Annotated in this window: 100 protein-coding genes and 13 pseudogenes; 49 read left to right on the forward strand and 64 right to left on the reverse strand. The window is 52.1% G+C overall.

Annotated features, from left to right (window positions below):
- Nucleotides 1-116: 116 nt before the first annotated feature.
- Nucleotides 117-632, reverse strand: a complete 516-nt coding sequence (gene mobB, locus AAYN39_RS00995) for a molybdopterin-guanine dinucleotide biosynthesis protein MobB (RefSeq protein ID WP_010989262.1) — start codon at nucleotides 630-632, stop codon at nucleotides 117-119.
- Nucleotides 629-1,213, reverse strand: coding sequence for a molybdenum cofactor guanylyltransferase MobA (gene mobA, locus AAYN39_RS01000; RefSeq protein ID WP_001046874.1), 585 nt, complete (start codon nucleotides 1,211-1,213; stop codon nucleotides 629-631). The genes mobB and mobA overlap by 4 nt, the downstream gene beginning before the upstream one ends.
- Nucleotides 1,214-1,282: 69 nt before the next feature.
- Between mobA and AAYN39_RS01005 the strand changes: the two genes are divergently transcribed.
- The 3 genes from AAYN39_RS01005 (at nucleotide 1,283) to dsbA (ending at nucleotide 3,255) form a co-directional block, all read left to right on the forward strand.
- Nucleotides 1,283-1,552, forward strand: a complete 270-nt coding sequence (locus AAYN39_RS01005; RefSeq protein WP_000649858.1) for a YihD family protein — start codon at nucleotides 1,283-1,285, stop codon at nucleotides 1,550-1,552.
- A 76-nt stretch (nucleotides 1,553-1,628) separates the two neighbouring features.
- Complete coding sequence (locus tag AAYN39_RS01010; protein ID WP_000999265.1) at nucleotides 1,629-2,615, forward strand: serine/threonine protein kinase; 987 nt, start codon at nucleotides 1,629-1,631, stop codon at nucleotides 2,613-2,615.
- Nucleotides 2,616-2,631: 16 nt separating this feature from the next.
- Entirely contained in the window at nucleotides 2,632-3,255 is a 624-nt protein-coding gene (gene dsbA, locus AAYN39_RS01015; protein WP_000725369.1) for a thiol:disulfide interchange protein DsbA, read from the forward strand.
- A 12-nt stretch (nucleotides 3,256-3,267) separates the two neighbouring features.
- Here dsbA and AAYN39_RS01020 read toward each other — a convergent pair whose 3' ends face one another.
- Nucleotides 3,268-4,176 (reverse strand): acyltransferase, encoded by a 909-nt coding sequence (locus AAYN39_RS01020; RefSeq protein WP_000196902.1) that lies wholly within the window; start codon nucleotides 4,174-4,176, stop codon nucleotides 3,268-3,270.
- A gap of 387 nt (nucleotides 4,177-4,563) precedes the next feature.
- Here AAYN39_RS01020 and polA point away from each other — a divergent pair, with 387 nt between their 5' ends.
- Nucleotides 4,564-7,350 (forward strand): DNA polymerase I, encoded by a 2,787-nt coding sequence (gene polA, locus AAYN39_RS01025; RefSeq protein ID WP_000249956.1) that lies wholly within the window; start codon nucleotides 4,564-4,566, stop codon nucleotides 7,348-7,350.
- Between the two features lie 335 nt (nucleotides 7,351-7,685).
- Here polA and yihA read toward each other — a convergent pair whose 3' ends face one another.
- Nucleotides 7,686-8,318, reverse strand: coding sequence for a ribosome biogenesis GTP-binding protein YihA/YsxC (yihA, locus tag AAYN39_RS01030; protein WP_000183327.1), 633 nt, complete (start codon nucleotides 8,316-8,318; stop codon nucleotides 7,686-7,688).
- Nucleotides 8,319-8,557: 239 nt separating this feature from the next.
- Between yihA and AAYN39_RS01035 the strand changes: the two genes are divergently transcribed.
- The 3 genes from AAYN39_RS01035 to hemN all read left to right on the forward strand — a co-directional run bounded on the left by AAYN39_RS01035 (nucleotide 8,558) and on the right by hemN (nucleotide 10,978).
- Nucleotides 8,558-8,782, forward strand: coding sequence for a hypothetical protein (locus AAYN39_RS01035; protein WP_001541209.1), 225 nt, complete (start codon nucleotides 8,558-8,560; stop codon nucleotides 8,780-8,782).
- A gap of 118 nt (nucleotides 8,783-8,900) precedes the next feature.
- Nucleotides 8,901-9,416 (forward strand): Der GTPase-activating protein YihI, encoded by a 516-nt coding sequence (yihI, locus tag AAYN39_RS01040; protein ID WP_000743292.1) that lies wholly within the window; start codon nucleotides 8,901-8,903, stop codon nucleotides 9,414-9,416.
- Nucleotides 9,417-9,604: 188 nt separating this feature from the next.
- Nucleotides 9,605-10,978 carry an oxygen-independent coproporphyrinogen III oxidase gene (gene hemN / locus AAYN39_RS01045; RefSeq protein WP_000003520.1) on the forward strand — a complete coding sequence of 458 codons (1,374 nt, stop codon included), beginning with the start codon at nucleotides 9,605-9,607 and terminating at the stop codon, nucleotides 10,976-10,978.
- Between the two features lie 89 nt (nucleotides 10,979-11,067).
- Here the strand turns inward: hemN and AAYN39_RS01050 are convergent, their stop codons facing one another.
- From AAYN39_RS01050 to glnA, 4 genes are all read right to left on the reverse strand, one after another.
- The gene (locus AAYN39_RS01050) at nucleotides 11,068-11,178 is read right to left on the reverse strand and encodes a YshB family small membrane protein (protein ID WP_001578131.1); all 111 of its coding nucleotides are present in this window, start codon (nucleotides 11,176-11,178) and stop codon (nucleotides 11,068-11,070) included.
- Between the two features lie 112 nt (nucleotides 11,179-11,290).
- Nucleotides 11,291-12,700 (reverse strand): nitrogen regulation protein NR(I), encoded by a 1,410-nt coding sequence (glnG, locus tag AAYN39_RS01055; RefSeq protein ID WP_001188774.1) that lies wholly within the window; start codon nucleotides 12,698-12,700, stop codon nucleotides 11,291-11,293.
- An 8-nt stretch (nucleotides 12,701-12,708) separates the two neighbouring features.
- Nucleotides 12,709-13,758 carry a nitrogen regulation protein NR(II) gene (gene glnL / locus AAYN39_RS01060; RefSeq protein WP_000146194.1) on the reverse strand — a complete coding sequence of 350 codons (1,050 nt, stop codon included), beginning with the start codon at nucleotides 13,756-13,758 and terminating at the stop codon, nucleotides 12,709-12,711.
- A 274-nt stretch (nucleotides 13,759-14,032) separates the two neighbouring features.
- Entirely contained in the window at nucleotides 14,033-15,442 is a 1,410-nt protein-coding gene (glnA, locus tag AAYN39_RS01065) for a glutamate--ammonia ligase (RefSeq protein WP_001271699.1), read from the reverse strand.
- A 375-nt stretch (nucleotides 15,443-15,817) separates the two neighbouring features.
- On the opposite strand from glnA, the gene typA reads away from it, so the two are divergent.
- Nucleotides 15,818-17,641, forward strand: coding sequence for a ribosome-dependent GTPase TypA (typA, locus tag AAYN39_RS01070; RefSeq protein WP_000572064.1), 1,824 nt, complete (start codon nucleotides 15,818-15,820; stop codon nucleotides 17,639-17,641).
- 54 nt (nucleotides 17,642-17,695) lie between these two features.
- Here typA and AAYN39_RS01075 read toward each other — a convergent pair whose 3' ends face one another.
- From AAYN39_RS01075 to yihU, 14 genes and pseudogenes are all read right to left on the reverse strand, one after another.
- Entirely contained in the window at nucleotides 17,696-18,430 is a 735-nt protein-coding gene (locus AAYN39_RS01075) for a Cof-type HAD-IIB family hydrolase (RefSeq protein WP_001270591.1), read from the reverse strand.
- Nucleotides 18,415-19,293: an STM4011 family radical SAM protein gene (locus AAYN39_RS01080; protein WP_001681897.1), complete on the reverse strand. Its 879-nt coding sequence runs from the start codon at nucleotides 19,291-19,293 to the stop codon at nucleotides 18,415-18,417. The genes AAYN39_RS01075 and AAYN39_RS01080 overlap by 16 nt, the downstream gene beginning before the upstream one ends.
- Nucleotides 19,290-20,531 (reverse strand): annotated as a pseudogene (locus AAYN39_RS01085) (STM4012 family radical SAM protein). Before AAYN39_RS01085 ends, AAYN39_RS01080 begins: the two are co-directional and overlap by 4 nt.
- A 1-nt stretch (nucleotide 20,532) precedes the next feature.
- Nucleotides 20,533-21,408, reverse strand: coding sequence for an STM4013/SEN3800 family hydrolase (locus AAYN39_RS01090; protein WP_000282797.1), 876 nt, complete (start codon nucleotides 21,406-21,408; stop codon nucleotides 20,533-20,535).
- A pseudogene (locus AAYN39_RS01095) lies at nucleotides 21,401-22,426 on the reverse strand (STM4014 family protein). The gene AAYN39_RS01090 and the pseudogene AAYN39_RS01095 overlap by 8 nt, the downstream one beginning before the upstream one ends.
- Before the next feature lie 12 nt (nucleotides 22,427-22,438).
- On the reverse strand, nucleotides 22,439-23,287 hold the full coding sequence (locus AAYN39_RS01100) for an STM4015 family protein (RefSeq protein ID WP_001042080.1): 849 nt from the start codon (nucleotides 23,285-23,287) through the stop codon (nucleotides 22,439-22,441).
- Nucleotides 23,288-23,443: 156 nt separating this feature from the next.
- Nucleotides 23,444-24,136 (reverse strand): porin OmpL, encoded by a 693-nt coding sequence (gene ompL / locus AAYN39_RS01105; protein ID WP_000838825.1) that lies wholly within the window; start codon nucleotides 24,134-24,136, stop codon nucleotides 23,444-23,446.
- 67 nt (nucleotides 24,137-24,203) lie between these two features.
- Nucleotides 24,204-25,625, reverse strand: coding sequence for an MFS transporter (locus tag AAYN39_RS01110; RefSeq protein WP_000064893.1), 1,422 nt, complete (start codon nucleotides 25,623-25,625; stop codon nucleotides 24,204-24,206).
- A 45-nt stretch (nucleotides 25,626-25,670) separates the two neighbouring features.
- Entirely contained in the window at nucleotides 25,671-27,053 is a 1,383-nt protein-coding gene (locus tag AAYN39_RS01115) for an MFS transporter (protein WP_000084241.1), read from the reverse strand.
- Between the two features lie 45 nt (nucleotides 27,054-27,098).
- Nucleotides 27,099-29,135, reverse strand: a complete 2,037-nt coding sequence (locus tag AAYN39_RS01120) for an alpha-glucosidase (RefSeq protein ID WP_001087028.1) — start codon at nucleotides 29,133-29,135, stop codon at nucleotides 27,099-27,101.
- Nucleotides 29,136-29,178: 43 nt separating this feature from the next.
- Nucleotides 29,179-30,035, reverse strand: a pseudogene (locus AAYN39_RS01125) (aldose-1-epimerase).
- A gap of 3 nt (nucleotides 30,036-30,038) precedes the next feature.
- Nucleotides 30,039-31,280: pseudogene (gene yihS, locus AAYN39_RS01130) on the reverse strand (sulfoquinovose isomerase).
- 15 nt (nucleotides 31,281-31,295) lie between these two features.
- Nucleotides 31,296-32,174, reverse strand: a complete 879-nt coding sequence (gene yihT, locus AAYN39_RS01135) for a sulfofructosephosphate aldolase (protein ID WP_001067413.1) — start codon at nucleotides 32,172-32,174, stop codon at nucleotides 31,296-31,298.
- Between the two features lie 22 nt (nucleotides 32,175-32,196).
- Entirely contained in the window at nucleotides 32,197-33,093 is an 897-nt protein-coding gene (yihU, locus tag AAYN39_RS01140) for a sulfolactaldehyde 3-reductase (RefSeq protein ID WP_000268240.1), read from the reverse strand.
- A gap of 163 nt (nucleotides 33,094-33,256) precedes the next feature.
- Here yihU and AAYN39_RS01145 point away from each other — a divergent pair, with 163 nt between their 5' ends.
- From AAYN39_RS01145 to fabY, 6 genes are all read left to right on the forward strand, one after another.
- Complete coding sequence (locus AAYN39_RS01145; RefSeq protein ID WP_001520529.1) at nucleotides 33,257-34,153, forward strand: sugar kinase; 897 nt, start codon at nucleotides 33,257-33,259, stop codon at nucleotides 34,151-34,153.
- Between the two features lie 33 nt (nucleotides 34,154-34,186).
- Nucleotides 34,187-34,990: a DeoR family transcriptional regulator gene (locus tag AAYN39_RS01150; protein ID WP_000059689.1), complete on the forward strand. Its 804-nt coding sequence runs from the start codon at nucleotides 34,187-34,189 to the stop codon at nucleotides 34,988-34,990.
- 190 nt (nucleotides 34,991-35,180) lie between these two features.
- Entirely contained in the window at nucleotides 35,181-35,780 is a 600-nt protein-coding gene (gene yihX, locus AAYN39_RS01155; protein ID WP_000965695.1) for a glucose-1-phosphatase, read from the forward strand.
- Nucleotides 35,774-36,646 (forward strand): virulence factor BrkB family protein, encoded by an 873-nt coding sequence (locus tag AAYN39_RS01160; protein WP_000921423.1) that lies wholly within the window; start codon nucleotides 35,774-35,776, stop codon nucleotides 36,644-36,646. The genes yihX and AAYN39_RS01160 overlap by 7 nt, the downstream gene beginning before the upstream one ends.
- Nucleotides 36,643-37,080 carry a D-aminoacyl-tRNA deacylase gene (gene dtd / locus AAYN39_RS01165; RefSeq protein ID WP_000560975.1) on the forward strand — a complete coding sequence of 146 codons (438 nt, stop codon included), beginning with the start codon at nucleotides 36,643-36,645 and terminating at the stop codon, nucleotides 37,078-37,080. The genes AAYN39_RS01160 and dtd overlap by 4 nt, the downstream gene beginning before the upstream one ends.
- Nucleotides 37,081-37,124: 44 nt before the next feature.
- The gene (fabY, locus tag AAYN39_RS01170; protein ID WP_001518251.1) at nucleotides 37,125-38,066 is read left to right on the forward strand and encodes a fatty acid biosynthesis protein FabY; all 942 of its coding nucleotides are present in this window, start codon (nucleotides 37,125-37,127) and stop codon (nucleotides 38,064-38,066) included.
- Nucleotides 38,067-38,080: 14 nt separating this feature from the next.
- Here fabY and AAYN39_RS01175 read toward each other — a convergent pair whose 3' ends face one another.
- The 3 genes from AAYN39_RS01175 to AAYN39_RS01185 all read right to left on the reverse strand — a co-directional run bounded on the left by AAYN39_RS01175 (nucleotide 38,081) and on the right by AAYN39_RS01185 (nucleotide 39,850).
- On the reverse strand, nucleotides 38,081-38,527 hold the full coding sequence (locus AAYN39_RS01175; protein WP_001259009.1) for a type II toxin-antitoxin system HigA family antitoxin: 447 nt from the start codon (nucleotides 38,525-38,527) through the stop codon (nucleotides 38,081-38,083).
- Nucleotides 38,524-38,835, reverse strand: a complete 312-nt coding sequence (locus AAYN39_RS01180) for a type II toxin-antitoxin system HigB family toxin (RefSeq protein WP_000558160.1) — start codon at nucleotides 38,833-38,835, stop codon at nucleotides 38,524-38,526. The genes AAYN39_RS01175 and AAYN39_RS01180 overlap by 4 nt, the downstream gene beginning before the upstream one ends.
- Nucleotides 38,836-38,920: 85 nt before the next feature.
- On the reverse strand, nucleotides 38,921-39,850 hold the full coding sequence (locus AAYN39_RS01185; protein WP_001162859.1) for an alpha/beta hydrolase: 930 nt from the start codon (nucleotides 39,848-39,850) through the stop codon (nucleotides 38,921-38,923).
- 204 nt (nucleotides 39,851-40,054) lie between these two features.
- Between AAYN39_RS01185 and AAYN39_RS01190 the strand changes: the two genes are divergently transcribed.
- Nucleotides 40,055-40,297 carry a CopG family transcriptional regulator gene (locus tag AAYN39_RS01190; protein ID WP_001523745.1) on the forward strand — a complete coding sequence of 81 codons (243 nt, stop codon included), beginning with the start codon at nucleotides 40,055-40,057 and terminating at the stop codon, nucleotides 40,295-40,297.
- Nucleotides 40,297-40,671: a type II toxin-antitoxin system VapC family toxin gene (locus AAYN39_RS01195; RefSeq protein ID WP_000238494.1), complete on the forward strand. Its 375-nt coding sequence runs from the start codon at nucleotides 40,297-40,299 to the stop codon at nucleotides 40,669-40,671. Before AAYN39_RS01190 ends, AAYN39_RS01195 begins: the two co-directional genes overlap by 1 nt.
- 37 nt (nucleotides 40,672-40,708) lie before the next feature.
- Here AAYN39_RS01195 and fdhE read toward each other — a convergent pair whose 3' ends face one another.
- From fdhE to fdnG, 4 genes are read right to left on the reverse strand one after another with little or no spacing between them, the layout of a single operon-like run.
- Nucleotides 40,709-41,638, reverse strand: coding sequence for a formate dehydrogenase accessory protein FdhE (gene fdhE, locus AAYN39_RS01200; RefSeq protein WP_000027727.1), 930 nt, complete (start codon nucleotides 41,636-41,638; stop codon nucleotides 40,709-40,711).
- On the reverse strand, nucleotides 41,635-42,270 hold the full coding sequence (gene fdoI, locus AAYN39_RS01205; RefSeq protein WP_000829025.1) for a formate dehydrogenase cytochrome b556 subunit: 636 nt from the start codon (nucleotides 42,268-42,270) through the stop codon (nucleotides 41,635-41,637). The genes fdhE and fdoI overlap by 4 nt, the downstream gene beginning before the upstream one ends.
- On the reverse strand, nucleotides 42,267-43,169 hold the full coding sequence (gene fdxH, locus AAYN39_RS01210; protein WP_000331359.1) for a formate dehydrogenase subunit beta: 903 nt from the start codon (nucleotides 43,167-43,169) through the stop codon (nucleotides 42,267-42,269). Before fdxH ends, fdoI begins: the two co-directional genes overlap by 4 nt.
- Nucleotides 43,170-43,181: 12 nt before the next feature.
- The gene (gene fdnG / locus AAYN39_RS01215; RefSeq protein WP_010989259.1) at nucleotides 43,182-46,232 is read right to left on the reverse strand and encodes a formate dehydrogenase-N subunit alpha; all 3,051 of its coding nucleotides are present in this window, start codon (nucleotides 46,230-46,232) and stop codon (nucleotides 43,182-43,184) included.
- A gap of 194 nt (nucleotides 46,233-46,426) precedes the next feature.
- Between fdnG and fdhD the strand changes: the two genes are divergently transcribed.
- Nucleotides 46,427-47,263 (forward strand): formate dehydrogenase accessory sulfurtransferase FdhD, encoded by an 837-nt coding sequence (gene fdhD, locus AAYN39_RS01220; protein WP_001059746.1) that lies wholly within the window; start codon nucleotides 46,427-46,429, stop codon nucleotides 47,261-47,263.
- A gap of 275 nt (nucleotides 47,264-47,538) precedes the next feature.
- Here the strand turns inward: fdhD and AAYN39_RS01225 are convergent, their stop codons facing one another.
- Nucleotides 47,539-48,570 (reverse strand): YiiG family protein, encoded by a 1,032-nt coding sequence (locus AAYN39_RS01225; protein ID WP_000710970.1) that lies wholly within the window; start codon nucleotides 48,568-48,570, stop codon nucleotides 47,539-47,541.
- Between the two features lie 181 nt (nucleotides 48,571-48,751).
- Between AAYN39_RS01225 and AAYN39_RS01230 the strand changes: the two genes are divergently transcribed.
- Nucleotides 48,752-49,852 (forward strand): YiiG family protein, encoded by a 1,101-nt coding sequence (locus tag AAYN39_RS01230; protein ID WP_048663046.1) that lies wholly within the window; start codon nucleotides 48,752-48,754, stop codon nucleotides 49,850-49,852.
- A 342-nt stretch (nucleotides 49,853-50,194) separates the two neighbouring features.
- On the opposite strand, the pseudogene AAYN39_RS01235 reads toward AAYN39_RS01230, so the two are convergent.
- Nucleotides 50,195-50,518, reverse strand: a pseudogene (locus AAYN39_RS01235) (AzlD domain-containing protein).
- Complete coding sequence (locus AAYN39_RS01240; protein WP_000683586.1) at nucleotides 50,518-51,177, reverse strand: AzlC family ABC transporter permease; 660 nt, start codon at nucleotides 51,175-51,177, stop codon at nucleotides 50,518-50,520. The pseudogene AAYN39_RS01235 and the gene AAYN39_RS01240 overlap by 1 nt, the downstream one beginning before the upstream one ends.
- Before the next feature lie 100 nt (nucleotides 51,178-51,277).
- Here AAYN39_RS01240 and AAYN39_RS01245 point away from each other — a divergent pair, with 100 nt between their 5' ends.
- Entirely contained in the window at nucleotides 51,278-51,826 is a 549-nt protein-coding gene (locus tag AAYN39_RS01245) for an XRE family transcriptional regulator (RefSeq protein ID WP_001681903.1), read from the forward strand.
- 88 nt (nucleotides 51,827-51,914) lie between these two features.
- On the opposite strand, the gene rhaM is transcribed toward AAYN39_RS01245, so the two are convergent.
- The 5 genes and pseudogenes from rhaM to rhaB all read right to left on the reverse strand — a co-directional run bounded on the left by rhaM (nucleotide 51,915) and on the right by rhaB (nucleotide 57,110).
- The gene (gene rhaM, locus AAYN39_RS01250) at nucleotides 51,915-52,229 is read right to left on the reverse strand and encodes an L-rhamnose mutarotase (RefSeq protein ID WP_000619478.1); all 315 of its coding nucleotides are present in this window, start codon (nucleotides 52,227-52,229) and stop codon (nucleotides 51,915-51,917) included.
- Complete coding sequence (fucO, locus tag AAYN39_RS01255) at nucleotides 52,226-53,374, reverse strand: lactaldehyde reductase (protein ID WP_000009255.1); 1,149 nt, start codon at nucleotides 53,372-53,374, stop codon at nucleotides 52,226-52,228. The genes rhaM and fucO overlap by 4 nt, the downstream gene beginning before the upstream one ends.
- Before the next feature lie 126 nt (nucleotides 53,375-53,500).
- A pseudogene (gene rhaD, locus AAYN39_RS01260) lies at nucleotides 53,501-54,327 on the reverse strand (rhamnulose-1-phosphate aldolase).
- Between the two features lie 57 nt (nucleotides 54,328-54,384).
- On the reverse strand, nucleotides 54,385-55,644 hold the full coding sequence (locus AAYN39_RS01265) for an L-rhamnose isomerase (protein ID WP_000211475.1): 1,260 nt from the start codon (nucleotides 55,642-55,644) through the stop codon (nucleotides 54,385-54,387).
- Nucleotides 55,641-57,110 carry a rhamnulokinase gene (gene rhaB, locus AAYN39_RS01270; RefSeq protein ID WP_000143961.1) on the reverse strand — a complete coding sequence of 490 codons (1,470 nt, stop codon included), beginning with the start codon at nucleotides 57,108-57,110 and terminating at the stop codon, nucleotides 55,641-55,643. Before rhaB ends, AAYN39_RS01265 begins: the two co-directional genes overlap by 4 nt.
- A gap of 287 nt (nucleotides 57,111-57,397) precedes the next feature.
- Between rhaB and rhaS the strand changes: the two genes are divergently transcribed.
- Both rhaS and rhaR read left to right on the forward strand, forming a co-directional pair.
- Entirely contained in the window at nucleotides 57,398-58,234 is an 837-nt protein-coding gene (gene rhaS / locus AAYN39_RS01275; RefSeq protein ID WP_000217112.1) for an HTH-type transcriptional activator RhaS, read from the forward strand.
- Nucleotides 58,235-58,386: 152 nt separating this feature from the next.
- Entirely contained in the window at nucleotides 58,387-59,235 is an 849-nt protein-coding gene (rhaR, locus tag AAYN39_RS01280) for an HTH-type transcriptional activator RhaR (protein WP_000013291.1), read from the forward strand.
- Here rhaR and rhaT read toward each other — a convergent pair.
- Nucleotides 59,232-60,266 carry an L-rhamnose/proton symporter RhaT gene (rhaT, locus tag AAYN39_RS01285; RefSeq protein ID WP_000063537.1) on the reverse strand — a complete coding sequence of 345 codons (1,035 nt, stop codon included), beginning with the start codon at nucleotides 60,264-60,266 and terminating at the stop codon, nucleotides 59,232-59,234. The two genes, rhaR and rhaT, sit on opposite strands and share 4 nt — an antisense overlap.
- Nucleotides 60,267-60,884: 618 nt before the next feature.
- Here rhaT and AAYN39_RS01290 point away from each other — a divergent pair.
- Nucleotides 60,885-61,568, forward strand: a complete 684-nt coding sequence (locus AAYN39_RS01290) for an oligogalacturonate-specific porin KdgM family protein (RefSeq protein ID WP_000378721.1) — start codon at nucleotides 60,885-60,887, stop codon at nucleotides 61,566-61,568.
- 155 nt (nucleotides 61,569-61,723) lie between these two features.
- On the opposite strand, the gene AAYN39_RS01295 is transcribed toward AAYN39_RS01290, so the two are convergent.
- The 3 genes and pseudogenes from AAYN39_RS01295 to AAYN39_RS01305 all read right to left on the reverse strand — a co-directional run bounded on the left by AAYN39_RS01295 (nucleotide 61,724) and on the right by AAYN39_RS01305 (nucleotide 64,540).
- A complete protein-coding gene (locus AAYN39_RS01295) occupies nucleotides 61,724-63,031 on the reverse strand; it encodes a TRAP transporter large permease (protein WP_000566798.1) in 1,308 nt (435 codons plus the stop codon).
- Nucleotides 63,024-63,539: a TRAP transporter small permease gene (locus AAYN39_RS01300; protein WP_001091409.1), complete on the reverse strand. Its 516-nt coding sequence runs from the start codon at nucleotides 63,537-63,539 to the stop codon at nucleotides 63,024-63,026. The genes AAYN39_RS01295 and AAYN39_RS01300 overlap by 8 nt, the downstream gene beginning before the upstream one ends.
- Nucleotides 63,540-63,557: 18 nt before the next feature.
- A pseudogene (locus AAYN39_RS01305) lies at nucleotides 63,558-64,540 on the reverse strand (TRAP transporter substrate-binding protein).
- A gap of 328 nt (nucleotides 64,541-64,868) precedes the next feature.
- Here AAYN39_RS01305 and sodA point away from each other — a divergent pair.
- From sodA to AAYN39_RS01320, 3 genes are all read left to right on the forward strand, one after another.
- The gene (gene sodA, locus AAYN39_RS01310; protein WP_000122632.1) at nucleotides 64,869-65,489 is read left to right on the forward strand and encodes a superoxide dismutase [Mn]; all 621 of its coding nucleotides are present in this window, start codon (nucleotides 64,869-64,871) and stop codon (nucleotides 65,487-65,489) included.
- A gap of 69 nt (nucleotides 65,490-65,558) precedes the next feature.
- Nucleotides 65,559-66,248, forward strand: coding sequence for a 6-hydroxyaminopurine reductase (gene yiiM, locus AAYN39_RS01315; protein ID WP_000559225.1), 690 nt, complete (start codon nucleotides 65,559-65,561; stop codon nucleotides 66,246-66,248).
- 11 nt (nucleotides 66,249-66,259) lie between these two features.
- Nucleotides 66,260-66,655 carry a nuclear transport factor 2 family protein gene (locus AAYN39_RS01320; RefSeq protein ID WP_000133445.1) on the forward strand — a complete coding sequence of 132 codons (396 nt, stop codon included), beginning with the start codon at nucleotides 66,260-66,262 and terminating at the stop codon, nucleotides 66,653-66,655.
- Between the two features lie 50 nt (nucleotides 66,656-66,705).
- On the opposite strand, the gene cpxA is transcribed toward AAYN39_RS01320, so the two are convergent.
- Both cpxA and cpxR read right to left on the reverse strand, forming a co-directional pair.
- Nucleotides 66,706-68,079 (reverse strand): envelope stress sensor histidine kinase CpxA, encoded by a 1,374-nt coding sequence (cpxA, locus tag AAYN39_RS01325; protein WP_000580402.1) that lies wholly within the window; start codon nucleotides 68,077-68,079, stop codon nucleotides 66,706-66,708.
- Nucleotides 68,076-68,774: an envelope stress response regulator transcription factor CpxR gene (gene cpxR, locus AAYN39_RS01330; protein ID WP_001033727.1), complete on the reverse strand. Its 699-nt coding sequence runs from the start codon at nucleotides 68,772-68,774 to the stop codon at nucleotides 68,076-68,078. The genes cpxA and cpxR overlap by 4 nt, the downstream gene beginning before the upstream one ends.
- Nucleotides 68,775-68,924: 150 nt before the next feature.
- Here cpxR and cpxP point away from each other — a divergent pair, with 150 nt between their 5' ends.
- The 11 genes and pseudogenes from cpxP to AAYN39_RS01385 form a co-directional block, all read left to right on the forward strand.
- Entirely contained in the window at nucleotides 68,925-69,425 is a 501-nt protein-coding gene (gene cpxP, locus AAYN39_RS01335) for a cell-envelope stress modulator CpxP (RefSeq protein WP_001233466.1), read from the forward strand.
- A gap of 147 nt (nucleotides 69,426-69,572) precedes the next feature.
- Nucleotides 69,573-70,469 carry a CDF family cation-efflux transporter FieF gene (gene fieF, locus AAYN39_RS01340; protein ID WP_001077323.1) on the forward strand — a complete coding sequence of 299 codons (897 nt, stop codon included), beginning with the start codon at nucleotides 69,573-69,575 and terminating at the stop codon, nucleotides 70,467-70,469.
- 184 nt (nucleotides 70,470-70,653) lie between these two features.
- Nucleotides 70,654-71,616 carry a 6-phosphofructokinase gene (pfkA, locus tag AAYN39_RS01345; protein ID WP_000591793.1) on the forward strand — a complete coding sequence of 321 codons (963 nt, stop codon included), beginning with the start codon at nucleotides 70,654-70,656 and terminating at the stop codon, nucleotides 71,614-71,616.
- 203 nt (nucleotides 71,617-71,819) lie between these two features.
- Nucleotides 71,820-72,809 (forward strand): sulfate ABC transporter substrate-binding protein, encoded by a 990-nt coding sequence (locus tag AAYN39_RS01350; protein WP_000758715.1) that lies wholly within the window; start codon nucleotides 71,820-71,822, stop codon nucleotides 72,807-72,809.
- Between the two features lie 100 nt (nucleotides 72,810-72,909).
- The gene (locus AAYN39_RS01355) at nucleotides 72,910-73,665 is read left to right on the forward strand and encodes a CDP-diacylglycerol diphosphatase (RefSeq protein ID WP_000750765.1); all 756 of its coding nucleotides are present in this window, start codon (nucleotides 72,910-72,912) and stop codon (nucleotides 73,663-73,665) included.
- Between the two features lie 265 nt (nucleotides 73,666-73,930).
- Nucleotides 73,931-75,265 (forward strand): annotated as a pseudogene (locus AAYN39_RS01360) (MFS transporter).
- Nucleotides 75,266-75,275: 10 nt separating this feature from the next.
- Nucleotides 75,276-76,235 carry an aminoimidazole riboside kinase gene (locus tag AAYN39_RS01365; RefSeq protein WP_000646490.1) on the forward strand — a complete coding sequence of 320 codons (960 nt, stop codon included), beginning with the start codon at nucleotides 75,276-75,278 and terminating at the stop codon, nucleotides 76,233-76,235.
- 9 nt (nucleotides 76,236-76,244) lie between these two features.
- Nucleotides 76,245-77,285, forward strand: coding sequence for an ADP-ribosylglycohydrolase family protein (locus AAYN39_RS01370; RefSeq protein ID WP_000557877.1), 1,041 nt, complete (start codon nucleotides 76,245-76,247; stop codon nucleotides 77,283-77,285).
- A 62-nt stretch (nucleotides 77,286-77,347) separates the two neighbouring features.
- Entirely contained in the window at nucleotides 77,348-78,070 is a 723-nt protein-coding gene (locus AAYN39_RS01375) for a GntR family transcriptional regulator (protein WP_001764005.1), read from the forward strand.
- Nucleotides 78,071-78,167: 97 nt separating this feature from the next.
- Nucleotides 78,168-78,293: pseudogene (locus AAYN39_RS01380) on the forward strand (hypothetical protein); the annotation flags it as partial.
- A 51-nt stretch (nucleotides 78,294-78,344) separates the two neighbouring features.
- Nucleotides 78,345-78,485: pseudogene (locus tag AAYN39_RS01385) on the forward strand (CDP-diacylglycerol diphosphatase); the annotation flags it as partial.
- Between the two features lie 89 nt (nucleotides 78,486-78,574).
- On the opposite strand, the pseudogene AAYN39_RS01390 reads toward AAYN39_RS01385, so the two are convergent.
- From AAYN39_RS01390 to lsrR, 3 genes and pseudogenes are all read right to left on the reverse strand, one after another.
- Nucleotides 78,575-78,925: pseudogene (locus AAYN39_RS01390) on the reverse strand (cupin domain-containing protein).
- Nucleotides 78,926-78,938: 13 nt separating this feature from the next.
- The gene (gene lsrK / locus AAYN39_RS01395; protein ID WP_000113082.1) at nucleotides 78,939-80,531 is read right to left on the reverse strand and encodes an autoinducer-2 kinase; all 1,593 of its coding nucleotides are present in this window, start codon (nucleotides 80,529-80,531) and stop codon (nucleotides 78,939-78,941) included.
- Between the two features lie 86 nt (nucleotides 80,532-80,617).
- Nucleotides 80,618-81,577, reverse strand: coding sequence for a transcriptional regulator LsrR (gene lsrR / locus AAYN39_RS01400; RefSeq protein WP_001283049.1), 960 nt, complete (start codon nucleotides 81,575-81,577; stop codon nucleotides 80,618-80,620).
- Nucleotides 81,578-81,832: 255 nt separating this feature from the next.
- Between lsrR and lsrA the strand changes: the two genes are divergently transcribed.
- The 7 genes from lsrA to AAYN39_RS01435 all read left to right on the forward strand — a co-directional run bounded on the left by lsrA (nucleotide 81,833) and on the right by AAYN39_RS01435 (nucleotide 88,505).
- Nucleotides 81,833-83,368, forward strand: a complete 1,536-nt coding sequence (lsrA, locus tag AAYN39_RS01405; RefSeq protein ID WP_001167253.1) for an autoinducer 2 ABC transporter ATP-binding protein LsrA — start codon at nucleotides 81,833-81,835, stop codon at nucleotides 83,366-83,368.
- Nucleotides 83,362-84,405: an autoinducer 2 ABC transporter permease LsrC gene (lsrC, locus tag AAYN39_RS01410; protein ID WP_000911129.1), complete on the forward strand. Its 1,044-nt coding sequence runs from the start codon at nucleotides 83,362-83,364 to the stop codon at nucleotides 84,403-84,405. Before lsrA ends, lsrC begins: the two co-directional genes overlap by 7 nt.
- Nucleotides 84,402-85,403 carry an autoinducer 2 ABC transporter permease LsrD gene (lsrD, locus tag AAYN39_RS01415; protein WP_000981827.1) on the forward strand — a complete coding sequence of 334 codons (1,002 nt, stop codon included), beginning with the start codon at nucleotides 84,402-84,404 and terminating at the stop codon, nucleotides 85,401-85,403. Before lsrC ends, lsrD begins: the two co-directional genes overlap by 4 nt.
- Nucleotides 85,404-85,431: 28 nt before the next feature.
- A complete protein-coding gene (gene lsrB / locus AAYN39_RS01420) occupies nucleotides 85,432-86,454 on the forward strand; it encodes an autoinducer 2 ABC transporter substrate-binding protein LsrB (RefSeq protein ID WP_000090739.1) in 1,023 nt (340 codons plus the stop codon).
- 28 nt (nucleotides 86,455-86,482) lie between these two features.
- The gene (lsrF, locus tag AAYN39_RS01425; protein ID WP_000774152.1) at nucleotides 86,483-87,358 is read left to right on the forward strand and encodes a 3-hydroxy-5-phosphonooxypentane-2,4-dione thiolase; all 876 of its coding nucleotides are present in this window, start codon (nucleotides 86,483-86,485) and stop codon (nucleotides 87,356-87,358) included.
- 82 nt (nucleotides 87,359-87,440) lie between these two features.
- Nucleotides 87,441-87,731 (forward strand): (4S)-4-hydroxy-5-phosphonooxypentane-2,3-dione isomerase, encoded by a 291-nt coding sequence (gene lsrG, locus AAYN39_RS01430; protein ID WP_001543603.1) that lies wholly within the window; start codon nucleotides 87,441-87,443, stop codon nucleotides 87,729-87,731.
- 9 nt (nucleotides 87,732-87,740) lie between these two features.
- Complete coding sequence (locus AAYN39_RS01435) at nucleotides 87,741-88,505, forward strand: ribulose-phosphate 3-epimerase (protein ID WP_001088043.1); 765 nt, start codon at nucleotides 87,741-87,743, stop codon at nucleotides 88,503-88,505.
- 91 nt (nucleotides 88,506-88,596) lie between these two features.
- On the opposite strand, the gene tpiA is transcribed toward AAYN39_RS01435, so the two are convergent.
- Nucleotides 88,597-89,364 carry a triose-phosphate isomerase gene (gene tpiA, locus AAYN39_RS01440; RefSeq protein WP_001216342.1) on the reverse strand — a complete coding sequence of 256 codons (768 nt, stop codon included), beginning with the start codon at nucleotides 89,362-89,364 and terminating at the stop codon, nucleotides 88,597-88,599.
- Between the two features lie 112 nt (nucleotides 89,365-89,476).
- Complete coding sequence (locus AAYN39_RS01445; protein ID WP_000802241.1) at nucleotides 89,477-90,073, reverse strand: YiiQ family protein; 597 nt, start codon at nucleotides 90,071-90,073, stop codon at nucleotides 89,477-89,479.
- A 100-nt stretch (nucleotides 90,074-90,173) separates the two neighbouring features.
- On the opposite strand from AAYN39_RS01445, the gene AAYN39_RS01450 reads away from it, so the two are divergent.
- Entirely contained in the window at nucleotides 90,174-90,602 is a 429-nt protein-coding gene (locus AAYN39_RS01450; protein WP_000155237.1) for a DUF805 domain-containing protein, read from the forward strand.
- Between the two features lie 106 nt (nucleotides 90,603-90,708).
- Here AAYN39_RS01450 and fpr read toward each other — a convergent pair whose 3' ends face one another.
- The 4 genes from fpr to AAYN39_RS01470 all read right to left on the reverse strand — a co-directional run bounded on the left by fpr (nucleotide 90,709) and on the right by AAYN39_RS01470 (nucleotide 95,045).
- Entirely contained in the window at nucleotides 90,709-91,455 is a 747-nt protein-coding gene (fpr, locus tag AAYN39_RS01455) for a ferredoxin--NADP(+) reductase (RefSeq protein WP_000796307.1), read from the reverse strand.
- A 96-nt stretch (nucleotides 91,456-91,551) separates the two neighbouring features.
- Nucleotides 91,552-92,562 (reverse strand): class II fructose-bisphosphatase, encoded by a 1,011-nt coding sequence (gene glpX, locus AAYN39_RS01460; RefSeq protein ID WP_001250624.1) that lies wholly within the window; start codon nucleotides 92,560-92,562, stop codon nucleotides 91,552-91,554.
- A 111-nt stretch (nucleotides 92,563-92,673) separates the two neighbouring features.
- The gene (gene glpK / locus AAYN39_RS01465) at nucleotides 92,674-94,179 is read right to left on the reverse strand and encodes a glycerol kinase GlpK (protein ID WP_000137244.1); all 1,506 of its coding nucleotides are present in this window, start codon (nucleotides 94,177-94,179) and stop codon (nucleotides 92,674-92,676) included.
- 20 nt (nucleotides 94,180-94,199) lie between these two features.
- The gene (locus tag AAYN39_RS01470; protein WP_000084284.1) at nucleotides 94,200-95,045 is read right to left on the reverse strand and encodes an MIP/aquaporin family protein; all 846 of its coding nucleotides are present in this window, start codon (nucleotides 95,043-95,045) and stop codon (nucleotides 94,200-94,202) included.
- Nucleotides 95,046-95,443: 398 nt separating this feature from the next.
- Here AAYN39_RS01470 and zapB point away from each other — a divergent pair, with 398 nt between their 5' ends.
- The gene (zapB, locus tag AAYN39_RS01475) at nucleotides 95,444-95,683 is read left to right on the forward strand and encodes a septal ring assembly protein ZapB (protein WP_000051368.1); all 240 of its coding nucleotides are present in this window, start codon (nucleotides 95,444-95,446) and stop codon (nucleotides 95,681-95,683) included.
- A 221-nt stretch (nucleotides 95,684-95,904) separates the two neighbouring features.
- Here zapB and rraA read toward each other — a convergent pair whose 3' ends face one another.
- From rraA to priA, 7 genes are all read right to left on the reverse strand, one after another.
- The gene (gene rraA, locus AAYN39_RS01480; RefSeq protein ID WP_000872918.1) at nucleotides 95,905-96,390 is read right to left on the reverse strand and encodes a ribonuclease E activity regulator RraA; all 486 of its coding nucleotides are present in this window, start codon (nucleotides 96,388-96,390) and stop codon (nucleotides 95,905-95,907) included.
- A 92-nt stretch (nucleotides 96,391-96,482) separates the two neighbouring features.
- Entirely contained in the window at nucleotides 96,483-97,412 is a 930-nt protein-coding gene (gene menA, locus AAYN39_RS01485; RefSeq protein WP_000139635.1) for a 1,4-dihydroxy-2-naphthoate polyprenyltransferase, read from the reverse strand.
- A gap of 66 nt (nucleotides 97,413-97,478) precedes the next feature.
- Nucleotides 97,479-98,810, reverse strand: coding sequence for an HslU--HslV peptidase ATPase subunit (gene hslU, locus AAYN39_RS01490; RefSeq protein WP_001293355.1), 1,332 nt, complete (start codon nucleotides 98,808-98,810; stop codon nucleotides 97,479-97,481).
- A gap of 9 nt (nucleotides 98,811-98,819) precedes the next feature.
- On the reverse strand, nucleotides 98,820-99,350 hold the full coding sequence (hslV, locus tag AAYN39_RS01495; protein ID WP_000208240.1) for an ATP-dependent protease subunit HslV: 531 nt from the start codon (nucleotides 99,348-99,350) through the stop codon (nucleotides 98,820-98,822).
- Between the two features lie 91 nt (nucleotides 99,351-99,441).
- Entirely contained in the window at nucleotides 99,442-100,437 is a 996-nt protein-coding gene (ftsN, locus tag AAYN39_RS01500; RefSeq protein ID WP_000068796.1) for a cell division protein FtsN, read from the reverse strand.
- A 93-nt stretch (nucleotides 100,438-100,530) separates the two neighbouring features.
- Nucleotides 100,531-101,556 carry a DNA-binding transcriptional regulator CytR gene (gene cytR, locus AAYN39_RS01505; protein WP_000841337.1) on the reverse strand — a complete coding sequence of 342 codons (1,026 nt, stop codon included), beginning with the start codon at nucleotides 101,554-101,556 and terminating at the stop codon, nucleotides 100,531-100,533.
- Between the two features lie 154 nt (nucleotides 101,557-101,710).
- On the reverse strand, nucleotides 101,711-103,909 hold the full coding sequence (gene priA / locus AAYN39_RS01510; protein ID WP_000109394.1) for a primosomal protein N': 2,199 nt from the start codon (nucleotides 103,907-103,909) through the stop codon (nucleotides 101,711-101,713).
- A 203-nt stretch (nucleotides 103,910-104,112) separates the two neighbouring features.
- On the opposite strand from priA, the gene rpmE reads away from it, so the two are divergent.
- Nucleotides 104,113-104,325, forward strand: coding sequence for a 50S ribosomal protein L31 (gene rpmE / locus AAYN39_RS01515; protein ID WP_000715284.1), 213 nt, complete (start codon nucleotides 104,113-104,115; stop codon nucleotides 104,323-104,325).
- 45 nt (nucleotides 104,326-104,370) lie between these two features.
- On the opposite strand, the gene AAYN39_RS01520 is transcribed toward rpmE, so the two are convergent.
- The 3 genes and pseudogenes from AAYN39_RS01520 to metJ all read right to left on the reverse strand — a co-directional run bounded on the left by AAYN39_RS01520 (nucleotide 104,371) and on the right by metJ (nucleotide 107,796).
- The gene (locus AAYN39_RS01520; protein ID WP_000792797.1) at nucleotides 104,371-105,033 is read right to left on the reverse strand and encodes a TIGR02117 family protein; all 663 of its coding nucleotides are present in this window, start codon (nucleotides 105,031-105,033) and stop codon (nucleotides 104,371-104,373) included.
- A 200-nt stretch (nucleotides 105,034-105,233) separates the two neighbouring features.
- Nucleotides 105,234-107,023, reverse strand: a pseudogene (locus AAYN39_RS01525) (aryl-sulfate sulfotransferase).
- A gap of 455 nt (nucleotides 107,024-107,478) precedes the next feature.
- Nucleotides 107,479-107,796, reverse strand: coding sequence for a met regulon transcriptional regulator MetJ (metJ, locus tag AAYN39_RS01530; RefSeq protein ID WP_000852811.1), 318 nt, complete (start codon nucleotides 107,794-107,796; stop codon nucleotides 107,479-107,481).
- Nucleotides 107,797-108,060: 264 nt separating this feature from the next.
- Between metJ and metB the strand changes: the two genes are divergently transcribed.
- Nucleotides 108,061-109,221 (forward strand): cystathionine gamma-synthase, encoded by a 1,161-nt coding sequence (metB, locus tag AAYN39_RS01535; protein WP_000197208.1) that lies wholly within the window; start codon nucleotides 108,061-108,063, stop codon nucleotides 109,219-109,221.
- Between the two features lie 2 nt (nucleotides 109,222-109,223).
- Nucleotides 109,224-111,656, forward strand: a complete 2,433-nt coding sequence (gene metL, locus AAYN39_RS01540) for a bifunctional aspartate kinase/homoserine dehydrogenase II (RefSeq protein ID WP_000110811.1) — start codon at nucleotides 109,224-109,226, stop codon at nucleotides 111,654-111,656.
- 62 nt (nucleotides 111,657-111,718) lie between these two features.
- Here the strand turns inward: metL and AAYN39_RS01545 are convergent.
- Both AAYN39_RS01545 and AAYN39_RS01550 read right to left on the reverse strand, forming a co-directional pair.
- Nucleotides 111,719-112,149: pseudogene (locus AAYN39_RS01545) on the reverse strand (hypothetical protein).
- 233 nt (nucleotides 112,150-112,382) lie between these two features.
- Nucleotides 112,383-113,507, reverse strand: coding sequence for a hypothetical protein (locus tag AAYN39_RS01550; RefSeq protein WP_001134817.1), 1,125 nt, complete (start codon nucleotides 113,505-113,507; stop codon nucleotides 112,383-112,385).
- A 135-nt stretch (nucleotides 113,508-113,642) separates the two neighbouring features.
- On the opposite strand from AAYN39_RS01550, the gene AAYN39_RS01555 reads away from it, so the two are divergent.
- The gene (locus AAYN39_RS01555) at nucleotides 113,643-115,199 is read left to right on the forward strand and encodes a bifunctional UDP-sugar hydrolase/5'-nucleotidase (RefSeq protein WP_000865256.1); all 1,557 of its coding nucleotides are present in this window, start codon (nucleotides 113,643-113,645) and stop codon (nucleotides 115,197-115,199) included.
- Nucleotides 115,200-115,343 lie beyond the last annotated feature (144 nt).

A 115,343-nucleotide genomic window follows, 5' to 3' on the forward strand; every position in this document is an offset into this window, starting at 1 on the left:
CCCATCCTGACGGATGGGCTTTTTTGCATGTGTGGTAACTGTAAAAATGTAGGCCTGATAAGCGCAGCGCCATCAGGCAACCTGCACCGCCGGATGGCGGCTCCGCCTTATCCGGCCTACAAGGAACGTGCTTTCTCTAACCACCGCAAAATGAAGGCAGAAATCTGCGATACATCATTAAGATCCAAAACGGGTACCGCTACGGCAAGTGGAATATCACTGGCAACCGCAATAACATGCTCATCAAGAATTAATTCTTCCTCGCTGTGCCCACATCCCTGACGAAAAAGTAAGATCTTCGCAACTGCTTCGTGTTTAAACCCTTCAACAAGCACCAGATCCAGTTTTGATGCATCCATCCGGCTCACCAGCCATGCCAGATCCAACTCTTCTTGCCCCGGCGTTTCCGTCATTAACGCCCAGCGCTGCTGACTGGCAACCAGCGTCTGTGCCGCCCCGGCTTTACGCAGCTCGTAGCTATCTTTACCCGGTTTATCGACATCCATATCATGATGGGTATGCTTAATCAGCCCTGGCCGAATACCGTGCGCACAAAGTGCTGGGATCAGTTTTTTCAGCAGTGTTGTTTTTCCCGTGCCGCTCCATGCGGCAATGGCGAGTAGCGGTATCATGGTCTCTTTTGCCATTGCGCGAGTTCCTCCGGCGTGTTGACGTTCACAAATGCCTCCTTACAATCGCTGAAATCAACGGCGTGTCCGCCTACCTGGCGCATAAAAATCATTACCCGCCGCTCGCCTGCTTGCAAATAAGCTGTCAACTGGGGCTCAACGGCACGATTAATCAACGCGATCGTTGGATGATCGCGTTCTCCATCATGAACCCAAACCACGGGTGCGCCATGACGATGCGCTGCTAAACGATCGACCAGGTTGTGGGGGATACAAGGATTGTCACAGGGACAAAACAGAAACCAGTCGCCTGCTACCTGCTGAAAAACGGAAAGCATACCCGCCAGCGGACCGGGAAAGTCAGCGATTGAATCCGGAATGACTTTCAGGCCGCTGGCCTGGTAGATATCCAGATGGCGATTAGCACTAATTACGACCGTAGCAAGTTGTGGCGCGAGCGCGTCGGCAACGTGTCGCCAGAGCGGTTTCCCGTCCAGTTCAAGCAGACCTTTATCCGCACCTCCCATCCGCCGGGCTTTACCGCCTGCCAGTACCACGCCGGTTATTACTTCATCCAGATTCACCGATATCGCCTCTTTTATTGTGGGATTGACCCTGCTACCGTGTCTGTATCAAGAATAAGGAGCACAGCTATGAAATGTAAACGCCTGAATGAAGTCATTGAACTCCTCCAGCCAGCCTGGCAGAAAGAGCCTGATCTTAATCTGACGCAATTTTTGCAGAAACTGGCGAAAGAGTCAGGTTTTGACGGCAAACTGGAAGATTTAACTGATGATATCCTGATCTACCATCTGAAAATGCGCGATTCCGCCAAAGACGCCGCCATTCCAGGGATTCAAAAAGACTATGAAGAGGACTTTAAAACGGCGCTTTTACGCGCCCGCGGCGTTATTAAAGAGTAAAACCTTGTAAGCGGCACCACCGAAATCGCCACGAAATGATATCCTGAATCATTCGTAGTATTTTCCGGATGATGGGATGAACGACAACGCTTTTACTTTCCAGACGCTACACCCGGAAACCATCATGGATGCGCTGTTTGAACAGGGGATCAGGGTGGATTCCGGGCTGACTCCACTAAACAGTTATGAAAACCGCGTCTATCAGTTTCAGGATGAAGACCGTCGACGTTTTGTCGTTAAGTTTTATCGTCCTGAACGCTGGTCTGTTGATCAAATTCGGGAAGAACACCAATTCGCGCTTGAACTGGTGAAGGATGAGGTTCCGGTTGCTGCTCCGCTCGCGTTTAATGGCCAGACGCTGTTAGCGCATCAGGGCTATCATTATGCCATTTTCCCCAGCGTAGGCGGTCGTCAGTTTGAAGCAGACAATATCGATCAGATGGAGGCGGTAGGGCGTTATCTTGGCCGATTGCATCAGACGGGGCGAAAACGTCCTTTCACTTTCCGGCCTGACATTGGGCTTGCAGAGTATCTTTTTGAACCTCGCCAGGTATTCGAAGATGCCGCACTGATTCCCTCCGGGCAAAAAGCGGCTTTCCTGAAAGCCACTGATACTCTACTGTCTGCGGTTACCGAATGCTGGCGCACCGATTTCGCCACGCTGCGATTGCACGGCGATTGTCATGCCGGCAACATTCTATGGCGTGATGGACCGCTGTTTGTCGATTTAGATGATGCCCGTAACGGCCCGGCGATACAGGATTTATGGATGCTGCTGAACGGCAACAAAGCCGAACAGCGAATGCAGCTTGAAACCATTATTGAAGCTTATGAAGAAGTTAGTGAGTTCGATACGGCTGAAATTGGTCTCATTGAACCTTTACGCGCCATGCGTTTAGTTTATTATCTTGCCTGGTTGATTCGTCGTTGGGGCGATCCTGCGTTTCCAAAAAACTTTCCCTGGTTAACAGGGGAAGATTACTGGCAGCGACAGACAACGACTTTTATTGAGCAGACTAAAATTTTGCACGAACCCCCTTTACAATTAACGCCAATGTATTAATCGGAGAGAGTTGATCATGAAAAAGATTTGGCTGGCGCTGGCTGGTATGGTTTTAGCTTTTAGCGCCTCGGCAGCACAGATCAGCGACGGTAAACAGTATATCACGCTGGATAAACCGGTCGCTGGCGAACCCCAGGTACTGGAGTTTTTCTCATTCTACTGCCCACATTGTTATCAGTTTGAAGAAGTGCTTCATGTGTCTGACAATGTGAAGAAAAAGCTGCCGAAAGGCACCAAGATGACCAAGTACCACGTTGAGTTCCTGGGGCCGTTGGGCAAGGAGCTCACCCAGGCATGGGCGGTGGCGATGGCGTTGGGGGTAGAAGATAAAGTCACGGTCCCGCTGTTTGAAGCCGTACAGAAAACCCAGACAGTACAATCTGCCGCGGATATCCGTAAAGTGTTCGTTGATGCGGGCGTAAAAGGCGAAGATTACGATGCGGCATGGAACAGCTTCGTGGTGAAATCACTGGTTGCGCAACAGGAGAAAGCCGCGGCTGACCTGCAACTGCAGGGCGTTCCGGCGATGTTCGTCAATGGCAAATACCAGATTAACCCACAAGGCATGGATACCAGCAGCATGGATGTTTTTGTTCAGCAGTATGCTGATACCGTGAAATATTTGGTTGATAAAAAATAAAAAGAACGCCGGTCACTGACCGGCGTTTTTATAAGATGTTTTAATCTCTTCTATCTGTATATCTTTCTTATCCCACAGCGTATTAAGCCAACGTTGAAAACGGCGTTTGAATGTTTTGTCGTTCACGTAATCGCCGTGCAGTTCTTCATTTATGGGTTCCAGTTGCACCCGAACAACAATACGCGTCAGCCTACCGCTTAGCATATCGTAGAAGGGGTGGCGATCGTTGTTTGGGTAACACAACGTAATATTAAGCAGCTTATCGAACTGTGAGCCTAAAACATTAATCGCCATTGCAATACCGGCTGCTTTTGGTGGCAACAGATGTTGATAGGGTGAATGCGTTTGCTGACGTTTCTCATGCGTAAATCGCGAGCCTTCAACAAAGTTAACGATAGTGGTGGGATACCGACGAAACTTCTCGCAAGAGCGGCGAGTTGTTTCAACATCTTTGCCACGTCGATCGGGGTGGCGGAGCAGATAGCTACGAGAGTAGCGCTTCATAAACGGCATATCTAATGCCCAGCACGCCAGGCCGATGAACGGCACCCAGGCCAATTGCTGTTTAAGAAAGTACTTATTCATTGGGATATGCTTGCGGAACAGAACGCAAAGCACAACGATATCGGCCCAGCTGCGGTGATTACAAATCAGTAAATACCAATTTTTCTTGCTCAGCCCTTCTAACCCTTCTACATCCCATTGCAAGTGCGGATTAAGGCGTAACAGCGCTGCAAGACCAGCACACCAGCAATACATCATGAAATTGCAGAAAATGGAGACCTTGCGCCAGATACCGGGAACAGGCAAAAGGAGCTTTACCATGCCGGCAACGATGATCGGTACTGAGCAAACAATAGTGACCAGGATGGTTAATACGATACTCAATGGGAGCGTGATAGCCGCGAGTATTCTCGTCATAATAAATTATTCAAAAGTTAGCCATAAACGGTGTGCGAAAAGGGCGCAAGAGGCTGATTCTATCAGAAAACGATGCTAATGATGGCGCTGAGTGAAATAGAAACACTCGTAACAACTATCCACATTATGATAACGGCATGAATCAGATAATCAGAAAATCGTGATGTTAACAACTCATTGAAAATAATGGGTAATTATTAAGAGGAGAAGGCTATCGCGCTGATTTTAAAGTAATGGTAAGAATTTACACACAAAGTTATCCACAGGTTGTTTTGCGAGCGATCCTGAAGATCGACAAAACTTTTCCGCAAATGCGGCGAAAAACTCAAGTTTTCCTCCTGTATGTGGCATCCTTTAACCATAATCTGTTAAACAGGCACGGACATTATGGTTCAGATCCCAGAAAACCCACTTATTCTCGTAGATGGCTCATCCTATCTCTATCGCGCCTATCATGCGTTTCCGCCGTTAACCAACAGCGCGGGAGAACCTACGGGCGCAATGTATGGTGTCCTCAACATGTTGCGCAGCCTGATCATGCAGTATCAGCCGACGCATGCTGCGGTGGTGTTTGACGCCAAAGGAAAAACCTTCCGTGACGAGCTCTTTGAACACTACAAATCGCATCGTCCTCCGATGCCGGATGATCTGCGTGCGCAAATAGAGCCGTTACATGCCATAGTTAAAGCCATGGGGTTACCTCTGCTGGCGGTCTCTGGCGTAGAAGCGGATGACGTTATCGGTACACTGGCGCGAGAAGCGGAGAAGGTGGGGCGTCCGGTATTAATCAGCACCGGCGATAAAGATATGGCACAGTTGGTGACGCAGAATATTACGCTGATCAACACCATGACTAACACCATCCTCGGCCCGGATGAAGTCGTTAATAAGTACGGTGTGCCGCCTGAGCTGATTATTGACTTTCTGGCGCTGATGGGGGACTCCTCGGATAATATTCCGGGCGTACCAGGCGTGGGTGAGAAGACGGCGCAAGCCTTGCTTCAGGGATTGGGCGGCCTGGATACGCTGTACGCCGAGCCGGAAAAAATTGCCGGTCTCACTTTCCGCGGCGCCAAAACGATGGCCGGTAAATTAGCGCAGAATAAAGACGTAGCGTACCTGTCTTATAAGCTCGCCACCATTAAAACGGATGTTGAGCTGGAGCTGACCTGCGAACAGCTTGAAGTGCAGCAGCCGATTGCGGATGAACTGCTGGGCCTGTTTAAAAAATATGAGTTCAAGCGCTGGACGGCGGACGTCGAGGCAGGCAAGTGGCTACAGGCAAAGGGCGCGAAACCGGCGGCCAAACCGCAGGAAACGGTCGTTATTGATGAATCGCCCAGCGAACCGGCAGCGGCGCTCTCTTATGAAAATTATGTCACGATTCTGGATGACGTTACGCTGGAAAGCTGGATTGAAAAGCTGAAAAAAGCGCCAGTTTTTGCTTTCGACACGGAGACCGACAGCCTGGATAATATCGCCGCCAACCTGGTGGGCCTCTCGTTTGCCATCGAACCTGGCGTTGCCGCGTATGTACCTGTCGCGCATGATTATCTGGACGCTCCGGATCAAATCTCCCGCCAGCGTGCTCTGGAACTGCTGAAGCCTCTGCTGGAAGATGAAAAAGTGCGCAAAGTGGGGCAAAACCTCAAGTACGATCGCGGCGTCTTGCAAAATTACGGTATTGAGCTGCGCGGTATCGCCTTCGATACCATGCTTGAGTCTTACATTCTGAACAGCGTCGCCGGACGCCATGATATGGACAGCTTGTCCGATCGTTGGCTGAAGCACAAAACTATCACCTTTGAAGACATTGCCGGTAAAGGTAAAAACCAGCTCACCTTTAACCAGATCGCACTGGAGGAAGCGGGGCGCTATGCGGCAGAAGATGCGGATGTCACGTTACAGTTGCATCTCAAAATGTGGCCTGAGCTCCAGCAGCACAAAGGCCCGCTGAATGTTTTCGAAAACATCGAAATGCCGCTGGTGCCGGTACTGTCACGCGTTGAGCGCAATGGCGTAAAAATCGATCCTGCCGTCCTGCACAAACATTCGGAAGAAATCACGCTACGTCTGGCGGAACTGGAAAAGAAAGCGCATGACATTGCGGGCGAGGCGTTCAACCTGTCCTCGACGAAGCAGTTGCAGACCATCCTGTTTGAAAAGCAGGGTATTAAGCCGTTGAAGAAAACGCCTGGCGGCGCGCCGTCAACGTCGGAAGAGGTGCTGGAAGAGCTGGCGCTGGACTATCCGCTGCCGAAAGTGATTCTGGAGTATCGTGGTCTGGCGAAGCTAAAATCCACCTATACCGATAAGCTGCCGCTGATGATTAACCCGAAAACCGGGCGCGTCCATACGTCCTATCATCAGGCGGTAACGGCGACGGGACGTTTATCGTCCACCGATCCGAACCTGCAAAATATTCCGGTGCGCAATGAAGAAGGCCGCCGCATTCGTCAGGCATTTATTGCGCCTGAGGATTATCTCATCGTATCTGCGGACTATTCACAGATTGAGCTGCGTATTATGGCGCATCTTTCCCGTGATAAAGGGCTGCTCACGGCGTTCGCCGAAGGGAAAGATATTCACCGCGCAACGGCGGCGGAAGTCTTTGGCTTGCCGCTGGATAGCGTGACCGGGGAACAGCGCCGAAGTGCGAAAGCCATTAACTTTGGCCTGATTTACGGGATGAGCGCCTTCGGTCTTTCTCGCCAGCTTAATATTCCGCGTAAAGAGGCGCAGAAGTATATGGATCTCTACTTCGAACGCTACCCTGGCGTGCTGGAATATATGGAGCGCACCCGCGCTCAGGCAAAAGAACAAGGCTATGTGGAAACTCTGGAGGGGCGCCGCCTTTACCTGCCGGATATTAAATCCAGCAACGCGGCGCGGCGCGCGGGGGCGGAACGCGCGGCGATCAATGCTCCCATGCAAGGAACGGCTGCCGATATCATCAAGCGCGCCATGATTGCCGTCGATGCCTGGCTACAGGCCGAGCAGCCACGCGTGCGGATGATTATGCAGGTACACGATGAATTAGTGTTCGAGGTGCATAAAGACGACTTAGATGCGGTAGCAAAACGTATCCATCAGTTGATGGAAAACTGCACGCGTATTGATGTGCCGTTGCTGGTGGAAGTCGGTAGCGGAGAAAATTGGGATCAAGCGCACTAAGCATTTAAGGAATAACGCGCTTTTTTCGTAATTAAGCAACATAAGCACGGGGGTTTTGTGATGGGTATTAGAATTCCCTATGTAAAGAATGAAAAAAAAATTACGAAAAGGTCTTTCTGTGTTGCTCAAAAAAGAGTAAAGTTATTCACGTAGGGTACAGAGGTAAGATGTTCTATCTTTCAGACCTTTTACTTCACGTAATCGGATTTGGCTGAATATTTTAGCCGCCCCAGTCAGTTTATGACTGGGGCGTTTTTTATTGGGCGTAAGAAAAGTTTCGCTCGCACCGTAGGCCGGATAAGACGCGCAGCGGCGCCATCCGGCATAGCGGGTGATTATTCCCCGTCCTGAATCTCTTCGACCGGTGCCAGTTCACTAAACCAGCTATCCAGTTTCTGACGTAACTTATCCACTCCCTGCTTTTTCAGCGAGGAAAACGCTTCTACCTGCACATCGCCATTAAAAGCCAGCACGGCTTCACGTACCATATTCAACTGCGCCTTGCGCGCGCCGCTGGCCAGTTTGTCCGCTTTGGTCAGCAGAACCAGAACCTGGATATTGCTCTCTACAGCCCACTGGATCATCTGTTGGTCGAGGTCTTTCAACGGATGGCGGATATCCATTAAAACGACTAAGCCCTGTAGGCTTTGACGTTTCTCCAGATATTCCCCCAGCGCGCGTTGCCACTTGCGTTTCATCTCTTCCGGGACTTCCGCGTAGCCATAGCCCGGCAGGTCGACCAACCGTTTGCCATCTACGACTTCAAACAGGTTAATCAATTGGGTACGGCCCGGCGTTTTAGAGGTGCGCGCCAGGCTTTTTTGGTTGGTCAACGTGTTCAGGGCGCTGGATTTGCCTGCATTGGAACGGCCAGCAAAAGCCACTTCAATTCCGCAATCGGAAGGTAAATGGCGAATATCAGGCGCACTCATCACAAAATGCGTCTGTTGATAATTCAGGTTAGTCAAAGCGGTCGTCTCCGTCAGTCAAAGCATTGTGGCGATTATACCTGAACGCCAGCAAAAGACGGATTTTTCGGCGCGTCGGTGCTGTAAGCAAAAGCCATACGCTTTGTGAGACATTGTCCATTGCACTTATGCGACATGACAGAGTCGTTGTCAGGCTAAAAGCCAGTTAATATAGTTAAATCATGAATTTATAGAAAGGTAATTGTCTGAAAAAAAGGGATTTGCCGTGTCGGTATCTTGTGAGTTTACCCCAAAAGAGTAAAGTAATGCACATAGCGAGGACGCTAACAGGATCAACGACTCAGGATGAGGGTCAGGAGCGCCAGGAGGCGAAGACACAGGATTGTCAGGAAGACAAACGTCCGGAGACGTTAGTAAAAGGAAATGGAAACAACATGGAATGTTCCAGGCTAAGGGAAAAACAGGGCGTGTTGATAGCCAACAGGGATGGTGGAACCCGTTAAGGGTCGTGAGTCAAGAAAAAAGGCGGCAGATTACTCTGTCGCCTTTTTTCTTTGCTTGCTTTCTGCTAGATTCCGCCTCAATTCTATACTGAATAAAACGGCTTAAAGATCTGACATCATGAAAAAACCAACCTCTGCACCGCGCAGTAAAGCCTTTGGCAAACAGCGTCGTAAAACGCGTGAAGAGTTAAACCAGGAGGCGCGCGACCGTAAACGCCTGAAAAAACATCGCGGCCATGCGCCGGGAAGTCGCGCGGCGGGCGGCAATTCCGCTTCGGGCGGCGGCAATCAGAATCAACAAAAAGATCCACGTATTGGCAGTAAAACACCTGTTCCATTGGGCGTGACTGAAAAAGTGACCCAACAGCATAAACCGAAAAGTGAGAAACCTATGCTTTCACCGCAGGCGGAGTTGGATTTACTGGAAACGGATGAGCGCCTGGATGCGCTGTTAGAACGTCTGGAAGCGGGCGAAACCCTGAGTGCGGAAGATCAAGCCTGGGTAGATGCCAAACTGGATCGTATTGATGAACTGATGCAGAAGCTTGGTCTGTCTTACGATGACGACGAAGAAGACGACGAAGAGGACGAGAAGCAGGAAGATATGATGCGCCTGCTAAGAGGCGGCAACTAACGGGTTTACACCGTGGGCTTGCCCGTCCTGCTTATAACCCTTCCGGTTATATGTTATCTGGTGTGGTTATTCGTTAAACTACAGCGATTGTCGCGGCGACAGAAATGGCTGCGCAGCCGGCTTGCCGCCCGTCATGGCGTGAAGCCGGTACGCCGTACCCGCCAGAGACGCCATCGGAAGGAGTGAGCATGTCTGAACAGCAAATAGACTGGGATCTGGCCCTGATCCAGAAATATAACTATTCCGGGCCACGATATACCTCGTACCCAACCGCGCTGGAGTTTTCTGAAGACTTCGAGGACGCCGCATTCTTGCAGGCTGTGGCGCGTTATCCTGAACGTCCGCTCTCGCTGTATGTGCATATCCCGTTTTGTCACAAGTTGTGTTATTTCTGCGGCTGCAACAAGATTGTCACCCGCCAACAGCATAAAGCTGACCAGTATCTTGACGCGCTTGAGCAGGAAATTCGCCATCGCGCGCCGCTGTTTGCAGACCGTCATGTCAGCCAGCTTCACTGGGGCGGCGGTACGCCTACTTACCTGAATAAAGCGCAAATCAGCCGCTTAATGACGCTGTTGCGTGAAAATTTCCACTTTAATACCGACGCGGAAATCTCGATCGAAGTCGATCCCCGTGAAATTGAGCTGGATGTGCTCGATCATTTACGTGCGGAAGGTTTTAACCGCCTGAGTATGGGCGTGCAGGACTTTAATAAAGAGGTGCAGCGCCTGGTTAACCGCGAGCAGGATGAAGAATTCATCTTTGCGTTGCTTAATCACGCCCGCGATATCGGCTTTACCTCGACCAATATCGACTTGATCTACGGTCTACCGAAACAGACGCCGGAAAGCTTCGCTTTCACGCTGAAGCGTGTGACGGAACTGAACCCCGATCGTTTGAGCGTCTTTAACTATGCGCATCTGCCAACGCTTTTTGCCGCCCAGCGTAAAATTAAAGATGCCGATTTACCCAGCGCGCAGCAGAAACTGGATATTTTGCAGGAGACGATCGTATCGCTTACTCAGGCCGGTTATCAGTTTATCGGGATGGACCATTTTGCCCGTCCGGATGACGAACTGGCCGTCGCGCAGCGCGAAGGCGTGCTGCACCGTAATTTTCAGGGCTATACGACCCAGGGCGATACCGATCTGCTGGGGATGGGCGTTTCTGCTATCAGCATGATTGGCGATGGCTACATGCAGAACCAGAAAGAGCTGAAGCGTTATTACCAGCAAGTGGATGAGCGGGGCAATGCGCTATGGCGTGGTATTACGCTGACCCGTGATGATTGCATTCGTCGCGATGTTATCAAGGCGCTGATTTGTAACTTCCGCCTGGATTTTAACGCTGTCGAACAGCAGTGGGGTTTGCATTTCGCTGAATATTTTGCCGAAGATTTGCAGTTACTGTCGCCGCTGGCGAAAGATGGGCTGGTGGATATTAGCGAGAAGGGAATTCAGGTGACGGCGAAAGGTCGTTTGCTGATCCGCAATATCTGCATGTGCTTTGACGCGTATCTGCGCCAGAAAGCGCGGATGCAGCAGTTCTCGCGCGTCATTTAGCCGGGTTGCCCGGTGGCGCTGCGCTTACCGGGCCTACACGTTGCGACAACCTGTAGGCCGGATAAGCATTAGCGCCATCCGGCACATTGTCAGCTGAACAGTCCCACCAGCGCGGCACACAACACGGCGGCTAGCGCAGTTTGTGGCGTGTGGCTGTCGACCGCTCCACTCGATACCAGATTAATAATAGATTCTAACATAATGAATCCCCCCGTTTGCCGGGCATGATCATACTGAACTCATCGGAACAGTAAAGCGCAAAATAGCAGCGTTTTGCGCTCAATTATTAATCTTTACACTCGCGGATAATGTTTACTCCATTCCCAGCTCTTTCAACTTCCGCGTTAGGGTGTTTCGACCCCAACCGAGCAGCTTGGCGGCTTCCTGTTTATGACCCTGCGTATGGCGTAACGCCGTGGTCAGTAGCGTTCTTTCCAGTTCTGGCTGCGCTTCAGAAAGCAGGTTTTGATGACCGGATCGCAAGGCGCGATCCGCCCATTGCGCCAGTAATGTAGCCCAGCTATCCGGCGGCAGGTGGGACGGGCTATCCGGCGCCGAGGCTTCAAACAGTTCGCCCGGTAAATCCTGGGTCAATACCTCCTGTCCGGCGGCCATGACGGTGAGCCAGCGGCAGGTATTTTCTAACTGACGCACGTTACCAGGCCATGCCAGGCGCGTTAACGCCGTTTCGGTTTCCGGATGTAATAATTTGGCTTCCACGCCTAATTCACGGGCGGCGACCTGCAAAAAATGGCGCGCCAGGCGCGGAATATCCTCACGGCGCTCGCGCAACGGCGGGAGATGGATACGAATCACGTTCAGGCGGTGGAACAGGTCTTCACGGAATTTCCCTTCCTGAACGCGTCGTTCGAGGTTCTGGTGGGTGGCGGCAATAATGCGCACATCCACTTTTACCGGCGCGTACCCGCCCACACGGTAGAACTGTCCGTCAGCCAGCACGCGTAACAGACGAGTCTGGACATCCAGCGGCATATCGCCAATTTCGTCCAGAAACAGCGTACCGCCGTCAGCCTGCTCGAAACGGCCCTGCCGGATGGTATTCGCCCCGGTAAAAGCGCCTTTCTCATGGCCAAACAATTCGGATTCAATCAAATCTTTCGGGATGGCCGCCATATTGAGCGCGATAAACGGCGCTTTGGCGCGTGGGCTATGGCGATGTAGCGCATGGGCGACCAGTTCTTTACCGGTTCCTGATTCGCCGTTAATCAGCACGCTAATCGAAGAACGCGACAGCCGACCAATAATGCGAAACACATCCTGCATGGCGGGCGCTTCGCCTATCATGTCTGTTGTCGGGCCGTTAACCTCGATATTACGCGGCTGCTGCTGCTCCTGATAGTGGCTAATCGCTCGCTCGACCAGAGCGACGGCTTCATCAATATCAAACGGTTTAGGCAGATAATCAAACGCCCCCTGCTGATAAGCGCTCACGGCGGCATCTAAATCGGAATGCGCGGTCATAATGATGACCGGAAGCATCGGATGACGTTGTTTAATCTGCTTTAATAGCGCCAGCCCGTCCATTCCTGGCATTCGGATATCCGACAGCAAGACGTCCGGCGTTTTACTGGCCAGCGCAGCCAGTACTTCATTACCATTCTCAAAGGTGATACAGGTCAACCCTGCCCCGGCGAGAGCACGTTCAAGCACCCAACGGATGGAACTATCATCATCGACGACCCAGACTATTCCTCGTTGCATAAACACCTCTATTTCCGAATCGGCAGGTAAACCGAAAACTCGGTATGCCCCGGCCAACTGGTAAATTCAATTTTGCCGGCGTGTTGATCGATAAGATTGCGGGCGATAGATAACCCAAGCCCGGTGCCGCCTTCGCGACCGCTGACCATCGGGTAGAACAGCGTATCCTGTAAATGGGGAGGAATGCCCGGCCCATTGTCTTCAACGTCTATACGCGCCGCCAGGCGATAGCGTTCGCCATGCAGCGTTAACTGGAAGGCGGTACGGGTACGCAGCGTAATTTCGCCGCCTTCCGGCCCCAGCGCCTGCAAGGCATTGCGGACAATATTCAGCAGTACTTGCTCAATTTGTTCCGGGTCGTGCGGCAGTTCTGGCAGACTGGGGTCGTAATCGCGGATAAGCCGGACATTATCCGGCAGTTCCATCGACACCAGCGCCACCACGCGCTCCGCGACTTTATGTATGCTCTCGGTAATGTGCATTCCCGGGTGCTGCGGCCCCAGCAAACGATCGACAAGGTTGCGTAGCCTGTCGGCCTGTTCAATGATGACTTTGGTATATTCCGTTAGCGCCGGGTCGGGCAGCGCCTTGCTGAGTAGCTGCGCCGCGCCGCGCAGGCCGCCGAGCGGATTTTTGATTTCGTGCGCCAGACCGCGCACCAGATCGCGGGCGGCGATTTGCTGCGCGTGCTGCAACTGCTCCTGACTCAGACGACGCTGGTTATCCATCGGCGCCATTTCGAGCAGTATAAAATCGTCGGGCAGACGTTGGGCGGTCAAAGAGAGAATATGCGAGCGACTATCAATCACCAGCGTCACTTCGTTATCGGTAAAGCCTTGTCCTGCCGCTAAACTTTCGCGCATCAGGTCAATGTTTAACGAAAAATAGCTCAACAGTTCAGGTAACGGCGTCCCGAACAGTTTGCGTGAGCTTTGCGCGAGCAACTGCTGCGCGGCAGGGTTGGCGTAATGGATTGCCAGCGCGTCGTCGACCACCAGCACGCTGTTGATTAACGAATTGAGGATCTGCCCAGCATCGGGCTGTATGCCGCTTGCCATTCAGCAGTCTCCTGGAAAAGGTTGCACCATTTTAGTGCATTATAGCTTTTTACCACTAAAAAGCGCGTGAGATCAGATTGTTGGTGGAGAAAAAAGCCCATCCTGGGATGGGCTGAAAGTTTCCACGGCAACTCAAAAACTCCTGACGCCTTTCACGCTGCTGCTGCGTTGGCTGCCTTCGCTTACCCCGGTCACATCGCTATCTATGCTCCCGGGGATGTGCTCAGTTGCCGCCTTGCAGCAACGCGAAATTCGTCGGATTTTTAATATACGATTAAACGCTGTAGTACAGCTCAAACTCTACCGGGTGCGGGGTCATACGCACGCGGTCATCTTCTTCGCGACGCAGCGCAATATACGCATCGATCGCTTCATCCGTGAACACGCCGCCTGCTTTCAGGAACTCGCGGTCCAGGTCCAGCGCGTTCAGCGCTTCTTCCAGAGAACCTGCTACCTGTGGGATCTCTTTCGCTTCTTCCGGCGGCAGGTCATACAGGTTTTTGTCCATGGCTTCGCCCGGGTGAATCTTATTCTTAATCCCGTCCAGACCGGCCATCAGCAGGGCGGCAAAGCACAGATACGGGTTAGCCGCCGGGTCCGGGAAGCGAACTTCGATACGGCGCGCTTTCGGAGACGCCACCACCGGAATACGGATGGAGGCGGAACGGTTACGGGCGGAGTAGGCCAGCATCACCGGCGCTTCGTAACCCGGGACCAGACGCTTGTAGGAGTTGGTGGTCGGGTTCGCCAGGGCGTTGATGGCTTTGGCGTGTTTGATGACGCCGCCGATGTAGTACAGCGCCTGCTCAGACAGACCGGCATATTTGTCGCCAGAGAACAGGTTGGTGCCGTTCTTCGCCAGCGACATGTGGCAGTGCATACCGGAACCGTTATCGCCGAACATCGGTTTTGGCATAAAGGTCGCGGTCTTACCGAAGCGGTGAGCCACGTTATGCACGACATATTTGTAAATCTGAATTTCGTCGGCTTTTTTGGTCATGGTGTTAAAGCGGGTCGCCACTTCGTTCTGACCTGCGGTCGCTACTTCGTGGTGGTGCGCTTCAACAACCAGGCCCATCTGCTCCATGACCAGACACATTTCAGAACGGATATCCTGCGCGGAGTCAACTGGCGGAACCGGGAAATAACCGCCTTTCACGCCCGGGCGATGGCCTTTGTTGCCGCCTTCGTATTTGGTAGAGGAGTTCCAGGCGCCTTCAATATCGTCAATCGCCACATGTGAGCCGGAGATAGATGCGCCGAAGCGGATGTCGTCGAACAGGAAGAATTCAGGTTCCGGCCCAAACAGGACGGTATCGGCGATACCGGTCGCGCGCAGGTAGTCTTCCGCACGTTTTGCGATGGAACGTGGGTCACGGTCATAACCTTGCAGAGTGCCAGGCTCCAGGATGTCGCAACGGATAATCAGGGTAGAGTCCGCGAAGAACGGGTCGATAACCGCAGTGGACGCATCGGGCATCAGCACCATGTCGGATTCGTTAATGCCTTTCCAGCCGCCGATAGAGGAGCCGTCAAACATTTTGCCTTCTTCAAAGAATTCGGCATTTACCTGATGAGCAGGAATCGTGACGTGCTGTTCTTTGCCTTTGGTATCGGTGAAGCGCAGATCGACAAACTTCACTTCGTGTTCGTTCAGCATCGTCAAAACGTGTTCAGCGGACATACTTGTACTCTCCCGGATTGGTCATGGTCGGTCGTCGTGGTAACGAGATCTTCAATTCTGCTGGCCGTGTCGCCGTAAAAATATAAAGCGAAATCTGTGCCAACTTTCACATTGCCCCCAAAAGGCGTTATCATGCGCACCATCGTGCAAAAGGGCTGCACCACGGTGACTATGTTGCACCAAAATAGTGCTTCAATGTGAACATTAAGCACCACATTGGTGCAATAGAACGCAAGCCACCCTTTTAACGCTCCGTGAAAGCGATCACAAAGAGACTCTGCAATACTTGTTTGCGGAGGATGTTTGTGATCCTGTTTTGTAGTGCGATTAATCCGTGTACAATAACGCGCTATTTCTAATGCCTGAGGCAAAGTTGTGATCGAAAATTTGCGTAACATCGCCATCATCGCGCACGTTGACCATGGTAAAACTACCCTGGTTGATAAGCTGCTCCAGCAATCCGGTACGTTCGACGCGCGTGCCGAAACTCAAGAGCGAGTGATGGACTCCAACGATTTGGAGAAAGAGCGTGGTATTACTATCCTCGCTAAAAACACCGCTATTAAATGGAATGATTATCGTATCAACATCGTTGATACTCCCGGGCACGCTGACTTCGGTGGTGAAGTAGAGCGCGTCATGTCCATGGTTGACTCTGTGCTGCTGGTGGTTGACGCATTTGACGGCCCGATGCCGCAAACGCGCTTCGTGACCAAAAAAGCCTTTGCTCATGGCCTGAAACCCATTGTGGTTATCAACAAGGTTGACCGTCCTGGCGCGCGCCCTGACTGGGTTGTCGACCAGGTATTCGACCTGTTTGTTAACCTCGACGCGACCGACGAACAGCTGGACTTCCCGATCATCTACGCTTCGGCGCTGAACGGTATCGCGGGTCTGGACCACGAAGATATGGCGGAAGACATGACCCCGCTGTATCAGGCGATCGTTGATCATGTTCCGGCGCCGGACGTTGACCTCGATGGTCCGTTGCAGATGCAGATCTCCCAGCTGGACTACAACAACTACGTTGGCGTTATCGGCATTGGCCGTATCAAACGCGGCAAAGTGAAGCCGAACCAGCAGGTCACTATCATCGATAGTGAAGGGAAAACCCGTAACGCGAAAGTAGGTAAGGTGCTGACGCATCTGGGTCTGGAGCGTATCGACAGCGATATCGCCGAAGCGGGCGATATCATTGCGATCACCGGTCTGGGCGAGCTGAACATTTCCGACACCATCTGCGACCCGCAGAACGTTGAAGCGCTGCCGGCGCTGTCCGTTGATGAGCCGACCGTGTCTATGTTCTTCTGCGTTAACACCTCGCCGTTCTGCGGTAAAGAAGGTAAGTTTGTGACTTCTCGTCAGATTCTTGACCGTCTGAACAAAGAGCTGGTGCATAACGTGGCGCTGCGCGTTGAAGAAACCGAAGATGCGGATGCGTTCCGTGTATCCGGTCGTGGCGAACTGCACCTGTCCGTGCTGATTGAAAACATGCGTCGTGAAGGTTTCGAACTGGCGGTTTCCCGTCCGAAAGTTATCTTCCGTGAAATCGACGGTCGTAAACAAGAGCCGTACGAAAACGTGACGCTGGACGTCGAAGAGCAGCACCAGGGGTCTGTCATGCAGGCGCTGGGCGAGCGTAAAGGCGATCTGAAAAACATGAATCCGGACGGTAAAGGCCGCGTACGTCTCGACTACGTGATCCCAAGCCGCGGGCTGATTGGTTTCCGTTCAGAATTCATGACCATGACTTCCGGTACGGGTCTGCTGTACTCCACCTTCAGCCATTACGACGATATTCGTCCGGGTGAAGTGGGCCAGCGTCAGAACGGCGTACTGATCTCCAACGGTCAGGGTAAAGCGGTGGCGTTTGCGCTGTTCGGTTTGCAGGATCGCGGTAAGCTGTTCCTGGGTCACGGCGCGGAAGTTTACGAAGGCCAGATTATTGGTATTCACAGTCGCTCCAACGACCTGACGGTAAACTGCCTGACCGGTAAGAAACTGACCAACATGCGTGCGTCCGGTACGGATGAAGCGGTGATTCTGGTTCCGCCAATTAAAATGAGTCTTGAGCAAGCGCTGGAGTTCATTGATGACGACGAACTGGTAGAAGTCACTCCAACCTCTATCCGTATCCGTAAACGTCACCTGACGGAAAACGATCGCCGCCGTGCGAACCGTGGTCAGAAAGAAGAGTAATTAACGTTCTTACGGATAAAAACCCTGCCGAAATGAAAACTCGGCGGGGTTTTTTTATTCACGTTGAGAAAGGGATAAGGTTGTCAAAAAATCAGCAATCGTTGGCGTATTATGCCGACCAATGACGCTATCCGCATACACCTTTGCCCGAGCGCTGGCATTCCCCATCGCGACACCCAATCCGGCTAAACGTAGCATTTCCGCATCGTTATCATTATCGCCAAACGCCATCACTTCGCGCATTGCGATATGCTGTTGCTGTGCATATCTGGCGAGGCTTTGTCCTTTGCTACACCCCTTCTGGAGAATATCCAGTTGATGATGCCAGGACCAGGTACAGCTTAGCTGTAATTCATGCTGTATAAACTCAGCAATATTTTGTAGTTGTTTTATGTGCCGATGAACGACGCTGATTTGCCAAATATTCTCCCTACTGCTTAGCTCATCAGCCTGAAAGATTATTTTATCATCAGCACGAATTGTCGGTTTAAGCGGATATACCCGCGCCAGTATTTTTTCCGTTTGTAAGTGCGTCAGCGGCAGCGGATCAAGGATCTGCTGTTGAGCCGGTTGATAAATATAACTTCCGTTACAACAGATCATCGGTTCGGTGAGCGCCAGCGTTTGATAATACGCATAGGCTTCACGATGAGAGCGACCGGTGACAAGCATTATTCGGCAGCCCATGTCCTGCATCTGACGGATAGCGGTTAGCGACTCTGGCAGAATTTGTTTATTACGGTTTAGCAGCGTTCCATCAAGATCAAAAGCGATTAAACGATATCGCATGAGCGCCCGATCCTAAAACAGCGTGAGGCATCCAGGTGATTCAGCAATGGAATATCGAGACGGTGCTGATAAGCGAGAAAACAGTGGCATTGTTTTGCCTGGCAGGCAGGAGAATTGAGCCGTTGCTGATATAAATTACCCATTTTAATTTTGCTGATATGACAAGCAAAAAGATCGCCTTCTGCGTTCATAAAAATACTTTTTCTTCCTGCGGTACAGATATCCAGCTGCGCTGGCCACTGCTGCGTTTCAACCACATACAGCGGATCGAGTTCGCTGAAGGCGATGGTTTCCTCAACGGTATGCCGGGTATTGGCACACTCGTTGGCGTTAAACCAAAAATAATTCTGGTCAGGCAACCGCTGGCGTAGCCAACGAAACTGGTCGATATCTTTCATACTGGCGACAGCCCCCGCGCACCAGGTTATTCCGGCGGCAGAGAGCGCTAAACACTGCTGGAGAAAGCGTTCAGCGGTAATTTGTGAGGGATGAAAAGAACACCATAACCGAAGCTTTGAGATATCTCCGCCGCCAGCACGAAATGACTCCAGCAATGACATTAACGAAAAAGAGGCGTTAGTTTGTATGCCGACCGCCTGAACATGAGGATAGCGGCTAATGTCTGCCAGCGCCGCCATGTAATAACGCAAGCGTAGCGCCTCGCCATAAGGCGTAATCATCACATTCAACGGCGTACCTAAAAGAGGCAAATGGTCAACCATGCGCCATAGCGCGGCTTCGTCGCGTTTTTTATCGTTGCGGGCGTGTTTATGGAACGGGCAATAGCCGCAATGATAATTACACGACTTAAGATAGCCGCGATAAAACAGCGTATGAATATCGCGCAGGGCGGGGATGCTCATCTCTGCCGATTCTCCCGTAGCATCACCTCAGGCGAAACGAACACAGGAGCAAGGCAATCGGATAATGCCATACCGGTCTCCGTTAGCCGGAGGCGACTGCCATTCTGATAACAGTAGCCCTGCCGTATAAAGCGTTCCAGGTCGGGGAAATCCCTTAGCGCATCGCTGGTAAAATATTGCTGATAATCGCTAAGAGAAAGTCCTTGCCAGAAAAATAGATTTTTAATGATAAAGCGGCGTTTCATTTCATCAGGGGGGAGCAGATAACCGTGATTAATGACGGTTTTGTCCGGGCTGTCGATAAACGCCTGAATGATTTTTCGTGATGTTTGCAGGTTCGACGGCCACGGTGAACAGTAATGCAGATTGCCAAGATAACTTCTGCCGCCCGCGCCGAGCGCCAGTGAGTTTTCAAATCCGCAGCTTTCCGCCGCGGCGGATGGCGCTGGATTAAGGACGAAACGGCGCATGGACGTTTGGGTGTAGCCCGCGTTGCGTAAAAGATCGCGGGCTAAAACGTAGTAGCTATGCATATTTTCCTGGCGAGGCATATTATAAAGCGGATAAAGAAACAGCTCTTCCGGTTGATAAACGAGCGCCTGATGTAACGATTCCGTCAGGCTTGCGTGAGTCTGGCCGGGAATGCCGTAAATAATATCAATATTGAGTGATGGAAAATGACCTGCCTTTAGCCATTCCAACGCCTGGTGCGCGCTGGCGGTATTGTGGCGGCGATGCAGCGTATGTAACTCGCTATCATGAAAACTTTGTACGCCAATACTGACGCGATTAACGGAAAAGGCGTTTAATAGCGCTACTTTTTCTGCCGTGGTATCCGTAGGGGAAGTTTCAATTGTTTTATAAATATTCCAGTCAACATTGAGCACATCAAAGACGGAAAAAAATAACTTTTCTAATTGCGCAATGTTTAATAGCAGAGGTGTGCCGCCGCCTACGGTGAAGCTTGCCCAGTGGACGGGCGCCAGCGCCATTTGTCGGCCCTAGGTAATAATCGCGTCGATATAGCTATCAATGAACGTATTATCTGCGCCAGTGCAGGTAAATAAATTACAGAACCCGCAGCGACTTTGACAAAACGGCATATGAACATACAGATGTGTGTCGTGCTCGTAAATGCGCGGTTTTACTTTGCTAAAGCTGACGTTCTCCAGCTCCCGATAAGCCGTCTTATGCGGATAACTGTACATATACTGACGATAAATATCATTGTTATTCATATTAATGATTACCGCTCAATAAGAAATGCATATAAGGAACGGTATTAACGATCGGATGATTAAAACTATGGAAATATTTCCCGTCTTCGCCATAGCAGGTACCGTGATCGGAACAGACAATAACGAACGTTTCGCCGCCGGTTTGGCGGAAAATGTTCAGTAATCCGTCGATGCGGGCGTCGATATAGCGTAGCGCGGCGGCATGGGTCTCTACGGTATCGCCAGGGGCCGCGCCCTCAACGTAAAAATGGTTAGGGTAATGAATCGTATCGATATTGATATACATCATGACCGGTTGGCTGCCAGCACGTTCGGCCATGATTTTCTGGATATAATGGATCTGGTTATCCATACTTTCTTTAACCGTACAGGCAAAGCGTGGATGCCAGTAACTCTCTTTAAACATCGACGGGAACACTTTTCCCATGCCGGAGCGGTTATTAAAGAAAGAGACGCCGCCAATACAGATGGTCTGGTAGCCTTTATTTTCCAGACTTTTTATCCATGTTGCGTCATCAAAGGCAAATGCATTTTTCGGGCCTTTACGACCAAGTCCGATATCTTTTGGGAAAAGCAGCATGGTCTGATTAACGGTATCATCAATAGGTTTTGGCATAAAACCTGAAAACATGGCGTGATGCGAAGGCCAGGTAAAATTACCGGCCGCCTCGCATTTCGTCCATTGTCCATAATGATTAAGGTTGGGCGTATTTCCGGCGGTTTGTTCCTGAAGCGCAATATCGTAGCGTAACGAGTCCAGTACAATAAAAAGAATATGAGCGTTATTACTAATTAGCGCATTCATATCGAATTCGCCATCGCCTGTGTCAATCGACGCGTGTAGCGAGACGGGGACTTCATCCATTGAATTATACATTTTGCTTCCTCATGGCCCGGATTTGCGCCTGATAAATTAGATTGTTCTGCTGCGCATCCTGATAAATCAAATCACCCTGGCCATTAATTTCAATAATATACGGCGTCAGGCTGGTGGTAAGTAAAACATCAATACCCGCTAAGCGAATGCCAGGAAAAAGCCGCATGGCATTTTGACAGAGCGTATCGATCTCAGCCACTTTTGCGGCAGATAACTCCAGACTTTCGAAGCGGTAAGCCTGGTTTTGCAGGTGTAAGTTAGTAATGGGCTGCGAGGAGGTTCTGACCACTCGCCAGATAATTTCGCCATCCAGACAGACGATGCGTAAATCATAGGTTTTATGCTTTACGCTGGCTTTGGGCAGCCACTGTTCGACGAGGTTTTCCTGCTGAAGAACGCCATCAATAATGAGCTGGATATCTTCTTTCTGACGATACTGTTGGATTTTTTTGCTGTTAAATAGCTGTTGCCCTGATATGGCAATCGCGCTGTAAAGCACCTGCTTTGCGCCGTCAGGATGACGGCGCAAAGCGATAACGCCCGCCGCGCCAAAACCCAGCGAGGGCTTAATGAACACGCTGGCGACCCTTTTTTCCTCCATGATGGCGGTGAGCTGTGCAAAACTTTTTACGTCTTCCGCTACCAACGGCGGCGTGGGGATGCCGTGTTCCAGTAAGCGCCGCTTGCAGCGTTTTTTATCCAACAGGTGAATGAGGCCCGCCGGATGGTTAAGCTAGGTGATGCCAGGACGCGCTGCCATGTTCTGCAAAAAATGGATATAGTCCAGACCGATCGCGTTTATTTTGCGGATGTTAGTTTCATTGTGTACTGGCGGGTCGATTTTAACGATGCCAGAGGTCAGCGAAGCGTCCAGCGCTTGCGGATGAGTCAGCGCCGTGACGGATTCCCCAAGTATGGCGGCAGCCTGCATAAAATAATGCGTGCGCTTGCTCTGATGGGGGCCAATGAGCGTAATCACAATAAATCCCTTTATCGGTGTGTAGGGGAATGTGCACATTCCCCTACACAATCACTCGGTGTACATCGCATTCATATAAATATCGCCATCGTAATCATCAGGCTCCAGCGCTTCTGAAAGATTCAGCGGTATCGGCAGCGCGGCTTTTAGCTTTTCCTGCATCTCCGGCGTCAAATAGTGGTGGTGGAGATCGAGTGTTTCCAGATGCGCAATTCGGTCTTTATGCTCCAGCAGCGCCTCTGCGCCGCTATCAGTTAAGGTACCGCATGAGAGTTCCAGCACGTTAAGCTGCGGCAGGATATTACTTTCCAGCACCCGGCGGGCGATATCATCCTGCTCTTCACTGTTCATCAACCCCAGATGGTTGAGCTGAGGGAAAAGATCTTTCGATACCAGCGCCATCACGTTATCCAGCGAACCGTCAAAACCGTATTCCTCTACGCCCAGGAAGAGCTTCAGCGTTTTTAATGCAGGGAGCTGCGCATTTTGTAGTTCGGCAAGTACGTTAGAAGGGATGCCGCCGGAAATGATTTCCAGGTGCTCCAGTTTCTCATGATGTATAGCGCCCAGTCGCAGATCCGACGCGCCTTTAATAATCAGTTCCTTCAGATTGGGTAACGCCGCATAGAGCCTGGAATAGTCACCTTGTTTAATCCAGGAGATCTCGCAGTCTTCGCTCTCCATATCACCGATAAACAGTGATTCCAGGTGAGAAAAACGGGGGGCGTTCTCCACAATCATATCAATAATAGGCTGGCAGGTTTCGTCTTCCCAACAATCACCCCAGTTACCAATGGTCAGTGAGCGAAGCTTTGGCAGATCTTCATCGGTTAAAATTAAATTAATGAGCTGTTCCTGGGTTAATTCATTGTCCCAATCAATATTGAATCGCTTATTCATTTGTTTCCCTTCTCTATAAGCATGAATATGGTAAAACGCTTTGCGAATATTATCATGGCGCTTAGAGGCGGGATATCGGGAGTCTGATTCAGGATGAATGAGCGGGCAGAACAACTACCCGCTGTGATGCAGATTCGGAAAATAGAGGCGATAATATCAGAAGAAATACTTCGCCCCGATACGAATCTGGTTTTGCTCTCTATGGTAGAGGCCCACGTTACGATCTAACCAGCGTAATTCAAAGTAGGGCAACCAGTGTTCATTGATACGATAACGGAAGGTATTAGTGATTTCCCAATGATGCTTCGTACCATTACTACTATTAAAATCATTAACGTTATAAAAATAGTGTGGTTCAAAGGTATAAGAAAATTTATCGGTAATGATAAAATTCCAATAGTTACCGATTTCATAGCTGTCATTATTATCCAGTTCGCCATTCAAATCGGTTGAACTATAATTATTGTGATTATATCGGTTACGTACCGTAAGATTAAACCACGGGGTAAATTTATAGTTAATATCCAGATAGACGGCGCCGCCGGAACCAATGCTTTTGTCGTTTATTAACCCGCCTGGCTGGATGGTTAATTTATCTGTAGGTTTAAATAACGGATACCAGCCCTCAATCTCATTATAACCGTGCTTTAATTCATCATCACGCTGTAGCGTATAGGTATTGGTCAACATAATTCCGGCCCCCATATCGGAGTTATAGCCGACGCGCAGCATAAACTCCATTTGGTCAGACGCCAGGTTATAGGCCTCACGGTTTTCTACATAAGCGCCAGCAAAAACAGAGGTGGATATTACTGAAGTTAATATCACTAGAGTATTCAGAGATTTCATAATAAATCCATTTTTCAAATATAGGGAAGCCGCCATCCATCGGGATGAATAAAGCGGCAAGCGTCGTTTAATTATTTACAGTAGAAATACTTTGTTTATTATTAGTTGCGACAATTTGATTGCCTGTTTTCTTTCGTTGGGCAATTTCCTCGATAATAAAAGCGAAACGTTGTTCATTGAGCTTATAAAAAAAGCCCATCGTTAGTGCTGCGATAATGGCAAGACCACAAGGCCATAAAAAAATGAGCTGACGCAAACCAAGCAACGTGGTGTCACTTTGAGCTATGTTGGGGATATAACCGATTTGCGTCAGCATAATACCTGGCAAAAAGCCAGCAAGCGCAGCGGAAATTTTGCGGGAAAAGGTATAACCCGTATACACCGAGCCTTCAGCGCGAATACCCGTTTTCCATTCGCCGTAGTCAACCGTATCCGGAACCAGCGCCCAGTTCAGGCTGTTGACGAAAGCGGTACCGAAGAAGGCAATACAAGAGAAAATAACAAACAGGAATGACGTTCCGCCCCAGATAAAATTCAGGATATCGCCAACGGCCCACAGTATCAGACCACCAAGATAAACCTGTTTTTTCCCGAAGCGTTTTACCGCATCAGGTACTAATAAGACGCCAATCAGGATACAGCCCATGCTGAAAAAACCCATCCATGACAACAAATGAATATCGTTCAGCACGTACTGAGTGTAATAAACCTGAATGGCCAGCTTAATATTAAAGGCAGCCAGCGTGCACAAATTGGCAACGCAGAGCACCAGCAGCGGCGGATTACGAAAAATCGCGCAGAAGGACTTCAATATGCTGGGTTTATGCGTGTCAGGTACGGTTTCGATATACCGTTCTTTCACCCCGCTAAAGCACCACCACATGCTGAACAGCCCGCAGACCGAAAAAATGACTGCTGCAACCAGATAACCCAGCGAAGGGGAACGGGTAAACAGCGCCTGAATGGGCATAAAACCTACGGTACAAAGAAGAAGGCCAATGGTAGCGCCGCCTTGTCGCCATGCGGCGAGCTGGGCCCGCTCATGCGGATTTTTGGTAATAGCGGGTACCATCGCGCCGTATGAGCAGTTCATCAGGCTGTAGAACAGACCGAACAACATAAACAGCACCGTCGCGAAGGCTGTTTTAACGGGTAAAGTAAAGTGAGTGGCAAAGAATTGCGCAGTAGCAACCAGAGCCACCGGAAATGACGCATACAGAATAAAAGGCCGAAACTTTCCTTTTGCGCCAATATTACGGCGTGAATCCAGCAATACGCCGGTGAGCATATCGGTAAAAGCAGTGAAGAATTTCGCCACCAGAAAGATAATTCCACCGTAATATGCAGGCATCCCGAGTTCATCGGTATAAAACTTCAGTAGATACAGCGTACCGATACACAGCATCAGATTTGAGCCGAAATCGCCCACGCCATAGGCGCATTTTTCCCGCAGGCTCAACTTTAGCGTTAGCGGATCATGATTAGACATAATCGCCTCTCAAAACGCCCCGCAGGGCGTTATATTTTATTGTTGTTAAACCGTATGTTTCCGGGCCTCAATCTCTTCCACAATTCGCACGTACATCTTCTCGTTGAGGTTGTAGAAACAGCCCATCGCAATAATGGTGATGACCGCCAGCACGCAAGGATATATAAAGATCAACTGGCGTAGGCCTTCGACGGTGCCTGCCGATTGCACCACATTCGGGATATAACCGATTTGCGTCAGCATCCAGCCGGGGAAGAACCCTGCCAGCGCCTGGGAGACCTTACGGAAGAACGTGAAGCCGGTGTAAACCGTCCCTTCCGAGCGGACGCCGGTGCGCCATTCACCGTACTCCACCGTGTCGGAAACCAGCGCCCAGTTCAGGCTGTTGACGAAGGCGGAACCGAAGAACGCCAGGCAGGAGAAGGCGACAAAACTGACCGAGCCGCCGCCAAAGAAGTAGTTGAGCAGATCGCCCGCCACCCATATTAACAGCCCGCCGATATAGACTTTCTTCTTGCCAAAACGCCTGACTGCGCCGGGCATCAAAAAGACGCCGATAAAAATACAGCCCATGCTAAAGAAGCCCATCCAGGAGAGGAGGATCGGGTCGTTAAGAACGTACTGTGTGTAATAAACTTGAATCGCCAGTTTGACGTTGAAGGCGCCGAGAGTACAAAGGTTGGCGATACACAGAATAAACAGCGGGCGGTTACCGGCGATGGCGCGGAACGACTGCAATAATCCAGGCTTTTGCGCGCTATCGACAGGTTTCACTTCAACGTAGCGCTCTTTAACGCCGGCGTAGCACAGCCACATAAATAGCAGGCCAAACAATGAAAATAGCGTGGCGGCGAAAATATAGCTGAGTTGGGCATTGCCTTCGATCAGGTTCATGACCGGCACAAAGCCAACGGTACACAGCAGCAGGCCGAGAGTGGCGCCGCCCTGACGCCACGCGGCAAGCGAGGCGCGTTCATCCGGGTTCTTGGTAATCGCGGGCACCATCGCGCCATACGAGCAGTTCATCATGCTGAAAACCAGCCCATACAGCATAAACAGCATCGTTGCGACGACGGTTTTTCCCGTCACCTCAAACGGTGTGCCGACAAAGTTAGCAATCGCCAGTAGCGTTACCGGAAATGCCGCGTAAAGCACGAACGGGCGGAATTTGCCCTTCGGACCAATTTTACGCCGCGAGTCGAGCATAATGCCGGTACCCATATCGGTAAATGCGGTAAAAAATTTGGCGATCAGGAAAATGATCCCGCCGTAAGTCCCTGGTAAACCCAGCACATCGGTATAAAATTTGAGTAAATAGAGGGTCCCGATATCTAACAGGATATTGGAACCTAAATCCCCCAGTCCATAGGCAAGTTTTTCTTTAAACGGCAAGCGTATGGTTGCCGGATTCGATGATGTTTGACTCATTATTCTTCTCCATCTGCCCGCAGGTTTCCCTGCGGGCGAGCCGTATTAGATATTCCGTAAAGAAGCAAAAAGTAAAGCCCACTCGCTCTTCGCGCGATAGAAGACCGGCGGCTTGCCAATCGGCGCATCCACGGTAATTTCACCGCCGTGGTGAGCTTCGCCGGTCCAGATATTCACCCAGTGATCTTCCGGCAGGTACAGCGTCCAATCGCAACGCCCCTGCTCGTGAACCGGCGCGACCAGCAGATCCTGACCGAGCAGATATTGATATTTCAGGGTGTAGGTAGCGGCATCGTTCTCGTAGTGCAGGAATAGCGGACGCATGACCGGCAGACCGGTAGCCGCGTTTTGCGCCACCGCCTGCTTGAGATACGGTTTCAGCGTGGTAAAGACGGTGGTCATGCGGGCAAAGTGGGCAATAGTTTCCGCGTCGCCGTCGAACTGCCAGTTATTGCCGGGGCGGTTGCCTTCATGGGTGCGCATCATCGGCGTAAAGGCGCTGAAATCGCACCAGCGCAGCAGCAACTCTTTGCTGCGCTTCATGTCAAACAGGGTGGTGTAGCCGCCGATATCGCTGTGATGCAGACCATGGCCGGTCATCGCCAGCGACAATGCAGCAGGCACGACAGAGGCCAGACCATCATCAAGACTCCAGTCAACGTTCTGGTCGCCTGCCCACATCATGGTGGAATATTTCTGACTGCCGGTGTAACCCGCACGCATAAAGAACAGGATCTCGCCGAGCTTGCCGGTCTCCTGTAGCGCTTCGTAGTTACACTTCGCCCACAGTGCGGGCCAGGCGTTATGCATGATCTCTGCGCTGACGCCGTTGTGCAGATACGTGTCGGTCGGCAGATATTCGCCGAAATCCGCCATCCAGCCGCTGCAGCCGAGCGCGATCATGTTCTTTTTGATGACATCTTTGAACCAGTCGTAAGCTTCAGGATTAGTCAGATCGACCACGCCGCCATAGAATTCGCCAAACTCGACCAGATAGTCGCCGCCCGTGGCGTCTTTCGCCAGATAGCCGTGTCTCGCCGCCTCAGCGCAGAGGTCTTTATCACTGGCGACGTATGGGTTGATATAAGAGAGGAACTGGACGCCTTCTTCTTTCCACTGTTTGATCCGGCTATCCAGCTGTGGATAGTTGTCGCTATTCCACTTCCAGTTCCACATCACGCGCTTGCCAAAGGAGGTCATGCGGATACCGGACCAGTCCTGCGCCCAAATACCGTTCACTTTTACGCCTGCGTTGCGCATGGTATCCAGTTTTTGCTGACAAACTTCCGTACCGCCCTGAATGCCGAGCGTGACGCCGTCGTAAACCCAGTCCGGCAGCTCCGGCTGGCGACCTAACAGCGCAGTCAGTTTTTCCAGCAGGGCGATGTAGGTGTCGGCACACTCAAAACGCAGCGTAGTTTTATCTTCCCACAGCGCCAGTTCGTGATACTCCGGCGCGCTGAAGTCGAAATTCATATAGCAGCTATTATCGACGTGGCAGTAATACTTCTGCGTGCTGACAAAGGTCGGTTGCGGGAAGAAGGTCCAGTAATAGTCGCCGCCGGCGTTCTCTTTACAGTCTGCCTGCCAGGTGACATAGCTGGTTTTATTACGGCCAACGCCCTGTTCGCTGGTCCACAGCGGGAACGGCTTGCCGCGCAAATCGAAATAAGAGAACTGTTCGCCGCAGCCGTAGATATGGTCGTCTGGATTAGCTGCGAGGCGTAACCAGATACGGTTATGGTGCAGGTCGTCGTTTTGCAGATCCAACGTCAGGCGTCCCGCCTCATCGGCGGAGATGCGAAGGGTGGCGCTAATTGTTGCGCCACGGCTGAATTGTACCAGCCAGCCGTCGGGTAGCTCGCTGACGGTGGCCTCCGTTAATGCAATCTTCTCGTTAAGTTTGTCTTTGATGCTGAAGTTGCCGCGAAACATGTCAATGTCGGCAACGCCCGCGCCAATCCACAGACAGGGGTTTTCGGCGCTGTGGCGTAAAATCAGGCGCTGTTGCCAGCTAAGCGCAAAACCATCCTGTGATGTTGTCAGTTCAAAATCGGTTGACCGTTGTGGTAGAGAATTCATTGTAATCTCCGTGAATGTAGGGTAATTCGGTAATCCATTTGGGCTAGTCGCAGCCGATGGAAAAATGCAGTTGATGGATCGCTTTTGGGGCAAGATGAATCAGTGCGATCCCGGAATTAAATGCATCGGGCGGGCAGCTCATAGGCTCTACCGCGAGACCTTTCGGCTGAGTTTTTCGCCGGTATAGATCTGTAGCCAGGGTTGCTTGCTGCGTAAAAATGTAGACATGTTCTGCGTTGGGCTGGTAAGTCTGACCTCCCACTCCGCCGGGGCAGTCGCGGTCTTAACCGCATGATCAAGGCGCGTTTCGCCGAGCAGGCATGATGCGGAAAAATTCCTGCCTGCGGGCAATTCTTCGCTTGCAGGCAGTGTTAATACACAGCTATCGATGCTTTGCAGATTACAAGTCAAATAAGGATGTGCGCCCGCGCCATAAGGGGCTGATTCATCGCCAATGTTTTGCGTACGAATCAATACGTGCAGCCCACTGGCGGCATCTAACCGATAAATCACTTCCGATATCAACGCAAAGGGATAGCCGTAAGAGGGCGGCAGAAAAATCGTTAGCGACGCTTCCGTCGCCGACTGATAATTAATCTGCCAGTCTCGCCAGGCTAACAGACCGTGAATGGCGGTCTGCGAAACCGGGTCGTTAACGGCAAGCTGGAAAACTTTGCCGTTATAGGAGTAGCAGCCATTTGTCACGCGATTTGGCCAGGGAATCAATACCTTCCCCAGATGCGCCATGGGTATTTCTTCCGGTTTATGCGGGATGACCACATGACGTCCATGATGAGTCAGTTCCGCCAGACCTGCGCCAACCGTGACGATTTTCGCCTGGTAATGGCCCGCATTAAGCTGAATAGTTTTTCCACCGCTGTGCATGGCTGCCATCCTCATGACCTATTTCGCGTTGATATCCAGGAGACCCGCCGCGACCGCCGGAGCCAGGCCCGGCGCCAGTGGCAGACGAGGAATGACCAGGCAGTGCAGCAGATGGTAAATATCTTACTTGCCGTCCCACACTTTGGTGGTCACTTTGTTATCGGCGTCCAGCTCTTGCCACCAGGAACCATTTTCATAGTCCATCAGGTACTTAATGCAGTAGTCCCACCATTTCTGATACCACTCTTCATACTGGCTATCGCCCGTCAGGGTGTAGAGGGCGTAGGCCGTACCCATCGCTTCCACAATCGGCCAGCGCACGCGTTCACGTACGATAGGTTTACCGTCCCAGTCGACTGAGTAGACAAAACCGTCTGCGCCATCTGGCGCCCAGGCGTCGCGGATAGTGGCATGGAACAGACCTTTCGCATCCTCCAGCAGCCAGGCGGGGGGCGTTTCGAAGCGGGCCTCCAGCGCAGCATGGAGATGGAGCATCAGACGGCCCCACTCAATCCAGTGACCTGGCGTACCGCCGTAGGCGCGGAAACGGTGGGCAGGATTATCTTTGTTGTAGTCGCGGATAGGGTTCCACTGTGAATCGAAATGTTCATTAACACGGTAATGATTATTTCTGGCTACATCATGAATAATGACTGATGCGATTCTGATAGCGCGATCCAGCCATTTTTTGTCATGGGTAACGTCATAAACAATCAGGAACGCTTCGACGGCGTGCATATTGGCGTTACCGCCACGGTAATCTTCCGTCTGGCTAAAGGCTTCGTCCCAGGACTCAAGGCACATCTGCTCTTCTTCACTCCAGAAGTATTTCTCAATCACTTCTATGGTGTAATCCAGCAATTTTCTGGCTTCAGGGTGCCCGGTCGTGACGGCGCTGGCCGCACCCAGCAAGGCGAAGAAGTGTTGATAACCCTGTTTAGAGGCATCCACCACGCCCTGATCGTTAACGCAGGCATACCAGCCGCCGTATTTTTTATCGCGCAGCGCGCCGTTCAGGGCTTTGATGCCGTGATCGACCAGATCATAAGCGCCCGGTCGGCCCATCGACGCCGCCACGGAATAAACGTGCAGCATACGCGCCGTGATCCAAAGATGGGTGCCCATCTCTTCTTTGATTTGCCCTTTATTTCCCAGCCAGCCGAAGCCTGTCGGCACCGCGGCGTTTTTACCGAAATTAAAGATGCGGTCGGTTTCCTGCTCCAGCCAGCGGTTGTGGCTCAACGTGTTAAACCATTTCATTCTTTCATCCTCGTATTAACGACGTTTTGCCATCATTTCATCGACGATCTCGCCCAGACGTTGCAATTTAGGCGCGGAAACATCACGTAGCATCAGCTCGGTATCCGGTAAACCAATCACTGATGACCAGACCGCGCGTCCCGCCAGGAACCCGGATGCGCCAGCTTCCATGGCGACCCTGACTGCGCGAGGGAACAGTTTTTCGTCCACACCGGAAGAGAGGATGACCCACGGCATATTGATATGCCCATTCAGGCGTTGTGAGGCGGTAAGAAGATCGGAACGCGCGCCTTTGCCGTAGAGCGGCATTTCAACTTTGTAAAGATCGGCGCCGCTGTCGCCCAGCTCTTTGGCCGCATCGATAATCGCCTGCTCGCGATCGAACTTGTCGCCGCAGCGCGGCGGACGTACAACCGGTTCGATAATGCTCAGCAAACCATTGGAGTGACATAATTCATTGAATTCTTTAACCATATCCAGACGCTGCTGCGCGTCTTCATCGCTGCGCCACAGCACCAACAGTTTTAAGGCTTTCGCGCCATCCCGTTTTACCGCCTGCGCATTAATTTTTTTATCAATGACCACGTTATCAACGGGAATACCGTTGCCTGGGATGAAATCATCCGCCGCGACGATCATGGCGCAGCTTTTAGCGACCGCGTTTTGTTCTACGGCCTGGCGATAACAGAACTGCTGATCCAGCAGAACGGCAGAGGCATACGGGGAAAGAATTTTCGCCGCATTCACTTTGAAATCCGTCAGCACGCTATCGGCAACGGGTGTTTTCGCACCAGCAGCAGCAAACATTAAACGCATCGCCTCGCGCTGATCGACAGCCAGCATGGCAAACCCGCCGGACGCTCGCGTAATGTCTTTGATGGTGTAGTTGTTCATTCAATTTTCCTTTATACAGTCGTTACTTTTTTACGTTGGCAGTCAGCCCGGCGCTGATGCGCACCTGTTCCAGGATGGCGCTCCAGTCTTCCCGACCGCGGCCTGCGGCCCGCGCCAGGTTATAAACTTCACGGGAGGCGGCGCCGAGCGGCATCGGTACGTGCAGTTGATTGGCGACATCCAACGCGATGCCAAGATCTTTGTGCGCCAGATCGATCATGAAGGCGGGAGACAGATCCCCTTTCATCACTTTATTCGGCCAGGTGGTGGTGAAATGCCCTTTGCCTGCGGCAGTGCCGCTCATCACTTTTAAAGCCACGTCGAAGGAAAGCCCCAGCGCTTCACACAGCACGGCGGCTTCGGCGGAGAGCGCATTTAGCGCAATACTCATGTAGTTGTTGATCAGTTTTACGCGAATACCCATTCCCGGGCCGCCGGTGTTGACCAGCTCATTACCCATCGCCATCAGAACAGGGGTAGCGCGCTCTACTTGCTCCGTCGTACCGCCTGCCAGCAACAACAATGTGCCGGTAATCGCGTTGTCGGATGTCCGGCCTACCGGCACATCCATCATGCTGAACCCTTTGCTCTGCATGTCGGCAATCAGCTTATCGGTTTGCAACGGATGAATAGTGGACATATCAATGACCAGCGCTTCACGGGAAAGAGTTTCACAAACGCCTTGCTCGCCAAACAAAACGGAACGAACCAGATCGCCGTTCGGGAGCATGGTGATAACAAATTCAGCGCCGATGGTTGTCTGAGCCGGGCTGCTTGCAGGTTGCGCGCCTTTGTCTACCAGACGCTGTACGGCGTCGGGATTAATATCGAAGACGCTGAGTTGATGGCCCTGCTTTAGCAGATTGCTCGCCATAGGGGAGCCCATCTGTCCCAACCCGATAAATGCTATAACTGCCATATCGTTCTCCTGAACACGGTGGTGTCATTTTTTGTCATTAATGAGCCTTTTCTGTCTGTTTGTGATCGTATTTGTAATTTATGGTCAAAAAATTGACAGCCGTCACTTTTTAAACATTTCGTGAAATTAAAATGAGCACATCGAAAATGCTTGAGGAATGACCATGGTTCGTATTGCTTGTGTAGGTATTACCGTGATGGATCGCATCTATTACGTGGAAGGATTACCAACAGAAGGGGGCAAATATGTGGCGAAGCGCTATACGGAAGTGGGCGGCGGGCCTGCGGCGACCGCTGCCGTGGCTGCGGCGAAATTGGGCGCGCAGGTGGACTTTATTGGCCGTGTGGGCGATGACGACACCGGAAACAGCCTGCTGGCGGAACTGGAATCCCTGGGGGTAAATACCCGCTATACCCGCCGCTACACGCAGGCCATGTCGTCGCAGTCAGCGATTATGGTGGATGCCAAAGGAGAGCGGATTATCGTTAATTATCCCAGCCCGGATTTATTACCTGACGCCGACTGGCTTAACGACATCGATTTTTCGCAGTGGGATGTGGTGTTGGCGGATGTGCGCTGGCATGACGGCGCAAAACAGGCGTTTACGCTGGCGCGTCAGGCTGGCGTCATGACTGTTCTTGATGGCGATATTACGCCGCAGGATATTAGCGAGCTGGTGGCGTTAAGCGACCACGCCGCCTTCTCCGAGCCGGGGCTGGCACGCCTGACGGGGATGAGCGAAGCCATTGATGCGCTAAAAAAAGCACAAATGCTCACAAATGGACATGTCTATGTCACGCGAGGCAGCGAAGGCTGCAACTGGTTGGAAAAAGCGGCGGTACGCCACCAACCGGGTTTTACCGTGGAGGTGGTGGATACTACCGGCGCGGGCGATGTTTTTCATGGCGCACTGGCATTTGGCCTGGCAAGCGGATACGCTATCGAAGAGGCTGTCAGATTCGCCAGCGGCGTTGCCGCGCTGAAGTGTACGCGCCCGGGTGGCCGGGCGGGTATCCCTGATTGTGAGCAAACCCGATCTTTCTTGTCACTTTTTGTATAATATGAGCAGTAGGAAGCTTTTAGAGGAATGCTCATGAGTCTTACCGAACTGACCGGTAATCCGCGACACGATCGGCTGTTAATGCTTATTGATGAGCGCGGCTATATGAATATCGATGAGTTAGCCAGTTTGTTGGAGGTCTCTACCCAGACGGTTCGCCGCGATATTCGTAAATTAAGCGAGCAGGGGCTGATTACGCGTCATCACGGCGGCGCTGGCAGAGCGTCCAGTGTGGTCAATACCGCCTTTGAGCAGCGAGAGATCTCCTGGACGCAAGAGAAAAAAGCCATTGCGGAAGCCGTGGCTGACTATATTCCGGATGGCTCCACGATATTTATCACGATTGGAACGACGGTTGAGCAGGTGGCGCGCGCGCTGCTCAACCATAATCATCTGCGCATTATCACCAATAGCCTGCGCGTCGCGCACATTCTTTATAATAACCCTCGCTTTGAAGTGATGGTGCCTGGCGGCACGCTGCGCCCGCATAATAGCGGCATTATCGGGCCATCCGCGGCGGCGTTTGTGGCGGGGTTCCGGGCGGACTATCTCGTCACCAGCGTAGGCGCGATAGAGAGCGATGGCGCGTTACTGGAGTTTGATGTCAACGAAGCCAGCGTAGTGAAAACCATGATGGCTCACTCGCGACATATTCTGCTGGCCGCCGATCATACGAAATACCATGCTTCTGCGGCGGTTGAGATCGGCAATGTGTCACAGATTACCGCTCTGTTTACGGACGAGTATCCCGGTCCGGCATTACAGAATTTACTTCAATCCCAGCAAATCGAAGTGGTTCAGGTGAGTCCTTCGCTGGACGACGCCGTTTCAGCGTGACAAGCGCCCTTGCGCCGGAGGGTCGCGTCAGCGCTTTATCCGGCCAATAAAACGGCGCTGTGATGCAGGCGATATTGGGCATCGTCTGCGTTTCTATTGTCTTTTTGTTAATTGATTTATAAAGGGATACATAGTCAAACTTCTCCTTTCCCGCTACAGTTATTCATCCCCGGTTAGCAAGGAGAATGACATGCTCTACATCTTTGATTTAGGTAATGTGATTGTCGATATCGACTTTAACCGCGTATTAGGTGTGTGGAGCGACCTGAGTCGAGTACCGTTGGCTTCGCTGAAGCAAAAATTTACGATGGGCGAGACTTTTCACCAACATGAACGCGGTGAGATAACGGACGAAGCGTTTGCTGAAGCTTTCTGTCATGAAATGGCGTTATCGCTCAGTTATGAACAATTTGCGCACGGCTGGCAGGCGGTATTTGTCGGATTACGGCCCGAAGTGATTGCTATCATGCATAAACTGCGCGAGCAGGGGCATCGCGTGGTGGTGTTATCCAATACTAACCGACTGCATACCCACTTCTGGCCGGAGGAATACCCGGAGGTGCGCGCTGCCGCCGACCATATCTATTTATCGCAGGATTTGGGAATGCGTAAACCGGAAGCGCGTATTTATCAGCACGTCCTGCAGAAAGAAGGTTTTTCCGCTGCCGATGCGGTCTTTTTCGACGACAATGCCGATAATATAGAAGGGGCCAACCAGTTGGGGATCACCAGCATTCTGGTGAAGGATAAAGCCACCATCCCTGACTATTTCGCGAAGCTGTTATGCTAAAAACCGTTCACCAAAAAGCTGGACGCCATACGCGCCCTGTTCGGGCCTGGCTCAAGCTATTATGGCAGCGTATCGATGAGGATAATATGACGACTCTGGCGGGAAACCTCGCCTATGTCTCATTACTCTCCTTAGTACCGCTTATTGCCGTCGTTTTTGCCCTTTTCGCTGCTTTTCCGATGTTTTCTGATGTCAGCATTCAGTTACGCCATTTTATTTTTGCTAACTTTATGCCAGCCACCGGAGACGTGATTCAGCGCTATATTGAGCAGTTTGTCGCTAACTCCAACAAAATGACGGCGGTGGGCGCCTGTGGACTGATTGTGACGGCATTGCTGTTGATGTACGCCATTGATAGCGCCTTAAACACTATCTGGCGCAGCAAACGCACACGCCCAAAAGTGTACTCTTTTGCGGTGTACTGGATGATCCTCACGCTCGGCCCGCTTCTCGCCGGTGCCAGTCTGGCGATCAGCTCCTATCTGCTTTCTTTACGCTGGGCCAGCGATCTGAATACGGTCATCGACAATGTATTGCGCATCCTTCCGCTGCTGCTCTCGTGGATCTCATTCTGGTTACTTTACAGTATTGTCCCAACAACTCGCGTACCGAACCGTGACGCCCTTGTCGGCGCGTTTGTCGCAGCGTTGCTGTTCGAGGCCGGAAAGAAAGGTTTCGCGCTTTATATCACCATGTTCCCGTCATATCAGCTCATTTATGGCGTACTGGCAGTGATCCCTATCCTGTTTGTCTGGGTATACTGGACCTGGTGTATAGTCTTGCTTGGCGCAGAAATAACTGTCACTCTCGGGGAATACCGAAAACTCAAACAAGCCGCAGAACAAGAAGAAGCTGACCAACCATGATTGCATTAATTCAACGCGTAACCCGTGCCAGCGTCACCGTGGAGGACGAGGTGACGGGTAAAATCGGCCCAGGACTTTTGGTGTTATTGGGTGTCGAAAAAGAAGATGACGAACAAAAAGCGAATCGTCTGTGCGAGCGCGTGCTGGGATACCGTATCTTCAGCGATGTTGACGGCAAGATGAATCTGAATGTACAACAGGCTGGCGGCAGCGTGCTGGTGGTGTCGCAGTTTACGCTGGCGGCAGATACCGAACGCGGTATGCGGCCAAGCTTTTCCGGCGGGGCTGCGCCGGATCGCGCGCAGGCGCTTTATGAATATTTTGTCGAACGCTGCCGCCAGCAGGCGATAAACACGCAAACCGGACGCTTCGCTGCCGATATGCAGGTTGAGCTGGTTAATGACGGTCCCGTGACATTCTGGCTCCAGGTATGAGTCAGCTTCCGGCGTGGCCGCGGATAACAAGAGAGAGTACGGCTATGTATCACCTTCGAGTTCCGCAAACAGAAGAAGAATTAGAACGTTACTACCAGTTTCGCTGGGAGATGCTGCGTAAACCGCTGCACCAGCCGAAAGGGTCGGAACGGGATGGCTGGGATGCGTTGGCGCACCATCAAATGGTGGTGGACGAAGAAGGAAACTTAGTTGCAGTGGGCCGCCTGTATATCAATGCAGATAACGAGGCGTCTATCCGTTTTATGGCTGTACATCCCTCGGTACAGGATAAAGGGCTGGGGACATTAATGGCGATGACCCTGGAGTCTGTCGCCCGCCAGGAAGGCGTTAAGCGCGTCACCTGCAGCGCGCGCGAAGATGCGGTTGAGTTCTTTGCCAAACTCGGGTTTGTCAATCAGGGGGAGATTACTACGCCCACAACCACGCCAATCCGCCATTTTCTGATGATTAAACCGGTAGCATCGCTGGATGATATCCTGCATCGCGGCGATTGGTGCGGGCAGCTTCAGCAGGCCTGGTATGAGCACATTCCATTGAGTGAAAAGATGGGGGTGCGCATTCAGCAGTACACCGGGCAAAAATTTATCACCACGATGCCGGAAACCGGTAATCAAAATCCGCATCACACGGTGTTTGCCGGCAGCCTGTTCTCCCTGGCGACGCTGACCGGATGGGGACTTATCTGGCTGATGCTCCGTGAACGCCACCTGGGCGGGACGATTATTCTTGCTGACGCCCATATTCGCTACAGTAAACCCATTAGCGGAAAGCCAAACGCCGTGGCTGATTTGGGGTCGCTAAGCGGTGATTTGGACAGGCTGGCGCGGGGTAAAAAAGCGCGTGTCCAGTTGCAGGTTGAACTGTTGGGCGGCGAGACCGCCGGGGCAATTTTCGAAGGCATTTATATCGTACTACCTGCGAAACCGTTCGGCCCGTATGAAGAGGGCGGGAATGAGGAAGAGTAGCTGGACATATCCAACTACTCGATGAAGGCATCCGCTGGTAGTTTAAAGCGTTGTGTAAGCGCTTTAATATGATTAACCGTTAGTGCTCTGCGGCCATTTAAGATGTTGCTGACGTTCGATTTAGAACCAAGTTCGTTGGCAAGATCTGCTGCTTTGAGACCGTATTGATCCATGAGCGTTCGCAATACTGAAACGCCAGGGGGCGTTTTCTCCAGGTGTTGGTTGAGTGCTTTGAATTCCGGCGCATGTTTTTCGTATTCACTGATTCGGGCACAGAGCAATTCAAATAGTGGGTTTTCAAGATCGTCGTGGTCGACCAGAAACTCCACTAGCGCTAGTGCCCTGCGATACTCATTGTCATTTCGGTCTTCCCCCATCAGTGGGACGCTTTTTACCGCATCGCTGAAGGTATCAACGATCTTTTTTGCGCTGGTTGCATCCATCTGACGATGAGTTCTCATTCTTCATTACCCCGATAATATGCGGTCAGTTTGTCATATTCGGCATGGGAAACGATATGTTTCACAAATATCTTATGTAACCTGAAATCTATGTAGGAAATGAGTCTCAGGCTGTTACCAGAAACATCAATCACCCACCATTTATCTCTGTACTTAAAATTATCCAGCGAAGGAATATACCGCTTCATCTCTTCAGGCTGAGTGAATGTTTTTTTCTCCAGAACATTCAGCAACTCAGTGAGAGCAAGCTCATGGTTTGGATACATGAGCATCGCTTCATTGAACAGTTTTCGGCTGATAACATGCACAATGTAGTTCCATTACAAAGTTTTCAACCTGAAAACAATTTAGCGCAACGTTATCCAGTTTTCAAGTTGAAAACAAAATTGAATTTTAGGTCATTTTGCTTGTTGATGGACTTACAACACGCCAGGCCACGTCGCGTATTGCGTCCCGCGCCGTCTTGCTCACTCCGCCCAATTGGAAAAACCCGTGGATAACGCCGAGATAGCGCTGGCAAGTGCATTCCACACCCTGTTCCTGGAACCGTTGATACAGGGCCTCGCCCTCATCGCGCAGTGGGTCGAATTCGGCAGTAATGATGTGCGTGGATGGCAGACCGGCGAAGTCCTCACGCCAGAGCGGACTGGCTTCAGGATGCAGTGGATCGGTTCGCGGCATATACATCTCGTAGCCTGAAAGCAGCGTGTCACGCGTGATAATGTAATCCAGCCCATTACAGGTGTAGCTCGCAAACCTGGCGGTTGCGTCCAGCATGGGGTAGATCAGAATCAGCTGTGCAGGTTGCCATTGACGGGCGGCTTTCAGGCGTAGCGCGGTGACCAGCGCCAGATGCCCACCCGCGCTGTCACCAGCAAGCGTAATGTTCTCGCGATCTATCCCCAGTTTCTGGGCATATTTCCAGATAGTATTGGCTCCGGTTTCGGCATCGTTATGTGCGGCCGGGAAGGTGTGCTCTGGTGCAAGTCGGTACTGTGCCGCAATCACGCGACAACGGCTGTAAAAAGCTAACTGCCTTAACTGGTTATCGTGAGTGGCAAAACCGCCGCTGACAAAGCAGCCACCATGATAATAAATGATGCAGGGTAATTTCCCTGTGGCATTGAGCGGCGAAACCACGCGAAACGTCATGGCATCGAGTTCAATATCTTCAACCTGGACGCGGGTTTCTGTTTCTCCTGCCAATGTCGTGCTAGCGATGTAGCCCGCCCTCCGGTCATCAATATTCTGTTCGCGAGAAGAGGGGCGTCCCGCCGCGATAAATTCCTCCACTAACTGCGCAATCCCGCTTTCCAGTGCCATTTTTCATTGCCTTTATCTGTATGGATATACAGTTTTATAACTCGATTTGGTTCGAATGAAAATGGGAAAATTGGGCTGCGTACGATTCTGGAAAGCGGCTCGCAAAAATAAAAATCGTTCGCGTAATAACTATTTTCTCGTCAGTCTCAGGTGTATGTTGTTTGAAAAATAAGCGCGAATGATATACTGGAGGTATATGTGAGTATGATGGCTGGGATGGATATGGGCAGAATTTTACTCGATTTATCAGACGATGTGATTAAACGGCTTGACGATCTCAAGGTGCAACGCAACCTACCTCGTGCAGAACTCTTGCGGGAGGCCGTTGAGCAGTATCTGGAAAGACAGGATCGGGCTGAGACCACAATTTCGAAAGCATTGGGGCTCTGGCAAGGCTGTGAGGAAGATGGCGTTGAATACCAACGTAAACTTCGTGAGGAATGGTAATGGTCAAAGGGTCTGCGCTTTTTGATACCAATATCCTCATCGACCTGTTTAGCGGTCGAATTGAAGCGAAACATGCGCTGGAAGCGTATCCGCCACAAAATGCGATTAGCCTTATCACATGGATGGAAGTGATGGTGGGTGCTAAGAAATATCATCAGGAAAACCGCACGCGCATTGCATTAAGTGCGTTCAATATTATTGGCGTAACACAGGAAATCGCGGAACGAAGCGTCATTGTCAGGCAGGAGTATGGCATGAAACTCCCGGATGCGATCATTCTGGCCACTGCACAAGTCCATCGTTGTGAGCTTGTGACGCGCAATACAAAAGACTTTGCCGATATTCCGGGAGTGATCACGCCGTATCACTTGTAGACCGGACGGCAAACTTCGCCCGGTCTGAGTAAAAAACTTATTCCCCTTCCCCCGGGAACAGGAACGGGTTGATAGAGCTTCGGGCGAAGCCCTCCTGTTCCATGCGCGCGTCCAGCACCAGCGAGGCGAGGTCGTCGGCCACTGCTTCCACTTTCGGGTCTTTTTCCTGATAGAGAATCTTCAGGTAAGTCCCGCAATCGCCGCAGCTTTCGGCTTTCACCGCAGCCTGCTCATTTTCCAGCGACCAGTAGTGTAAGTCGCGGCTCTGTTCGCAGTTACTGCATTTTACGCGCACGACGTGCCATTCGGTTTCGCACAGGTTACAGTGCAGATAACGCAGCCCCTGCGTGGTGCCGATTTGCACCATGCTGGAGACCGGCATCGAACCGCATACCGGGCAATACTGGCGCGCTTCACCGTATTCCGCGCGGGCTTTGCCTGGAATCAAGCTGGCCATTTGCGCCCAGTAAAGGGAGAGCGCGGCCCAGATAAACGGGGCTTTATCGCTGCTGACGGAGGCAAAATCCGAGGCAAACAGCGCGCTGGCCATCTGCTCTAGCTCCTGCTCTGAGGCTTTCTCCAGGTTCTCAATCACCGCCAGCGCGGGGCCGTTCATCTCGGGTTTTAGCTCGGCAATTAACGAATGCAGCAGTTTTTGCCAGTGCTTATCACGCGGCAGCACGTGGATATCCAGCGGCGGCTTGCCCTGGTCGTTCGCTTCTTTAATGCGTGCGGTCAGATCCATCTCCAGCGGATGGTCGTACAGCACCACTTCCTGCGCGTGCGCGATAAGCGCGGCAAAGCGCAGGTAATCGCCCAGCGGGTTATTTTCAGCCAGCTCGCGCAGACGTTCGGCGCGGCGGTTGTAGACGTTTTTGAGTCGGGGGAACAATAACGGCGGAATCATATCCGCCGTACGTTTCTCGCTCGACCCCAGCTCATCTTGCGGGATTATGCGAATACTCATTCAGTTTCTTTTTCCGTTGTCTTGCGGACTTCTCGGTACCAGCGTGGGTGATGTTTCTTCGCCCACGACCGGGTTACCCAGCCTTCCACCATCGCGGTAATGGTGCCTTTCACCCAAAGGGCGGCGTAGATATGCACCATGATAACCACAATTAACGCTACTGCGGCAAAAGAATGCAACATTAACGCGAATCGGATCACCGGGATTGAGAAAGCAGGCGCAAAGTACGGACGCCAGATAATTACCCCGCTCACCAGCAGCAGCACCAGGAAGATAATCGCCGCCCAGAATACGCATTTCTGACCGAAGTTATAACGCCCGGTGTCACCCACTTCCTCGTTGACGACGATCTTACGAATATTCTTTGCCCAAAAGATATCATCCCGATTGATTAGATTGTGGTGCCAATAACGGAAAAACATGATGATGAACGAGGCAAACATAACCACGCCCACAAACGGGTGCAGAATTCGCGCCAGTTGTGGGGTGCCCAGGATATGCATCAACCAGTTGAAGGATGGGAATAAAAAGCCCAGCCCACTCACCGCCGCCAGCACGAAGCAGAAGGCGACGATCCAGTGGTTGATGCGTTCCGGCGCCGTATAGCGCACGATGGTGTCACGTCGTTTCATTTGCGCACCTCGTCTTTCTCTTCATGCAGGTTGTCATCTTCCTCTTCCGCGCGGTTCGGGCCGACGCCGACATAGTGGAAGACGCTGGCGGCAAAGGTCGCGGCAAAACCGAACGCGGCGAGCGGTTTCCAGACGCCTTTCCAGAACTTAACGGTTTCGCTGATTTCCGGGTTCTCCGGCAGACCGTGATACAGATTCGGCTTGTCGGCATGATGCAGCACGTACATGACATGCGTACCGCCTACGCCCGCCGGATCGTACAGACCCGCATTGTCATAACCACGGGTTTTGAGTTCCGCCACCCGCTCGCCCGCCAGCGTTTTCATATCCTCTTTCGAGCCAAAATGAATAGCGCCGGTTGGACAGGTCTTCACGCAGGCCGGTTCCTGGCCGACCACCACACAGTCAACGCACAGCGTACATTTATAGACGCGGTTGTCTTCCGGGTTGAGGCGCGGCACGTTGAACGGGCAGCCAGCGATACAGTAGCCGCAGCCGATACACTGCTCGGACTGGAAGTCGACAATACCGTTAGCGTACTGAATGATCGCCCCTTCCGCCGGACAGGCCTTCAGGCAGCCGGGATCGGCGCAGTGCATACAGCCATCCTTACGGATCAGCCACTCCAGTTTGTCGTTCTGTTCCACTTCCGAGAAGCGCATCACCGTCCAGGATTTCGCAGTTAAGTCCGCCGGGTTGTCATACACCCCGACGTTATTGCCCACTTCATCACGGATGTCGTTCCACTCGGAGCACGCCACCTGACACGCTTTACAGCCGATACAGGTGGTGACGTCGATGAGTTTCGCCACCTCTTCCTGGTGGTCCCGCGCCTGGGGCGCGGGGGTGAAACCGTTAGTGGCGGAACGACGAATGATGTCTTGCGATTGATAAGCCATAGGTCGTCTCCGTTACACCTTTTCCACGTTCACAAGGAAGGATTTAAACTCCGGCGTTTGCGTGTTCGCATCGCCGACGAAAGGCGTTAACGTATTGGCTATAAAACCTTTTTTCGCCACGCCTTCGTAGCCCCAGTGAATAGGAATACCGATGGTATCGATATCCTTGCCGTCCGCTTTCAGCGTGCGAATACGCTTGGTCACCACCGCTTTGGCTTTGATATAGCCGCGGTTCGAGGAGACCTTCACGGTATCGCCATGCGCGATACCGAGCTTATTCGCCAGCTTCTCGCCAATTTCCACAAACTGTTCCGGCTGGGCGATAGCGTTAAGCAACGCGTGCTTGGTCCAGTAGTGGAAGTGCTCGGTCAGACGGTAAGTGGTTCCGACATACGGGAACTTATCCGCTTTACCCAGCGCGTCGGCATCGTCTTTAAAGATACGGGCGGCAGGGTTAGAGATAACGTTCGGGTGCAGCGGGTTAGTGCCCAGCGGCGTTTCAAACGGCTCGTAGTGTTCCGGGAACGGCCCTTCCGCCATCTTATCGATAGCAAACAGGCGACCCATCCCTTCCGGCTGCATGATAAACGGTCCGACGTCGCTGCCTGGCGCAGCGGCACTGTAGTCCGGAATATCCCATCCGGCCCATTTTCCGCCTTCCCATTTCAGTAGCTGACGTTTCGGGTCCCAGGGGTTACCCTGCGGATCGGCGGAAGCGCGGTTATACAGAATACGGCGGTTAAGCGGCCATGCCCATGCCCAGCCCAGCGTGTTGCCGAGACCAGACGGGTCGGCGTTATCACGACGCGCCATCATGTTGCCTTCCGGCGTCCAGCTACCGGCGAAAATCCAGCAGCCGCTGGACGTCGTACCGTCATCACGCAGTTGCGCGAACGAACTGAGCTGTTGACCTTTCTTCACTACCACCGCGCCGGTTGCCGGGTCGATAAGATCGGCCAGCGCTTTACCATTACTTTCCATCGCCACTTCTTCAGAGGCGGGTTCGTACGGTTTGGTGTAGTTCCAGGTCATATTCAACACCTGTTCCGGGTTGGCGCCGCCCTGTTCAGAGTACATCTTACGCAGGCGTAAGAAGATACCGGCGAGGATTTCGCCGTCGGTCATGGCAATTCCCGGGGCGTCCGCGCCCTTCCAGTGCCACTGCAGCCAGCGACCCGAGTTGACGATCGAACCATTCTCTTCGGCAAAACAGGTGGAAGGCAGACGGAACACTTCGGTCTGGATTTTTGACGGATCAACATCGTTCGACTCACCGTGGTTTTGCCAGAAGGTGGAGGTCTCCGTGTTGAGCGGATCGATAGTCACTAGGTACTTCAGTTTGGAAAGCGACGCGACCACTTTGTTTTTGTTCGGGAATGAAGCCACCGGGTTAAAGCCCTGGCAGATATAGCCGTTGACCTTGCCCTGTTTCATCATCTCGAAGTACTGCAGTACATCGTACCCTTTGTCCCACTTCGGTAGCCAGTCGAAGCCCCAGCTATTTTCCGCTGTCGCTTTATCACCAAAGAAGGCCTTCATCATCGAGACGAAGAATTTCGGATAGTTGCCCCAGTAGTTGACCTGATCCTTCAACAATGGCTTCGGCGTATTGGCAGCCAGATAGGTTTGCAGGTCGGTCTGTTTTTCGCTCGGCAGCGTCAGATAGCCCGGCAGACTTTGCGACAGCAGTCCTAAGTCGGTCAGTCCCTGAATGTTGGAGTGACCGCGCAGGGCGTTAACGCCGCCGCCCGCCATCCCCATGTTACCGAGCAGAAGCTGGATCATCGCCATAGTACGGATGTTCTGCGCGCCGATGGAATGCTGCGTCCAGCCCAGCGCGTACAGGAACGACGCGGTTTTATCTTTTGCGCTGGTTTCTGCAATGTACTCGCACACTTTCAGGAAGTCCGCTTTCGGCGTACCGCAGATATTTTCTACCACGTCCGGCGTATAGCGTGAGACATGCTGTTTCAACAGATTCCAGACACAGCGCGGGTGTTGCAGTGTCGTATCGCGTTTGGCAAAACCGTTTTCGTCCAGCTCATAGTGCCAACTGGTTTTATCGTACTGCCGCTTGTCTGCGTCATAGCCGGTGAACAGACCATCATCGAAGCCAAAATCTTCACGCACGATCAGGCTGGCATTGGTATAGGCCTCGGTGTATTCACGGTTGTATTTTTCGTTGGTCAGCAGATACAGCATCACGCCTGACAAGAAGGCAATGTCAGTACCAGAGCGTATTGGCGCATAAAAATCGGCCACCGACGCGGTACGCGTGAAGCGCGGATCGATCACAATCAGCTTCGCGCCGTTGTGAATTTTGGCTTCCATCGCCCAGCGGAACCCGACCGGGTGAGCTTCTGCGGCGTTACCGCCCATCACCACGACGAGGTTGGCGTTCTTGATGTCGACCCAGTGGTTGGTCATCGCACCGCGACCAAATGTTGGAGCAAGACTTGCTACCGTTGGTCCGTGTCAGACACGCGCCTGGTTGTCGACCGCGAGCATACCCAGCGCGCGGGAGAATTTTTGCGTTAAATAACCCGTCTCGTTACTGGATGCGGAAGCGCACAGCATCCCGGTGGTGAGCCAGCGGTTAACGGTAACGCCTTCGGCGTTCTGCGCCTGATAGTTGGCGTCGCGATCTTCCTTCATCAGTTTAGCGATGCGGTCAAACGCTTCTTCCCAACTGATCTGTTGCCACTTATCTGAACCCGGCGCGCGGTATTGCGGGAATTTCAGGCGGCTTTCAGAGTGGATAAAGTCCACCAGACCGGCCCCTTTCGGGCACAGCGCGCCACGGCTTACCGGATGATCCGGGTCCCCTTCGATATGGAAAATAGATGCTTTGGCGTTTTTCGCACCGTCGCCGAGGCTGTACATCAACAGCCCGCAGCCAACGGAACAGTAGGTGCAGGTGTTACGGGTTTCGCGGGTGCGCAGCAGTTTATATTGCCGTGTTTCCGCTAGCGCTACGCCGGGCGCGAAGCCCAGTGCCGCCGCCGTGGTGCCTGCCATACCGCCAGCGCAGATCTTAAAGAACTGCCTTCTGCTGACCTGCATGGTTTGCTCCTTGTTTCGACATTGTCACTTCTCTTTCACATTTCTCTATCTGAAACGCTCAGGGAGTGGTTGTTATTTTTCTTTGCGGACGGGCCCGCAAAGGTTCAGAATTGGATAAATTTTCCTCCATCCGGGAGGAGTTGTAACAGAATACCATAATGTTGGTGTGTGTGTTCTTATATGGTTAAAAGAAAGTGAACAATATACTGTCTGAAGAAGTCCTAAATGTGACTGATTTCACAACCTCACGCCAGTTGACACTCTGGAAACGCGAGGATTTGCAGTCCTCCCAACTTGATGATGTTGCCGAGGAAGTGCCAGTGGCACTGGTGTATAACGGCATTTCGCATGTCGTTATGATGGCCTCTCCGAAAGATCTGACGCATTTCGCAATGGGGTTTTCTCTGTCGGAAGGGATCATTGACAGCCCGCGTGAAATCTATGGCATGGACGTTGTGCCGTCCTGTAACGGACTTGAAGTGCAGATTGATCTTTCCAGCCGTCGATTTATGGGGCTGAAAGCGCGTCGTCGCGCGCTGGCCGGACGCACCGGTTGCGGCGTGTGTGGCGTGGAACAGCTCAATGACATTGGTAAGCCGGTGCAACCGCTGCCGTTTAGCCAAACGTTTAATCTCGGTAACCTTGATCGCGCGTTAAAACATCTGAATGATTTTCAACCGACGGGTAAGCTGACGGGTTGTACGCACGCTGCGGCGTGGGTCATGCCGTCGGGTGAACTGGCGGGGGGCCATGAAGATGTCGGACGCCACGTTGCGCTGGATAAACTGCTCGGCCGCCGCGCTACGGAAGGTGAGGAATGGCGGCAAGGCGCGGCGCTGGTTTCCAGTCGTGCGAGTTACGAAATGGTGCAGAAGTCGGCGATGTGCGGTGTGGAAATTTTGTTTGCGGTTTCTGCTGCTACCACGCTCGCGGTTGACGTCGCTGAACGGTGTAATCTTACGCTGGTGGGGTTCTGTAAGCCGGGTCGGGCGACGATTTATACCCATCCGCAGCGGTTAATCGCAGACTAAAATAGTACCCTCTACATTTTCGTAAAATATATATTTTCTCAATTTTACAGCCTCTCTTGATAACGGAATCACGTATACACGTATAGTGGCGAGGCCATACAGGTTTTAATCGTTTTTAAGCTGGACCGCAGCTTATTCCAGTCATTAACGAGGCGCTTGCTACCCGGTAATACTTCGAACGAAAAAAGCGCCCCTGGGGCGCTCTTTCGACAGTCGGTAACGACTTATTTGCTCAGTTCAGCGGTCATATGCACGCGATTTGCAGCGTGAAAAGCTTAGAACTCACGCTCAAGATGATAGCCATTATAGGTGTCGATGAGCTCGTTATAAGCTTTAACCACAGCCTTATAAGAACCATCTACCATATCGCCGCTGCCGCTATTGAGGTAGTCCTGCTCATGCGAGGTATACGCCACGTTATCGCGCACGCGCCGAATGCGTTTTTTCACCTTGCCCTGGAATTTTTCCAGCTCAGAAATAAAACCAGGGAAGCTACGATGTTTATCTATATCAACGTTGATCTTCTCGTTTAGCTTCTGAGTATGCTCTTCAAAATCAGCGAGCTGTTTGCTTACTGCCGCCACATCAAAAGAAGCATCAGCTACAGCGTCATTAAGCGTCTCGGCTTCCTGCATCGTCAAAAGCGTATAGTACTTAATGGATTTACCTTCTTTCTTCTCGGTCGCCTTAATTTCATTAGCCGCATGCTGCTTACTCATAATGGTAATCTCGGCGATATATTTTTTCGCAATGGGATCAAACTCATCGAACTGTTTTATAAACGTTTTATGGAACGCTTTAGCGCCAGCAAAGGCATCATCCTTGAAGTTATCTTGATCATAGTATTTATTCATACTATTGATTGTTTCAGCTAGTGGCCCAGCCGCATTAATAAATGCCAGAGCAGCACTATCCAGAGAGGCAAACGCCGGCTTTAATTCAGCCGCCGCCTTGATGTCTTTCCGGCAGTCCTGGATAAATGCAGGATACACAGGAACCAGCGGAGAGGGATCGTCTTCCTTACCGGTAGGACCGGTGCGGAAATCGTCGAATGTGTTAGCATAACGATTTACAGCACGGTAAATATCTGCCTGGAGATTATTATAACAATCAATGTAAACATTCAGCTTTTGGTTAAGAACATCGTTCGCATCTGCGCTTTCCGCTGATGTGGATTGTGTATTGCTCGCTGATGAATCCGCACTCTGAGCTACAGGTTGTTCGTCCGCTTTTTTTTCATCACAAGCGCTTAGCCCGGCAGTCATCAGCATAGCGATAATAATTGATGATAACAAATCCTTTTTCATTAGAATAACCTATAAATAATATCATTGAAATTTACAGATTCATTTTAATGAAAAAAACAGGTATGTGATTTATTCAACACAAAAAATACTTAATCCATATTTCATTATAATTAACATTATCAATATCAATGTGTTCGTTAAAATAAGAGAACCCCAACGTAAATATACAAAAGGCAATTAAATGAAAAGGAATTTATTATCCTCAGCGATAATCATTGCGCTAATGACCCTGGGCGCAACAGCATGTGATGACAATAATGTTAAAACCGAGGCGACGCCGGCCGCCAGCAGTCAGCCTGCGACGCCAGCGCCTTCTCAGACGCCGGAAACGCAATCTGGCGAAAGTCCAGCGCAGCCCCCAGCAGCGAAGCCAGAAACAGCAACTCAGCCCCCGGCGGCGAAGCCAGAAACGCCAGCTCAGCCGGAGGTTGACGCTGAAGAAGTTTATAGTGAAAAAATGGATGTCTATATCGATTGTTTTAATAAACTTCAATTGCCCGTTCAGCACAGTCTGGCGCGTTACGCGGATTGGGTGAAAGACTTTAAAAAAGGTCCGACAGGGAAAGAGAGCCTGGTTTATGGCATTTATGGTATTACGGAGTCTTACATAACGAATTGCCAGAAAGAGATGAAACAGGTGGCCGCCTTAACGCCATTGCTTGAGCCTATTGATGGCGTTGCCGTTAGCTATATTGATAGCGCCGCCGCGCTGGGTAATACCATTAACGAAATGGAAAAATATTATACCCAGGAAAACTATAAAGATGATGGTTTTGCTAAAGGTAAGGCGCTGCATCAGACATTACTGAAGAATATCGAGGATTTTAAACCTATCTCGGAAAAATATCATGAGGCTATTCAGGAAATAAATGACAAGCGGCAATTGACACAGTTGAAGAAAATAGAAGAAGCGGAAGGTAAAACATTTAACTATTATTCTCTGGCTGTCATGATTTCGGCAAAGCAGATCAACAAGGTTATTTCTGCCGATACCTTTGATGCCGAAGCGATGATGAAAAAAGTCGCGGAACTGGAAACAATGATTGCGCAATTGAAAGAAGTGAATACTGATGGCCGTAATTCTTCTTTCATCAGCTCTGCGGCTGATTATCAGCTACAAGCTAAAAAATATATTCGTCGCATCAGAGACAATGTTGAGTATTCTGATTTTGAAAAGAAACGGGTGCAGGACCCTGCAACAGGATGGATGGTTGCGGATTCTTATCCGGCGTCGTTGAGAAGTTATAACGAGATGGTGGATGATTATAACCGCCTGCGTTGAGTGACGGCACATTAACTGCGTGCAGGCTGGCGTAAGCGCCTATAAAGTTACGCTATAACACCAATAAAGAGCGCCGATCAGGCGCTTTTTTCGTTCATGCATTTCGTCAGGCAATATCCGTAAAAATAGCTGACGTAAACCTTAACTAAGGAGAGCTATTAGGAAAACCAGTAATCTGAAGCTATCACAAGATGTTGAAGTTACTCTGATAGTGTAATTAAGAATCGGCATTCATATGGAAAACATTTATCCCCCTGATGCGAAAATTCTGAGCCACTTCAGCATAGGGCGGCCCAGCCTTCATCACTTATAGGGTGTCACGTCCAACTGTTCTGTAAGACGTTAATTAATACCCGCCATTCGTAATAACGCGGTCACCACTGCAGCGGCGATAATCACCACAATAAGCGGCATTTTACGTCAGGCTAAAAATACGGCGAAGCCAACCCCAAGAACGCGCGCCATTCCGGCAAAATGTTCGCCTTCGTAAAAGGTGGTCGCCAGCGCGACGGAGAATAGCAGCACCGTTGCCGCATCCGAGAGCAGCGCCTGTGAACGCTCAGACAGCGCCAGACGGCTGCCAAGTTTCGCGCCGCCGAGGCGCATCAAATAGGTTCCCGTAGATAAAAGAGCAATACCGATAATAAATAGCGTCATATTGCCCATTATTTTTTCCTCGCCAGTAGGCCAAGCAGCGAAAGCAACACCGGCAATCCGGCAGCCACAAAGGGAACGGCGGCAAGCGACAGCGCGGCGCCGCTGCAACCACGAATCAATGTGGTGCGGTTTTTAAACGCCGGGATCACCAGCGCCAGTAAGATTGCCGGGAATACGGCGTCCAGACCGATGGTTTCTGGGGCCGGGAGCAGTTTGCCGACACCTGCGCCAATCAGTGTGCCAATCGGCCAGAATAGGGCGACGCCCAGACCGCATAGCCAGTAGGCGGCTTTACGTTGTTCGGGTGTTTTTTGCGACAGGCCGAACACCACGCTCTCATCATTCATGATATGGCAGCCGAAAAAGCTGGCGGCGCGGGTGCCAACCAAATCGCGCACCGTTACGCCAAACGGCACGTGGCGCGCATTCACCAGTAGTCCTGCCGCCGCCGCCGCTAACGGATTGCCGCCGCTGGCAACAATGCCGATAAACATAAATTCGGACGCGCCCGCCAGCACAAAAATAGAGAGGACAAACGGCACCCACAGTGGGAAACCGTAGGCCATCGCCAGTGAGCCATAGGACATGCCGACGACGCCCACGGCCAGGCACACTAAAAATATCGCTTTTATCGTGTCTCCCTTGAGACAGGAAAAATAGTGTTTCATCTTCTTTAGTCATATCGAACGAATTTTCATTATAATGAACGGAACAGATTTGCTTTACAAGACGAACATTTCGTTCGTTATAGTGAACGTTGGATGCTTTATGACACAACCTATTAGCGTCATTGCCAGAAGCCTGGTACGCGAACGCCAGCAAACCGGACTGTCGCTGGCGGAGATTGCGCGGCGCGCAGGCATCGCTAAATCTACGCTTTCACAACTGGAAGCAGGGAACGGCAACCCCAGCCTGGAGACGCTATGGTCGCTATGCGTCGCGCTCGACATTCCCTTTGCCAGGCTGCTGGAGCCGCAGGTACAAAAAACGCAGGTGATTCGCCGCGGAGAAGGCACCAAAGTCGTGGCGGAGCAGGCGCATTATCAGGCGATATTACTGGCGGCGTGTCCGCCCGGCGCGCGGCGTGATATCTATCTGCTGTTGACGCAGCCGGGGGCCGACCGGATCTCTCATCCGCATCCGCCGGGGTCGGTGGAACATATTATTGTTACGCAGGGAAAAGCCCTCGTCGGCTTAACCGAGGCGCCGGAAGAGCTGGCGGAGGGCGATTACATTTGTTATCCCGGCGACCAGGCGCATATCTTTAAAGCGCTGGAACCGGATACTCAGGCTATCCTGGTAGCGGAGCAGAATTGAAATTGCCGGATGGCGGCGTAACCGCCTTATCCGGCCGACAAAAAATAAAACCGTAGGCCCGGTAAGCTTGCGCCATCGGGCACACGACTTACTGCAGATAGAACACCTCTTTTAGCTCTGCGCTGACCGGGCTGTTATCCGGATTCGCGGGCATAACGTCACGCATATGTTTCCACCAACGCTGGCAAACGTCGGTGCTGGCAACGGCGTTCCAGCGCTCCTCGGATTCAATCTCAACGGTGGCGAACAGCAGATTGCGCTCCTGATCGAGATAAATCGCGTAGTGATGCGCGCCGTGAGATTTTAATACGGCTTCCAGCTCCGGCCAGATTGGGTTATGACGACGCTGATACTCCTCGTGCGCGTCGGCATTTACCTGCATCACAAAGGCTTTGCGGATCATAACGCCTCCAGGTACAGCTCGCGAACTTCATCGCGGCTGGCGGTGCGCGGGTTACACGGCGCGCACGGGTCGGCGAGGGCTTTATCCAGCCAGCCTTCGATATCTTCTTTTGTGACGCCCAGCTTGCTGAAACCTTCTGGAATGCCGACGCGTTTGCTCAGCGTACGGATAGCGTTAATCGCTTCCTGACTTGCGACTTCGTCAGACATACCGCGCGTCTCCACGCCCATCGCCTGTGCGATGCGGGCAAAACGCGCGACGGCGTTCGGACGGTTAAAGTTCTCGACAATTGGCAGCAGGATAGCGTTGCAGACGCCGTGCGGCAGGTTGTGGGTTGCGCCCGGCTGGTGCGCCAGCGCGTGAACCAGCCCCAAACCGGCGCTGTTGAACGCCATACCCGCCAGGTACTGGCCGAATGCCATTTGCTCACGGGCTTCGAGGTTATGACCATCGTCAACCGCTTTCGGTAGCCACACATTGATTAAGCGAATCGCTTCCAGCGCGTTAGCGTCGGTGAGCGGATGCGCGCCAACGGAGACATAGGCTTCCACCGCATGGGTCAGGGCATCCATGCCGGTTGCGGCGGTCACAGACGCCGGGATTTCCAGCATGACGCTGGCGTCATCCACGGCAATATCCGGGATGATATTCGGGTCGATGATCACCTCTTTGACCTTACGGGCAGAGTCGATAATCACCGCGTTGCTGGTCATCTCTGCCGCGGTACCTGCCGTAGTGTTAATCGCTACCAGCGGTACGCCGGCGTTTTTCACTTTGCCGACGCCGGAGTAGGCGGTAGATGGACCTGGGTTGGCGGTCAGAATTTTCACCGCTTTTGCGGTATCGATCGGGCTGCCGCCGCCGAAGGCGATAATGTAGTCACATTCTGCGCTCTGATACGCCGCAAAACCTTTCTGCACCAGCTCTTCTGTCGGGTTTGGGAACACCTCATCAAACAGGTGGTAAGACATTTGATGTTCATCCAGTGCGCTAAACAGGCTATCCAGCAGGCCCAGCTTTACCAGTTGACCATCGGTAACGATCAGCGCTTTGCCCCATTGCTTATTCGCCACGAGGTTCACCATATCGGCAATCGCTCCAGCGCCATGCAGGCTAATTTTTGGCAGTGCCAACATAAAGCTCATCACTATTCTCCTTAAAAAAATTCCCTGTTGCCCGATGGCGCTACGCTTATCGGGCCTACGGTAAAATGCGCACCGACCTGTAGGCCGGATAAGGCAAAGCCGCATCCGGCGTTGAGTTGGGAGGTATCAGTACAGCTCTACGGCGCTGGCCAGCGGTGTCACGCCAAATCGTTTGCCGAGTGCGACCAGTTCTTCGCGCGTGATGGTCTGCTTCATACCGCCCATCGAATAGATTTTGACTAATACCTCAGCGGATTTCTCTGCGGTATCTATCAAACCGAAGGTTTCATTCAGCGTAGGTCCGCTTCCGAACACGCCGTGGAACGGCCACAGTACCAGCGAATGTTTCTGCATTTCTTGCGCGGTGGCTTGGCCGATTTCATCGGGCCTGGCACCATCCACGGCAGAATGCCGACACCGTCCGGGAATACCACCAGGCATTCGGTGCTGCCTTCCCACAGTTTGCGGGTGATCAGCGCAGTGTTGTTTTCCAGTACGTAGGTGAGGGCGATCAGGTTAGTCGCATGGCAATGCATAATGACGCGGTCTTTGCCGTGGGTGGCTTTGATGCGTTCGCAGTGGGAGAGGAAGTGCGCCGGGAGTTCAGAGGTGGGTACCGCGTCGTGGGTTAAGCCCCACAGAATGTGGTAGCCAGCGCCGTCGCTGTCGATTTTGACCACGCCTAAATTGGCTGCCGGATCGAGCTGAACGTTGCGGAAGAATTTGCCGGAGCCGGTAACGATAAACGGTGTATTCGCCAGCAGCGGCATGAGTTGACTTAGCGTGATATAGCGTGGTTTTTCGTGGAAATCGGCGCTAAATGGCGCGATGTCTGCTTCATCCAGGCGCAGCGTCAGGTTGCCACCATTACGCTCGTCCCACCCTTTCAGCCACGCATCAGACGTGGCTTTAATCATGCCCTGGACAAACCAGGAATCGGTAATATTTTGCATATTCGTGTTCCCATTTATTGCCCGAAGGTTATCCGGCCTACAGATCAGGTGTCGCTGTCAGCTACGTTTGCTCAGGATCTCTTTTTCGTAGGTGCGAACGCTGTCCAGCCACTGGCTGCCAGCCGGCGTGTCGTGACGCTGGCAATACATTTCCCAGACGGCCTGCCACGGCAGAGATTTTTGCTCTTCCAGCATCGCCAGACGCGCGGTGTAATCGCCGCTGGCCTCAAGCTGACGCAGTTGATCTGTGGGTTCCAGCAGAGCGCGCAGTAGCGCTTTTTTCATGTTGCGGGTACCGATAACCCACGCGGCGACACGGTTGATAGAGGCGTCGAAGAAATCCAGGCCGATATGCACACGGTCGAACAGGTTATGACGGACGATCTCGCTGGCAATTGCCTGGGTTTCATCGTCCAAGAGCACCACGTGGTCGCTATCCCAGCGTACCGGGCGGCTGACGTGCAGCAGCAGCCGTGGCACATAGAGCATGGCGGCGGAAATTTTGTCGGAAATCACTTCAGTGGGATGGAAGTGGCCCGCATCCAGACACAGCGCGGTCTGACGGCTGGTGGCGTAGCCCATGTAGAACTCATTGGAGCCGACGGTGTAGCTTTCCGCGCCGATGCCAAACAGTTTGCTCTCAACGGCGTCGATGTGGTGCGCCGGGTCGAATTTCTCGCTAATGACCTCATCCAGCGCTTCCAGCAGGCGCTGGCGCGGGGCTAAACGGTCGACGGTAATGTCTTTCATGCCGTCCGGAATCCAGATGTTCATCACCGACGGCGTACCGAGCTGCTCACCAAAGTATGCCGAGACGCGGCGGCTGGCTTTGCAGTGATCGATCCAGAACTGGCGAATTTTCGCGTCTGGATGAGAGAGGGTAAAACCGTCAGCGCTCAGTGGATGAGAAAAACAGGTGGGGTTGAAATCCAGCCCCAGTCGGTTCGCTTTCGCCCACTCCACCCAGTTTTTAAAATGCTCCGGTTTGATTTGGTCGCGGGCAACCGGCGTATCGGATTCCAGATAGATCGCATGCAGGTTCAGACGTTTGGGGCCTGGGATCAGACGCAGCGCCTGTTCCAGATCGGCGCGCAGTTCGGTGGCGTTACGCGCTTTGCCCGGATAGTTGCCGGTCGATTGAATTCCGCCCGTCAGCGAACCTTCCGGGTTCTCGAATCCGGCAACATCGTCGCCCTGCCAGCAGTGCATGGAAACCGGCAGGCGATCGAGCTGGCGCAGCGCCTCCTCGACATCAATACCTACTGCGGCGAAACGTTGTTTTGCCAGTTCCCAGGCTTGTTCCAGTTGAGTGGTCATGCGCAAAGCTCCTTTGTCTGTCGTTTGGGTTGAAACTGCGCAACGTGGCGGGCAATTTCACTATCAGGATTAGGGATATAGGTTGTCAGGTCGTAGTTAGCGCTGACGACCTGACGGAAATCATCGACGTTGTTTAATTCGTCGAGGGTCATAAGCTGAATACCAATATTGCCAAGGGTGGAGGCTTCAACCGGCCCGGCCATCACGCGAATGCCACATGCATTGGCGCACAACTGGTTGAGTAGCGCGTTTTGGCATCCGCCGCCGACAATATGCAGTTGGGTAAATTTTTCGCCGCGCAGATTTGCCAGTTCGTGCAGAATGTCGGCATACAACAGCGCCAGACTGTCGAAAATGCAGCGCGCCAGTTCGGCATCGCTGACGGGAACGGGCTGGTCGGTCTCGCGACAGGCGGCTTGGATTTCGGCGCGCATATCGTCAGGATTGATAAAGCGATCGTCATTCGGGTTAATCAGGAAACGGCAGGCCGGCAGCGCTTCTGTTTGGGCGATAAGCACAGGCAGATCGGTAATGCGCCGTTCTTTCAGCACGCGCTGGAGCAGCCACAAACCCATAATGTTTTTCAGTACCCGATAACGCCCTTCCGCGCCGCCTTCGTTGGTGATATTGGCGGCCAGCGCCTCATCAGTGGTGTAGGGTTTTTTGCTTTCAAAACCCATCAACGACCAGGTGCCTGAAGACAGGTAAGCGCTATGTTTATTTGCCAGCGGAGAGGCAATAACGGCGCTGGCGGTATCGTGGCTGGCGACGGCTACCACCGGAATACGGTTGCCCTGCGGGCAAATCCAGTCGCCGATAACATTGCCAGGGTGCGAGGGGCGGCCGAACCAGCTCTTTTTCGCGCCGGTCCACGCCAGCAGGGTATCGTCCCAGTCATCGGTATTGATATTGACCAACTGGGTGGTCGTGGCGTTGGTGTACTCCCAGTTCATTTCACCGGTCAGGCGGTAGCTGAAATAATCAGGCATCAGCAGCGCATGAGCGACCTGCGCCGTTAACTCAGGCTGTTGTTTCGTCAGCGCGCGTAGCTGATAGATGGTGTTAAACGGCAGAAACTGAATCCCGCTGCGGCGATAGATTTCGCTTTTGCCGATCTGGACCAGCGCTTGCGGCATGATGCCCGTGGTACGGTTATCGCGGTAGGAGACCGGCAGGCCGACACGCTGACCTTGTTTATCCAGCAGGACATAATCGACGCCCCAGGTGTCGATGCCGATGCTGTCGATAAGAATGCCTTCATTGCAGACTTTCTTCAGACCAAGACGGATATCCTTTTCCAGACTGTCGATGTCCCAGGTGTCAAACCCGTCTGTTTTTTGTAGGCAGTTCACAAAACGGTGAATTTCACGTAGCGTCAGGGTACGGTGTTTGCTGTCGTAACGCGCCAGCATCACGCGCCCGCTGGATGCGCCGAGATCAACCGCGACACAATGGCGAAAAGTCATAATCAGGTCCTTCTTAGAGTCATTGCGCACAGTCTAAAAAAGCCCTCAAAGACCTACCTTCTCGTTACTGACAGGAAAATGAGCCGCTGGCAACAAGGCAAAGATGAACGTGATAGCGTTCACAGTTTCTACTAATAGGCCGGTGTGATGTCGTCCGCATTTCCCGCTTTTTCCCGCCTTTTCTTGAAAAAAAGACCATGTTTGCGCGCTTTAGCGTCAAAAATTTAAGGTGAGGCCGATAACCCTTAATTACTATTCGGACATGTTGAATTCAGGAGGAAGCAACCATGACCGTACTGCATAGCGTGGATTTTTTTCCATCAGGTAAAGCGCCCGTGGCGATTGAACCTCGTCTGCCGCAAGCCGCTTTCCCTGAACATCATCATGATTTTCATGAAATCGTGATTGTGGAACACGGTACGGGCATTCATGTATTCAACGGGCAGCCGTATACCATCAGCGGCGGTACCGTGTGTTTTGTTCGCGATCACGACCGGCATTTATATGAACATACCGACAACCTATGCCTGACGAATGTACTGTGGCGTTCACCGGACGCCTTCCAGTTCCTGGCGGGGTTGGATCAATTGCTGCCGCAGGAGCAGGATGGTTACTATCCTTCTCACTGGCGGGTGAATCAGAGTGTGTTGCAGCAGGTGCGCCAGTTGGTCGGTCTGATGGAGCGCGCCGGAGACGGCATGGATGCGCCTGCCGTGGCGAATCGCGAAATTTTGTTTATGCAACTACTGGTGTTGTTACGCCGCAGTAGCCTGATGGAAGGCGCGACCAATAACGACGCCAAACTCAACCAACTGATGGCATGGCTGGAAGACCATTTTGCGGAGGAGGTCTGCTGGGAGGCGGTAGCTGAACAGTTTTCGCTGTCGCTACGTACGCTGCATCGTCAGCTTAAACAGCATACCGGGCTGACGCCGCAACGTTACCTTAATCGCCTGCGTTTGATCAAAGCCCGGCATTTATTGCGCCATAGCGATCATAGCGTGACAGAAATCGCGTACCGCTGCGGTTTTGGCGACAGTAACCACTTTTCGACTCTGTTTCGCCGAGAATTTAACTGGTCGCCGCGGGATATCCGTCAGGGACGCGATGCGATAATCCAGTAACGCGAACGCTATCAACGTTTTCGTCGCCAATATGCTGATAATTATACCCTTTAATACCGGATGGCGGCTGCGCCTTACCTGGCCTACGGCGGCGAGCGGTAGACAGAATAAGCGTAGCGCCAGCCGGCAAGCATTCAACATGAGGTGCTGCGGTGGCAAATCAGTTAATCCTTTTGAAAAAAGATTTTTTTACTGATGAGCAGCAGGCCGTTACGGTTGCCGATCGCTATCCACAGGATGTTTTTGCGGAACATACGCATGAGTTTTGTGAACTGGTGATGGTCTGGCGGGGCAATGGCCTACACGTTCTTAATGAGCGCCCATACAGAATTACCCGCGGCGATCTGTTTTACATTCGTGCTGAAGACAAACACTCCTATACTTCCGTTAACGATCTGGTGCTGCAAAATATTATTTACTGCCCGGAGCGTTTGAAACTCAATGTAAACTGGCAGGCGATGATTCCCGGCTTTCAGGGAGCGCAGTGGCATCCTCACTGGCGGCTGGGCAGTATGGGAATGAATCAGGCGCGGCAGGTCATTAACCAGCTTGAACATGAGAGTAATGGACGCGATCCGCTGGCGAATGAGATGGCGGAATTGCTGTTTGGTCAACTGGTAATGACGTTAAAACGGCATCGCTACGCGACCGACGATCTTCCGGCAACCTCCCGAGAAACCCTGTTGGATAAATTAATTACCGCTTTGGCTAATAGCCTTGAGTGTCCCTTTGCGCTGGATGCGTTTTGCCAGCAGGAACAATGCAGCGAGCGGGTGCTGCGGCAGCAGTTTCGCGCCCAAACCGGGATGACGATTAATCAATATTTACGCCAGGTCCGTATTTGCCACGCGCAGTATCTGCTTCAGCATAGCCCGCTGATGGTTAGCGAGATTTCGATGCAGTGTGGCTTTGAAGATAGTAATTATTTTTCAGTGGTGTTCACGCGGGAAACCGGGATGACGCCGAGCCAATGGCGCCATCTCAGTAATCAAAGCGATTAACTGGCCATGCCTAAACCGACAATATTCGCCGCGATAATAATTACCACGCAGCCGAGGCTTAATACGGCAACGGGACGGCGGCCAGCATTTTTCCACTCTTTTAGCACCAGACCGACAAGCCCCCCGCACAGCACATAGAAGCTCATGTGCAGCATCCAGCTCATGTAGTCATATTGCGCGGGAATGCGCGCGTGACCCCAGGCATAGAAAAAGAACTGCAAATACCACATCAGACCGCCAAGCGCGGACAGCAGAATATTGCTGATAATCAATGGCCTTGCCAGCGAGAAGTCGGCTTTTATCGACAGATTTTGCACTTTTGCCAGGCGGATAAAACAGAAACCGAGGTTCACCAGCGCGCCGCCGCCCATAATCACCACGTAACTCGGCAGCGCGACATAGAGCGGGTCAACGCCAAGCGCGGCAGCAGCTTCATGCATCGGTTTCGCGGCGTTCATGGCAAAAGACATCCCCGCCGAGAAAATACCGCACATCACTGCCAGCAGAAGCCCTTTCTTCAGATTGAACTCCTCCGCTTTAATGCCCATTTTGCGTTCTTTTAACTGTCCGGCGCGCGTCACAATCCCGACGCCGATCAGCGCGACAAAAACGCCAAGTAGCGTCATGTGTCCCCCTTCGGTATGGATTAATACATCGAAGTTACCGTTGATGATAGGCGTCATCAGCGTGCCGACGATAAGCGTAATGCCGATAGCGATGCCGATACCCATCGACATGCCGAGATAACGCATGGTCAGGCCGTAGTTAATATTGCCGATGCCCCACATGGCGCCGAACAGAAAAACCGGTAAAAGGGTGGAGAGGTTAAACTGCCCATAATAGGCCCAGAAATCAGGCAGTAACAGAGCGCTAATTGTCCACGGCAGAATAAGCCATGAGACGATGCCGCCCACTGACCACATGGTTTCCCATGACCACTGTTTCACTTGCTTGAACGGGGCATAGAAGCAGGCTGCACTGGCCGCCCCTATCAGATGCCAGAAAATACCCATCGTAATCGCGTTACTCATGACATGTTCCTCATTATTTTTTATGGACGGGATACCCCTTCCGTTTGCATGAGTTTAAAAATTACGCAGCCTGGTAACCTTATAACGATTGCCGCCGTTGGGTGTATTCTGGCAATCAGCACGTTAATGAAGTGATTAACTTCACGTTTTAAAAAAGTCGGAGCGCATCGTGACCGTCTGGATGTTATTTAAATCAGTGGGTAATATTTGTTTTCTAAAATACCTTCATCATAACGACACGAAACGACTTAGCTGGCAGTAATGCAAAGAAAACGCTGCGTGAGATCACATAATGGGAATAGTCTGACTTACCGTTTGATAAAAGGGTAGTTATACAGTAATTATTTAGTTGTTTTATTTGTATTTACAATTTAAATATATTGAAATTAACGTTAGGAATCAATGAAATATAAATATAAGGAAATCCCTATATTGGCGTTGTTGATGGAGTTTTGATTTTTATTTTATATGACGAATATAAATTTCATTTATTTTATTTTGCTTTTTGAACATTATCCCAATTTTAAATTAAAGATCTTTGCCTATATTGTCGCCATTCACATTGCGTATTATGGTTGTAACGGTCTGACATGAAACAACGTTTTAATTTTAAATTAAATGGATTCTGTTATGAGAAAATCTCTTTTCTTACTATTACCTCTTGTTGTAACAAATGCGCATGCAGTATATGTCGATGTTCGTCATGAATATCTTGATGACAGTAAAGCTAACTATGACCGTGCGTATATTTCTCATCGGTTTGCGAATGGTGTTGGTTTTGCGATAGAAGCTATCTCAAAATCAGGCGGGGATGACACCAATAAAGCGTTTAATGACCTGGAAACACAGGGTAACGAATATACGATAAGCTACCAATTTAAAACCGGTGATGTCGCCTGGCAACCGGGTTTTGTGCTGGAAACAGGCAACGGTTACTCTACCTATAAGCCTTACTTCCGCGCGACGTGGACATTAAATGAAAGTTGGTGGGTTGGCGCGCGCTATCGTTTTGAATATGTACGCCGTTCTTCTGATATCCGTGATGATGATACCATCAATCGTATGGATGTCTGGGCGGGTTATAAATGGAACAACTTTGACTGGACAATCGAAGGAATTTATAAGAAAGCCGATAAATATGATCTTTACGATGGCGGCAAAGATAACTATGAATATAACTTCAGAACTGCCTATATTATTGACCAATGGTCGCCATTCGTTGAGGTAGGTAATGTTTCCGTCAATAGCAACAGCGATGAAAGACAAACCCGTTTCCGCGTGGGTATAGGCTACACATTCTAATCATTATCCCTGTTTATTATTTATTCCCTTTTCCGGCTACTTTATAGGTAGCCGGTTTTTTTACCTGGTGATGACCTGCGGATAATTATTATCGCGCGTTGGCCGGATAAGACGCGAATCGCCATCCGGCAACGAGATGTGCAGGAAACTATGCCTTACATGATGCCCAGTAGACGGGGTAAAAACAGTGTGATTTCCGGAATGTAGGTAATTAATAACAGAACGCCGATAATCGCGCCGTAAAAAGGCATCAACGGTTTGATAACGTCCTCAACTTTGACCTTACCGACGCTCGCCCCGACATATAAACCACTGCCAACTGGCGGCGTAATGGTGCCTATCGCCAGGTTATAGATCATGATAATGCCGAAATGCACCGGATCGACGCCCAGTTTAGTCATAATCGGCAGCAGAATCGGGGTAAAAATCAGAATGGCCGGACCGATATCCATAAATGCGCCGATAATCAACAAAAAGACGGTAATGACTAACAGGATAACCAGTTTATTGGCGGAAATACCGAGGATCATATCGCTCAGCGCCGCAGGAATATTGGTGATCGACATCGAGAAGGACATCGCCGAAGAGGTTGCCAGCAGGAACATGATGACCCCGGTCATTACCACTGTCTGGAGCAAAATCGAAGGCAAATCCTTAATTTTCAGCGTGCGGTAAAACACTATCGTCAGCAATAACGTATACACCACGGCAATCGCGGAGGCTTCAATGGCGGTGAAAATCCCCTGCACAATGCCGCCGACAATAATCACGATCAGTAACAGGCTGGGAATGGCCTCAACGGCAACTTTTAGCGCCATGCCTTTTTGGACGGTGAAGAAAACCCGATAATTTCGACGCTTAGCGACCACCAGCGTGACCAGCATACAGCCAACGCCCCACAGCACTCCCGCGACCAGACCGCCGGCGAACAGAGCGGCAATCGATGTTCCCCCGCTTGCCAGCGCATAAAGGATAAAAGCCGTGGTGGGCGGAATTAACATTCCCGTCGGCGCGGAGGCGATATTCACCGCGGCCGCAAAACCGCGATCGTAACCTTCGCGCGCGCTCATCGGCACCATCACGCCGCCGATAGAGGTTGAGGCGGCAATCGCCGATCCGGAAATTGCACCGAACATCATATTGCCGACGATGTTGGTGTAAGAGAGCGAGCCGGGCAGTTTGCCAGTAAACAGTTTGGCAAAATTGACCAGTCGGGCGGCAATTCCCCCGCTATTCATGATCACCCCGGACAAAACGAAGAACGGCACGGCCAGCAAGGCAAAACTGTCCAGGCTGGAGAACATTTTTTGCGCGGTGGCGAACATCGAAATATCGAAAGGCAGTACCAGCATCATGGTGCTGAAAGAGGCGATAACGATGCAGATCCCGATAGGCGCGCCCATGGCCAGTAAAACAACAAAGACGGCAATTAGCGTACAGGACGCAAAAATAGGGTCAATCATGTGATTTCTCCAGAGTGTGCTCAGTGGTATCCGTGGCGGAATGGATAGCTTTCAGGGCGTCAACGATATTCAGTAGCCCATAGAGGATGATCAGTATGCCCGCGCAGGGGAGCGCGTAATAAATTTTCCCCATCGGAATGCCCAGCGCAGGGGAGATTTGCAGCATAGAAATCGCAGAAATCTTTAAGCCGCCGATAATCAATACCCAAATGGAAAACGCGATAAAAATGACCTGCAGGATGATATCCCACCAGCCGCGAATCGTCGGCGACACCTTATCCAGTAAGATAGTCAGACTGATATGCTGTTTCTGACCGGCGACAAAAGCCATGCCCAGCATTGATACCCACACCAGGAGAAATCGCAGCATCTCTTCGGTAAGGGTGCTGGGAACGCCCAGAATGTAGCGGCTCACCACCTGCCAGCAGGCGATGCCAACCATTATCGCCAGCACCAGGCAACAGATAGCGCCCAGCAATAAATCAAGTCCTTTTCTGAATGTGTTCATCTTAATTTCCTGATTAGATTAATTTTTTGCTGTCTGGATACGTTGATACAGCCCGTAAAGCCGCGGTTTGTTTTTCAGACCGTCGTAAATAGGCTGTACTGCCTTCTGGAAGGGTTTTTTGTCGATCTCGTAGAATTCAACGTTGAAATCTTTTACCGCCGCCAGCCTGGTTTTCTCTATTTCCTTGTCCCATGCGGCTTTCTCAAATTCGATCGACGCCTTGATGGCGGCTTCGACGATGCGCTGCTGTTCCGGCGTCAGCTTTTCCAGCGTGAGGGTACTCATTAGCAGGATATCGGGAATGCGGGTGTGCATATCGTAGGTGTAATAACGGGCGACTTCGCCGTGGCGGGCGATGGTGAGAGCGAACTCATTGTTTTCCGCGCCGTCGAGAATGCCTTGTTGTAACGAGGTATAGACCTCCGCCTGGCTCATGGCGATGGGCGAAGCGCCCAGCAGTTTGAGAGTTTGGATCGCCGTCTCACTCTGCATGACGCGGATCTTCTTCCCGCGTAAATCCTCAATGCGTTTAACCGGCGCTTTGCTCATATAAAAATTACGCGCGCCGGAATCATACCAGCCTACGCCGACAAAACCCTGTGCGGCGGTGGACTGATAAACAGGCTCCTCACCTGTGGGTTATCCATTACGCGGTAGTATTCATCGACGGTGGCAAACAGGTAGGGAAGTGAGAACACGCCGTACTCAGGCGAAAAACTCTCCATCAGCCCGGACGACACTTTAGTGATGTCGACGACGCCGACCTGCGTCAACTCCACCAGTTCGCGCTCGCCGCCAAGCTGTCCGTCCGGGAAGTACTGTACTTTGATATCGCCGCCCGTTTTCTCTTCAACTTGCTGCCCCAGGAAGTGCAACGCATCTTTTACCGGCTGGCTATTTTCAGCGTAGGCCAGGCGCAAAATGGTTTCGCCGTGGGAGAAGAAAGAGAGTGTGGAGAGTAAGGCCAACGTAGCCAGACGTATAAAACCAGGTTGCTTCATAATTCCCTCGCAATTGTAATAATTTACCGGGAATGTAATTGCATGGTGAAATTATAACCTTCTTGATTTTGCCACCGCTGATAAAAATTGGCACCAAAAGAAAGATTTTGAAACCCTGTTTCACATTTCATGATTTCCAGGAATTCATCAACAGGCGGTTTCGGTTGGAGGCGTAAAAATCGGTTTTTTTCAGCGGATGCCGTAACGTTTATAACCCTGGAAAAAGTACGGCATTGATAATCATTTTCAATATCATTTAATTAACTATAATGAACCAACTGCTTACGCGGCGTTAACACTGTGCCGCTCGACAATAATGGAGATGATTATGAGTTATACACTGCCATCCCTGCCGTACGCTTATGATGCACTGGAACCGCACTTCGATAAGCAGACGATGGAGATTCACCACACCAAACACCATCAAACCTATGTCAACAACGCTAACGCGGCGCTGGAAAATCTGCCTGAGTTTGCTGACCTGCCGGTTGAAGAACTGATTACTAAACTGGACCAGGTGCCAGCGGACAAAAAAACCGTGCTGCGTAACAACGCGGGCGGCCACGCTAACCACAGCCTGTTCTGGAAAGGGCTGAAAAAAGGCACCACTCTGCAGGGCGATCTGAAAGCGGCTATCGAGCGTGACTTCGGTTCCGTTGACAACTTCAAAGCTGAATTCGAAAAAGCAGCAGCAACCCGTTTCGGCTCCGGCTGGGCGTGGCTGGTGCTGAAAGGCGACAAACTGGCTGTGGTTTCTACCGCAAACCAGGATTCCCCGCTGATGGGTGAAGCCATTTCCGGCGCTTCCGGCTTCCCGATCCTGGGTCTGGACGTGTGGGAACACGCTTACTATCTGAAATTCCAGAACCGCCGCCCGGACTACATCAAAGAGTTCTGGAACGTGGTGAACTGGGACGAAGCAGCAGCGCGTTTCGCCGCTAAAAAATAATTTGCATTGCACGTCTGTAGAAGCGAGTCTGATGACTCGCTTTTTTTGTATCCGCGTAAGGAGCAGCAGATGCATTATCCGGTTGACGTGTTTATTGGCAAAATTCGTGACTATGACGGCAGCCGCCCGAGCGCTATCGCCAAGGTGCAAATCGACGGCGAACTCATGCTGACCGAGCTGGGTCTGGCAGGCGATCAGCAGGCCGAAAAGAAAATCCACGGCGGCCCCGACCGCGCGCTATGTCATTACCCCCGCGAACACTATGCTGATTGGATTCGCCAGTTCCCCGAGCAGGCGACGCTGTTTTGCGCCCCGGCGTTTGGCGAGAATCTGTCGACGGACGGAATGACCGAACACAACGTGTTTATTGGCGACATCTACCGCTGGGGCGAGGCGTTGATCCAGGTCACTCAGCCGCGCTCTCCATGCTTTAAACTTAATTTCCACTTTGCCATCAGCGACATGGCCCTCCTTATGCAGAACAGCGGAAAAACTGGCTGGTTGTATCGGGTCATTGCGCCAGGTAAGGTCTCCAGCGATGCGCCGCTGGAACTGGCGTCGCGTCTGAGCGATGTCTCGGTTCATGAAGCGGGTGTTATCGCCTGGTCTATGCCGTTTGATGACGAACAATATCACCGGCTGCTGAGCGCCGCCGGGCTGTCGGCGAGCTGGAGCCGCACCATGCAGAAGCGTCGTTTGAGCGGCAAAATTGAAGATAGCGCCAGACGACTGTGGGGGGATAAAACTCCGCCAAAATGAAAGGAAGGATTATGACTGAAGCTGAAAATGCGGTGGCGATCGTAAAAGAATTTTTGGTGGCCTCGATGATTCCCGATGCTGAACGCGCCGCAACGTATATGCACCCGGAGGTGAAAATTACCTTCACCGGAGGCCGGGCGATGGCGGGCGCGGCAGATATCGCGCAGTTTAACGGCGCTCGCTACAAGTGGGTGAAGAAGGCGCTGGGCAAGTTTGATGCGGTGCAGCATGATGATTACGTTGTGATTTATTCCAACGGTACGTTGTATGGCGAATGGCCCGACGGTCGCCCGTTTGCCGATAACCGCTTTATCGATCGTTTCGAAGTGCGCGATGGCAAAATTACCCGGATGGACGTGTGGAACGACAGCGCCGAGTGGATTTTAGCGCCAGACATTTCCCGGTAAATCTCGACGGCGAGATAAAAAATCGGCCTGCATTCGCAGGCCGATGGTTTTTAGGTTCGCTTGTACAGCGGTAGCCACAGCGTGAGCCGCAACCCACCCAGCGGGCTATCGTCAGCCTTCACCCAGCCGCGGTGCTGCTGCATGGCGCTTTCGACAATCGCCAGCCCCAGCCCGGTGCCGCCAGACTCGCGGTCGCGCGCCTCATCAGTGCGATAGAACGGACGGAAGATCTGCTCGCGGTCTTCAGGGCTTACGCCCGGTCCGTCGTCATCGACCGTGATCGTAATACCGTCTTTATCCACCGAGAAGCCGACTTCAATCTTCGTATGTGAATAGCGCAGCGCATTACGAACAATATTTTCCAGCGCGCTTTCCAGTGCGTTTGGGTTGCCATAGAGCGGCCACGGCCCCGGCGGATAATTTACCGTTAACGACTTGCCCATCTGTTCGGCTTCAAAGGCGGCGTTATCCAGCACTTCGCCCCATAGCTGATTGGCTTTCATCGTTTCGCTGACCAGCGCATTTTTCTGTTGGTTACGCGACATCACCAGCAGGTCATTGATCATGCTGTCCAGACGCTGCGCTTCGGTTTCAATACGCTCCAGCTCTTTGCTTTCGCCGCCACGACGACGCAGCAGCGCGGTACCCAGTTGCAGGCGCGTAAGGGGCGTTCGCAGCTCATGGGAGATGTCTGACAGCAAACGCTGCTGCGAGGTCATCATCCGTTCCAGCGCCGTCACCATCTGGTTAAAACTGGCGCCAGCGGCGAGGAACTCCTGCGGACCCGCCTCCAGCTCCGGATGCTGACGCAGGTTGCCTTGCGCCACTTCATCAGCCGCGTTTTTCAACTTACGCGCCGGTTTCGCCAGACTCCATGCCAGCCATAGCAAGAGCGGCGAACTGACCAGCATCGTGACAATGAGCAACAGAAGCGGGCGGTCAAACAGCAGATTAATAAAATCGGATTGCGAACTGCTGGCCGGTCGAATCAGGTAAAGCTGGTAATTATCCTCTCCGTCGCGAACGGAGAACGGCCCCACCATCTCTACGCGGCCATATTTTTTCTTCTGCGGATGATCGGCGTTATCCGCCTGACCAATGAAGTTACGAATGATCTGCATTTCGCTGCGTTCAGCACCGATCACGCGTCCTTCAGAGGTCACCAGTAATAACCGCTGTCCAGGCGGCGCCCACTTATCGATCGCGCGGAACAGGCGACGCCACCACATCAGGTCGTTGGGCGGATCGTTCGCAAGTTCAGCTTCTACATGTTGCTCTATCATCAATCCCTGGCGCTGTTCGCTGTCCAGCAGCTCGGTCATCTGGCGTGAATCGAGCTTGGGCAACATCAGTACCAGCATTAGCACCAGCGCCAGCGTCAACCAGAAGATGGCGAAGATGCGCGCGGTTAAACTTCCTATCATGAAGCGGAAACCATCAGATAGCCGCGACCACGCAATGTTTTAAACCACGGGTGACCGTCTTTGCGTTCCGGCAGTTTGCGGCGCAGGTTAGAAATATGCATATCAATGGCGCGATCGAACGGCGTCAGGCGCTTACCCAGCACTTCCTGACTTAAATGTTCACGGGAAACCACCTGGCCGAGGTGTTGCGCCAGTAAATAGAGCAGGGTGAATTCCGTACCGGTCAGCTCCAGCGTTTGGCCATCGAAACTGGCTTCCTGGCGACCCGGATTAAGGCTTAGCGCATCAACTTCCAGCGTCGGCGAGCCGTTGTCGCTGCTCTGCTGCTGCTCGCTCCAGTGGGAACGGCGCAAAATAGCCCTGATGCGCGCTACCAGCTCGCGGTCGTTAAACGGTTTGGGCAAATAGTCGTCCGCGCCCAGCTCAAGGCCGAGAACGCGATCCAGCTCGTTGCCGCGCGCGGTCAGCATAATGACAGGCGTCTGGTGTGTCTGGCGAAGCGCTTTCAACGTATCGATACCGTTTTTCTTCGGCATCATGACGTCAAGCAAAAGTAAATCGATGCTGTCATCCAAAAGCTCAAGCGCCTGCTCGCCGTCGTGGGCCACCAGGACATTAAAACCTTCCATTTCGAGGAGCTCTTTTAACAGGGAAGTCAGCTCTCGGTCATCATCAACTAACAGGATTTTATTCATTGTTTACGTACCTCCGAGGCAGAAATTACGTCATCAGGCGTCGCTAATCCATGACTTTACGTTGTTTTACACCCCCTGACGCATGTTTGCAGCCCGAATCGTAAACTGTCTCTCGTTGAATCGCGACAGAAAAGATTTTGGGAGCAAGCGATGCGCAAAGTTACCGCTGCTGTTATGGCCTCAACGCTGGCATTCAGTTTTTTAAGCCACGCAGCTGAAGTTGTTACAAGCGATAACTGGCACCCCGGTGACGGGGCCACGCAGCGTAGCGCGCAAAATCATATGTTTGACGGCATAAGTTTAACCGAACATCAGCGTCAGCAGATGCGAGATCTTATGCAGCAGGCAAGGCACGAACAGCCTCCTGTTAATGTTAGCGAAATGGAGACAATGCATCGGCTTGTCACCGCAGAAAAATTTGATGAAAGCGTTGTGCGCGCTCAGGCAGAAAAAATGGCGCAAGAGCAGGTTGCCCGCCAGGTCGAAATGGCCCGCGTGCGTAACCAGATGTATCGCCTGTTAACGCCGGAGCAGCAAGCGGTTTTGAATGAAAAGCATCAGCAACGAATGGAGCAACTGCGCGACGTGGCGCAATGGCAAAAAAGTTCATCGTTGAAATTATTGAGTAGTAGCAACTCACGTTCCCAGTAACAACCCTGTTTTCCTTGCCATAGACACCATCCCTGTCTTCCCCCACATGATGTGGGGGTTTTTTTTATCTCCAGTTTGTCATTCTGTTATTAGCTTACTGTTTTAAACCATCCGTTATACTACCGGCAGAAGATAGCGGGAGTATTTATGAATCAAACCTATGGACGGCTGGTTAGCCGGGCGGCTATCGCGGCAACGGCGATGGCATCAGCGTTACTTTTGATCAAAATTTTTGCGTGGTGGTATACGGGATCGGTGAGTATTCTGGCGGCGTTGGTGGACTCGCTGGTGGATATTGCCGCGTCATTGACGAATTTGTTGGTCGTGCGTTATTCGCTGCAACCCGCAGATGATGAACATACGTTTGGTCACGGTAAAGCGGAGTCGCTGGCGGCGCTGGCGCAAAGTATGTTTATTTCCGGTTCGGCGTTGTTTTTGACCAGTATCCAGAATCTGATTAAGCCGACGCCAATGAACGACCCCGGCGTGGGGATTGGCGTTACCGTCATCGCTCTGATATGCACTATTATACTGGTCACGTTTCAGCGCTGGGTGGTACGCAAGACCCAAAGTCAGGCGGTACGGGCGGATATGCTTCATTATCAGTCTGATGTTATGATGAACGGAGCGATTCTTATCGCGCTGGGGTTATCCTGGTACGGTTGGCATCGTGCGGATGCCCTGTTTGCGTTAGGTATCGGCATCTATATTTTGTATAGCGCGTTACGTATGGGGTATGAGGCGGTGCAGTCATTATTGGATCGCGCGCTGCCCGATGCGGAACGACAGGAAATTATTGATATCGTGACGTCATGGCCGGGAGTCAGCGGCGCGCACGATCTCCGCACGCGGCAGTCAGGGCCGACTCGCTTTATTCAGATTCATTTGGAAATGGAAGATAATCTGCCGCTCGTTCAGGCGCATTTTGTGGCTGACCAGGTAGAGCAGGCGATTTTGCGGCGTTTTCCGGGTTCAGATGTCATTATTCATCAGGATCCCTGTTCAGTCGTCCCCAGGGAAGGCAGGAAGTTCGAGCTTGTATAATTGATTGTTAAAAAGTGAGCCAGGCCAGCATTTTGTGTATAAATTACCGCCATTTGGCCTGACCTGAATCAATTCAGCAGGAAGGGATTGTTATACTATCTGTATATTCGTTGGATCGTTTCGAAGTGCGAAATCGGCTTCCGGCAATAGATTTCATTTTGCATTCCAAAGTTCAGAGGTAGTCATGATTAAGAAAATCGGTGTGTTGACAAGCGGCGGTGATGCGCCGGGCATGAACGCGGCAATCCGCGGTGTTGTGCGCGCAGCGTTGACGGAAGGGCTGGAAGTCATGGGCATTTATGACGGCTATCTGGGCCTGTATGAAGATCGTATGGTTCAGCTTGACCGTTACAGCGTATCTGACATGATCAACCGTGGCGGTACTTTCCTCGGTTCCGCCCGTTTCCCGGAATTCCGTGACGAAAATATTCGCGCTGTCGCGATCGAAAACCTGAAAAAACGCGGTATCGATGCGCTGGTAGTTATTGGCGGCGACGGTTCTTATATGGGTGCAAAACGTCTGACTGAAATGGGCTTCCCGTGCATCGGTCTGCCAGGCACTATCGATAACGACATCAAAGGCACCGACTACACTATCGGCTACTTCACTGCTCTCGGCACTGTAGTGGAAGCGATTGACCGTCTGCGTGACACCTCCTCTTCTCACCAGCGTATCTCTATCGTTGAGGTGATGGGCCGTTATTGCGGCGACCTGACGTTGGCGGCGGCTATTGCTGGCGGCTGTGAGTTTATCGTGGTGCCGGAAGTTGAATTTAATCGCGAAGATCTGGTGGCCGAAATCAAAGCCGGGATCGCGAAAGGGAAAAAACACGCTATCGTCGCTATTACTGAGCATATGTGCGATGTTGACGAACTGGCGCACTTTATTGAAAAAGAAACGGGCCGTGAAACGCGTGCGACGGTGCTCGGCCACATTCAGCGCGGTGGTTCCCCGGTACCTTACGATCGCATTCTGGCTTCCCGTATGGGCGCGTATGCTATTGACCTGCTGCTGGAAGGCCATGGCGGTCGTTGTGTCGGTATCCAGAACGAGCAGCTTGTTCATCATGACATCATCGATGCGATTGAAAACATGAAGCGTCCGTTCAAAAGCGACTGGATGGAGTGCGCGAAAAAACTGTACTGATTGTTTTTGCGCGCCTGATGGCGCTACGCTTATCAGGCCTACAGGTTGCAGAAACGTGTAGGCCGGATTAGGCGCTAGCCGCCATCCGGCAATCCCTCAGATTTATTCCTCGAAGTTATAGCCAATCTTTTTTTATTCTTTAATGTTTGGATCTCTTTCTGGCACGCTTTGCTCATCACAACACAACATAAGCGAGTCGGGCGATGAAAAAGTGGGGCGTGGGGTTCACATTATTGCTGGCGTCAACCAGCATTCTGGCAAAGGATATTCAGTTACTTAACGTATCGTACGATCCAACGCGTGAGCTGTACGAGCAGTACAACAAAGCGTTTAGCGCGCACTGGAAGCAGGAAACCGGCGACAACGTCGTGATCCGCCAGTCGCACGGCGGTTCAGGTAAACAGGCGACTTCCGTCATTAACGGCATTGAAGCCGATGTCGTGACGCTGGCGCTGGCTTACGATGTGGACGCTATTGCTGAACGTGGTCGTATCGATAAAAACTGGATCAAGCGTCTGCCGGATAACTCAGCACCTTACACCTCCACCATTGTTTTCCTGGTCCGCAAAGGCAATCCAAAACAAATTCATGACTGGAACGATCTGATTAAACCCGGTGTGTCGGTGATTACGCCAAACCCGAAAAGCTCCGGCGGCGCACGCTGGAACTATCTGGCGGCATGGGGCTACGCCCTGCACCACAACAATAACGATCAGGCCAAAGCCCAGGACTTTGTCAAAGCCCTGTTTAAAAACGTTGAAGTGCTGGACTCCGGTGCGCGTGGCTCAACCAATACTTTCGTTGAACGCGGTATCGGTGATGTGCTGATCGCCTGGGAAAACGAAGCGCTGCTGGCGACGAACGAACTGGGTAAAGATAAATTCGAGATAGTGACCCCGAGTGAATCTATCCTCGCAGAGCCGACCGTGTCCGTGGTGGATAAAGTCGTTGAGAAGAAAGGGACGAATGCGGTGGCGGAGGCGTATCTCAAGTATCTCTATTCGCCGGAAGGGCAGGAGATAGCAGCGAAAAACTTCTACCGTCCGCGCGATGCTGACGTGGCGAAAAAATACGACGATGCGTTTCCGAAGCTGAAGCTATTCACCATTGACGAGGTGTTTGGCGGCTGGGTGAAGGCGCAAAAAGATCACTTTGCTAATGGCGGTACGTTCGACCAAATCAGCAAACGCTAAACCGTTTATAAACCCGGTAACGTATTATGTTACCGGGTTTTTTCTTTGCCACAATTTTGCGTTACTCTTCCCCGTCTATGGGTCACAGGGAACGCATATCATGAAAAAAACAGGCTACTTTTTACTGGCGGTGATAGTGATTGTCGCCGCGGCGGGCGTCGGTTACTGGAAATTTTCCGGCAATCCTGATGCATTACGGGAAATCGTGCTTGAACGGTGCCTGCCCGATCAGTTACAGCATCAAAACCCAGCGCCTTGCGCGGAAGTCAAACCTCGCGCCGGCTATGTCATCTTTAAAGATCGTCACGGTCCGTTGCAATATTTATTGATGCCCACCTACCGTATCAACGGTACAGAAAGCCCGCTATTGCTGGAACCCGCTACGCCCAACTTTTTCTGGCTGGCCTGGCAGGCTCGCGGCTATATGAGTAAAAAATACGGGCATGATATTCCGGATAGCGCGGTCTCGCTGGCGATTAATTCGCGGCTTGGTCGTTCACAGGACCATTTGCATATCCATATTTCTTGCATCCGTCCTGACGTTCGGGAACAACTGGATAACGATCTCACGCGCATCAGCACTCGCTGGCTTCCGCTGCCGGGCGATCTGATGGGGCATGAATACCTGGCGCGCCGGGTAACCGAGAGCGAACTGGCGCAGCGTAGTCCGTTTATGATGCTGGCGGAAGAGGTGCCGGAAGCGCGCGATCATATGGGACGCTATGCGCTGGCGGTGGTACGCCAAAGCGACGACTCTTTTGTTCTGCTGGCGACCGAGCGTAACCTGCTGACGCTTAATCGCGCATCGGCGGAAGAGATTCAGGACCATAGTTGCGCCATTTTGTCTTCCCGCTGATTTTCGTTACACCCCCCTGCTCATTATCTTATTGATTCTTATCCCGGTTTAAAACTGGGGTAAGATCGTGTCTATAAAAATATGTGAAACCAACCAAAAGATATAAAGGTATACCTTTATATCTTTTGGTGGTTCGTTACACTCTCTTCATAGCCTCCATAGATTGTCTGATGGATGGCTTATATATAAAAACGTTTTTATTTCATGTAGTGACATCATTAATTGTTCACCAGATTTGCGCTGTTAAGCGTAAAGGAATATCAACATGAAACTTTCTATCGTGGAAAAAATCGGCTTCGGCGCGGGAGATATGGCGATAAACGTTGTGATTATCGCCATGCAGCTGCTCCTCGCCTATTTCTATACCGATATCTACGGCCTGAGCGCCGCTGATGTTGGCGTACTGTTTGTGGTTGTGCGGATGATTGATGCCATTATCGATCCGGCCATGGGGGTTCTGACCGATAAACTGAACACGCGCTGGGGACGTTACCGCCCGTGGCTGCTGTGGTTTGCCATTCCTTTTGGTTTCGCCGTGTATTTGATGTTTATTACGCCTGACATGGCTTATATGGCCAAGCTAGCGTGGGCCTATGGCACCTATATTCTTATGACCCTGGTCTATACCGCGATCACCATTCCTTATATTTCGATGATTGGCGTCATTACCAGCGACCCCGTTGAGCGGTTAAGCGCCAACGGTTATCGCTTTGTGATGACCAAGATTGCCGCTTTTCTGGTGACTATCGTTGTACCGATGCTTGCCGTCTGGCTGGGGCAGGGTAATAAGGCTTTGGGCTATCAGTTTTCGATGGGCTTAATGGGGGCAATGGGTGCGCTGCTGTTTATCTTCTGTTTTCTCACCACGCGTGAACGCAGCGAGCCGGAGATTACCTCGCTATCGGTGGGGAAACAGTTTAAATATCTGTTACGTAACGATCAGTGGATTATTCTCGGCGTTGTTATTCTGCTGCTGATGTGCGGTTATGTTATTCGCGGTTCCGTTGCCGCTTATTACGCCAAGTATTATCTGAACGGCGGAGATAGCCTGATTTCACCCTTCCTGACTACCGGCGTCGTTGCCTCTATTTTAGCGATGATTGCCACCACCTGGATAACCAAGTTCTGGGACAAAATTAAGATGTTCCGCTACACCCAGATTATTACCTTTATCCTGAGCGCGCTGATGTATTTCTCTGTCGGGCGTGAAAATCTTATCCTGGCGTTTGCGTTCTATTTTCTTATTAATTTCTTCTGCGATATGTAAATGCCGGTGTTCTGGTCCTCTATCGCCGAAGCGGTGGATTACGGAGAAAAGAAAACCGGTCTGCGCGTTTCCGGGTTGGCGTTTGGCGGCATCCTCTTCTTCCAGAAGTTTGGGATGGGGATCGCGGGCGGGATACTCGGATTCCTGCTGAGCCACTTTGGCTATCAGGCCGATGTTGAACAGAGCGCGCGTTCGCTCACCGGTATTGCGCTGATGATGACGCTCATTCCGGCTCTGTTCCACCTTGCGGTTGGGCTGCTGATGAAAAAGTATCTGATTAATAATGAATATTATCGTGATATTCAGCTCGCCCTGGCGCAGAAACAGGCATAAGGAGGCGCAAATGAAGGCCATGAATAAGGTTTGGGTTATCGGCGATGCCTCCGTTGATCTGGTGCCGGAAAAACAGAACAGCTATCTGAAATGCCCCGGCGGAGCGTCGGCGAACGTGGGGGTATGCGTTGCCAGGCTGGGCGGGGAGTGCGGTTTTATCGGTTGTCTTGGTGATGATGACGCCGGTCGTTTCCTGCGCCAGGTTTTTCAGGATAACGGCGTGGATGTCTCTTCGCTGCGGCTGGATGCGGCCCTGACCAGCGCGGTGCTGATCGTCAACCTGACGGCTGACGGGGAACGCAGCTTTACCTATCTGGTGCATCCGGGGGCTGATACCTACGTTTCGCCGCAGGATTTGCCGCCGTTCAGGCAGCACGAATGGTTTTACTTCAGCTCAATTGGCCTCACCGACAGTCCCGCTCGCGAAGCATGTCTGGAAGGGGCGAGACGCATGCGAGAAGCCGGTGGCTACGTGTTATTCGACGTCAACTTACGCAGCAAGATGTGGCGCAATACCGATGAAATCCCTGAACTGATCGCCCGGTCCGCCGCGTTGGCTTCTATCTGCAAAGTCTCGGCAGATGAGCTGTGCCAGCTCAGCGGGGCCAGTCACTGGCAGGATGCGCGTTATTACCTGCGCGATCTAGGCTGTGACACCACGATCATTTCGCTGGGGGCCGATGGCGCGCTGTTGATTACCGCCGAGGGGGAGTTCCATTTTCCCGCACCACGCGTCGATGTCGTCGATACCACCGGAGCAGGCGATGCTTTTGTCGGCGGCCTGCTGTTCACCCTTTCCCGCGCAAATTGCTGGGATCATGCCCTGCTGGCGGAAGCCATCAGCAATGCCAATGCCTGCGGCGCTATGGCGGTGACGGCAAAAGGCGCAATGACCGCTCTGCCGTTTCCCGACCAGCTAAACACTTTTCTGTCCAGCCATTCGCTGGCACAAGCCATGACCGTGAAATAAGGAGTCATCATGCACGTTGATCAAAACAAAATACTGGGATGCCTGGTGGGCGCCGCCGCCGCGGACGCGATGGGAGCCGCGACGGAAGTACGCACCCAGCAGCAAATAAAAGACTATTTTGGCGGCTGGGTGACGACCTTTCAAAAACCGCCTGCGGACACGTTTGGGCGCTGCAATGAAGCGGGGATGTGCACGGATGATTTTATTCAGGCGAAGTACATCATGGATGCGCTGCTGCGCCATCAGCGTGAAGTCAGCGACGAAGCGATGCGCGAAGCTTTCCAGCAGTGGCTGGATTACCCGTACTACGCCAACTTTACCGGCCCGACGACGCGTGCGGCAATGAAGGCAATATTCAATGATAACCGCGCCTCTTTACAGGGTGAGCTGGAAGGCGAGAAACAGTCGGTACAGATCATTAATAAGGGTAATGCGGAGGCAACGAACGGCGCCGCCATGAAGATTTGGCCAGCGGCGGTGCTGCACCCGGGTGATATTGACGCGGCGATTGACTGCGCGCTGCAGATTTGCCGTTTTACGCATAATAACGTGCTGGCGATGTCCGGCGCAGCGGCGATGGCGGCGGCAACCAGCGAGGCGTTAAGAGCGCAGACCAATGCAGACAGCATTATTGCCGCCGGTATTTACGGTGCGCAAAGGGGCTATCTGCTGGCGCAGGAGCAAGGGGCGATGATGGTGGCAGGTCCTTCCGTTGCCCGACGCATTGAGCTGGCCGTAGATATCGGTAAACGTCATCGCCATTGGGAAACGGCGATAGTGGATATTGCCGATATTATTGGCTCCGGGCTGCACGTGAGTGAAGCGGTGCCCGCGGCCTTTGGCCTGTTCGCGTGTTGTCCGAATTCTGCCGTAGATGCTATTATCTCCGGCGTTAATATCGGCAATGATACTGATACTGTCGCCACCATGGTCGGGGCGATTTCCGGCGCATTCCATGGCGTGGAGGCTTTTCCCGCCGATTATTTAACGACTTTGGATCGTATGAATCATTTCGATTTGGCAGAACTGGCCAGGCAAATCGCAGGGTAGCGACTTCACCCTGCCGGGGACGGTAAAACGTCCCCTGCTGGCGAAGACGTGAGGTGCGCAGCTTGCAGGTTGATAAAACGAGCTTTACTCCGCTTTATAAGCAACTATTTTTTATCATCTGTCAGCAGATCCAGAACGGGTCTTTGCCTTTGGGTAGCCAACTACCGACGCAAAAAGAGATTGCCAGATCCTACAACGTCTCGCTGATTGTGGTTAAACAGGCCTGGAGCGAATTAATCAATGCGGGCATTATTTCGTCGCAGCGCGGGAGTGGTTCGGTGGTGTGCTCGGTGCCGGAAGGCGTGAGCTACGGGCACACGTTTCGCGGTATTACCCGCGATCTCCAGGACGCCAGCGTGGCGATTGAGAACCGTATTCTGGAAATCGCGCCGCGCCGCGCGCGCGACGCTCAGGCAGACGGCTTGAGCCTGCCCGCACAGCATCACTATCTCTATATTTCGCGTATTCGTTGCCTGAATAACCGTCCGTTTAACCATGAAAAGATCTATCTCGATCTTAGCTTCTTTCCCGATCTGCAACTCACACCGCAGGCGCTGGAGCATACGTCGCTTTATTCGTTATTAAACGTCACAAGCGACTCGGCGATAGAAAAAGTTGAGGCGATTTTACCTTCCGCTGACCTGTGCGAAAAATTGCAAATCGCCCCCAATAAACCGCTGTTATCCGTCGCCAGACAGACGTTTCAGGCCGGGAAGGACAGCCCTTTTGAGTATTGCCGCTATTACGTGCTGTCTGAATACTTTGGTGAAATTCATTATCACTGATCTGTCCACTTAATCCTGCGATAACCCCACTATATCTGGCGTTTACCTGCCTGACTGTCCGTCGTATTCTTGCTGAAAAAATCGTCAGGAGACAGGTATGTCGCTCTGGTTGTCCTATCCTCTGATCCTCCCTTCCATCATCGTTGGCATTACTATCCTTCTGTGGGCGACTTCGCTACTGCCGGAGTTTATGACCGCACTGCTATTTTTTGCTGCTGTGGTGGCGATGGGACCAGGGAAAGTTCCTGCGCGGGCGGGGATGCAGTGATGTAGCGCGCTGGCGGTGGTACGCCAAAGCGATGGCTCTTTTGTCCTGCTGGCGACCGAGCGTAATTTACTGACCTTCAATCGCGCTTCTGCCGAGGAAATTCAGGATCATCAGTGTGATATCTTGAACCAACAGGTCATCAAATGACAGCTTGATATTGCATTAACGAATGCCGTTTGGAGGCCGGACAAGGCTCTCGTGGCGCTATCCGGCAAAATCTGGCGATGGCGTGGGCGTTACCAGGCCGGTGGATCTGCGGGGTGGCTGTCATTTTCCAGATGCGGCGATTTAATAAACACGCCTTTCTAGGGCTTATCGCCGTTATTAATGAGATAATGTGCCTCCCCTGGTTCGCACTGTAAAACATCTCCAGTTTGCAGGATATGAGGTGTTCCTTCCAGATACAGGCACACTTCACCGCTTAGGGTATAAAAAACCTCACAAGCGGTATTATGGCGATGGTTAGGGAATGACTGCCCTGGTTGTAGTATGACGACGCCCATATCGCAGCCCGGCCCACGGATTAAGTATTTAGGGCCATTATCACTAAAGCGGTATTCATGATTCTTCTCATTCGTTTTTTGCATGCTTATTCTCCTGTTACAGGCCTGGCGCTTTCCAGAGGGATGTCGTTAAGCCACCATCGACCAGCGCGCGTTGATCCTGATAAACGGCCTGCCATTTTTCTCTGGCCTGCTGATAGACAGCGAAATTTTCAGGATTAGGTTTATGCTCCCGATCCCAGCGCACTAGCTTTTCTCCCGTTTCCGCCAGCGATGGCCAGATACCCACGCCAACGCCTGCGGCAATAGCGCACCCTAGCGCGGTAGCTTCTTTGACGACAGGTACGTGAACGGTGAGTCCCGTAACGTCGGCAAGGATTTGGCTCCATAATTTGCCTTTAGATCCTCCGCCGGCAAAAACCAGCGAGTCGGCCTGTACGCCGGAAAACGCGGCAATTTGCTGTAAATTGCAGGCGGAAACAATGGCGGCATTCTCTTCCAGCGCGCGAAATAGGGTCGCTTTATTACATTTTTCAGGATCGATAGACAGATTGATAAACGACGGCGCGGCATGGTACCAGCGTTTAAAACGCATAACGTCAGAGAAGATGGGCATCACACCGTGCGCGCCGGGAGGCACCCGGCTGGCCATATCTTCCAGCAGGGAATACGCATCAATACCTAACCTTTCAGCGATTAGTTTTTCCTCGGCGCAAAAGGCGTCGCGGAACCAACGCATCGTTAACCCAGTAAAAAAGCTAATAGACTCGGTTTGTACCATACCGGGGATCACATGAGGATTGATGCGAACGTTCATGTTTGGGTCGGTGACCGGCGCGGGAAGATTGACGACCTGTTGCCAGAAGGTTCCGCCCAGCACGGCCGTTTGCGCCGGGCGTACGACGCCCAGCCCCAGACAGCCTAACTGCACATCGCCGCCGCCAACGATGACCGGCGTACCCGCTTGCAGGTCGCACTGTTCAGCCGCTTTCTGTGAAATGTGACCGAGCAGTGTCCCGGTTTCTTTTACCGGCGAGAGAATGTCAGAACGCAGGCCCGCCATCTGTAACAGACTACGTTTCCAGTTGCGGGTCACCAGATCCAATAACCCCGTCGTGCCTGCGTTGGAGGGATCGACCGCCAGTTCGCCGCTGAGCATAAAGGCCATCCAGTCGCTGATCATAGTGACGGTTGACGCGCGATGATAAATATCCGGACGATGGTGGGCAAGCCAGAGCAGACGCGGAATAGCGCTGAGCGCCAGCGTTTGCCCGGAGCAACGATAAACTTCCTCCTCAAAGGTGTTATCGTGCAGCTCTTTTAATTCACTGACTTCGTGCGCCGCGCGGGCGTCAACATTAGCGCAGGCCCAAATGGGTTCGCCGTTACTGTCATAAATAACAATGCCTTCACGCATCGAACAGGCCGATACGGCAGCGATAGCCGTTGCAGGGATGGCGGCTTTCTGTAGTGCCTGACGGATACACTGGCAAGCCAGTTGCCAGTTTTTGGCAAGATCAAACTCCATCGAACCAGGCACATCCGGCACGGCCAGATGCTGCCATTCCGCTTGACCGACAGCTATTTGCTTTCCTTGTAGATCAAAAATTACTGCTCTGACGCTACCGGTACCGGCGTCAAGAGCCATCAGGTAATGTCCTGATTCAGTATGGGTACAGAGTCGAGCCATTTTTTTACCCTCGGCTATTTTTACATCGTTACATAAAATCCTGTCAGTTATTGTTTATTGAATTGAGGTAAGTGTTATTTTATTTTTTATTTTTCAATAAGTTGAATTATTTTCCCTGCGGTTTTCTGATCGGTAACCAGCGCATTGATATAGTTACCGCGCATAGCGGCAATAATAGCTTCTGCTTTTTGTTCGCCGCCGGCGACGCCAATCACAGTTGGGATCGTGGAAAGTGAATTTAACTTCAGGCCAATTAATTCGTTATGGATTTTGATGTCTGGAATAATTTCGCCATGAGCATCAAAAAAATAGCCCAGAATATCGCCTACTGCGCCTTTGCGGCCAATCATGAGTTGTTCACCCTGAGTGATATAGCCGGATTTTAAGATACTGGCTTGATCTTTCTGGTTAATTGCCCCAATCCCCACGATGGCGGCATCGGCAGCTTGCGCTGTGAGCATCACATCCCGCACGCTATTTTCATTGCGCAGCGTGCAGGCAATTTCCTGCGATGATGCGCGCAGCGGCGCGGGCATAATACTTACGCTACAAGCGGCATCAAGCTGGCCTATTCCGGTCATATACGGCCCCACGCCGCCGGATAACGTGACCAGTCGGATTTGTTGCGCCGAGATAAATCCGCTGAGGCGTTTTAATGTGGTCATCGTGGCTTCGCCAAAGCCGACGGCCAGCAGTTGCTGTGGCCGCAGTGACTCCATCAACATATGGGCGGCGCCGATTCCTAAGCGCAGACCAATATCGGCATCGGGTAATGCCGGCAGCACGCGGATATTCTGCAATGCGAAGTGGTTACGCAAGGCATTTTCATACTCAAGACACCCTTCGAAACGGGAGTTGATTTGTACGCGAATAATACCGGACTGATGCCCTTTCTCCAGCAGACGAGAAACCTTTAGCCGGGTTAGCCCCAGACGCTCGCTGATTTCACTCTGCGTCAATCCATCGTGATAGTAGAACCAGGCAATACGCGCCACCTGCTCTTCTTCGCACATTCCATAATCAGATACCAACGTATTATCGCTCATTGTCATAACCTGGCTTTACTTTGAACATTTCTAAATCATTAACACAATTGTTCAGTTATCACTCCGAAATAACCGTGATTAACGCCACAAAAACGCGCCAAATCTGAACATTTATCATCTAAAAATTCATTTATTCAGAAAACGTGATCTGGATGAGAGTTTTTTGACCAAATAACTACTACCGTTTTGAACAATTTCTTTTTCAAAAAACATTTGTTCAGTCCCGTCAGTCAACATTGAGGGAGCGGAGGCAACATGCAAATCAGTCACAATACTGCATCCCCTCTGATTTGTGTGCAGAACATTTATAAAAGTTATTCCGGCGTCGAAGTACTAAAGGGAATTGACTTTACTCTGCATGCGGGAGAGGTGCACGCATTGCTTGGCGGCAATGGTGCGGGTAAATCAACATTAATGAAGATTATTGCCGGTATAGTCCCGCCAGATGGAGGGACTATCGATATTGCTGGTGTGCGTTGCAGTCATTTAACGCCTCTGAAGGCGCACCAGTATGGCATTTACCTGGTTCCCCAGGAGCCTCTGTTATTTCCGAGTTTATCTGTGCGGGAAAATATCTTGTTTGGCTTGCAGGGACGTCAGGCCTCCACGGAAAAAATGCAGCAGCTATTAAAGGCGATGGGATGCCAACTCGATCCGGCGAGCGCTGCGGGTACGCTTGATGTTGCAGACCGCCAGATCGTTGAAATTATGCGCGGCTTGATGCGCGACTCGCGAATCTTAATTCTTGATGAGCCCACGGCGTCGTTAACGCCAGCCGAAACTGACCGGTTATTTACGCGTCTGCAAGAGTTGCTGAAAAAGGGTGTCGGAATTGTATTTATTTCTCATAAGCTGCCAGAAATTAGACAGTTAGCTCACTGCGTTAGCGTGATGCGTGACGGTAAAATCGCATTATTCAGAAAAACGCATGACCTTTCTACCGACGAGATTATTCAAGCTATCACCCCGGCAACGCAGGGCGTCAGTCTTTCCGCGAGTCAAAAGTTGTGGCTGGAATTGCCTGGCAGCCGCCCGCAGAACGAACGCGGCGCGACGGTATTAGCGCTGGAGTCACTGACGGGCGAAGGTTTTATGAATATCAACCTTGAGGTGCGGGCAGGCGAAATCCTTGGTTTGGCCGGGTTGGTCGGCGCGGGACGCACAGAATTGGCTGAAACGCTGTACGGTATTAGACCGGTCAATGCGGGGCGGATGCTGTTCAATGGTGAAGAAATTAACGCCCTGACAACCCAACAGCGGTTGCAGCTCGGCCTGGTCTATTTGCCGGAAGATCGGCAGTCATCCGGGCTGTATCTTGACGCTTCCCTGGCATGGAATGTCTGTTCGCTGACCCACAACCAAAAAGGATTTTGGATAAAGCCCCAGCGGGATAACGCCACCCTTGAACGTTACCACCGCGCGTTAAATATCAAACTCAATAATGCCGAACAGGCGGCGCGTACTTTATCCGGCGGTAACCAGCAAAAAGTATTGATTGCCAAATGCCTGGAGGCCTCTCCGCAATTACTGATTGTCGATGAACCGACCCGCGGTGTCGATGTCTCCGCCCGCAGCGATATTTATCAGCTGTTGCGCAGTATCGCGCAACAAAATGTCGCGGTGCTGTTTATTTCCTCCGATCTGGAAGAGATAGAGCAGATGGCCGATCGCGTATATGTCATGCACCAGGGGGAACTGGGGGGGCCTGCGTTATGCGGCGAGGAAATTAACGTTGATACCATCATGCACGTTGCGTTTGGCGAACATGGTGCGTCGGAGGCAACATGTTGAAATTCATCCAAAATAACCGGGAAGCGACGGCACTGCTGGCAATAGTCTGTTTATTCGTGTTTCTTGGCGCGCTGGATAGCCAGTATTTGAGCGTGCAAACGCTGACAATGGTTTTCAGTAGCGCGCAAATTTTGATGCTGTTGGCGATTGGCGCGACGATGGTAATGCTCACCCGCAATATTGATGTATCGGTGGGCTCGACGACAGGAATGTGCGCGGTATTGCTGGGAGTAATGTTAAACGCCGGCTATAGCCTGCCGGTCGCCTGCCTGGCCACACTAATATTAGGAATTGTCGCCGGATTTTTTAATGGCGTACTGGTTGCCTGGTTGAAGATACCCGCCATTGTCGCCACGCTGGGAACGCTGGGCTTGTATCGTGGGATCATGCTGCTATGGACAGGGGGAAAATGGATTGAAGGATTACCCGCAGGCTTAAAGCAACTCTCTGCTCCGGTGTTTCTGGGAATTTCCGCAATCGGCTGGTTTACCCTGGTGTTAGCGCTGCTTATGGCCTGGCTCCTGGCGAAAACCGCCTTTGGCCGCAATTTTTACGCCACCGGCGATAACCTGCAGGGCGCCCGGCAATTGGGTGTCCGTACCGAGATGGTACGCATCATGGCATTTTCACTTAATGGCGGTATGGCGGCATTGGCTGGAATCGTGTTTGCCTCGCAGATTGGCTTCATTCCCAATCAAACCGGCACGGGGCTGGAAATGAAAGCCATCGCGGCCTGCGTATTGGAGGGAATTAGCCTGTTAGGCGGGTCAGGCACGGTCATCGGCGCTATTCTCGGCGCTTATTTTCTTACGCAAATCGATAGTGTGTTAGTGCTGCTGCGCATCCCCGCCTGGTGGAACGATTTTATTGCTGGCCTGGTATTGTTGGGCGTACTGGTATTCGATGGGCGGCTGCGTTGCGCATTACAACGCAATCTGCGCCGCCAGAAATATGCCCGTTTTATATCACCACCCACTCCACTACAGGCGGAAGCAAAAACGCACGCACAACAGAATAAAAACAAAGAGGTGGCATGATGAATCCATGGCGACGCTATAGCTGGGAAATTGCGCTGGCAGCCTTATTGATCTTTGAAATTCTGGCTTTCGGTCTGATTAATCCACGTTTATTAGATATTAATGTCTTACTTTTTAGCACTAGCGATTTTATTTGTATCGGTATTGTCGCTTTGCCGCTAACAATGGTTATTGTCAGCGGTGGTATGGATATTTCATTTGGTTCTACAATCGGGCTATGCGCGATTACCCTGGGTGTGCTGTTTCAGCTCGGTATGCCGCTACCTTTAGCGATTATTATTACCCTACTACTCGGCGCAATATGTGGGCTGATAAATGCCGGACTTATTATTTATACCGGCGTAAACCCGTTGGTGATTACCCTGGGAACCATGTATTTATTTGGTGGTAGCGCATTATTGTTATCTGGTATGGCTGGCGCCACGGGTTATGAAGGTATTGGTGGATTTCCCACAGCGTTCACTGACTTTGCCAATATTTCATTTCTTGGTATTCCTATGCCGCTTATTTTTTTTCTTGTGTGCTGTCTGTTTTTCTGGCTGCTCATGCATCGCACGCATATGGGACGCAACGTTTTCCTGATTGGCCAGAGCGCCCGTGTCGCGCAGTACAGCGCGATCCCGGTGAATCGCACGTTGTATACCGTGTATGCCATGACCGGATGCGCCTCCGCGATCGCCGCCGTATTACTGGTTTCTTACTTTGGCTCCGCACGTTCGGATCTGGGCGCCTCTTTCCTGATGCCGACCATTACGGCGGTTGTGCTGGGAGGCGCCAATATTTATGGCGGCTCCGGGTCGATTATGGGGTCCGCGTTGGCGGCGCTGCTGGTGGGATTTTTACAGCAGGGGCTACAGATGGCCGGAGTGCCGAATCAAATTTCCAGCGCATTGTCCGGTGCGCTTCTCATTGTTGTTGTCGTTGGTCGTTCCGTCAGTTTGCATCGTCACCAAATCCTTGAATGGTACTCACGCCGTCGCAATGCGCATCAGGCATGATTTCCTTTTGAAATTTATGGAGAAAAAAATGGCAAGACACAGCATTAAAATGATCGCCTTACTCACTGCGTTTGGTCTGGCATCTGCGGTAATGACCGTGCAGGCGGCAGAGCGGATTGCTTTTATTCCCAAACTGGTTGGCGTGGGCTTTTTTACCAGCGGCGGCAATGGCGCGCAGGAAGCGGGAAAAGCGCTGGGCATTGACGTAACTTACGATGGCCCTACAGAGCCCAGCGTCTCAGGCCAGGTTCAACTGGTGAATAACTTTGTCAATCAGGGGTATGACGCCATTATCGTTTCTGCCGTTTCGCCTGATGGCCTGTGCCCGGCGTTGAAGCGGGCAATGCAAAGAGGCGTGAAAATATTAACCTGGGATTCCGATACCAAGCCGGAGTGCCGTTCTTACTATATCAATCAAGGGACGCCAAAACAGCTCGGCAGCATGCTGGTAGAGATGGCCGCTCATCAGGTGGACAAAGAGAAAGCGAAAGTCGCTTTCTTCTATTCCAGCCCAACGGTGACCGACCAGAACCAGTGGGTAAAAGAAGCTAAAGCCAAAATTAGCCAGGAACATCCAGGGTGGGAGATAGTCACTACCCAGTTTGGCTATAACGATGCCACGAAATCGCTCCAGACGGCGGAAGGTATCATCAAAGCGTATCCCGATCTGGATGCCATCATCGCGCCTGACGCTAACGCTTTACCTGCTGCGGCACAGGCGGCGGAGAACCTTAAACGTAATAATCTCGCGATTGTTGGTTTTAGTACGCCGAATGTAATGCGCCCTTATGTTCAGCGCGGCACTGTTAAAGAGTTTGGCCTGTGGGATGTCGTCCAACAGGGAAAAATTTCCGTATATGTCGCCAACGCGTTGCTGAAAAATATGCCAATGAATGTCGGTGATTCACTGGATATTCCCGGCATCGGCAAAGTCACCGTTTCACCTAATAGTGAGCAGGGATATCACTATGAGGCAAAAGGTAACGGCATTGTGTTATTGCCAGAGCGTGTCATTTTCAACAAAGACAATATCGACAAATATGATTTCTGATAACTGTTATGTATCGACGGAGTAAAGAATGGCTGATTTAGATGATATTAAAGATGGCAAAGATTTTCACACCGATAAACCACAAACTAACACTTTGTTCTCATTAAAAGGCTGTGGCGCGCTGGATTGGGGAATGCAGTCCAGACTGGCGAGGATTTTTAATCCCAGGACCAGGAAAACGGTCATGCTGGCCTTTGACCATGGATATTTCCAGGGGCCGACAACCGGACTTGAGCGTATTGATATCAATATTGCGCCGCTCTTTGAATATGCTGATGTCTTAATGTGTACTCGCGGCATATTACGCAGTGTGGTACCTCCGGCAATCAATAAACCAGTCGTTTTACGCGCGTCCGGGGCAAATTCTATTCTCACTGAATTAAGCAATGAGGCGGTTGCGGTGGCGATGGATGACGCTGTGCGGTTGAATAGCTGTGCTGCTGCCGCACAGGTTTATATTGGTAGTGAACATGAACATCAGTCGATTAAAAATATTATTCAACTGATTGATGCCGGGTTACGCGTCGGGATGCCAATAATGGCAGTGACCGGGGTGGGTAAAGATATGGCTCGCGACCAGCGTTATTTTTCACTGGCAACGCGTATCGCTGCGGAAATGGGGGCGCAAATTATCAAAACGTATTATGTCGATAAAGGTTTTGAGCGTATTGCGGCAGGTTGTCCGGTGCCGATTGTCATCGCCGGCGGTAAAAAACTGCCTGAACGTGAAGCATTGGAAATGTGCTATCAGGCGATTGACCAGGGGGCTTCTGGCGTAGATATGGGGCGTAATATATTCCAGTCAGAAGATCCGGTAGCCATGATTAAAGCGGTACATGCTGTCGTTCATCATAACGAAACAGCAGAGCGTGCTTATGAGCTGTTTTTGAGTGAGAAAGGTTAAATGAGATCGCTTCCCCATCTTTTACCGATGCGAGGAGATGGGGATGACTGTTATTTTATTTGGAATAATCAGGGGGTTAATGATGCACGTTACGCTGGTTGAAATTAACGTTCATGATGACAAGGTTGAACAATTTATCGATGTTTTTCGGCAGAATCATCTGGGCTCAATTAAAGAGCCGGGTAACTTGCGTTTTGATGTTCTGCAGGATCCGCAGGTGCCTACGCGATTTTATATTTATGAAGCCTACGTTGATGAACAGGCCGTCGCTTTTCACAAGACAACGCCACACTATAAAACTTGCGTGGAGCAGCTTGAACCGTTGATGACCGGTCCGCGGACAAAAAAAGTTTTTATGGGTTTGATGCCTTAAGGAGCGCTCATGAACAGCCAGTTTGCCGGATTAACGCGCGAAGCATGTGTGGCATTGTTAGCGTCATATCCGCTTAGTGTGGGTATTCTGGCAGGGCAGTGGATTGCGTTGCATCGCTATCTGCAACAGTTGGAAGCGTTAAACCAGCCGCTGTTGCATTTGGATTTGATGGATGGTCAATTTTGCCCACAGTTTACCGTTGGGCCATGGGCAGTTGGGCAACTGCCGCAAACTTTTATCAAAGATGTTCATTTGATGGTAGCGGATCAATGGGCGGCGGCGCAAGCCTGCGTGAAAGCGGGCGCACACTGCATCACGCTTCAGGCTGAAGGCGATATTCATCTGCATCATACGCTAAGCTGGCTTGGTCAGCAGACCGTGCCCGTTATTGACGGTGAAATGCCGGTGATCCGGGGGATTAGTTTATGCCCGGCAACGCCTCTGGATGTCATTATCCCTATTCTGAGCGACGTTGAGGTTATTCAACTACTGGCAGTGAACCCTGGATACGGCAGTAAAATGCGCTCCAGTGATTTGTACGAGCGCGTGGCACAGCTTCTCTGTCTACTTGGTGATAAACGCGAAGGTAAAATTATCGTTATTGATGGGTCGTTAACGCAGGATCAGTTGCCTTCGCTGATTGCACAGGGCATCGATCGTGTTGTTTCTGGTAGTGCGTTATTTCGTGATGATCGGCTGGTTGAGAATACGCGGAGCTGGAGGGCGATGTTTAAGGTTGCCGGGGATACTACTTTCTTACCCTCCACAGCATAAATGCCGGATGGCGGCTTTACCTTATCAGGCCTACATAAGCACTCGGCTGGTAGGCCTGATAAGCGCAGCGCCATCAGACATTGATTGGCAATTAAGCCTGTTTAGCAGCTTCTGCTGCTTTCACGATCACGGCGAAGGCGTCAGCTTTCAGAGAAGCGCCGCCTACCAGTGCGCCGTCGATGTCCGGCTGCGCGAACAGTTCGGCTGCGTTGGACGCATTAACAGAACCGCCGTACTGGATAATAACCTGTTCAGCGATTTTCGCGTCAGCTTTAGCAATGTGGTCACGGATGAATTTGTGAACTGCCTGAGCCTGCGCAGGAGTTGCAGATTTACCGGTACCGATCGCCCATACGGGTTCGTAAGCGATAACCGCGCCTTCAAAGGCTGCCGCGCCCTGCGTTTTCAGTACCGTGTCGATCTGGCGTGCGCACACTTCTTCTGTTTTGCCCGCTTCGTTTTCCGCTTCGGTTTCACCGATGCACAGTACCGGCGTCAGACCTTGTTCTTTCAGTACGGCGAATTTTTTGGCGATCAGCTCGTCAGATTCTTTGTGATAAGTACGACGCTCGGAGTGGCCGATAATAATGTACTGCGCGCCGATATCCTTCAGCATTTCAGCCGAAGTTTCACCGGTGAATGCGCCAGACAGATTCAGATCAACGTTCTGCGCGCCCAGCATGATGTGGCTGCCGGCAGCAGCGCGTTTCGCCAGATCGATATACATTTCCGGCGGAGCGATTGCCACGTCGCAGCCTGCTACGCCCGTCAGTTCTTTACGCAGGTTAGCCACCAGTTCGTTTACCATGTGGCGGCTGCCGTTCAGTTTCCAGTTACCCATCACTAAAGGATGTCGCATTTCATTTCTCCACGCTTAGTCAGCGAATTAAGGAAGATGGCCGCTCGTCAGAGCAGCATGGTCTGTGAAACAGTATAGAGATTCATCCCCGGAAAGGCTTTGCTTTTTGTCATCAATTCGCCCCTTCCAGATTTTCAGATAACGCCAGCTTAATCGGTTCAACCGCGAAGGTCAGCCCCTTTTCGCCGTTATCTGCGACAACATAACGTACCGCGCCTTCGGTCTCGGCGTAATAGTGTTTACCTTTACCGGCGATAAGCATCTTTTGCAGTTTTTTCTGGCTTTGCTCTTTTGTCAGTAACGGGGCGACAGTGCGAATAATGGCGGCCATATATTCCAGCGCTTTCGCTTTCGCCGCTTTCTGTTCCGGCCCCTGAATGGGCAGCCAGGTAATCTGCATACTTTTCACTTTGAGCGTACCGCGCTCCAGCGCCGTGGAGGCATACAGATTTTCGTTAATCTTACTGGCGGCGCGGGTCAGATTCGCCTTATCGCGGCTATTCTCAATGGCGCGAAATTCATTGAGCGGCAGATCGGGATTCTGGCGGTTAAAGTTCTCACGAAACTGGCTAATAGAAAGATCAAAGGTTGGCGAGCCCGCCAGCAGATAGGGCGCTGTCGTGGTCGATGAAGAGAGCTGCGCGTGCGCCGTTATGCTGGCGGTGAGAGCAGAAAACAACAGTAAAAACAGAGTACATCCTGGCTTCATCAATCTTACCTTTCGTTAGGACTGCTCACGATTAAAACGATAACTGTCGGGCTTGTCAAAAGGGTAAACTGTAGCGGAAGGCAAAATATAAGGAACTTACATGACCATACAGCAATGGTTATTCTCATTTAAAGGGCGTATCGGACGCCGTGATTTCTGGATTTGGATCGGCCTCTGGTTTGCCGGGATGCTGGCGCTATTTTCGCTGGCGGGGAAAAACCTGCTTGATATCCAAACGGCGGCATTTTGCCTGGTGTGCCTGCTGTGGCCGACCGCCGCCGTCATGGTCAAACGTCTGCATGACCGGGGACGTTCCGGCGCGTGGGCGTTGCTAATGATTCTGGCGTGGATGCTGCTGGCCGGAAACTGGGTGATGTTGCCGGGGATGTGGCAGTGGGTCGTCGGGCGATTTATTCCGACGCTGATCCTGGTGATGATGCTTATCGATCTGGGCGCGTTTGTCGGTGTTCAGGGGGAAAATAAGTTTGGGAAAGCGACACAGGACGTGAAGTTTAAGGCAGAACCGTAAACGGGCGGTAAACCGTAATTTGCCCGGTGGCGCTGACGCTTACCGGGCCTACAGATTGGTGATGATTTGCAGGCCGGATAAGCCCTAGCTGCCATTCGGTAAAACATCACCAGTAATGTTCAGCCGTCATATGCCCCGGTCGGCGGCGCAGATGTTTAGTCATCTGTCGGGTCTCTTTCAGCAGTTGCTGCGTATCGCGCACCATCTGCGGGTTCCCGCACAGCATGACGTGGCTGGTCTCTTTATCCATCGGTAATCCAACGGCTTTTTCCAGCTCGCCGTTTTCAATGAGCGCAGGCACGCGCCCGGTAAGCGAGCCTGGCACGCTCTCCCGGCTGACCACCGTTTGGATGCGCAGCTTGCCTTCATAACGCTGTTGCAGTTCCAGCATTAGCGGCAGATAGCTTAAATCGGCGGCGAAGCGTGCGGCGTGGACTAAGACCAGATTTTTAAAGCGCGTGACATCCTGGCCATATTGCAGAATAGACAAATACGGGCCAATAGCGGTTCCGGTCGCCAGCATCCATAGCGTCTCGCAGTCAGGCACTTCATCCAGTACAAAGAAACCCGACGCGTCGCTGACCACTTGTACCTCATCGCCAGGTTTTAGCGCCGCCAGCCGCGGGCTGAGCTTTCCTTGCGGAACCGTCACCAGATAAAACTCTAAATTCGGATTGTCAGGCGCATTCACATAGGAATACGCGCGCTGAACGCGCTCGCCATCGATCTCCAGTCCGAGTTTGGTAAATTGGCCTGCAGTAAAAGGATTAATGGGGGCGTGAACGGTCAGGCTGAACAGTGCGTCAGTCCAGTTTTGCACCTTAGTGACTTTACCTGTTACCCAATCGGCCATGGTTTTCTCCTGTTCTGAATCGCTAACCTTATCTTCGTTCGTCAGGAGAAAGATTTCCAGCCCCGCGAGGCTGGAAGGCTCTAACTAACAAATGCGCTAGAGGATATGCGCCTGCACATCAGGATCTTTACGATCAAGATAGTGGATAGACTGAATGCGGCGGATGGTGCGTGATTTGCCGCGGATCAGCAGCGTTTCCGTCGTGGCGATATGGCCTTTTCGGCTAATTCCTTCCAGCAGATCGCCTTTCGTGATGCCGGTCGCAGAGAAAATAACGTTATCGCTACGCGCCATGTCGCCCAGGCATAACGCCTTGCCCGCTTCAATCCCCATTGCTTTGCAGCGCGCCAGTTCCTGTTCGCCAATGCGGCGGTTTTCTTCGCTGTCGCCTTTCACGTCATGGCGCGCCAGCAGACGTCCCTGCATATCGCCGTCCAGCGCGCGGATCACCGCTGCGGATACCACGCCTTCTGGCGCGCCGCCAATCCCGTACAGCACGTCGACTTCGCTATCCGGCATACAGGTCAGAATTGAGGCCGCGACGTCGCCGTCAGGAATGGCAAACACGCGTACGCCCAGTTTGGCCATCTCTGCGATAACCTCGTCATGACGCGGTTTTGCCAGAATGGTCACGGTCAGATCGCCAAGCGGTTTACCCAGCGCATCCGCGATGTTGCGCAGGTTATCCGCCAGCGGCAGATTGAGATCGATCGCCCCTTTGGCGCCCGGACCGACAATCAGTTTTTCCATATACATATCGGGCGCATTCAGGAAGCAGCCTTTATCGCCGACCGCCAGTACCGCCAGCGCGTTCGCCTGACCCATCGCTGTCATGCGCGTGCCCTCAATCGGATCGACGGCGATATCTACCGCATCGCCGTGGCCGGTACCGACTTTCTCGCCGATATAGAGCATCGGGGCCTCGTCGATTTCGCCTTCGCCAATCACGATGGTGCCGTCAATGTTGACCTGGTTGAGCATGATACGCATGGCGTTGACCGCCGCGCCGTCCGCGGTATTTTTATCGCCGCGTCCCAGCCATTTGTAGCCAGCCAGCGCCGCCGCTTCGGTCACACGGGAAAATTCGATGGCAAGTTCTCGTCTCATAACAAACTCGTAGCAAAAAGGAGTGGCGCGCAGTGTAGCACAGGGGAGGGAGGGAATAATTGATGTGTGTGCGGAGTTGCCTCCGCACAAAGATTTTGCCGGATGGCGACCTTACTTGTCGTGCTCTTCCCACGCCATTGCGCGTTTAACCGCTTTCTTCCAGCCGCTGTAACGGTAGTTACGCTCGGTGGTTTCAATGCCGGGGCGGAATTCTCGCTCAATGACGGCTTTTTCCTGCAGCTCGTCCAGGTTCTGCCAGTAACCGACGGCCAGGCCAGCCAGATAGGCGGCGCCCAGCGCGGTCACTTCGCGCACTTCCGGGCGTTCCACCCGCGTGCCGAGAATATCTGACTGGAACTGCATCAGGAAGTTGTTGGCCACTGCGCCGCCGTCCACACGCAGAGCGTGCAGGCGGATACCGGAGTCGGCCTGCATCGCTTCCAGTACGTCGCGGGTCTGGTAAGCGATGGATTCGAGCGTCGCGCGGATAATGTGATTAGAGTTCACGCCGCGGGTCAGGCCAAAAATGGCGCCGCGGGCATACGGATCCCAGTACGGCGCGCCCAGACCGGTGAAGGCCGGAACCACGTAGACACCGTTGGTATCTTTCACTTTCGTGGCGAAATATTCGGAGTCGAATGCGTCGCTGATGAGCTTCATTTCATCACGCAGCCATTGAATGGACGCTCCCGCCATAAACACCGCACCTTCCAGCGCATAGTTGACTTCGCCGCTTGGGCCGCAGGCGATGGTGGTCAGCAGGCCGTTTTCCGATTTTACCGCTTTCTCGCCGGTGTTCATCAGCATAAAGCAGCCGGTGCCGTAGGTGTTCTTTGCCATTCCTTCCTTTACGCACAGTTGGCCGAAGAGCGCGGCCTGCTGATCCCCGGCAATCCCGGCGATAGGAATACGTGTACCGCCTTTACCGCCAATATTGGTCTGGCCGTAGACTTCGGAGGATTTACGTACCTGGGGCAGCATCGCGCGTGGGATATCCAGCACGTCCAGCATTTTATCGTCCCAGTCCAAATCATGGATGTTGAACAGCATGGTTCGTGAGGCGTTGGTGTAATCCGTAACGTGGACGCGGCCCTGCGTCATCTTCCAGATAAGCCAGGTATCCACCGTACCGAACAGCAGCTCGCCACGCTTCGCGCGTTCGCGCGAACCTTCCACATGGTCAAGGATCCATTTCACTTTAGTGCCAGAGAAGTACGGGTCGACGACCAGACCGGTATTGTCGCGGATGTAATCTTCCAGGCCGTCGCGTTTAAGCTGTTCGCAAATATTGGCGGTACGACGGCACTGCCAGACAATAGCGTTGTATATCGGTTTGCCGGTTTCACGTTCCCAGACGATCGCGGTTTCACGTTGGTTGGTGATACCGATAGCGGCAATCTGATCGGAACTGATATCGGCCTTAGCCAGCACTTCTACCAGCGTTGAGCTTTGAGACGCCCAAATTTCCATCGGGTCGTGTTCTACCCAGCCTGGCTTAGGATAAATTTGCTCAAATTCACGCTGTGATACGCTGACGATATTCGCGTCATGATCCATAACGACCGCGCGGGAGCTGGTGGTACCCTGGTCGAGCGCAACGATATATTTTTCAGTCATAATTTTGTCCCGTAATCAGATTACAGCGAAGCATTTTGTTGTGTGGCCGCGGTGGAGTCCTTCTCTTCCACGACGCAGATATCGCACGGCAAATGACGGCCAATAAATTTGCGATAAGCAAACGCGCCCAGAATGGCGCCGACGATGGGGCCAAACAGTGGCACCAGGAAGTAAGGAATGTCTCTACCGCCGGTAAACGCAATTTCACCCCAGCCGGCAAGCCCGGCGAACATTTTGGGGCCAAAGTCACGCGCCGGATTCATCGCAAACCCGGTCAACGGCCCCATAGAGGCACCGATAACGGCGATCAGTAAACCAATGAGCAGTGGCGCAAGCGGACCGCGAGGTACGCCGTTACCGTCGTCGGTCAGCGCCAGAATCAGCCCCATCAGAATAGCGGTAATCACCATTTCAACCGCGAAGGCCTGCACAAAATTGATATGAGGATTCGGGTAAGTTGAGAAAATGCCTGCGAGATCGAGACTTTCAACGCTGCCACGGACGATATGGTGGGTTTGTTCGAAGTCCACAAAAAGATTGTAATAAAGCCCGTAAACTAACGCCGCTGCGCAAAAGGCGCCGGCAACTTGAGAAATAATAAAAGGAACAACTTTACGTTTGTCGAAACAGGCAAATAGCCAGAGTGCGATGGTCACTGCCGGGTTCAGGTGTGCGCCAGAAACACCTGCCGTCAGGTAGATAGCCATCGCTACTCCCAGACCCCAGATGACGCTGATTTCCCACTGTCCAAAAGTAGCTCCGGCAACTTTAAGCGCAGCGACACAACCCACCCCGAAAAAAATCAACAACCCGGTACCGAGGAATTCAGCAATGCACTGGCCTTTTAAGGTTGATGTTTGACTCATAATCGGATCCTGAAGAGTATGTAATGATTATTGGTATGCGAGGAGGTCATGGACATCCACGATGCCCTGTAGGCACACTGTTAATTTATCGCTAACGAGCAAAAACGAGAAATATCGAAATCAAAATGTGTGTACTGCGTCAATAAAATGAGCGTTATCGCGCCATGAGGCGCATTTTGAGACAGCAGAAGAGAGTGAATTGAATCATTTCATTAACCAATATGTTAACACTTTTAAGTTATTGAATGAATGTTACCAGGAGATGGATGAAAATTGCTGCAAACCGCGATCTACGCGGTATGTCGCTGGACAGCGAGAGCGGGGCTTCATACAATCGATACTATATATTGTGCGCGTTTACGTGAAGCGTCGCCTTGCAATTCAGGAGAGGTAAGATCATGTCTTTAGAAGTGTTTGAGAAACTGGAAGCAAAAGTACAGCAGGCGATTGACACCATCACCCTGTTACAGATGGAAATTGAAGAGCTGAAAGAAAAGAACAACAGCCTGACGCAGGAAGTGCAGTCTGCACAGCATCAGCGTGAAGAACTCGAGCGTGAAAATAATTTTCTGAAGGAACAGCAGAGCGGCTGGCAGGAACGTTTACAGGCGCTGCTTGGTCGTATGGAAGAAGTCTAATCCTCGTCATATTTCACGTTATGGCGGCGTTGGCTGCGTGCGTTCACCCCAGTCACATAGTGGCCTATGCTCCTGGGGATTCACTTTCTTGCCGCCTTGCCCTGACGCGAAATCTATAGAGGATTTAGAATGCGGATACCGGTGGGCCGGATAAGGCGTAAGCCGACATCCGGCAATCAGCGACAACGCATAAAAAAGGCGCCTTACGGCGCCTTTTTTGATCACTCGATATCAAGCGGGTCTTCGGAAAGGATAATCCCGGTGTTGTCGGCATAGAGATGATCGCCGGAGAAGAACGTCACGCCGCCGAAATTGACGCGCACATCGCTTTCCCCAATGCCTTCACCTGCGGCGCCAACCGGAATGGCGGCGATCGCCTGAATGCCGATATCCAGCTCTTCCAGATCGTCCACCTGACGCACCGCGCCATAGATAACCAGCCCTTCCCATTCATTTTGCGTGGCCAGACGCGCCAGCTCCGCATCAACTAATGCACGACGGACAGAACCGCCGCCATCGACCAGCAGAACCCGACCACGGCCATTTTGTTCGAGCAGATCGTACAGCAACCCGTTGTCCTCGAAACATTTTACCGTGATGATTTGTCCGCCAAACGACGACCGCCCTCCAAAATTAGAGAACAGCGGTTCCACGACGTTGACATCTTCCTGATAGATGTCACAAAGCTCGGAAGTATCGTATTTCATAGGCTTAACGTTCAGTTGCTGCGAGAATTTTTAGTATATCGCGCTAAGTATACTGTTGGCAAAATCATCAATTGTTAATTGATATTTGTCAGTTAAACGGCCCACTGACTTAAGAGTATCCCAATCACAAATAACAGGTTGGTTAACAACGCGCCTTTAACGGTACGTTCAAGCATCGGGCGCATTGCCGCAGGCTCCCTTTCGCGCATTACGTAGCGCGCTTGTTTAATGAGCAAGGGCGCGGCCAGAATAAACAACCATCCCCACGGACTGTGTAGCGAGAGCAGATTAAACAGCGCCAGACAGAGCAGCGCGCCTAGCAACAGGCAGGCGTGATAACGACGCGCGTTGACATCGCCAAGTCGTACCACAAGGGTGTTTTTGCCGTTCTCTCTGTCGCTATTAATATCGCGCAGGTTATTAATATTCAGCACCGCCGTCGCCAGTAAACCGCAGGCGGTGGCCGGGAGAATCAGCGCCGGAATCAGCGTATGCGCCTGGAGATACCAGCTCCCCATGACACTTAGCCAGCCAAAGAATACCAGGACAGAGATATCACCCAGCCCGATATAACCGTAGGGCCGATTACCCACGGTGTAGGTGATGGCGGCGATAATCGACAGCCCGCCCAAAATCAGGAAGCCGACAAAATCGGTTAACGTATGGCACGCGACCGCCACCAGCGCCAGTCCGGAGATACAGATCAGCACGACGGTAATGATTAACGCCCGCTTCATCTCCTGCTGGGTGATGACGCCTTTTTGCATCCCCCGCAGCGGTCCGATGCGATCCGGTTTATCACTGCCTTTGACAGCGTCGCCGTAATCGTTGGCGAGGTTGGATAAAATTTGCAACAGCCCGGCGGTGATAAGGGCCAGCAGTGCGACCAGAGGATCGAAATAGCCTTGCCACCATGCCAGGGCCGTACCGACGATAATCGCCGCGAAGGCGAGAGGTAAGGTTTTGGGTCGTAAGCTTTCCAGCCAGGCCTGGGTGCGGCTAATTTGTTGTTGTTCAGTCATATTTAGCGCCAATAAAAATGGGGCTTTTCAGCCCCATCAACAGTGATGAAAATGCATTGGACGCGATTATAAGATAAAACGGCTTAGATCTTCATCTGCGACCAGCGCATCCAGATGTTTGCTCACATATTCCGCATCAATTGTGATGTTTTGGCCGTGCAAATCGCTGGCGTTATAGGAAATTTCTTCCATCAGACGCTCCAGTACGGTATGCAGACGGCGCGCGCCGATGTTTTCGGTGGTTTCGTTAACCTGCCAGGCGGCTTCGGCAATACGTTTAATACCGGAATCGGTGAACTCGATATTGACGCCTTCAGTTGCCATCAGCGCTTTATACTGCACAGTGACGGAGGCGTTTGGCTCGGTCAAAATGCGTTCGAAATCGCTGGTGGTCAGCGCCTGAAGTTCAACGCGAATCGGCAGACGGCCCTGCAGTTCCGGGATCAGATCAGACGGCTTCGCCACCTGGAACGCGCCAGAGGCGATAAACAGAATATGATCCGTTTTGACCATCCCGTGTTTGGTCGAAACCGTGCAGCCTTCTACCAGCGGCAGTAAGTCGCGCTGTACGCCTTCGCGTGAAACATCCGGGCCGGAGGTTTCGCCACGCTTACAAATTTTGTCAATTTCATCGATAAACACGATGCCGTGCTGTTCAACCGCGTCGATAGCGTCCTGTTTCAGCTCTTCCGGGTTGACCAGCTTAGCAGCTTCTTCTTCAACCAACAGTTTCATCGCGTCTTTAATTTTCAGCTTACGCGGTTTCTGTTTCTGACCGCCTAGGTTCTGGAATATAGACTGCAACTGGCTGGTCATCTCCTCCATGCCCGGAGGCGCCATAATCTCTACGCCCATCGGCGCGGCGGCGAGGTTAATCTCGATCTCTTTATCGTCGAGCTGGCCTTCGCGCAGTTTTTTGCGGAACGTTTGACGGGCGGCAGAAGGCTCCTGCTGCTGTTCGGCCTGGCCCCAGTTATTTTTTGCGGGTGGGATCAGTACGTCGAGAATACGCTCTTCCGCCAACTCTTCCGCACGATAGCGGTTTTTCTCGATAGCCTGTACGCGAACCATTTTCACAGCGGCATCGGTCAGATCGCGGATGATAGAGTCCACTTCTTTCCCGACATAGCCCACTTCGGTGAATTTGGTGGCTTCGACTTTAATGAACGGCGCGTTGGCGAGTTTTGCCAGACGACGGGCGATTTCGGTTTTACCGACGCCGGTCGGGCCAATCATCAGAATATTTTTCGGCGTTACTTCGTGGCGCAGCTCTTCATCAAGCTGCATACGACGCCAGCGGTTACGCAATGCAATCGCCACGGAACGCTTTGCGTTATCCTGGCCGATAATGTGTTTGTTCAGTTCGCTGACAATTTCGCGTGGGGTCATTTCAGACATGAGAGGTCCTTACGCTTTGGCGGTCAATTCTTCAATGGTGTGGAAATGGTTGGTGTAAATGCAGATATCGCCTGCAATATCCAACGCCTTTTCAGCAATTTCGCGCGCGCCGAGCTCGGTATTTTCCAACAGAGCGCGAGCGGCAGCCTGGGCATAAGGACCGCCGGAGCCGATAGCAATTAAATCGTTTTCAGGTTGCACGACATCGCCGTTACCCGTGATGATGAGCGAAGCGGTTTCATCCGCGACGGCCAGCAACGCTTCCAGTTTGCGTAGCATACGGTCGGTACGCCAGTCTTTCGCCAGTTCAACGGCGGCTTTGACCAGGTGCCCCTGATGCATTTCCAGTTTACGTTCAAACAGCTCGAACAGCGTGAATGCATCAGCAGTACCGCCCGCAAAGCCCGCAATGACCTTGTCGTTGTAGAGGCGGCGGACTTTCTTCACGTTGCCTTTCATTACTGTGTTACCCAGTGTGGCCTGACCATCACCGGCGATTACCACGTGGCCGTTACGGCGTACGCTTACTATTGTTGTCACGAGCAGACCCCTTGGTTACTAATGCTGAATTGCGGCCCCGTACGGCGTACGGGGCATAATGCAAGTATAGATGGGGGAGATTTTGAGGGTTTCAACCCCCGGTGGCGAGTCGAATGCAGTTTGTATGGCCCGCCATCTTCAGACGGTTAATGGTGCTGTCGGCATTTTCTTTACCTTTCACCGGCCCGATAACCACGCGATTCCAGCCGTTATTGGTGGTAATTTTGGAGTCAAAGCCTTCAAACGCCAGCTGAGCGCGGACGCTTTCTGCCTGCTCGGCGCCTTTGAATGAACCACATTGCACCATCCAGCGACGTTCATCTTTTTTCTCTGCTGTCGCCTTCGGCGCTTCAGGCGCGCGCGTAATGGGCGCGGCTTTTGGCGCTGCCGCGCTGGTATGCGCCGGCGTTTGCAGCAAATCCTGATAAGGTTGCTGCGAGGCCGTCTGCTTCGGCGGCTGACTTTGGCGCGCGGGTTGCGCCGGGGCGGACTGTACCGTGCGCGTTTGCGGCTGTTCGTTTACCCGCGGCTGCGTGCGTGGTTGCTGAACAGGCTGCGTTTGAGCCCACTGCTGCTGCTGCTGCTGCTGCTGCTGCTGCTGCGCCTGACGCTGGCGCTGTAGCGTTTGCTGGCGTTGTTCTGGCGTCTGCTCGTTCCACGGCACTTCGTTAAGTTGTGTCGGCTGCTGACGCATATCCGCCTGCATCTGCTCCAGGAGTTGACGCTGCTCGCTGGTGAGCTGATTCGGATTCATGACTTCGCCGCCGGCGGACGGTTCCGTTGGCGTACGCACGCCCGGCTGGCGACTTTCCAGCTCTTTGATGTAACGCCAGCGCTCTTCCGGTTTTGGCGGAAGCCCATTGCCGGTGACTTTCTGGTTTTGTAGCGTTTCGGACTCTTCTTTCTTATGGTGAGTAATGAAGTACAGACCGCCGATAAAGGTCACAAGGACGGCTGCCGCAATCGCGACCATTGCCGGCGAGACGGCAGGCATGTTGCTTTGCTTCTTCCGTGAGTTCCGTGAGGTGCTCTTTTTGCGCCGCGAAGGAGCCGGTTGGCCGCGACGTACATAATCTCGTTGTGCCACTATCGTTTCGCTGTATTTATTCGTTCGTCAGCCCGTCATGTTACTGAAGCGGCGGGCCTTTGACCAGACAGGTGAGTCTTAAAGCTATTTACTTTAGGGTAAAGCGCGTGTAGAACCGCGAATAATCAGCTCGCAATCCATTAAACGCGAGCCGCTGCTCACATTTTGCCCCTGCATCTGATCGAGCAACAGCAGCATCGCCTCGCGACCAATGTCAAAACGCGGCTGCGCCACGGTTGTCAACGGAGGGTCGCAAAACTCGGCCAGCGCGATATTGTCAAAGCCGATAATCGACAGATCGTCAGGCACTTTCAGACCCTGGCGCTTGGCCCAGGAGAGGGCGCCCAGCGCCATTACGTCGCTATGACAAAAGACGGCGGTAGGCGGCAACGGTTGCTCAAGCAACTGCTTTAATGCGTTTGCCCCGGCTTCAAAGGTAAAGTCGCCACGGGCGATGTAATGCGGATCGACCACAATGCCACTGCGTCTTAATGCCTGTACGTAACCTTGTAAGCGATAGTGACAGAGCGGCATATCTTCCGGCCCCGCAATACAACCAATCCGCTTGTGGCCCAAATCCAACAGGTAGTTCATGGCATTGAACGCGGCGGTCAGGTTATCGATATGTACCGTCGGCAATTCAAGCTCCGGCGCAAACTCATTCGACATCACCATCGGAGGCAAATTGCGCTGCTCCTCAACGCTGGCGTCAAAGGGCAGTCGGGAACTGAGCAGTACCATGCCGTCGATCTGTTTGGTGATGATGAGATTAAGAAAGGTTTTTTCTTTCTGGTTTTGATGGGCACAATCGCCAATCAGCACCAGATACCCCTGTTCTGCCGCGGTCACTTCGATACCGCGGATAATTTCACTGAAGAAGGGATCGCAAATATCCGGGACAATCACCAAAATCGTACGGGATTCATTGCGTTTTACATTTCGCCCCATCGACTGCGGGAAATAACCCACTTCAAGCGCGGCCTGTTCAACCCGGCTACGGGTCGACTGGGAGACTTTATCGGGGTTCATTAACGCGCGGGATACGGTTGCCGTAGAGACTTTCGCCTTCAACGCAACATCCTTCATCGTAGCGGCAGTAACCTGCTTGTTCGATTTCACTCTTTCTCCTCGCCTGGGAACTGCTGGCGCAGATCTATCCCTGGTAACACTCATCGAAAACATTTTTATCAGATAGTGCGTGGAAGCGGTTACAGAATTTTCATAAAAAGTGTGATGGATCTTTAATTTTACGATCCGCCTCGCATCGTGGGGACTATCCTTCAATCGGATCGACGTCCAGAACCCATTTAACTTTCCGCGCTTCAGGGAGCGTATTGATCAACGCCAGCGTGCCGCTGATGATGTGTTGCAGGAGAATCCGTGAAGGATGCTGAAGTAAAATTTGCCAGCGATAGCGGCCGCCGCGTTTTGGCGCGAGGGCCGGAACCGGACCTAAGATCCACAGCTTATCGTCTGATAGCGGGCTGGCCTGAATCACATTACGCAACTGCTGGAGAAAGACGGGCGCCTGCTGATTGTTGTGATCCTCTGCGCGAATAATGACGTGGCTGGTCCACGGCGGAAGCTGGAGCGTTTGCCGTTCCGCCAGCGCCTGTTCCGCAAACGCATCATAGCCTTTATACAGTAACGTTTGCAGCAGGGGATGCTCAGGATGGTGCGTTTGGAGCACCACTTCGCCCTGTTTACCCGCGCGCCCGGCGCGGCCGGAAACCTGAGTGTAGAGCTGGGCGAAGCGTTCCGCCGAACGAAAATCTGCGGAAAAAAGCGCGCCATCGACATCCAGCAACGCCACCAGCGTGACGTCCGGGAAGTGATGGCCTTTCGCCAGCATTTGTGTGCCTATCAGAATGCGCGCTCCGCCGCGGTGAACTTCCGCCAGATGCTGCTCCAGCGCGCCTTTACGACTGGTGGTATCACGGTCGATTCGTGAGATCGGCACGCCGGGGAAGAAGGGCGCCAGCACCTGCTCCAGCTGTTCGGTCCCTAACCCAACCGGTAGCATATGTGTGGAGCCGCAGGAGGGGCACTGACGCGGTACCGGACGCTGGCTGTCGCAGTGATGGCAGCGTAAATGATGCTGCGCCTGGTGCAGCGTGTAGTAGTGATCGCAACGCGGGCACTCCGCAATCCAGCCGCAGTCGTGGCAAAGCAGCGCGGGCGCGAATCCCCGGCGGTTAAGAAATAAAATTACCTGATTATCGGCCTGGAGATGTTGGCGCATACGGGCGATAAGGGCGGGCGCCAGTCCCGCCTGAAGACGCTGTCCTTTTAAATCCAGCACATGCTGCAGGGCTGGGCGGGCGTTGCCTGCGCGCCGCGTCAGACGCAGCATCCGGTATTTTTTCTGCCGCACGTTGCATAGCGTTTCCAGGGCTGGGGTGGCGGAGCCGAGAATAATCGGGATCTGCTCGCTATGGGCGCGATACACTGCCAAATCGCGGGCATGGTAGCGCCACCCTTCCTGCTGTTTATAAGAGCTGTCGTGCTCTTCGTCGATGACAATTACGCCAAGATTTTTAAACGGCGTAAACAGCGAGGAGCGCGTGCCGATGACAATCGCCGCTTCGCCGTTTTTCGCTTTCAGCCATGCCGAAAGACGCTCGCTGTCGTTTAGCCCGGAATGCAGCACTTCCACCGGCGTGTTAAAACGTTCGCGAAAACGGGCGATCGTTTGCGGCGTCAGGCCGATTTCCGGCACCATCACCAGCGCCTGTTTGCCCTGGGCGAGGACGTTTTCCAGCACGCTCAGATACACTTCGGTCTTGCCGGAACCGGTTACGCCTGCCAGCAACCAGGCGGAGAAACCGTCCGACGCGCTGTGAATTGCGCCGACTGCTGTCGCCTGTTCGGTATTTAGCCGCAGGCGCTCTCCTGCGACGGCATAATGCTCCCGCCAGTCGGTAAACGCGGGCGTTTCACTGGCAAGCTCACAAAGCCCCTTACGCCGCAGCGTTTGCAGCGTGGCGTCAGTAAAATCAAGCTCGGCTACCTGATAGCGCCAGATCTTTCCTTGCCGCAGCGCCGCCAGCGCCTGTTGTTGTTTGGCGGAGCGTTTCAGGCTGTTGATGTCGACGGCTTGCCCCTCTTCGGTGGCGAACCAATACCATAGGGGCGCGTTGCTGGCTGGTTTTCCCTGACGCAGTAAAACCGGCAGAGCGTGAAACAGAACGTCGCCGAGGGGATGGTGGTAGTAATCCGCCGCCCAGAGGAGTAAGCGCCAGATGGAGGGAGAAAAGATTGGCTCGTTATCCAGGATTTCAATGACCGATTTTAATTCATCGAGCGGCAATTCGCTGTGGTCGCTAACCGAGACGACAATGCCCACGCGCTCTTGCTGCTTGCCGAACGGCACGCGCACGCGGCACCCGGCTTTGGCGACCCCGCCTTCCGGCAGCAGGTAATCAAAGGTTCGGGGAAGCGGAACGGGCAAGGCAACGTGCGCGACGGACATAGCATCTTCCTGACTTGAAATTTCGTCGGGTAGTATACACATTACGATAAGGGAGCGCGGATCAGTTTGCATACGGTGGTCAAATTCTGTATGATTCGCCGCCTTTGGTGCGTGTTGTGAGCATCAAACCCTTTACTATTAACTTCGCGTGGTGTCTGGCGTTAGGGCTGGAAGAGCGACGCGGCCTTACACTGAGGTTCCCCATGAAAAAAGGTATTCACCCGAATTACGTAGAAATTACTGCAACCTGTTCTTGCGGTAATGTTATCAAAACCCACTCTACCGTGGGTCACGACCTGAACCTGGACGTGTGCGGCAAATGCCACCCGTTCTTCACTGGTAAGCAGCGTGTTGTTGATACCGGTGGTCGTGTTGAGCGCTTCAACAAGCGCTTCAGCATCCCTGGCAGCAAATAAGTTACCGCCAGAAAAAAAAGCGCCGCAGGGCGCTTTTTTTGTTTTCTAGGGATAACAGTATTTGTTCAGACACATTCTGTGATCCGTAATCGCTTTCATTACGCTTCCTGCCGTGAGTTTTAACGAAGGATTTATAGTCAGTCCCGCGCTTTCCAGCCCCTTCGCTGTCCATTTATTGCAGGTATTGAGTATGCCGTAGCGGCCATTCGCGGCGTAAAACTGGCTATCGCCGTAAATTCCTTGTTTTAACGGAATCAGATTACCCTCTGCGTCACGCGCAAAGCTGCGGCCCAGATAACGCATCAGACTGTTACGCTGGTTTGTGTGCAGGAGCAGTGATTTTATCTCGCTACCGGCGAAATAGCGTTCTGGTTGACCGGAAAAGGCGACGATGTGCATAACCGCGCCGGATGACCAGAACATGGCCTGGAGCGTAAGCGCGGTGGTTATTTCTTGTGACTGATAAAAGCCCTTATCGCCCCAGCCGATTTCATACCACTGCGTCTCCTGAGCGAACCGTTTTTTAAGCTGTGGCAGAACGGTATTAACATCATGGGCCGGCGCAATAATTCCCGTGTGCCAGCCATGACTGACGATATAGATTTCCGTCGGGGAGGGCTGTCCGCCTGTCGTAGGTTTTACGGCTTGTGGAAAGGTTGTGCAGCCATATAGCAATAAACTTAACCAGGCGATAAAGAGATTTTTCATGACATATCACCAGCAAAGGCGCGGTATGTTGTGGCGTTTGTCTAATGACGCTGCGCTTATCGGGTCGGTGCCGGATTGGTAATTCATTGATATTTTTGCATTCCTCTCCGAGGGCAATAAGGCGAATGTCATAACTACAATACGTTTTAACCATTCAGGCGGAAGTTGGCTTCCGCCTGTTTTACTTTTACTCTCACGCTTTATTTTTTAAACATCTGCTCTGGATCGATAATCAGCGCCCGATAACCCAGCATACCAGCACGGTTACTGTGTACTTTTAGCTCCAGCATCACATCCTGAGTACCGTCTTTGACTTCATCCAGAACGGAAACGATTGGATTTGTACCGCTCATTCCCGCTGTGGCCGAGTACATGAACATCGTTTTGGTTTCCGGGCGATATTCCGTGACGGAAGTAATGGCGCTGTACCAGTCAAAACCGCGCTCTTTACCATATTCCCACATTTGGGAAACCGTCATATTTTTTCGTCAATCTGATATTCCACGCCGCGGGAATATTTCATTGACGGCATGGCCGGTTGTTCCATGCCGCGCGCATCGCCGTTATCAAAGGCGGTCACGACGGTTTTACCTCCGGTGCTTTTGGATGGCACTAACCAACCGGTATGTTGTGTCCATGTCCAGTCAAATCCACCGTCGCAGTGGTGCGCTTCGCAGGTTAGCGGTTTACCGTTGCTGTCTACGGGTTTCAGCACTTTTTTCGCCAGTTCGCCTTTCCAGCCGGATGGATCGGAAAGTATCCATTTCACTTTTTTATCGCGGCCAATTTTGATGATGGCAGACTGGTGGCGCGAGCTAATGATAATGCTGTCGTCGCGAGGATCGTAGCTGACGGAGTTAACATGCGCCCAGTTGCGGCCCGGGCCGGAGCCCGCGATATCGCCGAAGGGTTGTTTTGCAAGCTGCTCTTTGGTCATGACCTGACCGGAATGTTCGGCATCGACGCTCAAACATACCGCTCCCTGATCCATCGCCAGAATAACATCGTCACGATAGGGGTCGAGGATTTTTGGCAGATCCCAGTAATCGACGGTATCGCCGTTCTGGTCAACTTCAAGAATATGATCACGCACAGTATTGATGGTGTATTTACCATTTAATGGATAATTTTCTTTTGCGACACGCAGCAGGTAGGTGCCTTTCGGCGTTTCGGTAATGGCGTGCGAAAAATCAATAAATCCTTTTGGCAGTCGTTTATCGGAAATAACGCGGCCTAAGAAATCATATTTAAAGTAACGTTGACCCTGGCCAAAAATAAGATTGCCATCGTTAACCTGATGGAAGCCCATCATGGAACCAAAGCGCGTTATATCATCCTGGTTACGGAATTTATCAATATTCATATAGCCGCGAACATCGCCATTCGTATCGCTAATCCAGTTGATACCGGTATAATCCCAGTTCGCCGCGCCGCCTGCGACATGCATAATGTGGCCTGCCCTTGGCATCCCCGTTATATGGTTAAAAAGATATAAGCGATTTTTAAGCGAGCTATCGACTTTAACCGGTTCTACCGTAGGAAGAACGGCAGTTTGCCCGGTAGTAGAGGGTAATGATACCGGTGCGGCGTAAATGGACCACGTATAAGTTTGTTTTTTACCTTCTTCAGTCCAGTCAACTTTAACCTTATTGACATAATCTGGATACAAGCCAAATACAGGTATGCCGTCATGGGTATTTATAGCCTGCGGGCCGACATCATAACTGATAGGGATACCTTTTTCCCCTTTCCCTAAAACGGTAACCTTCACGTTCTGTACATTATGATTGGCTTTATTAATGATTGCTGTTAATGGGAAAACGCCGCCGTAGGGGGCGACATCGACCATACCTAATGGCCCTTCATGTACTGGAATGACATCTGCTGATGCGACCATTGGCCTGTTTGGGTCTAAAACGCCTGAGGCCAAAACGCTGCCGCTCAAACACAGGCAGCATAATACAGGTAAGACTTTCCTTGTAAATAACATATTTATTTCCCCATTCGATATTATCGATAAAATGAATGTATATTAACCTTCTTATTTATCGGAGATGAAAAAACATTTAAAAAAGTAAAACAATCCGCGGAGGGGAATAATGATGTTGGTCACAAATATGAGGTGTTCATGGTCTTTTTAACAATAATCATCGTTATACTATTTATTCAGTAAATATATGGCGGTGTATTATTATTCATGTACGCTTTGCTACGTGAAACATTAAATAAATATTGGAATTTTAAATATAATAAAATTATATCGATTATGGCATGCCGGGAATTTTTTCAGGAAAATAACGAAGAGAAACTTATCATGTCTGACAAATTTATCCACCGAGGGCTATTCGGGAAGATGAACGTTTAGAACAATGTCGGAGATAGCCGTGTACAGGGGAAATCGTTAAAAAAGCGCGGCCAGAGGCGTTCTGACCGCATGCTTTGCTATCAGTATTCCCACGTTTCCGGGTCAATCCCCATCTCACGCATGATCTCTTTTGCCGCTTCCGGGATTTCATCGCTGCGCTCTTTTCGCAGATCGGCATCATCCGGCAAGGGTTGCCCGGTAAAGGCGTGCAGAAATGCTTCACACAACAGCTCGCTGTTGGTGGCGTGGCGCAGGTTGTTCACCTGACGACGCGTACGTTCATCGGTGAGGATTTTTAACACCTTCAGAGGAATGGAAACCGTAATTTTTTTGACTTGCTCACTCTTCTTACCGTGCTCAGCGTATGGGCTGATATATTCGCCGCTCCATTCAGCCATGAGATACTTAATCCTCTTCGTCATTAATATTGAGGTCTGAACCTGAGCCCGGACCATAATCGCGCGTAGTTTACCGTAGTGGCGCGGCCCTGACACGAAGTTAGCGGTCGCAGATGTGCGCTAATGCATATAATTTTAACGGCTATTTGCGGTTTGCTCAATCTATACGCAAAGAAGTTTAGATGTCCAGATGTATTGACGTCTATTGTGGTAGTGGTTAATCTGTGGCCTGACTTTCACCGACTCAGCCAGGAATATCTTCATATGACGCGTAAACAGGCCACTATCGCAGTGCGTAGCGGATTAAACGATGACGAACAATACGGCTGCGTTGTGCCGCCAATCCATCTCTCCAGTACCTATAACTTTACCGGTTTCAATGAGCCGCGCGCGCATGATTATTCCCGCCGCGGTAATCCCACGCGTGATGTGGTTCAGCGCGCATTAGCGGAACTGGAAGGCGGCGCGGGCGCAGTATTGACGAATACCGGCATGTCGGCGATTCATCTGGTCACCACCGTTTTCCTCAAGCCGGGCGATCTGCTGGTCGCGCCGCATGATTGCTACGGCGGCAGTTATCGTCTGTTTGACAGTCTGGCGACGCGCGGCTGTTATCGTGTGCGGTTTGTCGATCAGGGCGATGAACGCGCCTTACAGGCGGCGCTGGAAGAAAAACCGAAGCTGGTACTGGTAGAAAGTCCAAGTAATCCATTGTTACGCGTGGTGGATATTGCGAAAATCTGTCGGCTGGCGCGCGAGGCGGGCGCAGTGAGCGTCGTTGATAACACATTTTTAAGCCCGGCGCTGCAAAATCCGCTGGCGTTGGGTGCCGATCTGGTGTTGCATTCATGCACGAAATATCTCAATGGTCATTCGGATGTCGTGGCCGGCGTGATGATTGCTAAGGATCCGGAAATGGTCACTGAACTGGCGTGGTGGGCGAATAATATTGGCGTGACCGGCGGGGCGTTTGATAGCTATCTGCTGCTGCGCGGTTTGCGAACTCTGGTGCCGCGTATGGAGCTGGCGCAGCGCAACGCGCAGGCGATTGTGAAATATCTGCAAACCCAGCCGTTGGTGAAAAAACTGTATCACCCGTCGCTGCCGAATAATCAGGGACATGAGATTGCCGCGCGTCAGCAAAAAGGCTTTGGCGCAATGTTGAGTTTTGAACTGGATGGGGATGAGGAGACGCTACGTCGTTTTCTGGGCGGGCTGTCGCTGTTTACGCTGGCGGAATCTTTAGGGGGAGTGGAAAGTTTGATCTCTCACGCCGCCACCATGACGCATGCCGGTATGTCGCCGCAGGCGCGTGCCGCCGCCGGGATCTCCGAAACGCTACTGCGTATCTCCACCGGTATTGAAGATGGCGAAGATTTAATTGCCGACCTGGAAAATGGCTTCCGGGCTGCAAACAAGGGGTAAACATGAGTGTGATTGCGCAGGCAGGGGCGAAAGGTCGTCAACTGCATAAATTTGGCGGCAGTAGTCTGGCGGATGTGAAGTGTTACCTGCGTGTCGCAGGCATTATGGCGGAGTATTCGCAGCCTGACGATATGATGGTAGTGTCCGCCGCAGGCAGTACCACCAACCAGTTGATTAGCTGGCTCAAGTTAAGCCAGACCGATCGCCTTTCTGCGCATCAGGTATTACAGACGTTACGCCGCTACCAGTGCGATCTGATTAGCGGGCTGCTTCCCGCCGACGCGGCAGATGACTTAACCAGCGCTTTTATCAGCGATCTGGAACGTCTTGCCGCCTTGCTCGACGGCGGCGTAACGGATGCCGTCTATGCTGAGATCGTCGGACACGGCGAAATTTGGTCGGCGAGATTGATGTCCGCCGTCCTGAATCAGCAGGGGCTGGATGCCGCCTGGCTGGACGCGCGCGCATTTTTACGCGCCGAACGCGCCGCACAGCCGCAGGTTGATGAAGGACTATCTTATCCTTTATTGCAACAGCTACTGGCGCAGCATCCTGGCAAACGTCTGGTCGTGACCGGGTTTATCAGCCGCAATCACGACGGCGAAACAGTCCTGTTAGGCCGTAACGGTTCCGACTATTCCGCCACGCAAATCGGCGCGTTGGCGGGCGTTTCCCGCGTGACCATCTGGAGCGATGTCGCGGGCGTTTATAGCGCCGACCCGCGCAAAGTGAAAGATGCCTGCCTGCTGCCGTTGCTGCGTCTGGACGAAGCCAGCGAGCTGGCGCGTCTGGCGGCGCCTGTTCTGCACGCCCGCACGCTACAGCCAGTGTCCGGCAGCGATATCGATTTGCAGTTGCGCTGTAGCTACACGCCGGATCAAGGGTCAACCCGAATTGAACGAGTGCTGGCTTCCGGGACGGGCGCGCGTATCGTGACCAGTCACGATGATATCTGTCTGATTGAGTTTCAGGTGCCCGCCAGCCAGGATTTCAGGCTGGCGCACAAAGAGCTCGACCAAATTTTAAAACGGGCGCAGGCGCGTCCGCTGGCGGTGGGCGTGCATCGCGATCGCCAGCTATTGCAGTTCTGCTATACCGCCGAGGTAGCGGATAGCGTACTGAAACTCCTCGACGATGTCGGACTGCCGGGCGAATTGCGCCTGCGGCAGGGGCTGGCGCTGGTGGCGATGGTCGGTGCGGGCGTCACTCGCAATCCGCTACACTGCCATCGCTTCTGGCAGCAGTTGAAAGGTCAGCCAGTGGAGTTTACCTGGCAGTCGGAGGAGGGCATCAGTCTGGTGGCGGTGCTGCGTACCGGCCCGACTGAGAGCCTGATTCAGGGGCTGCACCAGTCTGTTTTCCGCGCCGAAAAACGCATTGGCCTGATGCTGTTCGGTAAGGGGAACATCGGCTCCCGTTGGCTGGAACTATTTGCCCGTGAACAAAGCACGCTTTCCGCGCGTACTGGTTTTGAATTTGTGCTGGCGGGCGTGGTGGATAGCCGCCGTAGCCTGTTGAATTATGAAGGGCTGGACGCCAGCCGCGCGCTGGCATTCTTTGATGATGAAGCCGTTGAGCAGGACGAAGAGTCGCTATTCCTGTGGATGCGTGCGCATCCGTATGATGATTTAGTGGTGCTGGATGTGACAGCAAGCGAGCAACTGGCCGATCAGTACCTTGATTTCGCCAGCCACGGTTTTCATGTGATTAGCGCCAATAAACTGGCGGGCGCAAGCGCCAGCGATAAGTATCGCCAGATTCATGACGCGTTTGAAAAAACCGGGCGTTACTGGCTGTATAACGCCACCGTGGGCGCGGGGTTGCCGATCAACCACACGGTGCGGGATCTGATTGACAGCGGCGATACGATTCTCTCGATCAGCGGGATCTTCTCCGGGACGCTATCCTGGCTGTTCCTGCAATTTGACGGCACGGTGCCGTTTACCGATCTGGTGGATCAGGCCTGGCAGCAGGGGCTGACGGAACCCGATCCGCGCGTCGATCTTTCCGGAAAAGATGTCATGCGTAAGCTGGTGATTCTGGCGCGCGAGGCGGGATACGACATCGAGCCGGATCAGGTGCGTGTAGAATCGTTGGTGCCGGCGCACTGTGAAGAAGGGTCTATCGATCACTTTTTCGAAAACGGCGACGCGCTGAATGAACAGATGGTGCAGCGTCTGGAGGCAGCCCGCGAACTGGGGCTGGTGTTGCGTTACGTGGCGCGTTTCGACGCCAATGGCAAAGCGCGCGTCGGCGTTGAAGCGGTGCGTCCGGAGCATCCGCTGGCGGCGCTGCTGCCGTGCGATAATGTCTTTGCTATTGAAAGCCGCTGGTATCGCGATAACCCGCTGGTGATCCGTGGGCCGGGCGCGGGTCGCGATGTGACCGCCGGGGCGATTCAGTCGGATATCAACCGCCTGGCGCAGCTATTGTAATACGCCCGCCTGCCGGATAGCGGCTTCGCCAGATCCGGCAGCGGGCAAACCGGGGTATCTGTTTATTCTTCGTCAGATGCGTTTTCTGCATTGGCGACGATAAATCGGTTCATCTTCGCCTGGATAATGGCTATGCCGACAGGGGGGAACAGCAATGCCCAAAATAGCGTCCAGCCGCTCTGTATACCTGTATTTTCGTTTGCATTCGCCCGCAATGTTTGGATTTCGTCGCTAAGCGTCAGACACAATATTGCTGTGCTATGATAAGCCTGACTACGTCAGATGGGCCATTTACGCCAACGAGAATAAGACCAATACGATCGGCTGGAATAGACAGTGATTTACTCCAAAAATAAACACCATACGACGATCCCAGCGAACTGATAAAAGAGAGCGCCAAAAAGAAAAAAGTGATCCCCCAGAATCGGTAGCTACTCAGGAGATCGGCGCAGGTCCATTTTTTATCTGACATTGACGGTAAAGTAATTTCCATATTTATCCCTTGTTTTCCATAGAAAATAAGAATGTATAGAGCTATTCAAATTGATAATAAATATTGATTATGTGAATAACGTTTATAGCCGATCTTAACGCAAAACGAAGGGCCATTTATCAAATAGCTCTATTCTTTTTCAGCGTGTAAAAGCAGGATGTGAGGTGATTAAATCTATAGCGCCTTCTGAATGATAATCTGTGATTTTTTATGCGTGGCATTACATCATTGAGTTAAATGTGATTCCATTGTGAGTTATATTTTTCCGTCAGCAAATACAGAATTTGTGTGACGCGTTTGGCGGAACAGTGGGCGCTTTGCTGGAATTCAGGTTGTTGCCATAGCCAGGTAACAAAGCGGCGACTGGCCGCCAGATTAACGGCGACACCTTGTTCTAAGTGGGAACCGGTTAACGAACAGACCATTTTGCGGTTGTGACCTTGCCCCCAGAGTTGCCACTGATTTTGCCACCATCCCTGCCATGTTTTGCCTAACAGTTGCCACTCTGCGCGGCAATCGTCATCGTTTATCTCTTCCTCAACGAACCACAGCGAGGAGAGACGCTGGCGAAACCGCTCCGCCCATGCCGTAATGACCGCGCCGCGCAAAAAACACTCATGGGCAATGATGTGTGTCGCGACATCAGGAAAGCGGTTTTTCAGCACCCGAAAATGACCATGCGCCGTAATCACCGGGCGAAGTATTGTTCCTTGCGCGTTACGTTTAAGCGCCGCCGGGCCATACTGAATCTCATCGAACTGGCTGCGCTGTAAAAATTGCCGTTCTTTAATGGCGATACGGTGAATAATATCGCCCTTCTCGCCCTCGGGCGGCGCAATTCCTTTCCAGTGGTAATGCAAACTCTTTCCGGCAGAAAGTAACGTGAAATTGCTGGAAAGGTGAAGTATATTGCCGCGAACAGCATCAAAACTGAATAAAAAGTACAATTGTTGGAAGGCATTCGCTCCCTGAAACGGTACGAGCAGCGGAATACTGCAAATCTGTTCCGGCGTTTCGGCGACATTCAGCGCGTGCTGTTTTGGCGTCCAGACCTTCTTACAGTACTGGCACTGAAGTCGCTGCGTTCCGCCGGGATTACGTCCATAACGAATCCATGTTCTTTGATAGCAATCGGGGCAAAAGTGACCATGCTCTTTGGCATATTGCGCGATGTAAGCAGACGCCCAGCGGCGAAATTCCCCCTCGTTGAAGAGCGGTGGATAACTGCCGCAGGCCCGACAATGCAATGCCGGATAACCCAGGCGATAGTCCGGCCACACATAATCCGGCGAGTCAGGCAGCCCAAGATTGCGACAACCAGCGCTTTTGCAGGCATTAATGGTGAACAGAGGCGGCATACATTTTACCAACGATTTTGGCAGGTCGTTGATTCTGCCTTCATAAAACGGTACGCGGGTGTGAGGACTCTCACATAAAAAAACCTTTCAGAACGTAACGTAGCGAATCTTTATATGACTGAAAGGGACTTATTTATGAAAGTAAAACTGCTTGCTGCCGGTATTTTGTTCACGCTGCCGTTCTGGGCCTGCGCCAAAGATGTCACCATTATTTACACCAACGATCTACACGCCCATGTGGAGCCTTATAAAGTACCGTGGATTGCTGACGGTAAACGCGATATTGGCGGTTGGGCCAATATCACTACGCTGGTGAAGCAGGAAAAAGCCAAAAATAAGGCGACGTGGTTTTTTGATGCCGGAGATTACTTTACCGGACCGTATATCAGCAGCCTGACGAAGGGTAAAGCGATTATCGATATTTTGAATACCATGCAGTATGACGCTGCCACTATCGGTAATCATGAGTTCGATCATGGCTGGGACAATACATTGTTGCAACTGAGCCGGGCGAAATTCCCTATCGTACAGGGCAATATTTTTTATGAGGACAGCAGTAAATCCTTCTGGGATAAGCCGTACACCATTGTTGAAAAAGATGGCGTCAAGATTGGCGTAATCGGCTTACACGGTGTCTTTGCTTTTAATGATACGGTTTCTGCCGCGACGCGCGTGGGCATTGAGGCTCGCGATGAAATTAAGTGGCTGCAACGTTACATTGATGAACTTAAAGGTAAAGTCGATCTGACCGTCGCGCTGATCCACGAAGGCACCCCGGCCCGCCAGTCCAGCATGGGGAATACCGATGTGCGACGCGCGCTGGATAAAGATATTCAGACCGCAAGTCAGGTAAAAGGGCTGGATATTTTGATTACCGGCCACGCGCATGTCGGTACGCCGGAACCGATTAAAGTCGGTAATACGCTGATCCTCTCAACGGACAGCGGCGGTATTGATGTCGGCAAACTGGTGCTGGACTACCAGGAAAAGCCGCATCAGTTTACCGTGAAGAACTTCGAGCTGAAGACCATTTTTGCTGATGAGTGGAAGCCCGATCCGCAAACGAAACAGGTGATCGACGGCTGGAACAAAAAGCTCGATAAAGTCGTGCAGCAAACGGTGGCGCAGTCGCCGGTTGAGCTGACCCGCGCGTATGGCGAATCGTCGTCGCTGGGGAATCTGGCGGCGGATGCGCTGCTTTTTACGGCGGGGAAAGACACCCAGTTAGCGCTTACTAACTCTGGCGGTATCCGCAACGAAATCCCGGCTGGTGCGGTGACGATGGGGGCGGTAATCAGTACCTTCCCGTTCCCTAATGAACTGGTCACGATGGATTTAACCGGTAAACAATTGCGCAGCCTGATGGAGCATGGCGCCGGATTAAGCAACGGCGTGTTGCAGGTGTCTAAAGGGCTGGAGATGAAGTATGACAGCAGCAAACCTATCGGCCAGCGGGTTACCGTGCTGACGCTCAATGGCAAGCCGATTGATGATGCGGCGGTTTATCACATCGCTACCAACAGCTTCCTTGCCGACGGCGGCGATGGTTTTGCGGCGTTCACGGAAGGCCAGGCACGGAACACCTCCGGCGGCTACTATGTGTCGAATGCGATAGTTGATTACTTTAAGGCGGGCAACACCATCACGGATGAGCAGCTCAAAGGAATGCGTGTTGCGGATGTGAAGAAGTAAGGGGTTACTTGCCTGTGCGCAATGGCCTTTAGCGCATTCAGGCCGGACGGCGGTATGTCTGGCCTGGATCATTCGTGGACCGCGGATATCAACCGTCTGGCGTAGCTTCTGTAATTTTGCCGGGTTACGCGCCGCGTTCCCGGC

The sequence above is a fragment of the Salmonella sp. K21076 genome (assembly GCF_039650795.1).
Lineage (GTDB): Bacteria > Pseudomonadota > Gammaproteobacteria > Enterobacterales > Enterobacteriaceae > Salmonella > Salmonella enterica.

Excerpts from the sequence above, each read along its gene's own strand:
- mobB (WP_010989262.1), bottom strand. The coding sequence starts at position 632 with ATGATACCGCTACTCGCCATTGCCGCATGGAGCGGCACGGGAAAAACA.
- AAYN39_RS01005 (WP_000649858.1), top strand. The coding sequence starts at position 1,283 with ATGAAATGTAAACGCCTGAATGAAGTCATTGAACTCCTCCAGCCAGCC.
- AAYN39_RS01010 (WP_000999265.1), top strand. The coding sequence starts at position 1,629 with ATGAACGACAACGCTTTTACTTTCCAGACGCTACACCCGGAAACCATC.
- dsbA (WP_000725369.1), top strand. The coding sequence starts at position 2,632 with ATGAAAAAGATTTGGCTGGCGCTGGCTGGTATGGTTTTAGCTTTTAGC.
- AAYN39_RS01020 (WP_000196902.1), bottom strand. The coding sequence starts at position 4,176 with ATGACGAGAATACTCGCGGCTATCACGCTCCCATTGAGTATCGTATTA.
- polA (WP_000249956.1), top strand. The coding sequence starts at position 4,564 with ATGGTTCAGATCCCAGAAAACCCACTTATTCTCGTAGATGGCTCATCC.
- yihI (WP_000743292.1), top strand. The coding sequence starts at position 8,901 with ATGAAAAAACCAACCTCTGCACCGCGCAGTAAAGCCTTTGGCAAACAG.
- hemN (WP_000003520.1), top strand. The coding sequence starts at position 9,605 with ATGTCTGAACAGCAAATAGACTGGGATCTGGCCCTGATCCAGAAATAT.
- AAYN39_RS01050 (WP_001578131.1), bottom strand. The coding sequence starts at position 11,178 with ATGTTAGAATCTATTATTAATCTGGTATCGAGTGGAGCGGTCGACAGC.
- glnG (WP_001188774.1), bottom strand. The coding sequence starts at position 12,700 with ATGCAACGAGGAATAGTCTGGGTCGTCGATGATGATAGTTCCATCCGT.
- glnL (WP_000146194.1), bottom strand. The coding sequence starts at position 13,758 with ATGGCAAGCGGCATACAGCCCGATGCTGGGCAGATCCTCAATTCGTTA.
- glnA (WP_001271699.1), bottom strand. The coding sequence starts at position 15,442 with ATGTCCGCTGAACACGTTTTGACGATGCTGAACGAACACGAAGTGAAG.
- AAYN39_RS01075 (WP_001270591.1), bottom strand. The coding sequence starts at position 18,430 with ATGCGATATCGTTTAATCGCTTTTGATCTTGATGGAACGCTGCTAAAC.
- AAYN39_RS01080 (WP_001681897.1), bottom strand. The coding sequence starts at position 19,293 with ATGAGCATCCCCGCCCTGCGCGATATTCATACGCTGTTTTATCGCGGC.
- AAYN39_RS01090 (WP_000282797.1), bottom strand. The coding sequence starts at position 21,408 with ATGTATAATTCAATGGATGAAGTCCCCGTCTCGCTACACGCGTCGATT.
- AAYN39_RS01100 (WP_001042080.1), bottom strand. The coding sequence starts at position 23,287 with ATGAATAAGCGATTCAATATTGATTGGGACAATGAATTAACCCAGGAA.
- ompL (WP_000838825.1), bottom strand. The coding sequence starts at position 24,136 with ATGAAATCTCTGAATACTCTAGTGATATTAACTTCAGTAATATCCACC.
- AAYN39_RS01110 (WP_000064893.1), bottom strand. The coding sequence starts at position 25,625 with ATGTCTAATCATGATCCGCTAACGCTAAAGTTGAGCCTGCGGGAAAAA.
- AAYN39_RS01115 (WP_000084241.1), bottom strand. The coding sequence starts at position 27,053 with ATGAGTCAAACATCATCGAATCCGGCAACCATACGCTTGCCGTTTAAA.
- AAYN39_RS01120 (WP_001087028.1), bottom strand. The coding sequence starts at position 29,135 with ATGAATTCTCTACCACAACGGTCAACCGATTTTGAACTGACAACATCA.
- yihT (WP_001067413.1), bottom strand. The coding sequence starts at position 32,174 with ATGAACAACTACACCATCAAAGACATTACGCGAGCGTCCGGCGGGTTT.
- yihU (WP_000268240.1), bottom strand. The coding sequence starts at position 33,093 with ATGGCAGTTATAGCATTTATCGGGTTGGGACAGATGGGCTCCCCTATG.
- AAYN39_RS01145 (WP_001520529.1), top strand. The coding sequence starts at position 33,257 with ATGGTTCGTATTGCTTGTGTAGGTATTACCGTGATGGATCGCATCTAT.
- AAYN39_RS01150 (WP_000059689.1), top strand. The coding sequence starts at position 34,187 with ATGAGTCTTACCGAACTGACCGGTAATCCGCGACACGATCGGCTGTTA.
- yihX (WP_000965695.1), top strand. The coding sequence starts at position 35,181 with ATGCTCTACATCTTTGATTTAGGTAATGTGATTGTCGATATCGACTTT.
- AAYN39_RS01160 (WP_000921423.1), top strand. The coding sequence starts at position 35,774 with ATGCTAAAAACCGTTCACCAAAAAGCTGGACGCCATACGCGCCCTGTT.
- dtd (WP_000560975.1), top strand. The coding sequence starts at position 36,643 with ATGATTGCATTAATTCAACGCGTAACCCGTGCCAGCGTCACCGTGGAG.
- fabY (WP_001518251.1), top strand. The coding sequence starts at position 37,125 with ATGTATCACCTTCGAGTTCCGCAAACAGAAGAAGAATTAGAACGTTAC.
- AAYN39_RS01175 (WP_001259009.1), bottom strand. The coding sequence starts at position 38,527 with ATGAGAACTCATCGTCAGATGGATGCAACCAGCGCAAAAAAGATCGTT.
- AAYN39_RS01185 (WP_001162859.1), bottom strand. The coding sequence starts at position 39,850 with ATGGCACTGGAAAGCGGGATTGCGCAGTTAGTGGAGGAATTTATCGCG.
- AAYN39_RS01190 (WP_001523745.1), top strand. The coding sequence starts at position 40,055 with ATGATGGCTGGGATGGATATGGGCAGAATTTTACTCGATTTATCAGAC.
- AAYN39_RS01195 (WP_000238494.1), top strand. The coding sequence starts at position 40,297 with ATGGTCAAAGGGTCTGCGCTTTTTGATACCAATATCCTCATCGACCTG.
- fdhE (WP_000027727.1), bottom strand. The coding sequence starts at position 41,638 with ATGAGTATTCGCATAATCCCGCAAGATGAGCTGGGGTCGAGCGAGAAA.
- fdoI (WP_000829025.1), bottom strand. The coding sequence starts at position 42,270 with ATGAAACGACGTGACACCATCGTGCGCTATACGGCGCCGGAACGCATC.
- fdxH (WP_000331359.1), bottom strand. The coding sequence starts at position 43,169 with ATGGCTTATCAATCGCAAGACATCATTCGTCGTTCCGCCACTAACGGT.
- AAYN39_RS01225 (WP_000710970.1), bottom strand. The coding sequence starts at position 48,570 with ATGAAAAAGGATTTGTTATCATCAATTATTATCGCTATGCTGATGACT.
- AAYN39_RS01230 (WP_048663046.1), top strand. The coding sequence starts at position 48,752 with ATGAAAAGGAATTTATTATCCTCAGCGATAATCATTGCGCTAATGACC.
- AAYN39_RS01240 (WP_000683586.1), bottom strand. The coding sequence starts at position 51,177 with ATGAAACACTATTTTTCCTGTCTCAAGGGAGACACGATAAAAGCGATA.
- AAYN39_RS01245 (WP_001681903.1), top strand. The coding sequence starts at position 51,278 with ATGACACAACCTATTAGCGTCATTGCCAGAAGCCTGGTACGCGAACGC.
- rhaM (WP_000619478.1), bottom strand. The coding sequence starts at position 52,229 with ATGATCCGCAAAGCCTTTGTGATGCAGGTAAATGCCGACGCGCACGAG.
- fucO (WP_000009255.1), bottom strand. The coding sequence starts at position 53,374 with ATGAGCTTTATGTTGGCACTGCCAAAAATTAGCCTGCATGGCGCTGGA.
- AAYN39_RS01265 (WP_000211475.1), bottom strand. The coding sequence starts at position 55,644 with ATGACCACTCAACTGGAACAAGCCTGGGAACTGGCAAAACAACGTTTC.
- rhaB (WP_000143961.1), bottom strand. The coding sequence starts at position 57,110 with ATGACTTTTCGCCATTGTGTCGCGGTTGATCTCGGCGCATCCAGCGGG.
- rhaS (WP_000217112.1), top strand. The coding sequence starts at position 57,398 with ATGACCGTACTGCATAGCGTGGATTTTTTTCCATCAGGTAAAGCGCCC.
- rhaT (WP_000063537.1), bottom strand. The coding sequence starts at position 60,266 with ATGAGTAACGCGATTACGATGGGTATTTTCTGGCATCTGATAGGGGCG.
- AAYN39_RS01290 (WP_000378721.1), top strand. The coding sequence starts at position 60,885 with ATGGATTCTGTTATGAGAAAATCTCTTTTCTTACTATTACCTCTTGTT.
- AAYN39_RS01295 (WP_000566798.1), bottom strand. The coding sequence starts at position 63,031 with ATGATTGACCCTATTTTTGCGTCCTGTACGCTAATTGCCGTCTTTGTT.
- AAYN39_RS01300 (WP_001091409.1), bottom strand. The coding sequence starts at position 63,539 with ATGAACACATTCAGAAAAGGACTTGATTTATTGCTGGGCGCTATCTGT.
- sodA (WP_000122632.1), top strand. The coding sequence starts at position 64,869 with ATGAGTTATACACTGCCATCCCTGCCGTACGCTTATGATGCACTGGAA.
- yiiM (WP_000559225.1), top strand. The coding sequence starts at position 65,559 with ATGCATTATCCGGTTGACGTGTTTATTGGCAAAATTCGTGACTATGAC.
- AAYN39_RS01320 (WP_000133445.1), top strand. The coding sequence starts at position 66,260 with ATGACTGAAGCTGAAAATGCGGTGGCGATCGTAAAAGAATTTTTGGTG.
- cpxA (WP_000580402.1), bottom strand. The coding sequence starts at position 68,079 with ATGATAGGAAGTTTAACCGCGCGCATCTTCGCCATCTTCTGGTTGACG.
- cpxR (WP_001033727.1), bottom strand. The coding sequence starts at position 68,774 with ATGAATAAAATCCTGTTAGTTGATGATGACCGAGAGCTGACTTCCCTG.
- cpxP (WP_001233466.1), top strand. The coding sequence starts at position 68,925 with ATGCGCAAAGTTACCGCTGCTGTTATGGCCTCAACGCTGGCATTCAGT.
- fieF (WP_001077323.1), top strand. The coding sequence starts at position 69,573 with ATGAATCAAACCTATGGACGGCTGGTTAGCCGGGCGGCTATCGCGGCA.
- pfkA (WP_000591793.1), top strand. The coding sequence starts at position 70,654 with ATGATTAAGAAAATCGGTGTGTTGACAAGCGGCGGTGATGCGCCGGGC.
- AAYN39_RS01350 (WP_000758715.1), top strand. The coding sequence starts at position 71,820 with ATGAAAAAGTGGGGCGTGGGGTTCACATTATTGCTGGCGTCAACCAGC.
- AAYN39_RS01355 (WP_000750765.1), top strand. The coding sequence starts at position 72,910 with ATGAAAAAAACAGGCTACTTTTTACTGGCGGTGATAGTGATTGTCGCC.
- AAYN39_RS01365 (WP_000646490.1), top strand. The coding sequence starts at position 75,276 with ATGAAGGCCATGAATAAGGTTTGGGTTATCGGCGATGCCTCCGTTGAT.
- AAYN39_RS01370 (WP_000557877.1), top strand. The coding sequence starts at position 76,245 with ATGCACGTTGATCAAAACAAAATACTGGGATGCCTGGTGGGCGCCGCC.
- lsrK (WP_000113082.1), bottom strand. The coding sequence starts at position 80,531 with ATGGCTCGACTCTGTACCCATACTGAATCAGGACATTACCTGATGGCT.
- lsrR (WP_001283049.1), bottom strand. The coding sequence starts at position 81,577 with ATGAGCGATAATACGTTGGTATCTGATTATGGAATGTGCGAAGAAGAG.
- lsrA (WP_001167253.1), top strand. The coding sequence starts at position 81,833 with ATGCAAATCAGTCACAATACTGCATCCCCTCTGATTTGTGTGCAGAAC.
- lsrC (WP_000911129.1), top strand. The coding sequence starts at position 83,362 with ATGTTGAAATTCATCCAAAATAACCGGGAAGCGACGGCACTGCTGGCA.
- lsrD (WP_000981827.1), top strand. The coding sequence starts at position 84,402 with ATGATGAATCCATGGCGACGCTATAGCTGGGAAATTGCGCTGGCAGCC.
- lsrB (WP_000090739.1), top strand. The coding sequence starts at position 85,432 with ATGGCAAGACACAGCATTAAAATGATCGCCTTACTCACTGCGTTTGGT.
- lsrF (WP_000774152.1), top strand. The coding sequence starts at position 86,483 with ATGGCTGATTTAGATGATATTAAAGATGGCAAAGATTTTCACACCGAT.
- lsrG (WP_001543603.1), top strand. The coding sequence starts at position 87,441 with ATGCACGTTACGCTGGTTGAAATTAACGTTCATGATGACAAGGTTGAA.
- AAYN39_RS01435 (WP_001088043.1), top strand. The coding sequence starts at position 87,741 with ATGAACAGCCAGTTTGCCGGATTAACGCGCGAAGCATGTGTGGCATTG.
- tpiA (WP_001216342.1), bottom strand. The coding sequence starts at position 89,364 with ATGCGACATCCTTTAGTGATGGGTAACTGGAAACTGAACGGCAGCCGC.
- AAYN39_RS01445 (WP_000802241.1), bottom strand. The coding sequence starts at position 90,073 with ATGAAGCCAGGATGTACTCTGTTTTTACTGTTGTTTTCTGCTCTCACC.
- AAYN39_RS01450 (WP_000155237.1), top strand. The coding sequence starts at position 90,174 with ATGACCATACAGCAATGGTTATTCTCATTTAAAGGGCGTATCGGACGC.
- fpr (WP_000796307.1), bottom strand. The coding sequence starts at position 91,455 with ATGGCCGATTGGGTAACAGGTAAAGTCACTAAGGTGCAAAACTGGACT.
- glpX (WP_001250624.1), bottom strand. The coding sequence starts at position 92,562 with ATGAGACGAGAACTTGCCATCGAATTTTCCCGTGTGACCGAAGCGGCG.
- glpK (WP_000137244.1), bottom strand. The coding sequence starts at position 94,179 with ATGACTGAAAAATATATCGTTGCGCTCGACCAGGGTACCACCAGCTCC.
- AAYN39_RS01470 (WP_000084284.1), bottom strand. The coding sequence starts at position 95,045 with ATGAGTCAAACATCAACCTTAAAAGGCCAGTGCATTGCTGAATTCCTC.
- zapB (WP_000051368.1), top strand. The coding sequence starts at position 95,444 with ATGTCTTTAGAAGTGTTTGAGAAACTGGAAGCAAAAGTACAGCAGGCG.
- rraA (WP_000872918.1), bottom strand. The coding sequence starts at position 96,390 with ATGAAATACGATACTTCCGAGCTTTGTGACATCTATCAGGAAGATGTC.
- menA (WP_000139635.1), bottom strand. The coding sequence starts at position 97,412 with ATGACTGAACAACAACAAATTAGCCGCACCCAGGCCTGGCTGGAAAGC.
- hslU (WP_001293355.1), bottom strand. The coding sequence starts at position 98,810 with ATGTCTGAAATGACCCCACGCGAAATTGTCAGCGAACTGAACAAACAC.
- priA (WP_000109394.1), bottom strand. The coding sequence starts at position 103,909 with ATGTCCGTCGCGCACGTTGCCTTGCCCGTTCCGCTTCCCCGAACCTTT.
- rpmE (WP_000715284.1), top strand. The coding sequence starts at position 104,113 with ATGAAAAAAGGTATTCACCCGAATTACGTAGAAATTACTGCAACCTGT.
- AAYN39_RS01520 (WP_000792797.1), bottom strand. The coding sequence starts at position 105,033 with ATGAAAAATCTCTTTATCGCCTGGTTAAGTTTATTGCTATATGGCTGC.
- metJ (WP_000852811.1), bottom strand. The coding sequence starts at position 107,796 with ATGGCTGAATGGAGCGGCGAATATATCAGCCCATACGCTGAGCACGGT.
- metB (WP_000197208.1), top strand. The coding sequence starts at position 108,061 with ATGACGCGTAAACAGGCCACTATCGCAGTGCGTAGCGGATTAAACGAT.
- metL (WP_000110811.1), top strand. The coding sequence starts at position 109,224 with ATGAGTGTGATTGCGCAGGCAGGGGCGAAAGGTCGTCAACTGCATAAA.
- AAYN39_RS01550 (WP_001134817.1), bottom strand. The coding sequence starts at position 113,507 with ATGCCGCCTCTGTTCACCATTAATGCCTGCAAAAGCGCTGGTTGTCGC.
- AAYN39_RS01555 (WP_000865256.1), top strand. The coding sequence starts at position 113,643 with ATGAAAGTAAAACTGCTTGCTGCCGGTATTTTGTTCACGCTGCCGTTC.